The following is a 106,853-nucleotide window of genomic DNA, read 5'->3' as shown; positions in this document are numbered from 1 at the left end:
TAAGAACAGTATCTCAAAGGAACCTCATACGAGGTTCTAATACATAAGCTCTACTGGCTTAGTTCACTAGCACACTGTTGAGTTCTCAAGCAACACGGTATCTTGTACGATACTGAATTGTTCCAGGCAGTTCTTTTTGTTCGTAACTCCGAGGAGAGACTCTACCCGACGTCGGATCGAGACGATCCAGTGGGGGTAGCTAGCCATCCACGTTGTTGAGATCACCCACTCTACCGCATCTCAACGTTCGATGCAGGAGCTTGGTTCGTGCTCTCCGCCCGGTAACCCGCTCCGCCGGGGCTTCTCGCTCTCCCCGTCGGCCCGGTCTCCCTGGCGACGAAGAGAACATTACACGGCCGGAAACAGGCCTGAAACAGGGGGGTCCCTAAAGGTCGAAACCGCAGGTCACCCCCCGTTTCGGGGCCGGTCAGGCGAGCAGGCGCACGCCGGCGGTGTTCCGCTTGCCCTTCCGGACGACGAGCCACGCGCCGTGCAACGCGTCGTCGCGACCGGGGCGCCAGTCCTCGTCGGCGATCTTCTGGTTGTTCACGTACGCGCCGCCCTCCTTCACCGCACGGCGGGCCGCCCCCTTGCTGTCCACCAGCCCGGCGGACAGCAGCAGGTCGACGATCGTGGGCTCGGCCGCCAGCGCCACCTCGCCGGTCGGCACCTCCGCCATCGCCGCGTCGAGGGTCGCCGGATCCAGTTCCGCGAGCTCGCCACGGCCGAACAGCGCCTGGCTCGCCGCGATCACCTGCCTGGTCTGCTCCTCGCCGTGGACGAGGGTGGTGAACTCCTCGGCCAGCCTGCGCTGCGCGGCACGGAGATGGGGGCGCTGCTCGGTGTCCTCGGCGAGCGCGTCGATCTCCTCGGACGGCAGGAAGCTGAACATCCGCAGGTACCGGACCACATCGGCGTCCCCGACGTTCACGAAGTACTGGAACCACGCGTACGGCGAGGTCAGCTCCGGGTCGAGCCACACGTTGCCGCCGCCGGTGGACTTGCCGAACTTCCGGCCGTCGGCGTCGGTGACCAGCGGCGCGGTCAGCGCGTGCGCTGCCCCGCCCTCGACCCTGCGGATCAGGTCCACCCCGCCGACCAGGTTGCCCCACTGGTCCGACCCGCCGATCTGCAGCCGGCAGCCGTGCTCCCGGTAGAGGTGCAGGTAGTCCTGCGACTGCAGCAACAGGTAACTGAACTCGGTGTAGGACATGCCGTCGGTGTCGAGCCTGCGCTTCACCGTCTCCCGGTTCAGCATCGTGTTGACCGGGAAGTACTTGCCGATGTCGCGCAGGAACTCCAGCACCGACTGCGGCCCGGTCCAGTCCAGGTTGTTCACCACGAGCGCACCGGTCGGCGAGTCGTCGAACTCGACGAACCGCTCCAGCTGGCCGCGGATCCGGCCCGCCCACTCGCCGACGACGTCGAGCGTGTTCAGCGTCCGCTCACCGGTGTCGCGCGGGTCGCCGATCATCCCCGTCGCGCCGCCGGCCAGCACGATCGGCCGGTGCCCCGCTCGCTGGAACCGCTTGAGCATCAGCAGCGGCACCAGGTTCCCGGCGTGCAGGCTGGGCGCCGTCGGGTCGAATCCGCAATAGAGCGTCACAGGGCCTTGGTCGAGTTCGCGCCGGAGTGCGCCGACGTCGGTGGAATGCGCGATCAGGCCGCGCCAGGTCAGTTCGTCCAGGATGTGCTCGCTCACGCGGACCATCTTCGCCCAGACCGAAATCGCGACGCCAACGGGTTTGCCGGTCAGGACACCTTCGGCGGACGCGCGCGCACCTTCCCGCCCCGCCGGTAGGCCGACACCGAAGGCGCGCCGTCGGCCCAGAACCGCCACGGCAGGTCCATCGCGGCCGCGACGCCCACCCTCGGCCCGGTCCGGATCACCGCCGCGGGCTCGGCGTGCCGCAGCCGGACCGGCGACGCGGCGCTGGTCAGGTCGACGCCGTTGTGCTGCGGGCCGATGCCGAGCGCGGAGGTCAGCCGCGCGGGCCCCTGCGCGAGCTGCTCGTCACGGCGCGCCGCCTTGCGACGACGGCGCGCCAGCTCGACACCGTCGACGATCTCGGCGGCGCGGACCAGCACCGCGCCCGGCTCACCGTCCTCGCGCCCGACGACGTTGGCGCAGAAGTGCATGCCGTAGACGAAGTACACGTACAGGTGACCCGCGGGCCCCCACATCACCTGGTTCCGCGGCGTCCTGCCCCGGTAGCAGTGCGAGGCGGGGTCGTCCTCGCCCCGGTATGCCTCGACCTCGGTGAGCTTCGCGGCGACCGTGCCGTCCGGGCCGTCGCACTCCAGCACCGAGCCGAGCAGGACCGTCGCCAGGTCGAGCGGGTCGAGTGCCAGTTCGTCACTGGTGAACAACCGGTCCGCCATCACTCCCCCAGCTCCAGACGGCCGCCACCGGGAAGGCCGAGCACGGCCGTCACACCAGGGGCGCCCTGCTCGACCGGAACATCGGCGCCGAGCGCGCGCAGGACCGTGGCGATCCGGCGCGGATCCGGATGTGCCAGCGCGAACGACCCGAGCACGGCACCCGTGGCGGCGGTCTCGGACGGGTGCGCCGAGGCACCCCAGTCGATCAGGAACGGCAGCACGCCGCCCGCGTTGTCCGGCGGGAACGCGAGCCGCCAGCGCAGCAGCACACCGTCGGGTCGTTCGCGGGACATCTCCCCCGCGGCACCAGCGTCGTGACCGGCCTCGGCGGCGTCGGCGATCGCACGATCGAGGTCCGTGGTCCGCGCGGCCCAGGTGACCAGGCGCGGGCCGGTGAGCGCGTCGATTCCGAAGGGTCTCGGCGCACGGGGATCGTCCTGGTCCGGATCCGGTCCGACCACTTCGAGGTAGGCCCCTTCGCCGAGGCCACCGAGGAAGTTCCGGGTGCCCACGCCGACGTGCGGCCCGCCCGGCGACAGCGGCACGCCGCCCGCCCGCAGTTCGGCGACCGTCGCGTCGAGATCGGGGGTCGCGTAGACCAGGTGGTCGAGTTCGATGCCCACCGTCCCTGTCTACCCGACGAACGCGTCAGGCCTCGACCCACTCCCGGTGGGCGGCCACCTTGGCGACCAGCCGCTCCCGCTGCTCGGCGACCCGGACCGGCGCGGTGCCGCCCTTGGCGTCGCGCGACCGGACCGAGCCTTCGACGGTGAGCACCGTCCGCACCTCGGGTGTCAGCGCGGGGTTGATCTTCTCGAACTCCTCGTCGGTCAGCTCGTCCAGCCCGGCGCCGCGCGCCTCGGCGACGCGCACGCTCTCGCCCGCCGCCTCGTGTGCGACGCGGAACGGAACCCCTTGGCGCACCAGCCATTCCGCGATGTCGGTGGCGAGGGTGAACCCGGCGGGGGCCAGTTCGGCGAGGCGCTCGGTGTGGAAGGTCAGCGTGCCGATCATGCCCGCGATCGCGGGGAACAGGAGTTCGAGCTGCTCGACGGAGTCGAACACCGGCTCCTTGTCCTCCTGCAGGTCCCGGTTGTAGGCCAGCGGCTGCGCCTTCAGCGTCGCCAGCAGCCCGGTGAGGTTACCGACCAGCCGCCCCGACTTGCCCCTGGTCAGCTCCGCGACGTCGGGATTCTTCTTCTGCGGCATGATCGAGCTGCCGGTCGCCCACGCGTCGTCGAGCGTGACGTAGCCGAATTCGGCGGTGTTCCAGATGATCACCTCTTCGGCGATCCGGGACAGGTTCACGCCCAGCATCGCGACCGCGAACGCGAACTCGGCGACGAAGTCGCGGGACGCGGTGCCGTCGATCGAGTTCTCCACGCTGGTTTCGAAGCCGAGTTCGGCCGCGACCGCCTCGGGGTCGAGGCCGAGCGAAGACCCGGCGAGCGCGCCGGACCCGTACGGGGACTCCGCGGTGCGCGCGTCCCAGTCCCGCAGCCTGCCGACGTCCCGCAGCAGCGCCTGTCCGTGCGCGAGGAGGTGGTGCGCGAGCAGCACCGGCTGCGCGTGCTGTAGGTGCGTGCGGCCGGGCAGGATGGCCTCGGGATGCCGTTTCGCTTGGGAGACAAGGGAATCGACCACGTCGAGCGTGCCGTCGACGATGCGGCGCGCCGCATCGCGCAGCCACATCCGGAACAGCGTGGCGACCTGGTCGTTGCGCGAACGGCCTGCCCGCAGCTTGCCGCCGAGTTCGGTGCCCGCGCGCTCCAGCAGGCCGCGTTCCAGCGCGGTGTGCACGTCCTCGTCGGCGATCGTCGGGGTGAACGCGCCCGAGGCGACGTCCCCGGCGAGCGTGTCGAGCGCGGCGAGCATCCCGGTCAGCTCGTCGTCGGTGAGCAGCCCGGCCTTGCGCAGCACACGGGCGTGCGCCCGCGATCCGGCGATGTCGTACGGCGCGAGGCGCCAGTCGAAATGGGTCGACGCGCTCAGCGCCGCCATGGCCTGCGCCGGTCCGCTGGCGAACCGGCCGCCCCACAGCTGCACCGGCTGCTCTTTCCCGCTCACGATCTTCCCTTTGCTCGTTGTGGGGGTGCGCGCGGCCGTGTGCCACGCGCACCCGCGTCGTCAGTTCTTTCCGAGGTCCCGCTTGGCGGCGATCTTGCTGGGCAGGCCCCAGAGCTGCACGAAACCCTTGGCCAGCGACTGGTCGAAGGTGTCGCCCTCGTCGTAGGTCGCCAGGTTGAAGTCGTACAGCGACTCCTCGCTGCGCCGCCCGTTGACCACCGCGGTGCCGCCGTGCAGCACCATCCGGATCTCCCCGGTCACGTGCTCCTGCGACTTCTGGATGAACGTGTCCAGCGCGTCCTTCAGCGGCGAGAACCACAGGCCGTCGTACACCAGCTCGCCCCACCGCTGGTCCACCGTCCGCTTGAAGCGCGCGAGATCGCGCTCCACCGTGACGTTCTCCAGCTCCTGGTGCGCGGTGATCAGCGCGATCGCGCCCGGCGCCTCGTAGATCTCGCGGCTCTTGATCCCGACGAGCCGGTCCTCGACCATGTCGAGCCTGCCGACACCCTGCGCGCCCGCCCTGCGGTTGAGCTGCTGGATCGCCTCCAGCACGGTGACGGTCTCGCCGTCGATCGCGACCGGGACGCCCTTGTCGAAGGTGATGACCACCTCGTCCGGCGCCTGGAAGTTGACCGTGGCGTCCTCGGTGTAGGAGTAGACGTCCTTGGTCGGCGCGTTCCACAGGTCCTCGAGGAACCCGGTCTCGACCGCGCGGCCCCACACGTTCTGGTCGATCGAGAACGGCGACTTCTTCGTCACGTCGATCGGCAGGTTGCGCTCCTCGGCGTACTGGATCGCCTTCTCCCGCGTCCACGCGAAGTCCCGCACCGGGGCGATCACCTTGAGATCGGGTGCGAGCGCGCCGATGCCGACCTCGAACCGCACCTGGTCGTTGCCCTTGCCGGTGCAGCCGTGCGCGACGGTGGAGGCGCCGTGGTACTTGGCCGCCTCGGCGAGGTGCTTGACGATCACCGGCCGCGACAGCGCCGAAACCAGCGGGTAGCGGTCCATGTAGAGCGCGTTCGCCTGCATCGCGGGCAGGCAGTACTGGTCCGCGAACTCCGCGCGGGCGTCCGCGACGACGGCCTCCACCGCGCCGCAGTCGAGCGCGCGCTTCCGGATGGTCTCCAGGTCTTCGCCGCCCTGGCCGAGGTCGACGGCCACGGCCACCACCTCGGCGCCGGTCTCCTCCGCGATCCAGCCGATCCCCACGGAGGTGTCCAGCCCGCCCGAATAGGCAAGCACGATCCGCTCAGTCACCGTTGTTCTCCTCACTACCGTTCAGGTCCAAAGTAGACGCTCGCTGCGCCAGTGCGGCGAACCGCTGTGCCAGGTCCATTCCCGACAGCGGCTCCCTGGCGATCACCGCGATCGTGTCGTCGCCGGCGATCGAGCCGACGACCTCGGCCAGCGCCGCCTTGTCGATGGCGCTGGCCAGGAACTGCGCCGCACCGGGCGGCGTGCGCAGCACCGTGAGGTTCCCCGACGCGTCGACCGAGACGAGCAGCTCCGCGAGCAGCTTCGACAGTCGTGTGGTGCCACCCTGGACACCGCGCACCGGGCTCCCGTCCTCCGGGATCACGTACACCGGAGCACCGGAATCCGCGCCCCGCAACTTCACCGCGCCCAGCTCGTCCAGATCCCTCGAAAGAGTCGCCTGGTGCACGTCGATACCGTCTTCGGCCAGGAGGTTCATCAGCTCCGTCTGGCTTCGGATGGCCATCGTCGACACCAGTTCGGCGATCCTGGCCTTGCGGGCGGCCCTGCTGATCATCGTCGCGCGGCCTCCATCAGCCAGACGAGCAGGGCCTTCTGCGCGTGCAGGCGGTTCTCCGCCTCGTCCCACACCGCGCTGGCGGGCCCGTCGAGCACTTCGTCGGTGATCTCCCAGCCGCGGTGCGCCGGCAGGCAGTGCAGCACGATCGCACCCGGCGCGGCGCGCTCCAGCAGTGCCGCGTTCACCTGCAGCGCGCGGAACGGCCCCACCCTGTCCTTGCCGTCGTTCTCCTGGCCCATCGAGGTCCAGGTGTCGGTGACCAGCACGTCGGTCCCGTCCACCGCCTCGTGCGGGTCGACCAGGACGGTGGTGCTGCCGCCGGTGTCCGAGGCGCGCTTCTTGGCGTCCAGCATGACCTCCTGGTCCGGCTGGAAGCCCTCCGGCGACACCACCCTGACGTGCATCCCGGCCGTGGTGCCCGCGAGCAGCAGCGAATGCGCCATGTTGTTCGCGCCGTCGCCGAGGTAGGTCAGGGTCAGCCCGGCGAGCTTCCCCTTGCGCTCGCGGATGGTCTGGAGGTCGGTGAGCGCCTGGCACGGGTGGAACTCGTCGGTCAGCGCGTTGATCACCGGGATCTCGGACACCGACGCCATCGCGTCCATCCGCGCCTGCGCGAAGGTCCGCCACACCACGGCGTGCACGTACCGCGAGAGCACCCGGGAGGTGTCCTCGATGGTCTCTTCGCGGCCGAGCTGCATGGCGCGGCCGTCCACGATCACGGAGTGGCCGCCGAGCTGCGAGATGCCGACGTCGAAGGACAACCGGGTGCGGGTGGAGTTCTTCTCGAAGATCGCCGCGACCGATTTCCCTTTCAGCGCCTGGGATTTGAACGGGTCGGCCTTCAACTCGTCGGCGAGGTCGAGCACGGCGAGCTGCTCGTCGGGCGTCAGGTCGTCGTCCCGGAGGAAGTGGCGGGGCATCAGGCGTCCTTCGCGGTGGAGTCGAGCGCGGCGGGCAGTGCGGCGAGGAACTCCCCCGCCTCCCCGGCGCTGAGGATCAGTGGTGGTGCCAGCCGGACGGTGTCCGGCGCGACCGGGTTCACCAGGAACCCCGCTTCCTGCGCGGCCTTCGCGACCCGCGCCGACACGTTCTCGCGCAACGCGATGCCCAGCAGCAGGCCCGCGCCGCGCACCCCGGCGACGAGCGGGTGGTCCAGTTCCTCGACACCGGCGGTGATGTCCTTGCCGAGCGCGGCGACGTGCTCGATGAGGCCGTCGCGGCGGATCGCCCTCAGCACCGCGAGCCCCGCCGCGCAGCACACCGGGTTGCCGCCGAAGGTGGTGCCGTGCTGGCCGGGCTCGAGCAGGTCCGCCGCCTCGCCGACGCCGATCACGGCACCGAGCGGCAGCCCGCCGCCGAGGCCCTTCGCCAGCGTGATCACGTCCGGCTCGACCCCGGCGCGCTGGTAGGCGAACCAGGCGCCGGTGCGGCCGATCCCGGTCTGCACCTCGTCCAGCACGAGCAGCGCGCCCGTCTGCTTGGTGATCTCGCGTGCCGCGTGCAGGTACCCGTCCGGTGCGGGTACGACGCCGCCTTCCCCGAGCACGGGTTCCAGCACCACGGCCGCCGTCTCGCCGTCGACCGCGGCGTGCAGGGCGTCGACGTCGCCGAACGGCACGTGCGTGACACCCGGCACGAGCGGTTCGAACGGGGTCTTCTTGCCCGGCTGGCCGGTCAGCGACAGCGCGCCCATCGTGCGGCCGTGGAAGGCGCCTTCGCAGGCGACGATCTTCGTGCGGCCGGTGAGCCTGCTGATCTTGAACGCGGCCTCGTTCGCCTCCGCGCCCGAGTTGACGAAGAGGACCTTGCCGTTTCCGGCGAACCCGGTGACGTCGAGCAGCGCCTCGGCCAGTTCGACGGTGACCGGGTTGACGTAGAGGTTGGACGTGTGGCCGAGACCCGCGATCTGCTCCGAAACCGCGCGCACCACGTCGGGATGGGCGTGGCCGAGCGCGTTCACCGCGATCCCGCCGACCAGGTCGAGGTAGCGGGTGCCGTCGGCGTCCCACACGTGCGCGCCCTCGCCGCGGACCAGCGTCAGTCCCGGGGTGCCGTAGTTGTCCATCAGCGCGGACCGCCAGCGCTCCTGACCGTCCACATTGGAACTGAACTCGCTCACGCCATCCCCTTCTCCGGCAGCACCATGGTGCCGATCCCCTGTGAGGTGAACACTTCCAGCAGCACCGAGTGCGCCAGCCTGCCGTCGATCACGTGCGCGCGTCGGACGCCGCCCCTGACCGCGCGCACGCACGCCTCCATCTTCGGGATCATTCCGCTGGCCAGCCCCGGCAGCAGCTGCTCGAGCCGGTCCACCTGGATCTGGTTGATCAGCGAGGAGCGGTCCGGCCAGTTCGCGTAGAGCCCTTCGACATCGGTCAGCACGACCAGTTTCTCGGCGTCCAGCGCCGCGGCGAGCGCGCCTGCCGCCGTGTCCGCGTTCACGTTGTGCACCACGCCGTCCGCGTCGGGGGCGACGGTGGAGACCACCGGGATCCGGCCCGCGTTCACGATGTCGAGCACCGCGTCCGGGTTGACCGCGGCCACCTCGCCGACCAGCCCGATGTCCACCAGCGCACCGTCCACAGTGGCCTGTTTGCGCTCGGCGGTGAACAGCCGCGCGTCCTCACCGGAGATGCCGACCGCGTACGGGCCGTGCGCGTTGACCAGCCCGACCAGCTCTCGGCTGACCTGGCCCACCAGCACCATCCGCACGATGTCCATGGTTTCCGGCGTGGTCACCCGCAGGCCGCCCTTGAACTCGCCGACGAGGCCGAGCCGGTCGAGCATCGCGGTGATCTGCGGGCCCCCGCCGTGCACCACCACCGGGTGCAGTCCGGCCAGCCGCAGGAACACCATGTCCTGCGCGAAGGCCCGCTTCAGGTCGTCGTCGACCATCGCGTTGCCGCCGTACTTGACCACCACGGTGGCACCGGTGAAGCGCTGCAGCCACGGCAGCGCCTCGACGAGCACCTCCGCCTTCTCGGCCGCGGTGGCGAGCCTGCGGTCGGCGCTGATCAGCGACTCGGGCGGCGTCACGACGAGTACGCGCTGTTCTCTTCGACGTAGCCGTGTGACAGGTCCGTCGTGTAGACGGTCGCCCCGGCCTCTCCCAAGCCGAGGTCGATCACGATCTCGACGGCCCGCCCGGACAGGTCCGCCGCGGACCGGTCCGCGGCCGTGGTGCCGTTGGCGAACAGGGTGACCCCGTTGATCGCGATGGACACCAGGTCCGGGTCGATCCGCGCGGCGGCCCTGCCCAGTGCCATCGCGATCCGGCCCCAGTTCGGGTCCGAGCCGAACAGCGCGGTCTTGACCAGGTTGTCCTCGGCGACCGTGCGCCCGACGGCGATCGCGTCGCCGTCGCTCTCGGCACCGGTGACCACGATGTCGACGTCCTTGGTCGCGCCCTCGGAGTCGGCGCGCAGCTGCAGCACCAGGTCCAGCGCGACGGCGGTGAGCCATTCGGTGAGCGCCGCCTCGCCGGGGCGGATCCCGCTCGCCCCGGAAGCGAGCACGAGCACGGTGTCGTTCGTGGAGGTGCCGCCGTCGACGTCGAGGCGGTCGAAGGTGACGGCGGTGGCCGCGCGCAGCGCCCTGTCGAGCACCTCCGGCTCGGCCTCGGCGTCGGTGGTCAGCACCGACAGCATCGTGGCCAGGTTGGGCGCGAGCATGCCAGCGCCCTTCGCGAACCCGCCGACGCGCCAGCCGTCCGGATGCCCGGCGGCGGCCTGCTTCGGCACGGAGTCTGTCGTCATCACCGCGGTGGCCGCGTCGAGGCCGGCTCCCGCCGAGTCCGCCAGCGCACCGGACGCACTGTCCACACCGGACAGGACGGCCGGCATCGGGAGCCGCTCGCCGATCAGCCCGGTGGAGCACACCGCGACCTCGATCGCGCCGGACCCCAGCACTTCCGCGACCTTCTCCGCGGTGGCGTGCGTGTCCTGGAAGCCACCGGGCCCGGTGGCCGCGTTGGCACCGCCGGAGTTCAGCACGACGGCGCGGAGCCTGTGCTGCTTGAGGACCTCACGCGACCACAGCACCGGCGCGGCCTTCACCACGTTGCGGGTGAACACCCCCGCCGCCGCGTCGCGCGGGCCGTCGTTGACCACCAGCGCGAGGTCGAGCGCACCGGATGCCTTGATCCCGGCCGCGACGCCCGCGGCGCGGAACCCGGCGGGCACGGTGACACCGGCGTCGCGCCGCACGGGCACGGTCATGGCGCTACTCCCACGGTCGAGAGCCCGGTCTCCTCGGGGAGGCCGAGCGCGAGGTTCATGGACTGCACCGCGCCACCCGCGGTGCCCTTCGTCAGGTTGTCGATCGCGGCGACGGCGACGAGCCGTCCCGCGTCCGCGTCGACCGCCACCTGGAGCTGGACGTTGTTGGAGCCGAGGGTGGCCGCGGTGGCGGGCCAGCTCCCCTCGGGAAGTAACTGCACGAACGGCTCGGCGTCATAGGCGTTCTCGTAGGCCGTCCTGATCGCGGCACCGTCCACACTGGACTTCAGCGGGGCGCTCGCGGTGGTCAGGATCCCGCGTGGCATCGGCGCGAGGACCGGCGTGAACGACACGGTGACCGGCGTTTCGGCGACCGCGCCGAGGTTCTGCGCGAACTCCGGGGTGTGCCGGTGCGCGCCGGCGACGCCGTACGCGCGCGCCGAGCCCATCACCTCCGAGCCGAGCAGGTTCGTCTTGAGGCCGCGCCCCGCACCGGAGGTGCCGGTGACCGCGACGACGGTGACCTCGGGCGCGACCAGTCCCGCGCCCAGTGCCGGGGCCAGCGCGAGCGATCCGCCGGTCGGGAAGCAGCCCGGCACGGCGACCCGCTTGGACCCGGCCAGCTTCTGGCGCGCACCGGGGAGCTCGGGCAGCCCGTACGGCCACTGCCCCGCGTGGTCGCCGCCGTACCAGCGCTGCCAGTCGGCTGCGTCGGCGAGGCGGTGATCCGCGCCGAGGTCGATCACCAGCACCTCCGGCCCGAGCCGCGCGGCGATCTCCCCCGAGTGCCCGTGCGGCAGCGCGAGGAACACGACCTCGTGCCCGCCGAGCGTTTCCGGCGTCGTCTCCGCCAGCACGCGGTCCGCCAGCGGGGCGAGGTGCGGCTGGTGGGCGCCGAGCGGCGTGCCCGCGCTGCTGGCCGCCGTCAGCGCGCCGATCTCCACCTCGGGATGACCGAGCAGCAGGCGCAGGAGCTCACCGCCCGCGTACCCGCTCGCACCCGCGATCGCGATCTTCACCGTCATGCGAATAATTATGCATGACCATGCAAACCTAAGCAATCGGGGTATCCGCGAGGTCACCGAGGATCACACCGGTGGCCGGCACGCCGTGCGGCGCGGCCGGTCACCGGTGTGCGGCTGCCGTGGCTCAGGCGGCCCGCCCGGCCCCGGAGCCGGTGCTCACCAGGGCTCGGCCTCCTCCTGCCGCTTGCTCGGCGGGCGCGGCAGGTACTCGCCGGCGCGCTCGGGGTCACAGCCGACCCTGGGCAGGCGCGCCCTGATCCCGCCCGGGGTGCGCCCCAGCTCCGCGGCGATTTCGGCGATGCCCTCGCCGGCCAGCCAGCGGCGTTCGAGATCGGCGTCGAGCTCCGCGGTCCACGGGCGCCCCCGCGATTCGGCGGACGGCCGGGCTCTTCGGCGACCGCCCGCCATCCCGCCGTGCGCGAGCAGGGTCTCCGACAGCAGCGCGGCGACCGTGGTCACCTCGGCGGTGTCCGTCTCGAACCCGCCGTCGGCGACCGGCTCACCCCGCTCGCCGACACCGCGCACCTTGATGGAGGTGCGCGCCGGTGTTCCCGGCTCCCCGGCAGGCGTGGTGGTCAGCTGGATGGAATAGGTGATGTTTCCCGTCCGGACCTCGGTCCGGTGCTCTTCGATGATGTTCATGACGGCAAGCTAGTGCGCCGCACCGACAGTTTCGCTCACCCACCGCGTCCGGGGCGCTGCGCTCCGGAATTGTCGGTGCCCGCGCCTACCGTTCTCCGGAGTCCGTGACGTGGTGACGGCGGTACGAGGGGGACGGTATGGCAGAGCGGGATTTCTGGCGGGCGATCGGCATCGCCCGCCGCGGAAGCGCCCGTCGTGGCAGCGTGGCCGATCTGAACCGGCAACTCGGCACGCCGGAGAGCGCGCTGCGGGTGCGCAGGCTCGAACGGCTGCTGGAAGACCGCGAGGTCCGCGAGGTGCTCGCGTTCCACCGCGCGCTCGCCGCGGTGCACCGGCGCGCGTACCGGTGGGACCTCTGGACCGCGTTCGGGATCGCACTCGGCGGGATCGACCGCTGGCAGTTCCGGGACGCGGTGTCCTGGCTGCTCCTGCGCGGCGGGCGCCAGTACCGGCGCGCGCTGGCCGCACCGGACGTACTGGCCCGGTGGGACGTCGACGACGCGGAGATCGCGGGCGCCGGCGCGGTGACCACCGTCGTGCACCGGGTGCTCGATCCGGCGGACACCCGCAACCTGGCCGCGGCGATCGGCGGCATCGACCCGCCGGACCGGCCTTGGGGCCATCTCACCGAAGCGGACTTCCCGTTGCTGCGGCGGCGTTTCCCCCGGCTCACCGCCCGTCATCTGCCCGGCGGGCCCGGCGGCGCGCTGTTCCACGAGCGCCCCTTCGCGTGGCAGGCGCGACGGTGACCCGGCTGCCAGCGGACCGGCGCCGGACAGACCGGTGCCCCGGCCTCGACGAGACCGGGGCACCGGGCGCGGGAAGCGCGGAATCAGGCGTGCGCGGCCTGCGCCGTCAGCACGGCGCGCAGCTCCGCGGGCTGCTTGCCCGCGCCCTGCGCACCGCTGTCGGACTTGGCCGACGGCGAGCCTTCCGGTTCCGGCGCCGGAACCGCGGGGCACTCGACGTCGGGGCCGTTGCCCGCCTTGCGGGCGGGCAGCTTGCCGGTCGTGAGGTAGTCCGCGATCCGGTCGTCGACGCACGAGACACCGCTCAGCGAACCGGCGTGCGTGGTGCCGCCCGGCGCGCCGATCAGGCTCGAGTTCGGGAACCGCTTGCGGACCTCGAGGCTGCCGGCGAACGGCGTTGCCGCGTCCAGCTCCTCGCTGATCAGCAGTGCACCCGCCACCTTGGCGCCGTTGACGTCGACCGGTTTGCCGGACTTGGCGGGCCAGGTCACGCACGGCGCGTTGTACCAGGCGTTGCCCCAGGTCTCGAACGGCGCGCGGAAGTGGGTCAGCCAGTTGTCGATGCGCCACTTGTTCCAGTTCTGCGGCCACTGGACGTCCGAGCACTGCACGGCGTTGTAGACCGCGTAGCCGTTGTCGTCACCCGGCGGGTTCGAGTCGTCGTAGAGCCCCTTCAGGGTCTGCCAGTCGCCCTTGTGCACCCAGCCGGAGAACGCGTTGGCCATGTCCACCCAGCCGTACACGTAGTACCCGGCCTGCAGGAAGACATCGGTCCACTCGTCGGAGCCGATCACCCCGCCGGCGGGCTTCGCGTCCAGCTTCTTCTTCTCCGCGTACCAGAGCCGCTCCACGGCACTGCCGGTCTTGCCGAGGTGGTAGACGTCGTCGTGCTTGGCGAGCCACTCGAAGTAGATCTTGATGTTCTTGTCGAACGCCACGTCCTGGTCGAGGTTCGCCTGGTACCAGACCTTGCGGGGGTCGACGTTCCCGTCGAGCACCATGCGGCGCACGTTCTTCGGGTACAGCGTGCTGTACACCTGGCCGAGGTAGGTGCCGTAGGAGAAGCCGTAGAAGTTGATCTGCTGCTCGCCGAGGGACTTGCGGATGCTGTCCATGTCCTTGGCCACATCGGTGGTCTTGATGTGGTCGAGCAGCGCGCCGTTCTTGGCGCACGCCTTCGCGTAACCGGCTGCCTTGTCCCGCCACACCTTTTCGAGCTGCGGCGAGGTCGGCAGGTAGTCGGGCCGGTCGTAGCCGAAGTAGTTCCCGTCGCAGGTCACCGCGGGCTTGCTGGAGCCGACGCCGCGCGGGTCGAAGCCGATCCAGTCGTAGGCCTCGCCCGCCTTGTCCGGCACCGAGGAGCCCAGCGTCGACAGGCCGAGCCCGGAGGCACCGGGGCCGCCGGGGTTGACCAGCATGATGCCCTGCGACTGCGGCGTCTTGTGCTTGATGCGCGACACCGCGATCGAAGCCTTCGCCCCGTCCGGCCGCTGGTAGTCGAGCGGTACGTCGAGGAAACCGCATTCCGCGCCCGCCTTCTTCAGGCGGTCGGTCTGGCACGGCCCCCAGCTGATCGGGGCCGGCTTGAACTCGGGTGCCGCGGCGGGAGCCGCGGTGGCCGAGGGAACCATCAGGAGACCACCGGCGACCACACCGGCTGCCGCGGCTGCGGCGGCGAATCGTTTCACTTTGTCTCTTTTCGTCGACCCGTGTCGCGTATCGGCAGCAGAAACTACCAACACTGCCGAACAATCTCGCCGAACGACGCGAATTTCACCAGCCATCTTTCGTTGGTATTCGGTTTGCGCCGCCTCGCTCACGCGGCGCGACCGAACGCGGCACCCTGCCGTCGCCAGGTCCACCGCGGCCGGGCGCGCACCATCCCGAAAGGACCTGACCATGACCGGTTCCACCTCGTTGATCGCCGACGTGAAGGCCGGGCTGGCCGAACTGGCCGATCCGGTGAAAGCCCCCGAGATGCGGCGGTACATGAAATCCGAGATGCCGTTCCGGGGTGTGCCCAAACCGGCACGCAGCGCATTCGCGAAGCGCCTCTTCGCGGCGAATCCGCTCACCGATCGGGGGATATTCACGGAAACGGTTCGCGCCCTGTGGCGGCGGGCCGAATTCCGCGAGGAACGCTACCTCGCGATCGATCTCTCCGGCCACCGCACTTACCGGCACTGGCAGGACGCCGAACTGCTCGGGCTCTACCGGGAAATGATCGTGACCGGGGCGTGGTGGGACTACGTCGACGAGATCGCGATCCGGCGGGTCGGCCCGATCCTGCGCGCCGAGCGCGCCACGGTCACCCCGGTGCTGCTCGACTGGGCGGCGGGCGAGGACCTGTGGCTGCGGCGCACCGCGGTCATCTGCCAGGTGGGTGCGAAGGGCGAGACCGACACGGACCTGCTCACCGCGGCCGTCGAGGCCACGCTCGGCGACAAGGACTTCTTCCTGCGCAAGGGAATCGGGTGGGCGCTGCGCGACTACGCGAGGACCGCACCGGACTGGGTGCGCGACTTCGTCTCGGCCCACCGCGGTCCCGCCGGCCTGTCACCGCTCTCGGTGCGCGAAGCGATGAAGCACCTCACCTGAGGGCGAAGCCGCCGACCCGGCGCGGTGGCCAGGTCAGCGGCTTCGCGGCAACGCTTTCAGCCCCGGAGCGCGGCGGCGAAGCGGTCGGCCGCCGCCGACACCGCGGCGTCGCGGGCGGCGGTCGCCTCGTCGGCCTTCAGCGTGCGGTCCGGCGCGCGGAACCGGAGCTTGTAGGCCAGCGAACGCTTCCCTTCGCCGAGCTGCTCGCCCGTGTAGACGTCGAAGAGGGAGACGTCCTCCAGCAGATCGCCACCGCCCTCGGCGAGCGCGTCCGCGAGCTCGGCGGCCGGAACCGACTCGTCCACCACGAGCGCGACGTCCACCAGCACCGGCGGGTAGGCCGACAGCGACGGCGCCGGCCTGCGCTCGGCCTGCGGGATGGCATCGAGGTCGAGCTCCATCGCGACGGCCCGCTTCGGCAGGCCGAGCGCTTCGACCACCTTCGGGTGCAGTTCGCCCGCGTGCCCGATGGGCCAGTCCCCCACCCTGAGCTGGGCGCAGCGGCCGGGGTGCCACGGCAGCAGGTCCGCGGCGTGCGTGGTGAGCTCGACACCGGACGCGGCCGCGACGATACGGGCCGCCTGGACCGCGTCGGCCCAGGTCGCCTGCTCCCCTTCGCCCCACCAGCCGGCACGGCGAAGCTGCCCGCTGACCACCACGGCGACGTGCTTCGGCTGCGCGGGCACGGACGCCTCGAGCGCGGCCAGCACCTCGGCGCCAGGGCGCGCGGACACACCGGGGTCCGGGACCGCGACCGCGGACTCCGGCGGCAGCACCACCTGTCCGATGTGGAACAGGGCGATGTCCTTCGCCCCGCGAGCGAGGTTGCGCTGCAAGGTCTCCAGCAGTCCTGGCAGCAGCGAGGAGGCGAGCTGGTCCTTGTCCGCGTCGAGCGGGTTGAGCACCGCGACGGTCCGGCGCCGGACGTCGTCCTCCGGCAGTGCGAGGTCGTCCCACACCGTCGGCGACAGGAACGGGAACGGCAGCACCTCGGCGTACCCGGCCTCGGCCAGTGCCCTCGCGACCGAGCGCTGGCGGCGCTGCGCGTCGGTGAGACCGCGTCCGGCGGGGGCGGTCGGCAGGGTCGAGGGAATGCTGTCGTACCCCTCGAGCCGCAGCACCTCTTCGACGAGGTCGGCCGGCTGCACCAGGTCGGCGCGCCAGCTCGGCGGGTAGGCGGTGACCATCGCGACGCCGTGGTCGCTCGTGCTCACCGCGACCCGGCAGCCGATCTGGCCCAGCCTGCGCGCCGTGACACCGCGCTCGTAGCGCACGCCCGCGACCTGGTCCGGGAGGTTGATCGGCATGGTGACCGGCGGGTTCGGCTCGACCTGGCCCTCGTCCGTCCGGCCCGGCTGGATGCTGCCGTCGCCGTACTGGCGCAGCAGCTTCGCCGCCAGCTCGACCGCGGCGGGGCACAGCTGCGGGTCGGTGAACCGCTCGAACCGCTTGGCCGCCTCGGAGAACAGCTTGTGCCGTCGCGCGGTCCTGCTGATCGCGGCCGGATCCCAGTGTGCGGCCTCGAGCAGCACGTCGGTGCTCGCGTCGCCGATCTCGGTGCCCGCACCGCCCATGGTGCCCGCGAGCGAGACGGCGCCGGTGTCGTCGGCGATCACCACGTCGTCCGGGTCGAGCGCGCGCTCGACATCGTCCAAAGTGGTCAGTTTCTCCCCCGGCTTCGCCCTGCGCACCACCAGGTCCCCCTTGACCGAAGCGGTGTCCCAGGCGTGCAGCGGGTGCCCGAGTTCGAGCATCACGTAGTTGGTGACGTCGACGGCGAGCGAGATGGACCGGATACCGGCGAGCATCAGCCTGCGCCGCATCCACCACGGAGACGGTGCGCCCGTGTCGAGGCCCTTCACCCGGCGCATCACGAAGCGGCGGCAGCCGACGGTGTCCTCGATGCGCACCGGCCAGGCGTCGCCCTCGGCCTCGGGGATCTCCAGGTGGGCCGGGTCGCCGAACGGGACGTCGAGCGCGTTCGACAGCTCGCGGGCCAGCCCCCTGATCGACAGCGCGTAGCCGCGGTCGGGGCTGGGAGTCAGTTCGAGCACCGTGTCGGTGAGCTGGAGCAGCTTGTTCGCGTCGTCACCGGGGCTCGCGGTGCCCGGCGAGAGCACCAGGATGCCGTTGTGGTCGTCGCCGATGCCGAGTTCGCGCACCGAGCAGATCATGCCGTCGCTGACGCGGCCGTAGGTCTGGCGCGAGCCGATCGAGAACCCGCCCGGCAGTACCGCGCCCGGCAGCGCCACCACCACGAGGTCGCCCTCGGCGAAGTTCGTGGCGCCGCAGATGATCCCGCGCGTGCGGATCCCGGTGAGGCCCGACGCCTCGTCGTCCTCGCCTGCCGCTGCCTCGGCAGACCCGTCCTCGCCGACCTCGACCCGGCAGAACCGGATCGGCTTCTTGAACTCGGTCAGCTCCTCGATCTCGGCGACCCTGCCGACCACGAGCGGGCCGGTGACCGGTTCGAGCGACTGGACGTCGTCGACCTCGATCCCGATCCGGACGAAGGCCGCCACCAGTTCCTCCGTGCCGACCGACTCGTCGAGTTCGAGGTGTTCGGTCAGCCAGCTCACGGGGACGCGCACTCAGGCCTCCGTTCCGAAGGGAAGGGTGAAGCGGATGTCGCCCTCGACCATGTCGCGCATGTCGGGGATGCCGTTGCGGAACTGCAGGGTGCGTTCGAGGCCCATGCCGAACGCGAAGCCGGAGTAGACCTCCGGGTCGACGCCGCAGGCGCGCAGCACATTGGGGTTGACCATGCCGCAGCCGCCCCATTCGACCCAGCCCGGGCCGCCCTTCTTCTCCTCGAACCACACGTCCACCTCGGCGGACGGTTCGGTGAACGGGAAGAAGTGCGGGCGCAGCCGGGTCTTGGACGACTCGCCGAACATGGCCCTGGCGAACGCGTCCAGGGTGCCCTTGAGATGGGCCATCGTGATGCCCTTGTCCACCGCGAGGCCTTCGACCTGGTGGAACACCGGCGTGTGGGTGCTGTCCAGCTCGTCGGTGCGGAAGGTGCGGCCGGGGCAGACCACGTACACCGGCGGGTCGCGGTGCAGCAGCGTCCTCGCCTGCACCGGCGAGGTGTGCGTGCGCAGCACCAGGCCGGAGTCCTCCGGTGCCATGTAGAAGGTGTCCTGCAGCTGCCGGGCGGGATGGTCCTTGCCGAAGTTCAGCGCGTCGAAGTTGAACCACTCGGCCTCGACCTCGGGGCCTTCCGCGACCTCGTAGCCCATCGCGACGAAGACGTCGGCGACCCGCTCGGCCACGGCCGCGACGGGATGCCGCGCCCCGCGCGGGACCCGGTCCCACGGCAGGCTGACATCGACGGACTCTTCGCGAAGCGCGCGCTCGTCGCGCTCCGCCTGCAGCACGGCGCGGCGGTCGTCGAAGGCGCCCTGGATCGCCTGGCGCGCTTCGTTCACCCGCTTGCCCGCGTCCGCCTTCTCGGCCTTCGGCAGCGCGCCGATCTCGCGGCGCGCGAGCATCAGCGGCGCGTTGTCCCCGAGGTGGGCTGGCTTGACCTTCGCCAGCTCGTCGAGGTCCGCGGCACCCGCGAACTCGGCTTCGGCGTTCTTGATCGCGGCACGCAGGGTCTCTGGCGCGAGCACACCGGTCTGGTTCGCGTCCTGGGATTCGTTGGCTCCGGACATAGCTCCTCGGCGTCCGCTGTGACGGGGTTTTCGCGGCTTCACGCGGGCGGGGTAGCCCGTGCAGGATCGCCTGACGATTCTAGGCGACCGGCCCTCGACCACTGTCGGTCACCCTCGCCTGGTCCGCGCCCGGCGGCGCGTGGCGGGCCGCCATCGCGCTGCCGTAGAGGCACACCGCGGCGGCGGTGGCGAGGTTGAGGCTCTCCGCGCGGCCGTAGATGGGGATGCGCACACCGAGATCGGCGGCGGCGAGCACCTCGTGGCCGAGGCCGTGTGCCTCGTTGCCGAACACCCACGCGGTGGGCACGGACAGGTCGGCCTCGGTCAGGTCCGTGTCGGCGTAGCCGTGCGCGGCGAGGATCTGGAACCCGGCCTCGCGGCAGGCTTCCAGCACGGACGCGGTGTCCCTGCTACGCGCGAGGGGGAGGTGGAACAGGCTGCCTGCCGAGGCCCGGACGCATTTGCCGTTGTGCGGGTCGACGCTGGTGCCTGCCAGCACGACGGCGGAGGCGCCCGCGGCGTCGGCGACGCGGATCACGGTGCCCGCGTTGCCGGGGTCGGACACCCCGTCGAGCACCGCGACGAGCCCGGCCGCACCGGCCAGTACCGTCTCGAGTGGACGGTCGACGAGCGCGCAGACCGCCACGACGCCCTGCGGGGTCACGGTTTCGGCGAGTGCCGCGGCCGCGCGGTCGGTGACCGGCGAGACGGGCACCCGGAGTTCACGTGCCCGTGCGATGAGATCGGGGTACTGGGTGACGGCGCGTTCGGTGACGAACAGCTCGTGCACGAAGCCCGGTTCACCCGAGGCGCGGACGAGCGCCCGCTCGACCGCGTTGGTGCCCTCCGCGAGAAAACGGCCCGCCTTCTCGCGGTCGGCCCTGCGGGTAAGGCGCCGCGCAGCGACAACCCGGGGGGTCCGTTCGGTGAACGGATCCGCCCCGGGTTGTCCGAGCGCGTCGTGGACCACGCCGGTGATCAGGCCGACTTCTTCTCTTCGCCGGTCGTCACGTTCTGCTTCGCCAGCTCCGCGAGCGCGGTGAAGGCGGCGGCGTCGTTGACGGCGAGGTCGGCGAGGATCTTGCGGTCGACCTCGACACCGGCGGCCTTGATGCCCTGGATGAACCGGTTGTAGGTGACGCCGTTGGCGCGGGCCGCCGCGTTGATGCGGGTGATCCACAGCTGGCGGAAGTCACCCTTGCGGGCACGACGGTCCCGGTAGGCGTAGTTGAGCGAGTGGAGCGTCTGCTCCTTGGCCTTGCGGTACAGCCGCGAACGCTGGCCGCGGTACCCGCTGGCCAGTTCGAGAGTTGCGCGACGCTTCTTCTGGGCGTTTACCGCCCGCTTGACGCGTGCCACGGGTCCATCCTGTCGATCTCAGGGGGCGAGAACACCCCGGTGGTTACTGCAAGTCGGAAAGGTCAGCGCCCGAGCAGGCGCTTCAGGCGGGGCACGTCGTTGGCAGCGACCTCGGTGGTGCCCTCGAGCCTGCGGGTGACCTTGCTGGCCTTCTTCTCCATCAGGTGGCGGCGGCCCGCCTTCTGACGGCGCAGCTTGCCACTGCCGGTGACGCGGATCCGCTTGGACGTCCCGCTGTGCGTCTTCATCTTGGGCATAGTTGTCCTCATTTCCTGCGGCGGCACCCGGGATCCCGGGTGCCGCTGACTGCTGCGTCGGGTGGCCGGCGTCAGGACTCGACGGGTTCCTGGGTCGCCTTCGGCTTCGCCTTCAGGTTCTTGTGCGGCGCCAGCACCATGATCATGTTCCGGCCGTCCTGCTTCGGCGACGACTCGACGAAGCCGAGCTCGGTCACGTCGTCCGCGAGCTTCTGCAGCAGGCGGAACCCGAGTTCGGGACGGGACTGCTCGCGCCCGCGGAACATGATGGTCACCTTGACCTTGTTGCCCGCTGCGAGGAATCGGGACACGTGGCCCTTTTTCGTCTCGTAGTCGTGCTGGTCGATCTTGGGACGCAGCTTCTGTTCCTTGATGACGGTGAGCTGCTGGTTCCGGCGAGACTCACGCGCCTTCTGCGCGCTTTCGTACTTGAACTTGCCGAAGTCCATGAGCTTGCACACCGGCGGCCGCGCCTGGGGGGCGACCTCGACGAGGTCGAGATCCGCTTCCTGGGCGAGCCGGAGCGCGTCTTCGATGCGGACGATGCCGACCTGCTCACCATTGGGTCCGACAAGGCGGACCTCGGGAACGCGGATGCGCTCGTTGATGCGCGTCTCGGAGCTGATGGGGCCTCCTTGGTCCGAGGAATACTGTCTTTGCGCGCCCTTCCCCGTGGAAAGGTGCGCTCGTTTCTCGACCTGGTGCCCACATACCGCGGGCCCCGTCGCGAGCAACGATGTGCTCGCACGCGGGGCCCAGTTTCCGATCACGTCCGGGTGCGATGACCCGGGCGCTTCGCCCGATGTGCTTCGGCATGACCGACGCCCACCGTGGTGGCGAGACCGGACCCGGCCGCCTGGAAGATCAGCGGCGACTCGGGTGGGAGCGGGGCTCCACTTGCGGCCCCCGATTGCTCGGGGGCTGGTCGCACGTGGAAGGGTACCAGACGTGCCGGAGAACGCTTTTACCCAGCCCGAAAATTCCCCTGGCGACACCGGGGGCGCCGAACCGCCGGTTCGCGAACTCGAGGACATCCCCAGTGTAGAGGTGATCAGCAGGGCCGCGGTGATGCTGATGTCGGCCGCCGCGGAACGCCTCGGCCTCGCCGACCCGGACCCGGACTCGAGCCCCCGGCGCGATCTCGACGAGGCACGCCGCCTGATCACCGCACTGGCCGGGCTGGTCACGTCCTCCGCCGAGTACCTCGGCCTGCACGCGGGCCCGTTGCGCGACGGTCTGCAGTCGCTGCAGAAGGCGTTCCGCGAAGCGTCCGCGGTGCCCGACGAGCCGGGCAAGGGCCCCGGCGAGAAGTACACCGGCCCCGTCTACTGACCCCTCCCCCGGCGGAGCTCCCTTCCGCCGAGGCTTTCCGTCAACTAACATTTCAGATGTGAGTTCACTTCAGCCGGTGCCCCGCACCCTGCTGCGCGACGAGGCGTACGAGCGGATCCGCGCCGCCATCGTCGAAGGCGAGCTGCCTCCCGGTGCCCCGCTGCGCGACGGCGAACTGGCCGCCGAGCTGGGGCTGTCCCGCGCGCCGGTGCGGCAGGCGCTGACCAGGCTCGTCGGCGAAGGGCTCGCCGAGTCGAAGCCGCAGAGCTACACGCGGGTGGCGCCCGCGGTCAGCGATGACGTCCGCGACGCGCTGCACCTGGTGCGCGCGCTGCACGAGTTCGCGGTCCGCGCCGCACTGCCGAGGCTGGGCGCGGCCGAGATCGCCGGGATGCGCGCCGCGAACGCCGAGTTCGCCGAAGCGGTCGCGAACGGCGATGTCGCCGCCGCGATCGCCGCCGACGACGAGCTGCACGGCATCCCGGTCCGCGCCTGCGGCAACCGCGCCGTCGCGGACACGCTCGCGCGCTACACGCCGTTGCTGCGCAGGCTGGAGCGGACGCGGTTCGCCAGCCTGCCCGCACGGCGATCGGTGCGCAGGCACGACGAGCTGATCGACGCGATCGCCGCCGCCGACACGGCCGGGGCGGCACGCGTCGCAGGCGAGATCTGGGCGGAGCTGGAACCGTTGCTGGACACCGAAAAAGGAGCGTCATGACCGCACTGGCCGCGTTCGAGCGGTACCCGTTGCTGTTCGGCCACTCCCCCGTGCACCCGCTGACGAGGCTGACCGAGCACCTCGGCGGCGCCGAGGTGTGGGCGAAGCGCGAGGACGTCAACTCGCCGCTGGCGTTCGGCGGCAACAAGACGCGCAAGCTCGAGTACCTCGTCGCCGACGCGCTGGCGACCGGGGCGGACACGCTGGTCTCGATCGGCGGCGTGCAGTCCAACCACACCCGGCAGGTCGCGGCGGCCGCGACGCGGGCGGGCCTGAAGGCGGTGCTGGTGCAGGAGCGCTGGGTCGACCGCGACGACGGCGAGTACGCCGAGGTCGGGAACCTCCAGCTGTCCCGGATGCTCGGCGCCGGGATCAGGACGAACGACGCCGCGTTCGGCATCGGGTACAAGCGGGGCTGGGAGGAGGCGATCGCCGACGTCGAACGCGCGGGCGGCCGTCCCTACGCGATCCCGGCCGGCGCCTCGGACCACCGGCTGGGCGGGCTCGGCTTCGCCAACTGGATCTTCGAACTCGAAGAGCAGGAACGGGAGCTGGGCGTCTTCTTCGACACCGTGGTGGTGTGCTCGGTGACCGGCAGCACCCAGGCGGGCATGATCGCGGGCGCCGCGCTGTCCGGAAAGGACCGGCGAATCCTCGGTGTCGACGCTTCGGCGAAGCCGGAGCAGACCCGCGCACAGGTCGCGAGGATCGCCAGCGACACCGCGAAACTGATCGGGGTGAAGCGCGCTCTGGGAGTGTCCGATGTGGAACTCGACGAGCGGTACCACGCCGGCACCTACGGCGTGCCCGGCGAGTCCACAATGGAGGCCATGCGGACGTTCGCGCGAACCGAGGGCGTGATCACGGACCCGGTGTACGAAGGGAAGTCCGCGGCAGCGCTGATCGATCTCGTGGCACGGCACGAGATCGAGCCGGGTTCGAAGGTGCTCTACGCCCACCTCGGCGGGCAACCCGCGCTGAGCGCCTACCGCGAACTCCCCTTCTGAAACGTCAGTCGCCGACTACGGCGAGGACGTCGATCTCGACCAGGAGCGGGGCGGGCAGGCCGACGTAGACGGTGGTGCGCGCCGAGTAGGGCTCGGACACCAGCGTGTTGTAGACCTCGTTGAACTCGGCGAAGTGCGCGGTGTCGGTCAGGTACACGCGCACCATGATCGCGTCGTCGATGCTCGCACCCGCCTCGGCGAGGATGGTCTCGATGTTCTTGAACGTCTGCCGCGTCTGGTCCGCGACGTTCTCGCCGACGACGTCGCCCGTCTTCGGGTCGAACGCGACCTGGCCTGCCACCTGCACGAGGTTGCCCTTGCGAACCGCCTGCGAGAACGCGGCGACCGGCTTGGGGGCCGCCTCCGTGCTGATCGCGACCTTAGCCATCGTCATCCCCTTTCACTGCTGTTCTTGTTGACACTGCGCTGTTTCGTCCAGCCGTTCCGGACGGACGCCTCCTCCGCCGCGGCGACGAGATCGGGTACCAGGGCGAGCAGCCCGTCGAAGTCCAGCAGGACCTTCGGTACCGAAACCGACACCGCGGCCTCCACGCCACCGAGTGCGCCGCGGACCGGGGCCGCGACGCAGTGGATGAAGTCTTCGTGTTCGGCGTTGTCCACCGCGTACCCGCGCTCGGCGACGAGTTCGAGTTCCGCGAGGTAGGCCCTCGCCGTGGTGATCGTGTTGCCGGTCTTGGCCTCGTAGTCGAGCGACCCGGCGAGTTCCGCGCGGCGGGCCGGCGCCAGGTCGGCGGCCAGCACCTTGCCGACGGCGGTGCAGTGCAGCGGCGCGCGCTTGCCGACGCGCGAGTACATCCGCACCGAGTGCCGGCCCTCGTACTTGTCGATGTAGACGACCTCGCCGTCCTCGAAGCTGGCCAGGTGCACGGTGTGCCCGGTGCGGTCGTTGAGCGCGGCCAGCGCGGGCCCGGCGGCCTCGCGGACGTCGCGGTCTTCGAGCGCCTGGTTCGCCAGGTCGAACAGCGCACTGCCGAGCCGGTAGTGCCGGGTGCCCTCGCGCAGCACGAAGTGGTGCGACTCGAGCGTGCGCAGCAGGCGCAGCACCGTCGACTTGTGCACGCCAGCGGATTCGGCGAGCTGGTCGAGCGTCTTGGCCCCGGTGGCGAGCTCGGCCATCAGGGTCAGCGCGCGGTCGAGGCTCTGGCTCACCGGCGCACCATCCCGTCGCCGGTCAGCCTCGCCGCGCTCCACGTCGCCGTGTCGGCGTCGATGAGCCCGGCGACGACCTCGGGCGGCAGCGGCGGGGCGACGTCGTCGTGGGTGCGCAGGGTGACGGCGGCCTGGAGGTGCCCGCTGCGCAGGCGGGTGCGCGGATCGTCACCGCGCAGGGTGGCGGCGAGGAACCCGGCGGCGAAGGCGTCACCGGCACCGACGGGTTCGACGACGTCGACGGACAGCGCGGGTGCGAAGACGGCGCCGGCGTCCGTTCCGTCGGCGCCGCGTTCGATGAGGGTGGCGCCGCGTTCTCCGTGCTTGACCACGAGCGTCGGCGGGTCCGGCAGGAGTTCGCGCAGCCCGGCCGGGTCAGCGACGCCCCAGACAGCGGCGGCTTCGTCATCGCCGACGAGCACGACGTCGGCCAGGTTGGCGAATTCGGCGAGCACGGCGGGATCACGGCCCTGCCAGAGCCGGGGCCGCCAGTTGACGTCGAAGGAGATCCGTGCGCCGCCCCTCGGCGCGGTGAGCAGCGCGCGGACGAGTTCGCGGCAGCTTTCCGAGAGCGCGACGGTGATCCCGCTCAGGTGGATGAAGTCGGCGCCGGCGAGATCGAGTTCGCCGAGCAGGTCCGGGCCCATCGCCGAGGCAGCCGACCCGGTGCGGTAGTAGCGCACCGGGCTGCCCTGCGCGCCGCTTTCCTTGACGTAGAGCCCGGTCGGGCGCGCCGGGTCGATCGCGACCGCGCGCACGTCCACCCCGGCGGCACCGATCTCGTCGCGCAGCGCGCGGCCGAACGGGTCGTCGCCGACGGCGCTGACCCATGCGCTGCGCACGCCGAGCGCCGCGAGGTTGCAGGCCACATTGGACTCGGCGCCACCGATGGTCCGCTTCCACGTGCGGACCTCGTGCGGGAGGCCCGGTTCGCCGGGCACGAACAGCGCCATCGACTCCCCGATACACAGCACCTTTGGCACATCCGCCCCTTCAGCTCAGCGTTGACCAGCCGCGAACCGGATGCTACACCTATGGCACTCAAAATGCGCAACATGCGTTGCACCACACGCAACGGAGCTGAGCCTGTGTCCTCACCCCGGGTTTCCCCGCCCTCCCGCACCGCGGGCGCGATCGATCACGCGGCAGTCCACGCGCTCTTGGACGAGCGGCTCGACTGGCGGTTCAAATCGGTGCCCGACGCGCTGTGGGGACTCTCCCTGACCGAGGCCGCCGAGCGAAACCCCCGTTTGTTCGAATCCGCGCCCGGCGAGGGTGACGGTTTCGTCGGCCCGTTCGCGGTGCTCGACGACGACGCGGTCGAGCACAACCTGCGCACGCTCGCGGACTGGTGCGCGCGGCACGGCGTCGTGCTCGCACCGCACGGGAAGACGACGATGGCGCCGCAACTGTTCGCGCGCCAGCTCGACCACGGCGCGTGGGGCATCACCGCGGCGAACACCGGGCAGCTCCGGGTGTACCGCGCGTTCGGCGTGTCACGGGTGGTGCTGGCGAACCAGCTACTCGATCCGGCCGGGCTGCGCTGGGTGGCCGCGGAGCTGGACCGCGACGCCGGATTCGACTTCACCTGCTGGGTCGATTCGGTCCGCGGGGTCGAGCTGATGACGGAGGCCCTGGTGGCCGCGGGTGCGCGGCGGCAGGTCGACGTGCTCGTCGAACTCGGCGGTGCGCACGGGCGCACCGGCGCCCGCGACGACGAGGTCGCGCTGGCGATCGCCGAGGCCGCGCGCCGGAGCCCGGCGGTGCGGCTCGCCGGAGTCGGCGGCTACGAGGGCGCGCTCGCACACGACTCATCGGAAACCGCGCGGTCCACTGTGGACGCCTATCTCGATCGCGTGCGCGCGTTCACGATCTTCCTTGCCCGGCAAGGGTTCTTCGACGGCCGGATCATGGTGACCGCGGGCGGCAGCGCCTACTTCGACCAGGTGGCCGCCGGGATCGCGACCGGCTGGCCGGACGACGTCGAGGTGCTGCCGGTGTTGCGCAGCGGCGCGTACGTCACCCACGACGACGGCTTCTACCGCGGGATCTCGCCACTCGGCGGCACGCCGCGGATCGACGACGCGTCGCCGCTGCGCCCCGCGCTGCGGGTGTGGGCGCAGGTGACCTCGCGGCCCACCGACGAGCTGGCGCTGCTCACGATGGGCAAGCGGGACGCGTCGTTCGACGAGGGTATGCCGGAGCCGCAGGTGCTGCGACGGCCCGGCGAGGCACCGCAGCCCCTCGACGGGCACGAGGTCACCGCGATGAACGACCAGCACGCGTTCCTGAAGCTGCCGGGGTCCTCGTCGGTCGAGGTCGGCGACTGGGTCGGGCTCGGGCTTTCGCACCCGTGCACGGTGTTCGACAAGTGGGCGCTGCTGCCGCTCGTCGCCGCCGACGGCGAGACCGTCACCGGCTTCGTCCGCACTTACTTCTAGGAGGCGGGCCATGGATCTGCTCCTGCGGGGCGCGACGATCGTCGACGGCACCGGCGAACCGGCGCGGCGCGGTGACGTCGCCGTGCACGAGGGCCGGATCGCGGCGATCACCGAGTCCGGCACCGGCACCGCGGCGCGCGTGCTCGACGCGGGCGATCTGGTGCTGGCGCCCGGGTTCATCGACATGCACGCCCATTCGGACCTGCAGATCCTGGCGAACCCGGACCACCTCGCGAAGGTGTCGCAGGGGGTCACCTCCGAGGTGCTCGGGCAGGACGGGCTTTCCTACGCCCCCGTCGACGACGAGGTGCTCGCCGCGCTGCGCACCCAGCTCGCCGGCTGGAACGACGACCCGGCGGGGTTCGACTGGGACTGGCGCTCGGTCGGCGAGTACCTCGACCGGCTCGACCGCGGCATCGCGGTGAACGCCGCGTACCTGGTGCCGCAGGGCACGGTGCGCATGCTCGCGGTCGGCTGGGACGACCGGCCGGCCACGGAGTCCGAATTGGACCGGATGAAGGAACTCGTCGCGACGGGGCTGCGCGAAGGCGCCGCCGGGATGTCGTCGGGGCTCACCTACACGCCGGGCATGTACGCGAGCACCGAAGAACTCGTCGCGCTGTGCGAGGTCGTCGGCGCGCTCGGCGGGTTCTACAGCCCGCACCACCGCAGCTACGGCGCGGGCGCGCTGGAGGCGTTCGCCGAAATGGTGGACGTCTCGCGCCGCTCGGGCTGTCCGCTGCACCTGGCCCACGCGACGATGAACTTCTCCGTCAACAAGGGGAAGGCGCCGGATCTGCTGCGCCTGCTCGACGACGCGGCCGAGGACGGCTGCGACATCACGCTCGACACCTACCCGTACCTTCCCGGCGCCACCTACCTTTCCGCGCTCCTGCCGAGCTGGTCCGCGGAGGGCGGGCTCGACGCCACACTCGCCCGCCTGTCCGATGTGGATGATCGCGAGCGGATCAGGGTGGCGATCGAGGAAACCGGCTCCGACGGCGCGCACGGCGTGCCGATCGACTGGGACAGCATCGAAATCAACGGGGTGCGCGGCGCCGAGCGGGAGCACCTCGTCGGCCACAGTGTCGCCGAATCCGCACGGCGCCAAGGAGTTCCCGCGGCCGACCTGTTCTTCGACACGCTCATCGCCGAGCGCCTCGGCACGTCGTGCCTGATGCACGTCGGCCACGAGGAAAACGTCAGGGCGATCATGCGGCACCCCGCGCACACCGGCGGCAGCGACGGCCTGCTCGTCGGCACCCGCCCGCACCCCCGCGCGTGGGGCACGTTCCCGCGCTACCTCGGCCACTACGTGCGCGAACTCGGCGTGCTCGGCCTCGAAGACTGCGTCGCCCACCTGACCGGGCGCGCCGCGCGCAGGCTCCGGCTGCCCGACCGCGGCCTCGTCCGCGAAGGGTTCGCCGCCGATCTCGTGCTGTTCGACCCGGACACCGTCGCCGACACCTCGACCTTCGAGGAGCCGCGCCAGGCCGCGACCGGGATCCCGTACGTCTTCGTCAACGGTGTCGCCGCGATCGACGACGGCCGTCCCACCGGCACGCTCGCCGGTCATTCCCTGCGCAACCCCGGGAGAGCCCGATGATCCACTGGCTGCAGCATTCGACCGGCGGGCTGCTCACGCTCGCGGCGGTGTCCATCGCGGTGCTGCTCGTGCTGATCATCAAGACGAAGATGGAGCCGTTCATCGCGCTCATCGTGGTCAGCCTGCTCACCGCGCTGGCCGCGGGCGTCCCGGTCGGCACCCTCGTCGGCACCGCGCAGAAGACCTCGGACTCCTTGCTGGAGAAGGGTTTCGGCGGGATCCTCGGACACATCGCGGCGATCATCGGGCTCGGCACCCTGCTCGGTGCGATCCTCGAAAAGTCCGGCGGCGCGCGGGTGCTGACCTCGGCCCTGCTGCGCGCGTTCGGGGAGCGGCGGGCACCGCTCGCGATGGGCGTCGCGGGCCTGATCTTCGGCATCCCGGTGTTCTTCGACATCGGCATCTTCGTGCTCGCGCCGCTCGTGTACGTCGCCGCGAAGCAGGGCGGGCGTTCGCTGCTGCTGTACTGCCTGCCGCTGATCGCCGGGCTCTCGGTGACGCACGCGTTCCTGCCGCCGCACCCCGGTCCGGTCGCCGCGGCGGGCCTGCTGCACGTCGACCTCGGCTGGATCATCCTGATGGGCGCGCTGTGCGGGATCCCGGCGTGGTTCGTCGGCGGCGTGCTGTTCTCGACCTGGATCGGCAAGCGCATGCACGTCGACATCCCGGCCGAGATGATGGTCGAGGACGAAACGCTCGAAGAAGACGGGCAGGCGCCGCCGTCGCTCGGCCTGGTCGCCGCGATCATCGCGGTCCCGCTCGTGCTGATACTGGCGGGCACCTTCGGCAGCATCTGGCTGCCGAAGAACTCCGCGCTCGCCGGCGTCGCGAACTTCGTCGGCACGCCCGCGGTCGCGCTCACCGTCGCGGTGCTGCTGGCGTCGTGGCTGCTCGGGCACCGGCGCGGGATGGGCGGCAAGGAGTTGTCGGAACTGTCCGCGAACGCACTGCGGCCGGTCGCGATGATCCTGCTGGTGGTGGGTGCGGGCGCGTTCTTCGGCGCGGTGCTCTCGGCCACCGGCATCGGCAAGGCGGTCGCCGGTTCGCTCGGTGACGCCGGGCTGCCGGTGATCCTCGCGGCCTACGTGATCAGCTGCGGCATGCGGATCGCGCAGGGCTCGGCCACGGTCGCGATCGTGACCACGAGCGGGATCGTCGCGCCGACCGTCGCCGAACTCGGCTACTCGCAGGCGCAGCTCGCCCTCATCGTGGTGGCGATCTCGGCCGGCTCGATCATCGCCTCGCACGTCAACGACGGCGGGTTCTGGATCGTCTCGCGCTACTTCGGGATGTCCGTCGCGAAAACCCTCAAGACCTGGACGGTGCTGGAAACGATCCTGTCGCTGTCCGGATTCGGCGTCGCCGCACTGGTGATGGCCTTCTTGTAGGACACGATAAGGAGTCTGAACCCATGGCAGAACTTCCTCGTCGCCTCTTCCTCGGCGCGGCCGGTGCCGTCGCGGCCGTCGGCGCCGCGAGCCTGGCGGGCCTCAGCCCCGCGCAGGCCGCGCGGTGCAAGGACGGCCGGGTCTTCTACGTCGGCAGCTACACCAGCCCCGGCGCGCCGGTCGGGCGCGGGCTGGACGTGGCGACGGCGTCGAACGGCCCCGCGCTCACACTCGACCACACCGTCGGCGGCGTGCCGGACGCGTCGTGGTTCGCCTTCTCCCCCGACGGCAGGACCCTGTTCTCCACCAACGAAGGCGATCCGAACGGCAACGTCACCTCGCTGGACGTCAAGGATCCCGCCAAGCCCCGCAAGATCAGCACCCAGCCCAGCCGCGGGTCGGCACCGACCCACCTGTGCGTGCACCCGAGCGGCCGCTACCTGCTGACCGCGAACTACGGCACCGGCAGCGTCGTGGTGCACCCCATCGGGCGCGACGGCAAGCTCGGTGCTTCGACGGATCTCGTGGTGCACCACGGCGCCGAACGCGCCGCGCACGCCCACCAGGTCGTCGTCGACCCGAGTGGCCGGTGGGTGCTGGCCGTCGACCTCGGCGCGGACTCGGTGTACGTGTACTCGCTGGACTTGAAGACCGGGAAGCTGAAGCAGAACCAGCAACTCAAGCTGCCTTCCGGCGCGGGTCCACGGCACCTCGCCTTCCATCCCGGTGGCCGGTTCGCTTACATAGCACAGGAACTGCGGCCGGAGGTCACCGTCGCGACGTGGGACGCAGCCGCGGGCAAGCTCACCGCGTCCTCGGTGGTGCCCGCCGTCGACGCCTCCTCGCCGGGGCCGAACTACCCCGGCGAGATCGAGGTGTCGGCCGACGGGCGGTTCGCGTACGTGTCGGTGCGCGGGGAAAACACCGTCGCGACGTTCACGGTCAAGGGTGGTGGAAGCGCGCTCGAACGGCTCGGCACCAACGCCACCGCGGGCGGCGACTGGCCACGGCACCTCGTGCTGGACCCGGGGCAGCGCGGGGCGTACGTGTCGAACCAGCGCTCGGGCACGGTCACCTGGCTGCCACGGGACGCCGCGTCCGGGAAGCTCGGTGCGCCGCAAGGCGTCTTCTCGGTGCCGTCGGTGGCCACGGTGGCTTTTCGGTGACGGGCTAGGAGATCTGCTGGTCTAGACCCTTGTGCGGAATGGACGGTCCTTCTAAGCTCTGTTGCTAATAGCACAATCTGCATTGCATGGATTGCAACAGAACTACGGACATATCGGAGATTCTTATGAGAATCCGTCGTCCCCTCCTCGCCGTGTCGCTCGGTTTGTCGATCGTCACCGTCCTCGCCGCGTGCGCCCCGACCCAGTCGGGGCCCGCCGGTGCGGGCGGTGACGAGAAGACCGGCACACTCCGGGTCTGGCTGTTCGACGAGGCCACCAGGGCGCCGAAGGAGGCGACGGTGTCCGAGGCCGTCGCCGAGTTCAAGGCGAGCCATCCCGGCGTCGAGGTCGACGTGCAGTGGATCCCGGTCGAAGGAAGGGCGGACCGGTTCTCGGGCGCCTTCAACGACCCGAACAACGCGCCCGACGTGGCCGAGTTCGGCAACACCGATGTCGCGGCCTACGCGAAGACCGGTGCGCTCGCCGACCTTTCCGGTGACCTGAAGTCCTGGAAGGAGGGCGCCGACCTCGTTCCGTCCGTTGTGGACACCGCGAAGGCGGACGGCAAGGTCTACGGGCTGCCGTGGTTCACCGGCATCCGCGCGCTGTACTACCGCACCGACGTGTTCACCGAGCTGAACCTGAAGCCACCGGCGACACTCGCCGAACTGGCCGACACCGCGCGCCGGATCCGTGCCGCGAAGCCGGACCTGTACGGGATTTCCGTCGGCGGCAAGTACACCTACGCGATGCTGCCCTACCTGTGGGCGCAGGGCGGCGAGCTGGCGAAGCAGGACGGCGGGAAGTGGACGTCCTCGATCACCTCGCCGGAGGCGAAGGCGGGTGTGGATGCCTACGCGAAGCTGATCAAGGAAGACATCTGCCCGCCGCAGCAGTGCGGCAACTTCACCGGGACGCAGAGTGTGCAGGCGTTCGCCGGTGGCAAGGCCGCGATGACGATCGGCGGCGACTTCAACCGCAAGGCCGTCGAAGCCGGTGCCGCGAAGGGCAAGTACGCGGTGGTGCCGCTGCCGGGCGCCAAACCGGGTTCGGTCGCACCCGCGTTCGCGGGTGGCAACCTGCTCGGCGTGTTCGGCGCCAGCAAGCGGCGCGGGCTTTCGGTGGAGTTCGCCGAACTGCTCGGCAGCGCGAAGTACCAGACCAAGATGTACTCCGCGATGGGCAACCTGCCCACGCTCGCCAGCGTGCAGCAGCAGCTGTCCGCACAGGACGCTTCGCTGAAGCCGTTCGTCGACACGCTCAAGGCGGGCACCCGGTTCGTCCCGGCGAGCCCGGCGTGGTCCCGCATCGACGCGCAGAACATCCTGCCGACCGCGATCCAGCAGATCGCCACCGGTGAGCAGAACGTGGACGCCGCGCTACAGGGCGCGGCGGACAAGATGAACACCGCGTTCGGCGGCTGAGCATGGCCCTGCTCGCACCGTCCAAACCGTCCACTTCGGACCATGGACGACGCCGCGCCCGCCCGTCCCGTCGCGGGGACGGGCGGGCCGCGGCGCTCTACCTCGCACCGGCGGCGATCCTGCTGCTCGGGGTGCTCGCCTACCCGATCTACCAGCTGGTGCTGATCTCGGTCTACGACTACGGGCAGGCCGAGGCCGCCGGCGCCGCGCCGCTGGTGTTCATCGGCCTGCACAACTACACCGACCTGCTGGCGAACAGTGCCTTCTGGACGGTGCTGGCGAAGACGATCGGCTTCGCCGCGGTGTGCGTCATCGGCAGCCTCGTGCTCGGCACGGTGCTGGCGATGCTCGCGAGCCGGGTGCGGCCGTGGGCGCGGACGGTGCTGTTCCTCGCCGCGCTCGGCGCGTGGGCCACCCCGGCGGTGGCGGGCTCCTACATCTGGCTCTTCCTGTTCGACGCGGACTTCGGGCTCGTGAACAAGGTGCTGTCCGGCATCGGCTTCACCGCGATGGAACAGCACTCGTGGACCTACGACACCTACGGCACGTTCGGGCTCGTCGCGCTCGAAGTGATCTGGTGCTCGTTCCCGTTCGTCCTGGTCACCATGTACGCCGGGATCAAGGCGATCCCGGAAGAGGTGCTCGAAGCCGCTTCGCTCGACGGCGCGTCGACGCCGAGGACGGCCACCGCGATCGTGCTCCCGATGCTGCGGCCGGTGCTGATGATCGCGACCGTGCAGTCGATCATCTGGGACTTCAAGGTGTTCACCCAGATCTACGTGATGACCAACGGCGGCGGGCTCGCCGGGCGGAACCTGGTGCTCAACGTCTACGCCTACCAGCAGGCGTTCGCGGGATCGCAGTACGGGCTCGGCGCGGCGATCGGCGTGGTGATGACGCTGATCCTGATGTCGATCACCGGGCTCTACGTGCGTTCGCAGAAACGGGAAGCGGGGTTGGTGTGAGCACGCTCGTCCGCACCCGGAAACGGCGGCACCACGGCAGGACGGTCGCCGAGATCGTCACCGTGGTGATCGCCGCGGTGATCGCGTTCCCGCTGTACTGGATGGTGCTCACCGCGCTCAAACCCGCGGGCGAGATCCAGTCGGCGAGCCCGGCACCGTGGACGCTCGCGCCCACCTTCGACAGCTTCCGCCGCGTGCTCACCGTGTCCGGGTTCGGCGGGTACTTCCTCAACAGCGTGCTGGTGGCCGTCGTCGTGGTCGCGCTGTCACTGCTGCTGTCGTTCCTGTCCGCGGTCGCGCTGACCCGCTTCCGGTTCCGCGGCCGGACCGTGCTGCTGGTGATGCTGCTCGTCGCGCAGATGGTGCCGGTGGAAGCGCTGACGATCCCGCTGTTCTTCCTGATGCGCTCGATCGGCGGCGCCGTTCCCGCGTTCGGGTTGAACCAGCTTGGCTCGCTGGTGCTGGTGCACCTCGCGTTCAGCCTCCCGTTCGCGATCTGGATGCTGCGCGGGTTCGTCGCCGCGGTACCGGTGGAGCTGGAGGAAGCGGCCACTGTGGACGGTGCGAGCCGGTTCCGGTTCGTGTGGCAGATCCTGTTCCCGCTCGTCGCGCCGGGTCTGGTCGCGACCAGTGTGCTCGCGTTCATCCACGCCTGGAACGACTTCCTGTTCGCGAAGACGTTCATCATCTCCCAGACCGAGAACCAGACGTTGCCGCAGGCGATGCTGGTGTTCTTCAAACCGGAGGAGAACGACTGGGGCGCGATCATGGCGTCATCGACGCTGATGACCATCCCGGTGCTGATCTTCTTCGTTCTGGTGCAACGGAAACTGGTGTCCGGGATGGCCGGCGCCGTGAAAGGTTGAGATACATGCCAGGATTCGAGTCGCTGCTCCCCCGGCCCGTTTCCGCGACCGCGACGGGCGGCTCGCGCCCGTGGCCCGCCGAAGTCGAAGTCGAGAACTCCGACGCGGTCCCGGCCGAGGGCTACCGCCTCGACATCTCCGAATCGAGGATCCGGATCACCGCGTCGGACGACTCCGGGGTGCGCTACGCCCGCGAAACCCTGCGACAGCTCGTGGGGCCGTCCGCGTTCCGCGTCGCGAACGTCCACTCCGGACCGTTGACCGTCCCTTGTGGAACCGTCGTGGACGAGCCGAGGTTCGGCTGGCGCGGCTGCCTGCTGGACGTGGCGCGGAACTTCCGCACCAAGGCCGAGGTGCTCCGGTTCACCGATCTGCTCGCCGCGCACAAGCTCAACGTGCTGCACCTGCACCTGACCGATGACCAGGGCTGGCGGCTGGAGGTGCCGCGTTTCCCGAAGCTCACCGAAATCGGGGCGTGGCGGCGGGGCTCGATGGTCGGCAGGCACGACGGGCCCGAGCGCGACGGCAGGCCGCACGGCGGCTTCTACCGCACCGACGACCTGCGCGAGATCGTCGCCTACGCGGCCGAGCGGGGCATCACGGTGGTGCCGGAGGTCGACGTGCCGGGACACGTGACCGCCGCGCTGACCGCCTATCCCGAACTGGGCGCGGAGAACAGCGCGCGCGAGGTGTGGACGTCGTGGGGCGTCAACGACGACATCCTCGACCCGTCCGAGTCCACATTGGAGTTCTTCCGCGCGGTGTTCGACGAGGTGCTGGCCGTGTTCCCGTCGGAGGTCATCGCGATCGGCGGCGACGAGGTACCCGGTGCGACCGAGCGGCACGGGACCTTCCTCATCAAGCTGGCGGAGTACCTGCACGGGCACGGGCGCCGCGCGCTCGGCTGGGACGAGATGCTCGACGCGGGCACGCTCCCCGCGCCCACGATCATCGGCTCGTGGCGTGGCGAAGAAGCGGGCGCGCGGGCCGCGGCGGCGGGACTGGACGTGGTGATGTGCCCGGAGCAGTACGTCTACCTCAACCACCGCGAGTCCGACCACCCCGACGAACCGATCCCGGTGGGCTTCCTGAACACGGTCGAGGACTTCTACGCCTACGAGCCGCTGCCGCCGGGCCTGCCGGAGGACGCCCGGCACCGGGTGCTCGGCGCGCAGGCCCAGGTGTGGAGCGAGCACCTCGACTCGGTCCGGCGCGTCGACTACGCCACTTTCCCCCGGCTGTGCGCGTTCAGCGAGGTCGTGTGGAGCCCCGCCGGCGGCCGCGACACCGCGGAGTTCACCGAACGCCTGCGCACGCACCACCTGCCGCGGCTGGACGCGCTCGGGGTCGAATACCGCCCGCTCGACGGCCCGCTGCCGTGGCAGACGCGTCCCGGTGTCCCCGGCCGCCCGCTCTGAAGGGAGCCTCCGGGGAATCTGGTGCCGCGAAGGGCACCTTCAGGGCATGCGGGGCACCCACGGCCGCGGATATGGCGGGTTCGTGCGCCGGATCGTATCCGGCAGGTGCCGGTCGAACCGATGTGCTTCCTCACCGTTCCCTTTGCCGGAGTCCCTTTTTCACGCGATCGCGCGATACCAGACTTCGGGCCGCCCGACCTGCCCGTACCGCGGTTCCCTCGCGGCGAGCCCGTTGTCGGCGAGGTATTCGAGATAGCGCCGCGCGGTCACCCTCGACACGCCGGTTCCGGCCGCCGCGGCACCGGCGGAAAGCCCGTCCTCGGCGGATTTCAGCGCGCCGCGAATCGCGTCGAGCGTTTCCTCGCTCATTCCCTTCGGCAGCACGGCCCGTTCGGAGGTCCGCAGTACGGCGAACGCCCGGTCGATATCGCCCTGATCCGCCGCTTCGCCCGTTTTCCCGACGGTGCGGTGGAATCGCGCGTATTGATCGAGCTTTTCCCGGAACGACGCGAACGTGAACGGCTTGAGCAGGTACTGCACCACGCCGGAGGACACCGCGGCCTTCACCACCGCGAGATCGCGTGCCGAGGTCACCGCGATCACGTCGGCCGTGCTGCCCGCGGCCCGCAGCGCGCGGCACACCGCGAGCCCGTGCCCGTCCGGCAGGTAGAAGTCGAGCAGCACCAGGTCCACCGGCGTGCGCTCGCAGAACCGCAGCGCCTCGCCGCCCGAGTGCACCACACCGGCGACCTCGAACCCCGGCAGCCGCGTGACGTACTCGCGGTGCGCCTGCGCGGCGACCGGGTCGTCCTCGACGACCAGAACCGAAATCACCCCGCGCTCCCTTCACCCGGCAACCGGACGGTGAAGACGGCACCGTCGACCTCGATCGTGCCACGGTGCCGCCGGACCACCTGCGCGGCGAGCGCGAGCCCGAGGCCGTGCCCCACCTCGCCGCCGCCCGGTTTCGTGGTCCAGCCTCGCCGGAACACGGCCCCTGCCGCGTCCGGGGGCACTCCGTCACCGGTGTCGCTGACCCGCATCAGCAGGCTCCCGCCATCGGGGCGGACGGTGACCGTGACCCTCGGCCGCCGTTTCGCCGCGGTCTCGATCGCCGCGTCGATCGCGTTGTCCACGAGGTTTCCGAGCACGGTCACCAGGTCGCGCGACGGGATCGCCACGGTGGCCTCCACCGTCGAATCCGGGGTGAGTTCGAGATCGGCACCGCGTTCGGCCGCCTCCGCCGCCTTGCCCAGCAGCAGCGCCGCGAGCACCGGCTCCTCGACCGCGCCCAGCACCCGGTCGGTCAGGTGCTGCGCGACCGCCAGCTCCTCGGTGGCGAACTCGACCGCGTCCACGGGCCGTCCCATCTCGACCAGCGACACGACGGTGTGCAGCCGGTTCGCGGACTCGTGCGCCTGTGAGCGCAGCGACTCGGCGAGTCCCCTGATCGTGGTCAGCTCGCCGGTCAGCGCCTGCAGCTCGGTGTGGTCCCGCAGGGTCACCACGGTGCCGCGCTCGCGGCCGTCCGAGCGCACCGGTTCGGTGTTGACCACCAGCACGCGCGTCTCGGTCACGTGGATCTCGTCGGTGCGGGGGCCGCTGACGAGCGACCGCGCGAGCGGCTCCGCGAGGCCGAGCCCTTCGACCGCACTGCCCGCCGGATCCTCGTCGAGCCCCAGCAGCTCGCGTCCGGCGTGGTTGCACAGCACGACGGTCCCGCCCGCGTCCACGAGCACCAGCCCCTCCCGCACGGTGTGCAGGATCGCTTCGTAGTAGCCGAACATCCCGGACAGTTCCGCCGGGGCGAACCCGCGCGTCTGCCGCCGCAGCCGCCTGCTCACCAGCAGGCTCCCGCCGATCCCGACGAGCAGCACCGCGCTCGCGACGATCACCAGCGGCGGCAGGCGCTCCCCCAGCTCCTGTGCGATCGCCTTGATCGTGATCCCGGCGCTGACCAGTGCGACCACGCGGTGGTCCTGATCGAACACCGGCACCACCGCGCGGACGGACTCGCCGAGCGTGCCGAGGTAGGTCTCGGTGAAGACCTTGCCCCGCAACGCTTCCTCGATGTTCCCGGCGAACCGCCGGCCGATCAGCGAGGGGGTGGGGTGGGTGTACCGGATGCCGCCGGTGTTCATGATCGTCACGAAGTCCACACCGGTGTCCGCGCGGACCTGCTCCGCGAACGGCTGCAGCGCACGGCTCGGATCCTCAGTGGACAGTGCGGAAAGGACGCTCGGCGTGTCCGCGATGGTGGCCGCCACCGTGGTCGCCTCGTCCCTCGACCGGTCCGTCACGGCTGTCCTCGCGTCGAAGTAGGCCAGCGCGAACCCCACGGCGACGAGCACCGCGACCCCGGCCGTCTGCACCACGAGCAGCTGGCCCGCCAGGCTGAAGCGCCGTCCGCGCGACCTTCGCGACTTCACCGTCATCGGTCCATACCAGCACACGAGCCGCCCGGCGGCTCGGCACCATCCGCGTGATCGACCGATGACACCGCGTGCGGCACGACCCGCTTCTGGTGAACTCAATGAACACAAGGGTGACCGGGGTCATAACGGTGCCGATAGTGACTGCCAGCCCGCGCCGTGACGGCGCTCTCGTTTCCCGCTGGAGGCAGTGTTGCCGACATCCGCCGCATCCCCGGCCGCGCCACCGCGCCGAGACCGGATGCACCACCTGTACCTGGCCGTCGTGGCCGCCGTCGTGCTCGGCGTGCTCGTCGGGTTCTTCGCGCCGGGGTTCGCCAAGGAGCTCAAGCCGCTCGGCACCGCGTTCGTGAACCTGATCAAGATGATGATCTCGCCGATCATCTTCTGCACCATCGTGCTCGGCATCGGCTCGGTCGCGAAGGCGGCGAAGGTCGGGAAGGTCGGCCTGCTCGCGATCGGCTACTTCCTGGTGATGTCGACGTTCGCGCTCGCCATCGGGCTCGTCGTCGGCAACCTGCTGCACCCCGGCTCCGGCCTGCACCTCGACCCGGCCGCGGCGTCCAAAGTGCACGACCAGGCGAAGACCGAAGGCACCACGGACTTCCTGCTCGGCATCATCCCGGAGAGCATGGTCTCGGCGTTCACCGAAGGATCGGTGCTGCAGACACTCCTGATCGCGCTGCTGTCCGGGTTCGCGCTGCAGAAGCTCGGTGCGAAGGGGAAGCCGATCCTGCGCGGGGTCGAGCACATCCAGCGCCTGGTGTTCCGGATCCTGTCCATGATCATGTGGGCGGCACCGGTCGGCGCGTTCGGCGCCATCGCCGCCGTCGTCGGTGAGACCGGCTGGGGCGCGCTGAAGAGCCTCGCGGTGATCATGATCGGCTTCTACGCCACGTGCCTGCTGTTCGTGTTCATCGTGCTCGGGTCCGCGCTGTGGATCGGCGCACGGGTCAACATCCTGTCGCTGCTGCGCTACCTCGCCCGCGAATTCCTGCTGATCGTGTCCACCTCGTCGTCGGAGTCGGCCCTGCCGAGGCTCATCGCGAAGATGGAGCACCTCGGCGTTTCCAAGCCCGTCGTCGGCATCACCGTGCCCACCGGGTACTCGTTCAACCTCGACGGCACCGCGATCTACCTGACCATGGCGACGTTGTTCGTGGCGACCGCGCAGGGCAGCCCGCTCGGTCTCGGCGAGCAGATCTCGTTGCTGGTGTTCATGATCATCGCGTCGAAGGGCGCGGCGGGCGTGAGCGGCGCCGGGATCGCGACGCTCGCGGGCGGGCTGCAGTCCCACCGGCCCGACCTCGTCGACGGCGTCGGGTTCATCCTCGGCATCGACCGGTTCATGTCCGAGGCGCGCGCGGTGACGAACTTCGCGGGCAACGCCGTTGCGACCGTCCTCATCGGATCGTGGACGAAGGAGTTCGACGCCGACCGGGCGAACCGGGTGCTCACCGGCAAGGAACCGTTCTCCGAATCGAGCCTCCTCGACGACCTCCCGACAGCGGAGGACCCGAAGATCGGCAACGCCGCCGCGCCGAGCTGAGTCAGGCCCCGGCCAGGTGGCTCCGCAACCCCCTCAGCCCGCGCCGCATCATCAGCGCGTGGTTCGCGCGGAACACCGGCCGGGCCACCCGGTCGAGCTTGCGCAGCAACGGTTTGCGCGCCTCGACCTCCTGGGTGATCTCGAGGTGCGTTCCGTTCTTCGTGCGGGTCACCGAGCCCGCCAGGAACCCTTCGAGATCACCCGAGAGCCCGACGCGGAGGCGGCCGGCGTCGGAGTCTTCGACGTCGCGGTGCATGCGCAGCACGAGCCGGTACGGCAGGCTCGCACGGCAGACCAGTTCCGCGGTGTCGGCGTCCACCTGCCGCACGGACCGGACGTCGGACCACCAGCGCGGGTAGTGCTCGAGATCGACGACGGCGTCGAACACCGCGCGCGCCGGCGCGGCAAGCAGCCAGACCGAGCGGAAGCGATAAGTGCCGACCATGATTCGATAGTAGAAGGCCCGCTTCCCGGCCACCGGCACACGCTTGTCCGTGCCCGGCCGCTCTCGTACAGTGATCCCCGGTCCGCCGCACCTGCCCCACCGGGGGCTCGACCGAACCCGCACCGCCGCCGCCTTGTCCCACCGAGGAGGTTGGATGATGTCGAACCGAGCCGGGATCCTCGCGGCCGTGCTGGCCGCGGCCGGGCTGCTGGCCACCGCCCCTGCCGCGCTCGCCCAGGTCGGCTCCGGGAACTGGACGCCGGACAGCCCGTCGTTCAAGGTCCAGGAAAAGGGCTGCGGGAAGGTCAGCGACCTGACGTTCACCCTGAGCTGCTCGTCGGGCAGCGGCGAGCAGCGAGCCGAACGCCGGTACGAGACCTACGCCGGCGGCACGCACCAGTTCGAGGGCTACTTCAAGATCACCAGCCAGAGCGGCTCGCGGATCAGCCTGAAGCAGACCTTCCACGGCGACCAGGGGCCGTTCTTCCTGCTGGCGGTGGAAAAGGGCGGCCGGATGTACTCGGTCGAGGGCGGGCAGACGATCGGCGGCGGCGCGACCGTCGGCACCACGGTGCGCGTCAACACGATCAACCAGGTCGGCGGCACGCACAAGACCTACGTCAACGGGTCGCTGAAGCACACCACGTCCAGCCCCGGTGGCGATTTCTACGACAAGCTCGGCGCCTACCGGACCGCGAGCGGGGCCGGGCCGATCACGGTGACCTGGAGCAAGATCCGGTTCTGGCACCAGTGATCCGGCAGGCACTGGCCGCGGCGCTGGTGCTCGCCGGAGTGGCGGGCTGCGCCGCGCGGCACGCCGCCACCCCCGCGCCGGAAGGGCTCACCGCGACCCTCGACTCCCCCGTCGACATCACCCTGCACTGGCCGGACGACGCACCGGGCGCGGCGGGGCGGATGGTCGAGTTCGCGACCCAGCCCGGCGGGCCGTACACGACGCTCGGCTTCCTGCCGCCGCACCAGACCAGCTACCGCCATCCCGAGCTGCTGCCGGAAACCCCGTTCTACTACCGGGTCCGGCCGTACTACGGCGGCACGAGCGGCGAAGTGAGCGTCGCCGTGCCCGCGGACGCCCCGGACCTGACCGCGTCCGACCCGCAGTGGCCGAACCCCCGCGCCGTCGCACACCCCGGGGTGACCACCGCCGCGCTGCGCGACGACCCGCCTGCCGCCGCGCCGTCCGGCCTCGCGGCGAAGGTGATGACGGCGGACGGGATCCGCTTCACCTGGACCGACCACGCCACCGACGAGGACGGGTTCCTGCTGGAGGGGAAACCCGAGGGCGCGCCGGAATTCACCCCGGTGGAGGTGCTCGACCGCGACATCGGCTCGTGCGGCCTGGCCACCTTGCCGCGGGAACGCTCCGCCGCGTTCCGGGTCAGGGCGTTCCGCTACGGCGCACTGTCCACTGTGGCCTATCAACGCACGGGAAGGGCACCGGGTTAGCGTCCTGCCGTCCCTGCTCATCGCACCACGCACCGCCGAGACCCACGTCAGCCACATCATGACCAAACTCGGCGTCGACACCCGAACCCGCGTCGCCGCCTGGATCATGACCCGCGGCACTTGATCGGCTGCTGCGCGGAAACCGGGCGGCGAGATGACTGGCCTCGCCTCGCGGTACCGCGCTGCCGCTGCCCGGCGGGGTTTCCACCGGGCAGCGGCGATCTCAGGCGAGTACTTCCTTGAGGAACTGGCCGGTGTAGCTCTCGTCGATCGCGGCCACGTCTTCCGGCGTGCCCTCGGCGACCACGGTGCCCCCGCCGGAACCACCTTCCGGCCCCATGTCGACGATCCAGTCGGACGTCTTGATCACGTCGAGGTTGTGCTCGATCACGATCACCGTGTTCCCCTTGTCCACCAGCCCGTTGATCACGCCGAGGAGCTTGCGGATGTCCTCGAAGTGCAGGCCCGTGGTCGGTTCGTCGAGCACGTAGACGGTCTTGCCGGTGGACCGCTTCTGCAGCTCGCTCGCGAGCTTCACGCGCTGCGCCTCACCACCGGAGAGCGTCGGCGCCGGCTGGCCGAGCCGCACGTACCCGAGCCCGACGTCGACCAGCGTCTGCAGGTGCCGGTGGATCGCCTTGATCGGCTCGAAGAACTCCGCGGCCTCCTCGATCGGCATGTCCAGCACCTCGGACACCGTCTTGCCCTTGTAGTGCACTTCGAGCGTCTCGCGGTTGTAGCGGGCGCCCTTGCACACCTCGCACGGCACGTACACGTCCGGCAGGAAGTTCATCTCGATCTTGATCGTGCCGTCACCGGCGCACGCCTCGCAGCGCCCGCCCTTGACGTTGAACGAGAACCGGCCCTGCTGGTAACCGCGGACCTTCGCCTCGGTGGTGGAGGCGAACAGCTTGCGCACGTGGTCCCAGACACCGGTGTAGGTGGCCGGGTTGGAGCGCGGGGTGCGGCCGATCGGCGACTGGTCGACGCGGACGAGCTTGTCCACGTGATCGAGGCCCTTGACCCTGGTGTGCCTGCCCGGCACCTGGCGGGCGCCGTTGAGCTTGTTGCCCAGCACCGTCGCCAGGATGTCGTTGACCAGGGTGGACTTACCGGAGCCGGACACGCCGGTGACCGAGACGAGGCAGCCGAGCGGGAACGCGACATCGACCCCGCGCAGGTTGTGCTCGCGCGCGCCGACCACGGTGAGCTGGCGCTTGCGGTCCACCGGCCGCCGGAGCGCGGGCACGTCGATGACCTCGCGGCCGGACAGGAACGCGCCGGTGAGCGAGCCCTTAGCGCGGAGCAGCTTCTTGTACGGTCCACTGTGGACGATGTGGCCGCCGTGCTCGCCCGCGCCGGGGCCGATGTCGACGACCCAGTCGCTCGACCGGATGGTGTCCTCGTCGTGCTCGACCACGATGAGCGTGTTGCCGAGGTCGCGCAGCCTGGTCAGGGTCTCGATGAGGCGGTGGTTGTCGCGCTGGTGCAACCCGATCGACGGCTCGTCGAGGACGTACAGGACACCGACCAGCCCGGAGCCGATCTGGGTGGCGAGCCGGATCCGCTGGGCCTCGCCGCCGGACAGCGTGCCGGAGGCGCGGTCGAGCGAGAGGTAGGTCAGGCCGACGTCGAGCAGGAAGCGCAGCCGCGCCTGGATCTCCTTGAGCACCGCGCCCGCGATCATCGACTGGCGCTTGTTCAGCTTCAGCTCGTCCAGGAACTCCGAGGCCTCCGCGATGGACAGCGCGCACACCTCGGCGATCGACCGGTCACCGCGGGTTTCGTGTTCGAGGGTGACGGCGAGGATCTCCGGCTTGAGCCTGCTGCCCTGGCAAGTGGGGCACGGCACCTCGCGCATGTAGCCCTCGTACCGCTCGCGCATGTACTCGGAGTCGGTCTGCTCCTGGCGCCGTTCCAGGAACGGGATCACGCCCTCGAACGCGGCGTAGTACGAGCGCTGGCGGCCGTACCGGTTGCGGTAGCGGACGTGGACCTGGTCGGCGACGCCGTGCAGCACCGCCTTCTGTGCCTTCGCGGGCAGGCGGCGCCACGGCGTGTCCATCCGGAACCCGATGGTCTCGGACAGCGATTCGAGCAGCCGCTGGAAGTACTCGGCGCTCTGCCCGCCGGACCACGGCGCGATGGCCCCCTCTTCGAGGGACAGCTCGTCGTCCGGCACCACCAGCTCGGGGTCGACCTCCTTGCGCACGCCGATGCCCGTGCAGTCGGGACAGGCGCCGTACGGGGAGTTGAACGAGAACGAGCGCGGTTCGAGGTCCTCGATGGCGAGCGGGTGCCCGTTGGGGCACGCCAGGTTCTCGGAGAAGCCCCTGACCCGGTGCGGGTCGTTCTCTGGCAGGTCGACGAAGTCGAGCTCGACCAGCCCGTCGGCGAGGCGCAGCGCGGTCTCCACCGAGTCGGTGAGCCGCTGCTTCGAGCTGGACTTGACCGCGAGCCGGTCGATCACCACGGAGATCTGGTGCTTCTCCTGCTTCTTCAGCTTCGGCGGATCGGTCAGCGAGTGGACGGCGCCGTCCACCATGGCGCGCGCGTAGCCCTGCTGCTGCAGGTTCGAGAAGAGGTCGAGGTACTCGCCCTTGCGGCCGCGGACGACCGGCGCGAGCACCTGGAACCGGGTGCCCTCGTCCATGTCGAGCACCTGGTCGACGATCTGCTGCGGGGTCTGCTTGCTGATCCGCTCACCGCACTTCGGGCAGTGCGCGACGCCTGCCCGCGCGTAGAGCAGGCGGAGGTAGTCGTAGACCTCCGTGATGGTGCCGACCGTGGAGCGCGGGTTGCGCGAGGTCGACTTCTGGTCGATCGACACCGCGGGCGAGAGGCCCTCGATGAAGTCGACGTCGGGTTTGTCCATCTGACCGAGGAACTGGCGCGCGTAGGCCGAAAGCGACTCGACGTAACGGCGCTGCCCCTCGGCGAAGATCGTGTCGAAGGCGAGGCTCGACTTGCCCGAGCCGGACAGACCGGTGAACACGATCAGGCTGTCCCGCGGCAGGTCGATGTCGACCCCGCGGAGGTTGTGTTCACGTGCGCCGCGAACGACGAGGCGATCAGCCACGGATGTGTCCCTTCCCTGGAAAACGATGGCCTGGGTCGTGGGGTGCCAGGTCCTCGCGCCGTGCCCGGCGACCTACGCGACAGGCCCTGTCCATGCTAGGACGACCCACCGACAGAAATCGGCGGTGACGCTGCCGGTGCTTGTTTTCGCAGGTCATCGGGTGGCGACTCCTGGACGGTGGGTGCACGGCCGGGCGACCGGCCGTGTTCGCTGGCACCGTGTGCGACCCCCCGGTCACCGCGGCGCGAGAGCACGGGCGCCGGGGGTTCGTCGGTGCAGCAAGTAAACGCCGTGCGGTATTCCCATCGAACACCGGGTCGATTGATACATCTCGGCGCCACCCTTTCGGGTTACCCCCGGACTTCCCCTCGCGCGCGCCGAGGTGGCCACTGACGGTGGGGCCGCGAATCGCTAGGGTGGCGGACGTGAACGTCGCAGACGAATACACCGGGCATGTCGAACCGGGCGGCGACGCCGCCCGCCGCACCCTGGACGCGGTGACCATCACCAAGCTGTCGGTCGGGTCGATGGACAACAACGCGTACCTGCTGGTGTGCCGAGAGGAGAACGAGGGCCTCCTCATCGACGCCGCCGCGGACCCCGACCGCATCTCGGACCTGATCGGTCACGGCCCGGACCGCCCGGCGCTGCGCACCGTCGTCACCACCCACCAGCACCCCGACCACTGGCAGGCGCTCGGCGCCGTCGCGGGCGCGAACGGCGCCAACACCGCCGCGCACCCCCTCGACGCCGGCCCGCTGCCGGTGCCGCCGGACTTCCTCGTCGAACAGGGCGACACCCTGTCCTTCGGCCGGTGCACCCTGGAGGTCATCCACCTGCGCGGGCACACCCCCGGCTCGATCGCGCTGCTCTACCGCGACCCGAACGGCCACGCACACCTGTTCACCGGCGACTCGCTGTTCCCGGGCGGAATCGGGCGGACCACTTCGCCGGAGGACTTCTCTTCGTTGATCGACGATGTCTCGTCGCGGATCTTCGACACGCTCGCGGACGACACCTGGTTCTACCCCGGTCATGGCGACGACTCCACCCTCGGTGCCGAACGGCCCAAGCTCCCGGAATGGCGCGAACGCGGCTGGTGATCTTGAAACTGGGCTGCCCGGCAATGTGGCAGCCCAGTTCCGTTTATTCAGGAGACGGCTCCGAGGCCGACATACCCATTCCTTTCTCCGATCATGGTCTTCACCGGTGCCTCTTCGTCGGGTGTGCGAGACAACCAGCTTCTCCGACCCGGCTCTGTCTTGATCAGCACTTCTAGCTGGTCAAAGATCAGGTTTGCAGAAAGCGAGCAGATCGACTACGGCCGGCACGAACACCTACCGGCCTCCACAGCCTGAATCTGTCCCGAAGCCCGCGCGCCGCAGCCGCGAGCCATTCTTCATCGCCCCCGGAGCAGTTTCCGCCGCCGCACTCGCGGCCGTTCGAGGGAGGCAAGTCATCGCGATCACTGAACTGCGCCGCACTCCCGACGAGAACACGAACGTCCTGGCGCGCTGTGGAAGAACGCAGACGAGATCGACGGTCTTGCCGTCCTGGCCGTTCAAGGTGCGCCCATCAGGCCAGAGATGGACCGTCCAGACGACCACTGATCGTGCTGGTGAGGCGGCCGCGGCGAGGCACGCCGCCGAACGCCACCACGCCTTCACCCGGCGAGGTCGCGGGCCTGCTCCACGGGGAAGCGAGACTGCCCCGCGTCAAGCGCGGCCCGGCCGGTGCTCCGGCTCGGTCGTCGAGGTGAGTGCACATCGCGGACCTCGACGCAGTCACGAATCGGCCGGAGAAAGGGCTCGATGAGAATCAGTTCCACGCCCGCATCGGCGAGGGGCGTGAGCAGGCGGTCGTATCCTGCCGCGTAGCCCTCGGTCGAGTGTTTGCCAGCCGACATCGTCGATGCCGACGAGGATCGGCACCACGTCGGGGTGCGCGTCGGGCACGTCCCCCTGCCATCGGGCTTCCAGGTCCAGCACCTTGTCGCCTCCCGCCGCCTTCCCCGGCGGAGGGTGATCGTCATGCGCGCTCCGGGAAATCGGCGGCCTTCCGGGCGCGGAGCATCGCCCATCCGGCGAGTACCGCGGAGACGACCGTGAGCACGAGACCGGCATACGTGACCGCCTCCCGGAACTCCGCGGCCTGCCCGGCACTCCAGTCCGGCGTGGTGATGCCGCCGCCGGTGAACAGCGCCGCGATGATGGTTCCGGTGACCGCGATACCGGTGCCGGACGTGATCTCGCTGGCGGTGTCGAGAAGCGCCGTCCCGATCGAGGTCCGGTTCTTCGGCAGGCCGCGGAGCACGTTGACGACGGCGACGACACCCGCGACGCGCAGCCCGGCGGCGACGAGCGCGAGTGCGATCGCGACCCAGACGTACCCGAAACGGCCCAGGAAACCGTAGAAGGCGAGGCCGAACACGATCGCCGAGGCGCCGAGCCACGCGGCCCGGTCGAACCCGACGCGTTCCACGAACGGATTGACGAACGGGCCGGTCGCGAGCATGACGACGACCTGCGGCAGCATTCCGAGCGCCGCGAGCACGGGTGGCCATCCCCACTCCAGCTGGAGCTGCAGCGTCACCAGGTAGCCGAGGCCGGCGGTCGCCAGCCCGGCGGCCGCTTTGTACGCCAGGCCGCTGGACACGAGCGGGCGGGTGACGAGGCCCAGGTCGAGCAGCGGGAAACGGGTCGAACGCTCGCGCAGGACGAACAGGACCGCCCCGATCACGGCCGCCACGGCGGCCGTCCACGGCGCCCACGTACCGGCACCCTCGTTCACGAAGAGCGTCGGGACGACGAGAGCGAGCACGATCGTCGCCGTGCCCAGCACCGCCCCGGGGACGTCCACCGGATCGCGGTGGAGTTCTTCCGCGGTGTCCGCGGCGATCCCGAACCGCACGCCGATGATGGCGAGTACGGCGATCGGCACGTTCACCAGGAGCAGGACCTGCCAGTGCGTGACCGCGAGCACGAAACCGCCCACCGTCGGGCCGATCGCGAGCCCGATCATGCCGACGCTCGAAATGAGCGTCATCGCACGGATGCGCGGGCCCTCCTGGTCGAAGAGCCGGTAGGCCAGCGCCATCGATCCCGGAGCCGTCACGGCCGCCGCGAGGCCCATCACCGCCCGGACGACGATCAGTTCTCCCGCGGTGGTGACAAAGGCGGTCGCCAAGCTCGCGAGACCGAGCAGCACCAGCCCGGCGAGCATGAGCCGCCGACGGCCGACCCGGTCGGCGACCGCGCCGAACACCAGCATCAGACCGCCGAACACCACCGAGTACGCACCCGTGACCCACTGCAGCGCGGTGGTCGACGCCCGCAGCTCGGTTCCGATCGTCGGCAGCGCGACGTTCAGGACCGAGTTGTCGAGCATCTCGACGAGGAAGACCGCGGACAGGCCTGCCAGTGCCACCCAGGCATCCCGCAACCTCCGGGGCGCTCCCACCTCTGACGAACGTTGTTCTATGTTCACGAACTCAGTTCTACGTGTGGAACGTTGTTCGTGTCAAGGTAGAATCGCTCCCATGTCAGCCGACCCGAAACAGCGCCGCGCTGCCCGGCACGCCCAGCCCCCGGCCCGTTCGGCGCCGCAGCCGAGCCGGAAAGCGCCGATCACCGTCGCCAGGATCACCGACGCGGCACTCGAGGTCGTCGCCACCGAGGGCTACGACGCTCTGACGATGCGCAGTGTCGCCGGCGCGCTCGGCACCGGGCCCGCGTCGCTCTACGCCCACGTGGTCAACAAGGCCGACCTCGACGAGCTGCTCATCGGGCGGCTGTGCAGCGAGCTCGTACTGCCCGAGCCCGACCCCGCGGCCTGGCGGGAGCAGATCCGCGGGGTGTGCACGCAGATCCGCGACCAGTACCTGAAATACCCCGGAATCTCCCGCGCCGCGCTCGCCATGGCCCCGACCGACCTGGAAATCATGCGCGTCAGCGAAGGGATGCTGGCGATCCTGCTCGCCGGTGACGTCGCCCCGCAGGCCGCCACCTGGGGTATCGACGCGCTCATGCTGTACGTCGCCGCCTACTGCCTGGAGACGTCGATCGCCCACCAGCGAGCGGCACGGGACGACGTCGCCTGGGTCGTCGATCGCGACGAACTGCTCCACCGGCTCACCGCGCTGCCCGCCGCGTCCTTCCCCTGCACCATCCGCCACGCCACCGAGCTCACCGCCGGGGAGGGTCACGACCGGTTCGACTTCACCCTCGCCCTGATGGTCGACGGCCTCGCACACCGATGAGGCGGACACCGGGCGGATCGGCACTCGCGGCTCCGGTGGACACGCCCTCGTGCGCGGACGAGCATCGTGCGCATCCGCTACAGGCAGGAGGACCGCATGCGCGCGACACGCGTCGTGGCCAACCTTCGGGTGGCCGACATCGAGGCGGCGAAGGGCTTCTACACCGGATTCCTCGGGCTGAGCACCGAGGAGTTCAACATGGGCTGGGTGGCCCGGTACACCTCCCCCGAAACAGGGGCGAACCTCCAGCTCGTCACCCGTGATGCGACCGCGCCAGAGGACTCGGTCATTTCCGTCCACACGGACGACATCGAGGGCGCCTACGAAGAAGCGCGGGAACTCGGCTACGAGATCGTGCACCCGATCACCACGGAAGCCTGGGGCCCGCGCCGGTTCTTCGTCAGGGCCCCGGACGGCACCGTGCTCAACGTCGTGAACCACCAGGACTGAACCACCTACCTGACGGCTCGGCTGGCCAGCTCGTCGAATTCGCGGTCCGGCAGGGACCTGTTGAGCTCCAGCAGTTTTTCGGCGAGATGGCCGACGGCGTACCGGGTTTCCGGCTCGGCCGCTTCGACGGCCCGCAGTACGGCTTCGGCGACGATAGCCGGATCGGAGGCCTCGCTCAGCCCGGTCTCGCCGCCGCGCGCCATCGCCTCGGCCATGTCCCGGTAGGCGCCGTGGCCGGAGAACTCCCGTAGCTGCGCGGCCGTCTGGTCCTCGAACGCGGTCTTGATGATGCCGGGCTGGATGATCACGACGTCGATGCCGAACGGCGCGACCTCCATCCGGAGCGTGTCGGACAGGGCTTCCAGCGCGTGCTTCGACGCGTAATACCAGGCGCCCAGCGGCAGTGCGATCTCCCCGCCGATCGACGAGACGTTGACGATCGTGCCGGACCGCTGTGCCCGCATCGAGGGCAGGACGAGCTGGGCCAGCCTGGCCGGGGCGATGACGTTGACCTCGAACTGGTCGCGTGCCCGCGCCAGCGGCACGTCTTCGACGGCGCCGTGGAGAACCGTTCCGGCGTTGTTGACCAGTACGTCGACCCGCCCCTGCTCGCCGAGCACGGTGGCGACCACCCGGTCGAGATCGTCGCCGTTCCTCGCATCCATCTCCAGCGGGTGGCCGCCCGCGGCGCGGATCGCGTCCATTTTGGACACGCGGCGCGCGGCCCCGTACACGGTGTGGCCCGCATCGAGCAGTTCGAGTGCGGTCGCCAAGCCGATCCCGGCCGAGGCGCCGGTGACGAGACAGACCTTCATCGCTTCATTCCCTTCGACTTCGTTCACAACATGGGAAAGATTAAGGTCGCTTCTTGACGCACAACAAGCTGAGTTTTAGGTTTTCCCAGATACAAGTCATCAAATCGATGCAATGACCTTGTCACTTAATGCATCGCTCGACAGGGCGGGGACAACGGATGCCAGGCGAGCGCCTGACCTTCGAAGAGCGTCGTCGCGTGGCCGCGGGGCTGTCGGCGGGGCTGAGCTACGCCGAGATCGGCCGACGGCTCGGCAGACCCAAGTCGACGGTCATCCGCGAGGTCGCGCGCAACGGCGGGGCGCACGGCTACCGCGCCACCCGTGCCCAGCAGGCGACCGACTGGCGGGCACATCGCCGGAAGCCCGCTCGTCCCGTCGGCGACCCGGCCACGGCTCCGGACGACGCACCGAAGGCACGGCACGAGTTCGAGGACGGGTTCGCGGAGATGATGACCCGAACCGGGGTCCCCGCGATGATGGCCAAGGTGCTCGCCTGCCTTTTCACCACCGAAACCGGCAGCCTCACCGCTGGCGAACTCGTGGCCCGGCTGCGGGTCAGCCCGGCGTCGGTGTCCAAGGCGGTCGGCTGGCTCGAATCGCGCGGCCTGATCAGCCGCGAACGCGAGGGCAGGCGGGAGCGCTACCTCATCGACGACGACGTGTCGTACCGGGCGTGGCTGGTCAGCATCCGGTCGATGGCGAAGTGGGCCGAGTTCGCCCAACGCGGCGTCGACCTGTTCGGGCCCGCCACTCCCGCCGGCGCGCGGTTGAGCACCACCAGCGAGTTCTTCCGGCACCTCGGGCTCGACATGATCCAGGCGGCGGAGCACTGGCGGCAGACCCTGTCCGCACGCCACGACTGATCGGTGACCTCAGACGCCGAGCTGCTGCCGGATCAGGGTGTCGAGCCGATGCCATGCCGGTGACGAGGCGTTGACCGCCCCTTGGATCAGCGCCGGGATCGCGGAAGCGGCGCCGTAGCCGGGAAGGTCGCCGGTTCCGTAGCGGTCGCGGGTGGCGTCGACGATCCGGCGGGCGAGGGCGTCGATGCGGCGGTCGCCGGGATCGAGGTCGTGCGCCCGGTCGTAGTCGAGGGCGATCTCGCGCAGCCTCGGCTCGGCCACGATCTGGGCCTGGTCGCGGAACACCGTGATCGCGGTATCGGGATGGGTGGCGAACACGAGGATCCACAAGTCGTGCTGAAGCGCCACCCAACGGTCGCTGAACCCGAGCCGGGACAGGTGCTCGAGGATGCTCCTATAGAGGTCAAAAGCGAGGTGCCCTGAAGGCGCCCTTGAGGGAATCTGATGCCGCGAAGGGCCCCTTCAGGGCATCAGCATCACCATGCCGCCCGCCGTGAGGGACGAGATCGCGGCGTCAGATTCCCTCAAGGCGCCCTTCACAGCATGCACTGGGACTTCGCCACTCACGTCTCATTCCCATCTCCGCGCTGGCGCCCCAAAAAAGGGCCTTCATAGGCGTGAATGCCACGGATGCGGCCTCCACGGACCCACTCTGCTCCGGGCGCATGCCCCGAAGGGGCCCATGAGGGAATCTGACGCCGCGAAGGGCCCCTTCAGGGCATCAGCATCACCATGCCGCCCGCCGTGAGGGACGAGATCGCGGCGTCAGATTCCCCGAAGGCGACCTTCACGGACCAAGCCCCCGGGCGGCTCCGCGCTTCCGCCACCCACCTCACCAGAATCAACGCGCACACATCATCACTGTGGCTTTCGACCTCCGCCGGCAGCGTCGGCAGATGCCCGTCGGCGAGCTGCCGAAGGCGCTTCCGGGTCGCCCGCAGGCCATGGATGCGCCGGGAGAGATCGGTGTCGAGCTGGTGGAGTGCCTGCCGGAACTCGGCATCGGCGGCGGACCCGAGACCCCGGATGCGGGCCAGCGGCACACCGGCCTCGGCCAGCGTCCGGATCTTGATCAGCTCGATCGCCTGACCGGCCCCGTACCGCCGGTAGCCGGAGGCGTCGCGCTCCGGTTCGGCGAGCAGCCCCTTGTCGTGGTAGACGCGGATCGTCTTGGTCGACACCCCGACGTACCTGGCGAGCTGGCCGATGGTGAGCACCCGGCCATGATCGCACTTGACCTTGCCCTTGGGGCAAGGTCGCAGCATGGGGTCATGACTGCGAACTTCAGCCGGGAGACCCTGCGCGCGCTGGCCGACGAGGGCAACGAGACCGCTCTGGACCGCCTGGCCGACCTCGCCGACGCCCGCGCCGATCTCGACGAGCTGAACGAATTGCTGGACGAGGGATGCCTCCGTGCCGGTCACCTGCTCACCCGGCGCGCGGTCGCGGCGGAAGATCTGCTTGAGCTGCACCGGATTTCGGACGCCGGCTGCGAGGAAGCGGGCGAGGAATTGGCACGGCTGCTGGCGGAACAGGAGTGAACCGGTCACCGGCGCCCCGTCCTGGTGGTGGCCAGCTGTGCCCGTGAGGTGACGGCGAGCTTGCGGTAGATCCTGGTCAGCATGGCCTCGACCGTCTTGACGCTGAGGTGCAGCCGGTCGGCGGCCTGCCGGTTGCTGATCCCGCGCGCGACGAGGTCGGCGAGGCGTTCCTCGGCCGGGGTCAGTGCCGTGGGGCCGGTCGAGCCGCCGTCGCCGCCGATCGCGATGAGCGCGAGCCGCTGCCACGGCTGGGCGCCTGCCGCCGCGAACAGCTCCGTGGCCGTGGCCACCGCGGCGCGAGCGGCGGCCCAGCGGCGCTGGCGACGGCGGGCTCTGGCAATGGCGAGCAGGGTGCGGCCCCGTTCGACCGGCTGGCCGTCGAAGCGCTCGGCGACGTCGGCGAGGAGATCGGCGGCGGCGCCGATCTCGCCGGTGGCGGACAGGCAGGACGCCCGCGCGCGGTCGAGCGCGGCGAGCACGGTCTGGCAGCGGGTGGTCGCCGCGGTGTCGTCGATCAGGGCCAGTGCGTCGTCGACCTGCCCGGTGGCCGCCAGCGCTTCGGCGCAGTCGCCGTGCCACCGCAACAGGGACGGGTTACGGGCTCCGTGCGCGCTCTCGATGTTCCGGACCGCGCGCAACGCGGTGAGGGCGCGTTCGGACCGGCCGGTGACCAGGTCCACCAGCCCCACCACGTGCAGGTTGCGCGACAGGTAGATCGCGTCGTGCTCGTGCCGGGACGCCCGCGCCCCCCGATCGGCGTAGTCGCGGGCGTGGGCGAAGCTGCCGCCGTGCAGTTCCGCGACCGCGGCCGTGTACCAGCTCGGCCCGGGAGAAAGCTCGAGGCCGGTGGTGACGGCCAGTGCCCGGTTCGCGGACACGATCGCGTCGGCGCAGCGGCCGGCACGGGCCTGGACCTCGGCCAGTGACCGGGTGACCTCCACGAGATCGGTGGCACCGGCGCGTTCGGCTTCGGGCAGCAAGGCCACCAGCATCGACTCGGCGTCGGTCAGCCGGTCCTCGAAGAAGGCGTGCCGCGCGGCCAGGAACCGGGCCGAGTCGTGCAGGTCCCGCGTGGCACCGTCGTCCATGGCGAGCGCGGCGGCGAGCGATCGGGGGTAGCACGGGTCGCACAGCGTCCATTCGATCCTGGCCCGCATGGTCAGTGCCGTCATCTCCACCGAGCGGGCGCCGGACTCGGCGGCCAGCACCGCCGCCCTGGCGGCATGGTCCCTGGCCAGTTCGGGATCGCCGTCGGCGAGGTTCGCCTTGACGGCGTCGCGCACCATGACCGCGGCACGCAGCGCGGGATCATCGCCGGCGGCGTCCGCGGCCGCGGCGAGCAGCTCCGCACAGTCCTCAATGGACTGTCCAGCGGCGTCGACCATCGCCAGCCGCACCCGCACCGCCGCCGACGGCTCGTGCTCGGCGGCGAGCACCGCGCTCGCGGCGTTCGCGGCGAGTTCGCGATTCCCCGCCCTGCCGGCGTATTCGGCGGCGGCGACCATCCGATCGACCCGCACTCGCGCCATGCCCGGGGGTGTGCGGTCCGCGGCCAGCATCGCGAGCTCCGCCGCGCAGGCGCGGTCGTGGCGGCGGCGGCTGAGTTCGGCCGCGGCGGCCGCCTCCTCCGCCAGCGCCGCCGACGGTTCTTCGGTGGCCAGCGCCCGGTGCCGTGCCTGCTCGACCGGGTCATCGTCGACGTCGGCGAGCCTGGCGTGGCAGGCGGCGACCGCCTCCCAGCCCGCTCGTTCCCGCAGGGCGAGCGGCACGATGCCCGCGGTGAACACCACCTCGTCCGTGCCGGGCCGAACCAGCCCCGCCGCCGCGGCCACCGCCAGGTCCGCGTCCGCGCGATCGCGTCCCGCACGCCGCACCAGGCGCGCCGTCGGCCTGGTGGCCAGTGCGGCCGTCAGCAACGTCTGCCGCACTTCGTCGTCCACGCGCGCGAGCCACCGCCTGGCACGCGCGGGCACGGCATCGGGCGCGGCCGCGAGATCGCACGCGAGCCGGGGGAAGCCGCCGCTGAGCCGGTGAATGCGGGTGACCTGCCGTGGCGAAAGCTCACCGGCGCCGAGCAGGCACGCCGTTTCCTCCGCGTCGAAGACCGGCACTTCGACGACCTCCGCGTCCTCGCCCAGCTCGCCCGCGTCGTCGGCCCCGGCACCGGCGAGTGCCACCCGCAGCCGTGGCATCCGCCGCGCCAGGAAGGACAGCACCGCCGCGCTGTCGAGGTCGAGCATGGCGGCGTCGTCGACCACGATCGTGACCGGTTCCACGGCACTGAGCAGGGCCAGCAGCGCCAACCGGACCGCGAGCGGGTCGATGCCGCCCGCCGGTGGCTCGGTCGTCCGCAGCAGGGCCGCGACCGCCGCCGCCTGCGCGGGAGGCAGCCGGTCCACGTGCTCGCGCACGGCCAGCACCACCTCGGCGATCCCGGCCAGGGGCAGTTCGCGTTCGGCGGGCGCGGGGGCGAGCCACACGACACGGGCCGCGCCCCGCTCGGTCGCGCGGCGCAGCGCCGTCGTCTTGCCCGCTCCCGGGAATCCGGTCACGACGACCCGGCCGCGCTCGTCCAGCGCGGCGGCCACGGCCGCTTCGACGGCGTGCCGGTCGACGATCCGTGCGGTCAACCGCATCACCTCCTGCACGGGCAGCTTCCACAGTGGACCACCTGGTGACTCGGCACAGCCAGTGACGATCGTCGGGAATGCACGGCCTGGCCGCGAATGCGGCAAGGGGTTTCCCCATTGCTCCAAGCCGTGCCCGCGCTGGATCGAGCCAGGCGACGCAAGGGGTTCCCCCGATGCGGCACCGGCACACCGCGGCTCACTCTCGGAACCCGATCCACCGGGCTTCTCCCACGCACGAACCCGTTCTCCCGAAAGGAAACCCAGGTGAACACCAACCCCCTTGGCCGTCGTCGAGTGCCGCTCGCCGCTCTCGCCGCGGCTTGCGCCTTCACCGTTTTCACGCCGCCAGCGACCGCCGCGCCGGACCGTCCCGCCGATGCGTCCACGGCCGAAGTCACCGGCGTGGCCACCAGCCTCGGCATCAGCCTCGACGCGGCGCGCACGCGGTTGCGGCAGCAGGCCGGCGCCCACCGGGTGGCGCGCGCACTGCCTCGCGCGGTGACCGAGCGGCTCGCCGGGACGTGGTTCGACCCGGCATCGGGCAAGCTCGCCGTCGCCGTCACGGACCAGGCGGCAGCCGACGAAGCGCGGGCCGCGGGCGCGCAACCGAAACTGGTCGCCCGCGGCCGAGCCGAGCTGCACCGGCTCGTCGCCGAGGTGCGCGCGGCGGCCGGTGGCGGGATACCGGGGTTGAACAGCTACGGGGCCGATCCGGTCAGCAACACCGTCAACGTCAGCGTCAACCGCACCAAGGCGAACGGGGACACCGACCGCTTCCTGAGCAGGATCCGGGCGCTGCCGGGGGTCACCGTCACCGAGTCGGCTTCCTCGCCCCGCCAGCAGAGCGGCACGATCCGAACCGGCAACCCGTGGTGGCCCGGCTCGGAAACGAACTGCTCGGTCGGGTTCAGCGTCACCGACCCGGCGGGCGGCAAGGCGTTCCTCACCGCCGGGCACTGCACCAACGACGCGAACCAGGCCGCCTACGGCGCCAGCGGCAGGCAGAACCGGATCGGCACGTCCAACGCCGGCGGGACCCACAGCGTCAACGCCCGCGAAGGCGACATGGGCCTGGTCTCGGTGACGCAGCCGGGCTGGAACCTCAGCGCCGAGGTGAACACCTGGGGCGGGGCCGCGGTGACCGTCACCGGATCGACGGACGCCGTGGTCGGCGACCAGGTGTGCCACTCCGGCAACACCTCCCACTGGCGGTGCGGCACCGTCACCTACGTCAACCAGACCGTCGACTACGGCGGCGGCCTCGTCATCGAAGGCCTGACCTACACCGACGCCTGTTCGCTCGGCGGCGACTCCGGGGGCGGCTGGCTGGTCAACAGCAAGGCGACCGGCCTGCACGACGGCGGCCCGTCGCGGTGCGTCGACAATCCCGGCAAGGACGACCAGTCCATCTTCCAGCCCGTCACCGAGGCGCTCGCGAAGTGGAACCTCACCCTCACCACAGGCACGGCGTAGCAAGGTTTCCCGCTGGGCGCGCGTGGCGGATCCCCCGCCACGCGCGCCCTGATCGTCGCGAATGGAGGAAGCTGGCGAAATGGACGTGAACGAGGTGCTCGACGAGGTGCTTGCCGCCGCCAAGCACCACAGTGGACAGAGCGGCGGCGGGGAACTCGCGCCGTACCTTCGCGAGGCGGTCGGCTACGACCCGGACTCGATCGGTATCGCGCTGGCCACCGTCGACGGCGACGTGCACGGCGCGGGAGCGTGGCGGGACCGGTTCTCCATCCAAAGCGTGTCGAAGGTGTTCACCCTCGCGCTCGCACTGTCCACATCGGACCAGGTGTGGCGGCAGGTCGGCCGGGAACCCTCCGGGGACCCGTTCAACTCGTTCGTGCTGCTGGAATACGAGAACGGGGTGCCGCGCAACCCGTTCATCAACGCGGGCGCGCTCGCCGTGACCGACCACCTGCTCAGCACGCTCGGCGAAAGCAGCGGCCCGGTACTCGACCTGCTCCGCGCGGAAAGCACCAGCGCGGAGGTCGCCGTCGACCCCGCGATCACCTCGGTCGAACAACGCCACCGGCACCGCGCGGCGGCCCTCGCGCACGTGATGGCCGAGTACGGCACCCTCCGCCAGGACGTCGACCTCGTGCTCGACCACTACTTCCGGCAGTGCGCGATCACCATGGACTGCGCCGAGCTCGCGCTGGCCGGACTGGTGTTCGCGAGGCACGGTGCCCGCCGGGACGGCTCGCGGCTGCTCACCGCGAGCCAGAGCAAGCAGGTCAACGCGCTCCTGCTCACCTGCGGCACCTACGACGCCGCTGGCGAGTTCGCCTACCGCGTCGGCCTCCCGGCCAAGAGCGGCGTGAGCGGTGCCATCCTCGCGGTCGTGCCGCAACGCTGCACCGTCTGCGTGTGGAGCCCGCGCCTGGACGCCAAGGGAAACTCCGTCGCGGGCACGGCCGCGCTCGAAGCCTTCACCTCGTTGACCGGCTGGTCCGTCTTCTGACCCGACCTGGCGCCTGAATGGTCTTTTCAGGCGACAAAAGGGCGAACCGATTGCCGAAGCGGAACCCGGCGGGAACGATCGGCCCCGGACTCGGGGAGGGGTCACGATCATGAAAAACCCACCACGCCACAAGGACGGCACTTTTGCGCCCTACAAGACCAAAGCAGGAGCCGCCGTCACCGCGGCCGCCACGGCCGGTGTGGTCGCGTTCGGCGGCGGCGGCGCGGCCTCGGTCGGGTCGAGCGCGGAATCCGGCGCCGAATCGGTCAATTCGGTGGGGAGATCGCTGGGAAAGGATCTCGCGCGCAAGGGACTGCGCCGCGAAGCGCTGAAGAAACTGGGCTTCAAGATCGTCAAAGAAGCGGTGAAGACCGAATTGCGGTGCGCGACCGCCTCGTTCGGGCGAGTTCAGCAGTTCTTCCTGACACATCCGTGCCGGAAACTCGATCGTCAGGTCATCGCCGTCGGCGACGGTGCCGGGAACACCGTCGCGGTGTCGATCGCCTGGGTGCGCATGCACTCCGAGGAAGAAATGACCCGGCTCAAAGACGTCATCGACGAGCACGGCTCCGGCGACATCGCACCACTCGGCGGGGCCGTGCTCGGGGTCGCCGGGCTGAAGTTCACCGGCGAGCACTACGACTCGCGCCCCGAGGACTCGCTGCTCGTGATCGCGGAAACCGAAGCCGTGGGCGGACATCCGAGCGATCGGCAGCTCGACGACGCGGCTCACGTGGCGAGCTTGTTCCCGCCGCTGTGACGCGGTTCAGCGCAGGGTTTCCCGGAGCACGCGCCGGTGGGTCGGCTTCGCCGTGCGGAACCGGGTCCAGCCGGCCTCGGTGAGGGTGACGAAGACCCCGCGCCGGTCCACATCGCACATCGCGCGCTCGACGAGGCCCTCGCGCTCCATCCTGGCGACGAGCCGTGACGTGGCGCTCTGGCTCAGGTGCACGGCGTCGGTGAGGTCGGCGGCGCGGCACTGGTGATCGCACCCGGCCAGTGCTTCGAGCGCTTCGAACTCGCTGACGCCGAGCCCGTGCTCGTCCTGCAAAGCGCACTCGAGGGCGTTGAAAACGGCAGCGTGCCGTGCGAGGAGCAGGTGCCACTCCTCCACCAGGCTCAGCTCGGCGACGTCGCTCACGTCGGCCACCATAACATGCACGCGAATCTGATGCCACTGCATTTTATGCGTTGTCATTAGATGCGTGTGCATGTAGCGTACGGGCCCATGAGCACTTCCGCGCACTTGTCCACCTCTTCAACCCGGTGGGACGCCCGCCTCTGGGGCGTCCTGCTCACCGTGTCCACCGTTGTCGGCCTCGACGCGCTCGACGTGTCGATGGTCGGGGTCGCGCTCCCCGCTATCCGGTCCGACCTCGGCCTTTCCACCAGTGCCCTGCAATGGGTCGTCAGCGGCTACGTGCTCGGCTACGGCGGACTCCTGCTCCTCGGCGGGCGCACCGCCGACCTGCTCGGCCGCCGTCGCGTCTTCCTCGTCGCGGTCGGCGTGTTCGCGGCCGCCTCGCTGCTCGGCGGCGTCGTCGACGACGGCGCGCTGCTGATCGCCAGCCGGTTCATCAAGGGGCTCGCCGCGGCGTTCACCGCACCGGCGGCGCTGTCCATCATCACCACGACCTTCCAGGAAGGTCCCGCCCGCAACCGGGCGATCAGCATCTTCGCGGTCTTCGGGGCCAGCGGGTACTCCGCGGGCCTGGTCTTCTCCGGGCTGCTGACCGAGGTCGGCTGGCGCTGGACGTTCCTGCTGCCGGTGCCGATCGCGCTCGCCGCGCTGGCGTCGGCGATCAAGCTGATCCCCAGCTACGACCGGGACGACTCAGGCGCGGGCTACGACATCCCCGGCGCGATCACCGGCGCGGTGGGCTCGCTGCTGCTGGTCTTCGGCGTCGTCGAAGCGCCGCAGGTCGGCTGGGCAGCGCCGCGCACGCTCATCACCTTCGCCGTCGCGCTCGCGCTGCTCGCCGCGTTCATCGTGATCGAGAAGCGGAGCAGCCACCCGTTGCTGCGCCTCGGCATCCTGCGCTCGGGCCCGCTGGCGAGGGCCAACCTCGGCGGGGCGCTGTTCTTCGGCGCCTACATCGGATTCCAGTTCGTGGTGATGCTGTACCTGCAGTCGGTGCTCGGCTGGAGCGCGCTGCAGACCGCGCTCGGCTTCCTGCCCGCGGCGGCGATCGTCGCGTTCGGCTCACCCAGGATCGAGCCGCTGATCGACCGGATCGGCACGCCCCGCACGATCTTCGCCGGCGTGGTCGCCCACGTGCTCGGCTACGCGCTGTTCCTCCGCGTCGACGAGCACTCGGGCTACGCGGGCTCGGTCCTGCCGAGCATGATCCTGCTGGGCATCGGGTTCACCCTCGCGTTCTCCTCGCTCAACATCCAGGCGACCGCGGGCATCTCCGACGACGAACAGGGTCTCGCCGGCGGCCTGCTCAACACCTCGCTGCAGGTCGGCGGCGCGATCGGGCTCGCCGTGGTGACCGCGGTGCTCACCGCCAACGGCGGCAGCGAAGCGTCGGCCGGCGCGCTGCTCACCGGGCTGACGCCCGCGTTGAGCGTGGTCACCGGGATCGCGGTGCTCGGCCTGCTGGTCGCGCTGTCCGGCGTCGTCCGGCTCCGGGGAGCCGAAGAGCCGTCGGCCGAGCCCGAACTCGCGCTGGCCGCGAAGTAACCGAACGCGCCTGCCTGCCGTTCTCGGGGGGACGGCAGGCGGGCGCGTCCTGGCATCCGGGTGACTACCCTTCGCGCAGGCCCTTGCTTACGGTGGTTACGTATCGCCACGATTCACGAGGGGGCCGGGTGGGGATCAGCGCACACGCCAGGCGGCAGGCCGAACGGCAGGCGGGCGAACTCGTCGCCGCGCGCCTGCCGGATCTCGGGGCGCCGCGGCGCAGGGTGCTCACCGCACTGGTCGCGCGCACGATCGAAAGCTGGCACGTGTTCGTCCGCGACGACCTGCCTGCGCCGGGCACCGCGGACGCCTATCTGATCGGCCCCGGCGGGGTTTTCGCGATCACGGCCGGCGCGCTCGACGACGCGGCCGCGCGGGCGGCGATCCGGCACGCGGAAGACCGGTTCGCCGGTCTTCCCGGGCTGCACGGCCAGGTCGTCTCCGGCAGCGCCGTGCACTTCGTGATCGTCGGCGGTGAAGCAGCCGGCCACTGGCAGGTCCCGGAAGCCGAGCTGGGCAAGCTGTTCCGCCGGGACGCGCTGCACCTGGACCGGCGACGGGTGCGGGCCATCGTGGACGGCGTGGACGGCGTGGCCGGGCGCCTGCGCGGGTACGCACCGTTCGCGGTCGCCCCACCGCGGGACACCACGGTGTCCGAGGGCCTGCTCGACGCGGAAACGCTGACGGAGAACGAGGTCGAGGCCGCCCAGCACCGCCCGTTCGACGCCTGGCTGACCCTCCTGCACCCGCAGCAGCGCGCCGTGGTCACCCGCAGGTACAACGGCCCGGCGCGGATCAGCGGACCGGCCGGGACCGGCAAGACGGTGGTCGCGCTGCACCGATTGCGGCACCTCGCGCGGACGACGACGGGGCCGCTGCTGTTCACCACCTTCGTCCGGACCCTCCCGCTGGTGCACCGGGCCACCTTCGAGCGGCTGGCCCCGGAGATGACCGGGCGGGCCGAATTCACCAACCTGCACGCGTGGGCGCGGGCGTTCCTCGCGAGCAGGGGCCGCGCGGTCGAGGTCGACAACGGACCGGTGAGGACCGCGCTGAGCAAGGCGTGGCGCGCGCACCGCGACGAACTGGGCGCCATCGAACCCTCGAACCAGTACTGGGAAACCGAAATCGACCGCGTGCTGAAGGGCAGGGGGATCACCACCTTCGACGAGTACGCCCGCGTGTACCGGAAGGGCCGCCGCATCAACCTGAACGCGCGGCAGAAGGCGATGGTGTGGCGCTACTTCGAGACCTACCAGGAAAACCTCGCCGACAAGGAGTTGCACGACCACAACGACCTGCTCGCCATCGCGCTCGGCGAACTGGTGCGGGAGCCGCCGGAGAAGCCCTATGCCGCGGTCGTGGTGGACGAGGTGCAGGACATCACGCTCATCGGCCTGCGGCTGTTGCGCCAGCTCGCCGGGGACGGGCCGAACCGGCTGCTGCTGGTCGGCGACGGGCAGCAGCAGGTCTACCCCGGTGGCTGGCGGCTGTCCGACGCGGGCATCCCGATCCAGGGCCGCGGCGAGGTGCTGCGGCTGAACTACCGCAACCGCGTCGAAGTGCTCACCTTCGCGCAGCGGTTCGACGCGATGAACCACGTCGACGATCTCGACGGCGCGGCCGGTGTCGCGCTGCGGGACGCCGAACCCGCCAGCGAAGGCGGCGAGGTGCGCTCGTGGCGAGGTACCGCCGCCGACCTCCCCGCCGCCCTGCTGTCCGAAGTGGACAAGCTACCGGTGCCGAGGGGTGAGGCCGCGGTCATCGCCTTCCACCACCGGGACGTCCAGCGCTGCACCGAAATCCTGCGCAAGGCGAAGATCGAGACGCGCTCGCTCGACCACTTCTCCGGCGAGTCCGACGACCGGCTGAAGATCGGCACCGTGCACCGCGCCAAGGGGCTCGACTTCCGCGCCGTGCTAGTGGTCCAGACCACCGACCCCGAACACGGGGACGGTGACGCGGGCCGGGAGCGGCGCGAACTGCACGACCGCCAGCACCTCGTCGCCGCCACGCGCGCGCGGGACTTCGTGTGGTGGGGACTCGTCGGGAATACCGCGGGCTGAACCGGGGTTGCCGCGTTCATGGGCGGATTTTGGGGCAGGCGCGCGGCCGACGGCCTGATGCCGCTCGACGACGCGCTCGGCGCGCTGGGCGGGGACGGCGTGCTGGGACGCCAGTTCGCCGAGGTCCCGCTCTCGCAGATCGTCGGGACCTCCGCGCGCGCCGGCGACTTCGACGCCGAGTTCAACCTGGTCAACCGCCACCTCCGGGGCCGGTGGCAGGGCGTCGCGAGTGTGCTGGACCGGGGTGCCGAGCCGCCGGTCGACCTCGTACGGCTCGGTGAGCTGTACTTCGTCGTGGACGGCCACCACCGGGTGTCGGTGGCGCGGGCGCGGGGGTGGCCGGTCGTGCCCGCGCAGGTGGTGCACATCTGCACCATCGCTTACGCCATGGGCTGCCTCCGGCTGGCGCACCTGCCGAGCAAGGCGGCCGAGCGCCGGTTCCTCGACCGCGTGCCGCTGCCCAACGACGTGCGCGCGAACCTCTGGCTCGACAGGCCCGCGGACTGGTCCAGGCTCGCCGACGCGGCCGAATCGTGGGCGTTCCGGCGTTCTCTCGACGGAAGGCCCTTCACCGACCGCGAAGAGCTGGCCGGCGTCTGGTGGCAGGAGGAGGTGCTGCCGGTGATCACGCGCCTGCGGGACGCCGGGAAGTGCGTCGATCTCCGTGACGTCGAAACGTACGCCGTCGCGCTCGCCACAAGGGACCACCACGGCTGGCACGCCTGGCCGGAGGACCTCCCGGAGCACCTTGGCGGCAAGGCGAAGCGACCCCGCAGACTCACCTAGATCACCCTCGGCGCATCCGCGCACCATCCGGCCACGGAAACGCTTCGCGGCGGAGCCGTCACGGAGCCAACCGGGAGTACGGCGGCTGGGCCGGTAGGGCGAATCAGGCCCTCTCGATCGGGTACAACCCGGGCGTGGGCCTTGGCTGCCCGTGCGCTCCTTGGTTGCCTGCCTAGGGCGGGAAACAACGCAGGCAACCACGGAAAGGCAAGGGATCGGCTGTGCAGCCTTTCGAGCTACCCGAGTTCTACATGCCCTACCCGGCACGGCTGAACCCGAACCTCGAACGGGCACGCCAGAACAGCAAGACGTGGGCGTACGCCATGGACATGATCGACGTGCCGCAGCACGGCACCGCGATCTGGGACGAGCACGACCTCGACTCCCACGACTACGCCCTGCTGTGCGCCTACACGCATCCCGACTGCCCCGGTCCCGTCCTCGACCTGATCACCGAGTGGTACGTGTGGGTGTTCTACTTCGACGACCACTTCGTGGAGCTGTACAAGCGCACCCCCGATCTGAAGGGCGCGCAGGCCTACCTCGACCGGCTGCCGCTGTTCATGCCGGTGGCAGGCGAAATCACCGCGGAACCGCAGAACCCGGTCGAGAAGGGGCTGGCGGACCTGTGGTCGCGCACGGTGCCCGCCCGCTCGGCCGACTGGCGGCGCCGCTTCGTCGAGAGCACCAAGAACCTGCTCGACGAATCGCTGTGGGAACTGGCGAACATCAGCGAGAACAGGCTGTCGAACCCGATCGAGTACATCGAGATGCGGCGCAAGGTCGGCGGCGCGCCGTGGTCGGCGAACCTGGTCGAGCACGCGGTGGGCGCCGAGGTGCCCGCGGTGATCGCGGCGACGCGGCCGATGCACGTCCTGCGCGACACCTTCTCCGACGCCATCCACCTGCGCAACGACCTGTTCTCCTACGAACGCGAAGTGCTGGACGAGGGCGAGCTGAGCAACGGCGTGCTGGTGTTCGAGCGCTTCCTCGGCATCGGCACCCAGGAGGCCGCCGGCGCGGTCAACGACCTGCTGACCTCGCGCCTGCACCAGTTCGAGCACACCGCGCTCACCGAACTGCCGCCGCTGGTGGACGAGCACGCGCTCGGCCCGGTGCAGCGCATGGGCGTGTTCGCCTACCTCAAGGGCCTGCAGGACTGGCAGGCGGGCGGGCACGAATGGCACCTGCGGTCGAGCCGGTACATGAACGGCTCGACCGAGGAATCCCGTGCCGCCCGGCCGGTACCGGCCGGGCCCAGCGGGATCGGCACCTCCGCGGCGAGGATCCCGCTCTCGATCGCGGCCACCCTCCCGCAGCGGATGCGCTCGTTCAGCCACGTGCCGTTCGAGAAGGTCGGCCCATCGGAGATCCCGGAGGTCTACATGCCCTACCGGCCGCGGCTGAGCCCGCATCTCGACGCGGCACGGGAGAACCTCGTCGAGTGGGCGAAGGGCGTGGACATCCTCGACGAGGTGGTGTGGGACGAGCAGAAGCTGCGCGCCTACGACCTGGCCCTGTGCGGCGCCGCGATCCATCCCGATGCCTCCCCCGATGAGCTGGACCTGACCTCGGGCTGGCTCGCGTGGGGAACCTACGCGGACGACTACTACCCCATCGTCTTCGGGCGGGCGCCGGATCTGGTCGCCGCGAAGGTGTGCACGGCGCGGCTGTCGGAGCTGATGCCGGTCGAGGGGCCACCGACGATCACGCCGGTGAACGGGCTCGAACGCGCGCTGGCCGAGATCTGGGCGCGCACCGCGGCCCCGATGGACGTCCCCGCGCGGCAGGCGTTCCGGCGCACGATCGAAAAGATGACCGCGAGCTGGCTGTGGGAGCTGGCGAACCAGAAGATGAACCGGATCCCGGACCCGGTGGACTACGTCGAAATGCGCCGCAAGACCTTCGGCTCCGATCTCACGATGAGCCTCGCGAGGATCGGGCACGGCAAGACCGTGCCGCCCGAGATCTACCGCACGAGGCCGATCCAGAACCTCGAGAACTCGGCGATGGACTACGCGAGCCTGCTCAACGACGTCTACTCGTACCAGAAGGAGATCGAGTACGAGGGCGAGCTGCACAACGGCGTGCTGGTGGTGCGGAGCTTCCTCGACTGCGACCGCGAGCGCGCGCTCGGCGTGGTCAACGACCTGATGACGGCGCGGATGAAGCAGTTCGAGCACGTCGTCGAGCTGGAGCTGCCCGCGCTGTTCGAGGACCACGGCCTCGACCGCGACGCCCGCGCCACGTTGACCGGGTACGCCGCGGAGTTGAAGAACTGGATGTCCGGCATCCTCGAATGGCACCGGAGCTGCCACCGGTACGCCGAGGAAGACCTGCGGCGGAACTTCGGCCACGAGCGGGCGCCCAGGATCGGCGCGCTCACCGGCCTCGGCACGGCGGCGGCGCGGATCGGCAGGACGCCGGTGGGGACCGGGGCGGACGCGGGGTGACAATGACGGGGTGGACGCCTACCCCGTCGCCGACCTCGCCGGCTACCTGAGCGGGCGGTGGCGCCTGGACCGGGAGATCGTGGCCGCCTCGGGCGAGCCGCTCGGGCGGTTCGGCGGCACCTGCGATTTCGACGCCGCCGGCGACGAAATCGTGCAGCGGGAACGCGGTGTGCTCGACTTCGGCGCCCACCGCGGTGAAGCCACGCGCGAACTGCGGTTCCGGCTCACCGGTCCCGGCACCGCCGACGTCCACTTCGACCACGGCGGGTTCTTCCACGCCGTCGACCTGACCTCGGGCACCTGGCTGGCAACCCACCCGTGCGCCGAGGACCTCTACCGCGTCGAGTACCGGGTGCTCGGCGCGGACCACTGGCGTCACGAGTGGACGGTCCGCGGGCCCGCGAAGGACCACGTGATCTCCTCGGCGTTCCGCCGCGATCAGCGCGTCCCGAGCACCGGGTAGGCGAGCAGGCAGTCCTCCAGCTCGTCGAGCACCGGCGGCAGGTGCGACTGGTCGAGCCCGCCGAGTTCGAACCGGAGCTGGTTGCCGTGCCCCGCCTGGTCGAGCGCGATGCCGTCGACCGCGAGCACGCCGCTCGGCTCGCACCGTACGGTCAGCTTGAGCCAGTCCTCCATGCTGTCGAGCACCGCGGCGCCGCTGAGCGTTTCGTAGACCGCGCCCAGCTCGCCGTGGAACTTCGCCAACTCGTCCATCCGCAGCGTCGCGCCGATGGTGCCCTGGAACCCGCCGGCGTGGATCGCGATCGGCGACAGCACCCAGTTGCCGTCCCAGTAGTCCTCCGAGCCGGGGTGCGCCCTGCCCAGCAGCGCGATCGAAAGGTGGTCCCCGTGCGGGTTCCCGAGCAGGACCCGGTGGTCCGCACCTGCGAGAGAGCTCATCGGAGCCAGCATAGGCGCCGCACGGGAAATCCGGGAGCGGTAGCGCTCCCGGATTTCCTGATTCCACTGTGGACAGTCTCAGTAGTCCTTGAGCACCAGCGCGCCGACCACGGTGCCGAAGTCCTCCGGATCGGTGGTGATCTCGACCGGTTCCGACACCTCGGCGCCGTCCATGGCCGCCCTGGTCTGCGCCTCGACACGGGCCCGGTTCGTCAGCGCGAGCTGCTGGTTCTGGGCCACGTAGCCGCGGATTTCCCGTTCGTAGGAGGCGAAGGCCGTTTCGTGGTCACCCGCGGCCGCCTTCAGCTCCCCCGCCAGCACGTAGGCGCCGACGAGCGCCATGCTGGTGCCCTGCCCCGACATCGGTGAACCGCAGTACCCCGCGTCCCCGATCAGCACCACCCGGCCGCGCGACCACCGGTCGAGATGGATCTGGCTCATCGAGTCGAAGCTGAAGTCCGGCGCGTCCCAGCTGTAGGTGAGCGCCTTCGGGAACTCCCACCCCGCACCTTCGAGGCGCTCCGCCAGTATCCGCTTCTGCTGTTCGACGTCCCGGTAGTCGTACTCGACCGGCTCCTCGGACTCGAACCCGATGTAGACCCGGCACTCGGTGTTGTTCCGCGCGCTCATCATCCCGCCGCCGATCGCGCCCGCCTGGCAGAACATCTGCCAGTTCTCAAGGCCGAGGAAGTTCGGCGCGGTGAACACGCCGAGATAGGTGCCGAGGTGCGAGATGTAGTCCCGCTCCGGCCCGAACGCCAGCGAGCGCACCGTCGAGTGCAGGCCGTCCGCGCCGACGACGAGGTCGAACCTGCGCGGCGCCGCCTTTTCGAACGTGACGTGCACGCCGTCGGCGTCCTCGGTCAGGCTCGCGATCGAGTCACCGGTCAGGTACTCGACCTCGTCACCGGCGGCTTCCTGCAGCAGGAGCGCGAGATCGTCGCGCATGATCTCGACGTCGGCGCTCGCGAGATCGCCACCGGTGAACGTGTGCTCGGTGGAGCTGTACAGCTCGGCACCCGTCCCGTCGACCATCGTCATCCCGCGCATCCCGGTGTTCCCGGCACGGACCGCGTCGGCGATGCCCATCCGCTCGATCACCTCGAGCGCGGGGCCCCGCACGTCGACGGCCTGGCCACCGGGACGCATCCGGCCCTCCGCGCGCTCCACGATCGTGACCGAGAAGCCGTAGCGAACCAGCCAGCAGGCCAGCGCGGGTCCCGCGATGCTGGCGCCGGAGATGAGGACGGTGGTGTTCTTCATGGGTGTCTCCCGAGGTCATGGCCGGTGTTCGGGGTTCCGGCCCGGTGTTGACCAGAACTCTGTCCGGCGGCGCTGGCCGTCGGCTGACCACCGGCTTACCGGCCGCGGTAAGCACCTCGCATGATCGAGACCCGTGCGGTGGCGGCCGTGGTCCTGGCCACCACCGCGGCCGGGCCAGCGGGCCTCACGGCTTCACGGGGACCGGGTCCTGTCCGGCCGGCAGGGCCCTGATGGCGGCGAGCAGCTCGTCGACCTTGCCTTCGACCTTCTGCAGCCGGGTGTACATGTCCGCCGAGGCGCCCCCGGCGGTGACCGCGCCGGTGGTGTCCCAGACCTTGCCGAGGTCGTCGTTGATGGCGTTCACGGTGGCGTAGACGGCACGTGACCCGGAGCCGCCTCCGCCGTAGAACGCACCGAGGTACAGGTTCGCCAGTGCGTCACCGATGGTGATGTCGGTGCCGTCCGGCCGTTTGCCGATGACGTCGTTCGCTGACATGTCGTCGCCCTTCATGATCGGGATGAGCAGGTCGTTGATGTCGCACTTGATACCGCCGACCTGGGCGGTTCCGTTGTTGCGCTGGTAGACGTGCACGCCGGGCCGGACGGCCGAGCGGGAACCGCACTGCCAGAAGAACGCGGCCCGGCCGCCGTCCCTGGCGGGGTTGATGAACTCGGAAAACCCGTAGGCGCCAACGCTTTCCCTGCCGAGCACCGAGGCGGCGCCGTCGAGGTAGGTCAGCGCGGTCCCCACCTCGCCGGGTGCGAGGTGCCGGTCCGCGCAGAAGAAGATCGGCCCGTTCGGGTAGCCGATCGCGTCGGCGTCCGCCCGTGCGGCACGGGCGGCGGCCACCCCGCCCCGGAAGCCGCCCATGGCGTCGTTGATTCCGTTCTCGTAGACGAGCCATACCGTGACGCCGCTGGCCACGAGATCGGCGTACTCCGCTGCCTTGATGTTCTTGGTACGGCCGGGCGTGCCGGCGTACCGGATCGCGAATGAATGACCGGCACTACGAATAGCCCGGCCCGGGATCCGGCCGGCGCTGTAGTCAAGACCGGTTGTCATGACATCACTCCTCAGATTGGGCGCAGACTGAAGAAGCCCTCACCCAGGTTGAGGCAGCGATGGCGGCGACCGCAGGTACGGCGGTACGTCCTATGAGGCGATCGCACTAGCCCGATCGGGCGTCCCACAAGGATTCCGCGGCGGAAGACCCCCCATCTAGCACCTGATCAACCACCGCCACCCCGGTTCCCGAGCACGGGCTGGCCCCCTTTCCCGCCGCGGAAGCCCCGATCCCACGGCCAGTGCCCCCGGTCGTCCGCGTACACCAGCTGCACGGCACGGACCCCGTCGCCGTACAGCTCGATGGCCGTGAACAGGTGCGCCGAGGGTTCGGCGACCTCGACGATTTCGATGAGCGGGCCGCCGCGCAGCGGAATCTGCGCACCGGGGGCCGGCGCGTCGTCGTGCAGGACGTGCTCGGCCACCGAATTGAGCAGCGCCCCCGCCCTGTCCGGCGGCAGCCCGGTCGCCACCAGCTCCGGTCTGCCGCGCGAAGTCAGCCCGACCGTATACGCCCATGGCGGGTACAGCCGGTCCCGCGCGATGCTCTGCACCGCCCAGCCGCACGAGATGATGGTCTCGCGCAGATGGTCGAGATAGTCGAGCCTGCTGCCGCCGGGGTTGTCGCAATGCCAGCACATCGCTCCTCCTCGCAGTTCGTGGACACTCGGCCACTATGCAGAGGGGCACCGACAGAAACCGGGTCGATACGGTCAGTGCTCGCGAACAACCGAGGATCGGCCTGGTGAGCTGCGGAGGATCCAGGATTCGAACCTGAGCCGCACGCTTCAGGAGAGCGCCGCACGATTCGAACGCGTGCCGGGACGAGTGTCCCGGACCTCGGATCGGCGATCCGGTGCCCGGCCCTCCCTGAAAGTGCCCCCGCCAGGACTTGAACCTGGGACCTCCGCGTTCGTAGTGCGGCGCTCTGTTCCGGCTGAGCTACAAGGGCTTGACCTTCGGCGATATCGAACCGCAAGGGAAGAAGCAGCATCAAAAATCGGCGGAATGGTCCGAGAAATCACTCCACACCTGGGTTCGTCGAGAAAACTGCCGCGTCAGTACGGGGCAAAAAACGAAAGCCGCCCGGATCGGAAACCCGATGGGCGGCTCCCTCGCGATAGCGGGTTCTCCGTCAGGACGGAGGACTCGCGCAGCTCGGAATGCCTTGCCCAGGAAAGGAACTGGGTGCACGGCGGCCGCTCGACGAGCACGCGGCGGCGGTCGCGGCCGCGTGCCGCATCTCTCGCTTCCACAAGGCTGTCATGCCCGCTCCTCCGATTGACCGTGCGCATTCATCATTGCCCGCCGGAGCGAATGCGTCAATCCTATTAGAAATCACCCAGCCGTCTCCGCGTGGCAGCGAGCATTCCTACGGCGGCGAAGGTCAGCGTGCCCCGGCGATCCGCGGGCTTCGACGGGTTCGGGCGGGGCCGCCAACCCCAGGGACGGCCCCGCCCAGACGCGACCGGACCCGTCCCGTGACGGTGCGGGACGGGTCCGCGTACCCGTCCGCGCGACGGGGGGCCGCAGCGGGGGATGCCGACGGGCGCACGCGGACGAGCACAGGGCAAACCTAGGGTGCGCGCTCAGGCGCGTCTTCTCCAATCTTGCGCAATCTCGGACGCCATCGCGGGCAGCGCGGCCAGCACCGGTGGCCGCCACCGTTCGACGAGTTCGAGCGGGAGGTCGCAGACGTGCTGTTCGCCGGGGCGCAGGTGCAGCACGATCGGTGACGCCCCGATCACCGACTCCCCCGGCACGAGGAGACCGTCGTAGTCGCGGCGCGTCGACAGGGCGGTGGCGAGCACCCAGAACGCGCCGGGCGGGGCGTCGGTCAGCAGGAAGTCCCCCGCTCCGGTGAGCATCGCGCCGACGGCTGGCTGTCCGCGCGCCGAGCGCGCCGGGTACAGGCCGACGAACACCAGCGGGCCGGTGCCGAGCGCGACGGCGGCGGACGAGCCGATCCGCACCGAGCCCGCGACGACCGCGCCACCGCGGACCGCGCCCGGCGTCGAAGCCGGGATCGGTGGCGCGTCCGCGAGATCGTGCGGGAGCCGCCGGAACTCGGTCGGGCTCGTGCCGACGGCCTCGGCGAAACGGGTGGTGAAGGTGCCGACCGAGGAGAACCCGACGGCGTGGCAGATGTCGGCGATCCGGTCGTCGCCGTCGAGCAGGAGCCGTTTCGCGCGGTGGAACCGGTGCGCGGCGAGCGCTCTCGCCGGAGAGGTGCCGATCTCCCTGGTGAACGCCCGCGTCAGGTGGAACGGGCTGTAGCCGACGTGATCCGCCACGTCGCCGAGCCGGATCGGGTCGCAGGCGTGCGCGTGCAAGAACACAGCCGCGGCCACGACGGCATCGCGCACGGTCGCTCCCTCCCCAGGGTTGGACGGGCCCATCGTGCCGCACGGGGCACACGCCGTCCAATCCGGCGGAGTTGACCGCAAGGCGCTCTGAGGCGGCGCCGTGTTCCCCTCGGCGAAAACCCGAAGAGTACACAGTGGACACTGAGGCACTGGTGGCAGGCGCGGGACCGGCCGGGCTCTCCGCCGCGTTGTTCCTGTCCGGCCACGGCGTGCGGTGCGTCGCGGTGGAGAAGCGGTCCGGCCTCGCCAGGATCGAGCTGCCTGCCCGGTGCGCGCCGCGGGCAGCCCGGTCCCGCTCAAGCTGGTGGCACAGGACGAACTGGAGTCGCGCGTGCTCCGCGAAGACGCCGTGACGACCGCCGTCACCGGAACCGCGGCACGGATCACGGCGCGCTTTTCCGGCCAGCCGGACGATCTCGGCCCCCGTGCGCCCGGACGGGTTCGTCGCCCCGCGCGGCGGATCCGGGGGCCCTGCACGAGGCGCTGCACGCGATCCTGCGGCCCGCGTAGCCTCGGCACGTGAGCGAAGAACCCGAATACCGCCAGCACCGGTTCACCCCGCCGCCAGGAGCGACCGAGATCTTCCTGGTGCGCCACGGCGAATCCGCGCCTGCCCGCGCGTCGGAGCCCTTCCCGATGGTCGAGGGCCAGGCCGATCCCGATCTCGCCCCGGAGGGCCGCGAGCACGCCGAGCGCGTCGGCGAGCGGCTCGCGAACGAGCGGTTGGACGCCCTCTACGTCACGACGCTGCGGCGCACCGCGCAGACGGCCGCGCCGCTCGTCGCGAAGCTGGGCATCGAGCCGGTGGTGGCGCCGCTGCTGCGCGAAGTCCACCTCGGCGAGTGGGAGGGCGGGCTGTTCCGGCGCAACACCGCCGAGGGGCATCCGGTGGCGCAGCGGCTCTGGGCGGAGCAGCGCTGGGACGTGATCCCCGGCGCGGAGAGCGCGGCCGCGTTCGCCGCGCGCGTCAAGGCGGGCCTCACCGAGGTGGCGGCGGCCCATCCCGGCCGGCGGGTCGCGGTGTTCACCCACGGCGGCGTGATCGGGGAGGCGATGGCGCAGGCCAGCGGTTCGCAGCCGTTCGCGTTCCTCGGCGCGGACAACGGCTCGATCACGCATCTCGTGGTCACCGCGGAGAACTGGCTCGTGCGCCGGTTCAACGACACCGCGCACCTGGCCGCGCCGCTCGGCTGAGGCGGCCCGCGACGGTCGCGGGGTGGCTCAGTCGAGCACCTTCGCGCACATCACGACGCCGTAGTCGGTCGCGGTGCTGCGCTCGCTGACCACCTTGCCGTCGACGAGGATGCGGCAGTGCAGGGTGCCGTGGCCGCCGTTCTGCGCGGACACGGTCACGTAGTGCGGCCCGTTTTCGGGGTCCGTGCGCGACACGGTCTGGGTCCACGGGGTGGCGACCCCGTTGAGCTGCTGGACGTCGGCACCCTTGGCGACGAAGGTGACGTGCACGGCGCCGCTGTCGCCGGAGAGCTCGTAGGTGACCTCTCTGGTGGTGACCACGGCGCCGGGGATCTCCGGCGCCGAAGTGAGCACCGGAAGCGTGGGCAGCGCGTGCGCGGCGGGCACGGCGGAGCCACCACCGCCCTGCTGGCTCCGGTTCGCCGCGATCAGCACCGAGATCACGACGACCCCGAGTACCGCGAGCGAGCAGGCCAGCAGCACGCCCGAGCCCGATTTGGGCCGCCGGGTGCGGCTGGTTGTGAAGACCCCCCGTGGATGCTCTGCCATCGGCGGCCGACTCCCCTCGTCACGCTCGGCTATCGAACGCGTCGACTACTTCTCGCCCAAACGTATGACACCGTTACCGCTGTCGAACGCGATTAATCGAGTTTCACCCGATCGGCTCACGTCGTGCGCGGGGAATACCGGCCGGTAGCAGGGAAATTCGCGCTCCGGGCAGTTCGGATCGCCACGATTCTTACAACTGACGCCACGCGGAACCGCGCACACGGCACGTGACCGACGTTCATCCGATCAGGCCAGCCTCGCCGAGCATCGCGAGCACCTTCCGGCCCGCGGGCGGACAGGAACCGGCGTCGGCCGTGGTCAGCCAGCGGTGCTCGGCGATCTCCCGCGCGGGTGCCAGCTCGCCGCGGTGCTCCGCGGTGAAACACGTCATCCGCACCTCGCGGCCGTCGGCGTACCCGTCGGCCCGCTCCCGCAGCGCGGCGAAGAACGAGAAGGACATCGGGTCCAGTTCGACACCGAGCTCTTCGCGGATCTCACGGCACAGTGCGGCGACGTCGCTCTCGCCTGGCTCGCGTTTCCCGCCCGGCAGGTAGAACTTGTCCTTTCCCTTGGTGCGCACGGAAAGCAGGGCGCGATCCTGGACGAGGATCCAGGCGAGGCTGTCGACGTACGGTGTCTCGGACGAACGCGGGGTCACCCGATCACCGTATCGCCGTCATTCGCTGGTGTCGTCGATGTCCCCGATGTCGACCGAGAGCACGCCGCGCTCCTCGGCGAGCGTGCTCACCAGCACGGTGAACGTCTTCGGCGGCCCGTGCAGCCGCATCCGCAGGTCGATCACCTGCGCGGCGCGGATCTTCGTCCGGCCCTCTTCGTCGTCCTCGTCCACCTGGCGCCGTTCGGTGTGCACCTGCTCGACGGCGTATCCGGCGTTCGTCGCGACTTCGAGGATGCCGCGCAGGGCCCCTTCGCCGTCGCGGTAGCTCACCCGCACGACTTCGCTGGCCGGCCTCGACCTGGTGAACGCCCTGATCAGCGGCGGGTACCCGTAGACGACCAGGAAGTGCGCCGCGGTGACGAACGCCGCGAGCAACGGCAGCCCCGCCGCGCAGGCGCACCCGACCGCGACGCTCACCCACACCACGGCCGCCGTGGTCAGCCCGCGCACCACGTCGCGGCGGACGAAGATCAGGCCGCCGCCGATGAACCCGATACCGGACACGATCTGCGCCGCGACCCGCGACGGGTCGAGCACGATCCGGTCGTCCACCAGCACGTCGGTGAAGCCGTACTTGCTGATCAGCAGGAACAGCGCCGCCCCGAGCCCGACGAGGGTGTGCGTCCGCAGCCCGGCGCTCTTCTGCTTGAGCTCGCGCTCCAGCCCGATGAGCGAGCACAGCACGAGCGCGATCAGCAGTTCGACGATCTGCGTCCAGCCCTGTCCCGACGGCTCCCCGAATGAGAACGCGAGTGTCATGGCCTGGCTGCTCCCTTCGCGACGGCGACCCCTTAGTGTCGGTCCCGCCGGGCATACTCGCAGGGTGTACCGCGAAGTCCCACCACCGACGCACCTCGCCTGGGCCGTGCGGTGCGTGTGGCGTTCGACACCGAACGCGCACGAGCGGGCGAAGAGCGTCGTGCCGGACGGCTGCCTCGACCTGATCGTGAGCGAGGACCGGGTGTTCGTCGCCGGGCCGGACACCCGCGCCTCGGTACCGTCGGCCGGTGCGCGGAGTGCGCGGCACGGCATCCGGTTCAGCCCCGGTCACGCGCCGCTGGTGCTCGGCGTCGCCGCGGACGAACTGCTCGACCAGCGCGTCGAGCTGAGCGAGCTGTGGGGGCGGGAAGGAGCGCGCGCGGCGGAGCGCCTGCTCGCCGATCCGCGCGGCCTGCCCGGCCTGGTCTCCTCGCGGCTGGACGGCGCGGAACCCGATCCCGAGGTCGCGCTGCTCGTGCGACGGCTCGAACTCGGCGTGCCGAGGGTCGCCGACGCCACCGGCGGGCTGGGGCTGAGCGAACGCGCGCTGCGGCGCCGGTTCACCGTGGCGGTCGGCTACGGGCCCGCGACCTACCTGCGGGTGTCCCGGCTGCAACGGGCGATCGCGATGGCACCGCACGCCGGTGGCCTCGCCGCGCTCGCCGCCGCGGCGGGCTACGCCGACCAGGCGCACCTGAGCCGCGAGTGCCGCGCGCTCACCGGCCGCACGGCCGCCGCCTACTTCGGCCGTTCTGTTCAAGACCGCGCCGCGCCGCGCGAGCTAGTGTCGGCACCATGACCAGTCAGTCCACTGTAGGCAACAAGGCGCTCGAGTTCCTGCGCGGGCACGCGAGGATCCTCGAACGACGGCTCGGCGAACTGTGGCTCCGCGATCCCGCGCCCGCCACCGCCCACGCGGTGCTCGACGCGCTCAGCGCCTACCGCAACGCCGACGGCGGGCTGGGCAACGGCCTCGAAGCCGACGTGCTCGCCGAGGAAAGCCAGCCCCTCGCGGTGGACTTCGGGCTCGAGGTCGTCGAACAGGTCCTCGACCGCGTCGGCACCGAGGACGTGCGGGCGCACGCACGCGAACTCGGCGAGGGCGTGCTGCCGTTCCTCGCCTCGGTCGCCGCGCCCTCCGGCGCGCTCCCGATCGTGCTGCCGTCGTTCGCGTCCGCGCCGCACGCCGCGCACTGGACCGAGAACGCCTTCCCGCTCGGGCTGAACCCGACGGCGGGCATCGTCGCGCGCCTTCGCCTGCTCGGGCTGACCTCGGACTGGCTCGACGAAGCCGAACGCTTCTGCCGCGCCGAAGTCGATCGCGCGCTCGACGGCGGCCCCGACGGCCACACCGCGTTGAACATCGTCCGGTTCCTCGACCTGACCCCCACGGACCCGTGGGCGGTCGCGCACGCGGAGAAGCTGGCCGCCGGGATCGACGGCATGGCGCACTTCCACCTCTACCCCGCCAAGGGCTACGGCGTGACGCCGCTGCAGTTCGCGCCGAGCCCGCGGAATCCGCGACGGCCGCTGTTCCCGGACGCCGCGATCGAGGCGCACCTGGCCGAGCTGGCTGGCGGGCAGCAACCCGACGGCGGGTGGACGGTGCCGTGGCAGCCGCCCGGCCCGGCGTCGGAACTGGCGTGGCGCGGCGTGGTCACCGTGCACGCCGCGCGAGTGCTCGCGGCCTACCGCGGTTAGCCGACAGGTTCTTCGGCGCGCTGCTTCTTGTTCGTGAGCAGGTAGCCGACGACGATGCCGACGCCGACGATCGGGGTGACGTACAGCGCGATCCTGGTGTCCTCGGAGAAACCGAGCAGCACCACGACGAGCGCGAGGAACGCGAGTCCGAAGTAGGCGGTCCACGGCGCGCCCGGGAGCCGGAACCCGGCCGAGGGCAGCTCGCCCGCGTCGACCTTGCGGCGGTACCGGATCTGGCACACCAGGATCACGCCCCAGGTCCAGATCACGCCGGCGGTGGCGATGCTGGTGACGTAGCTGAACGCCTCTTCGGGCACCACGACGTTGATCAGGATGCCGATGGCCATCACGGCCGCCGACATCGACAGGCTCGCCGCGGGCACCTTGCGGGGCGAAAGCTTCCCGAACGCCTTGGGCGCGGATCGTTGCAGCGAAAGGGTCCTCAGCATGCGGCCGGTCGAGTAGATGCCCGAGTTGCACGAGGACAGCGCGGCGGTGAGCACCACGAACTGGATGATGCCGGCCGCGCCGTGGATGCCGACCGCGTCGAAGGCCTGCACGAACGGGCTCTTGCCCTTGTGGAACTCCGTCCACGGCACCAGCGACAGCAGCACGACGAGCGCGCCGACGTAGAACACCGCGATGCGCACGACGACGTTGTTGATCGCCTTGGGCAGCACCTTTTCCGGTTTCTTCGCCTCGCCCGCGGTGAGGCCGATGAGCTCGACGCCGAGGTAGGCGAACATGACGCTCTGCAGCGCGAGGAGCGCCGCGTTGCCGCCGTTCGGGAAGAACCCGCCGTGCTGCCACAGGTGCGCGAACGAAGCCTGCTCGCCGGCGGGGCCCCAGCCGAAGATGATCACCGCGAGGCCGAGCAGGATCGCGCCGACGATGGTGATGACCTTGATCATGGAGAACCAGAACTCGAACTCGCCGAACACCTTCACCGAGATCAGGTTCGCCAGGTACAGCGCGCCGAGCACGACCGCGGCGGTCACCCACTGCGGGATCGACGGGAACCAGTACTGCACGTAGAGCCCGGCCGCGGTGATCTCGGCCATCGCGGTGGTGATCCACATGAGCCAGTACACCCAGCCCGTCGCGAAGGCGGGCATCCGGCCGAGGAACTCCTCGGCGTAGTCGACGAAGCTCCGCGAAACGGGCCGGTAGACGAGCAGCTCGCCGAGCGCGCGCATGATGATGAAGATGACCGCGCCCGCCACCGCGTAGCAGGCGATCAACCCGGGACCGGAGGTCTGGATCGCGGCACCGGCACCGAGGAACAGACCGGTGCCGATGGCACCGCCGATCGCCATCATGCTGATCTGCCGGTTCTTCAGGCCCCGCTCGTAGCCCTCGTCCAACACTGGCTCGCTCACAGCTTCCCCTCCACCGGTCCAGTGGTCCTACACCATCTGGGTGACACGCACCATAACGGCCGGACCGGTGGAGCGTTCACCTGGTCCGGCCGTATCTGGTCCGAAAGGTCACCGATCGGTAGCGCGCTGCTGTCCGGCGAGGAAGTGGGCGATCTCCGCGGTGGCCGGGTACAGCTCGCGGTAGCGCCGGTAGAACCCGTCGTACACGCCGGTCCGCGCCGGATCGGGGCGGACGACGGTGTGCACGGGGTTCCACGCGGCGATGTCCGGTTCGAGCCCGACGGCCACGCCCGCGAGCAGCGCGTCGCCCAGCGCCGCGCCGATCGTCTCCGCGGGAACCTGCTGCTCGGCCCCGGTCACGTCGCTGACGATCTGCGTCCACAGGCCGCCCTGCGTGCCACCGCCGACCGCGACGAGGCGGCTCGACGCGCCGCCCGCGGACGCCATCACCTCGAGGTTGTGCCGCACGCCGTAGGCGATCCCCTCCAGCGTCGCGCGGTACAGCTCGCCCAGCCCGTGCGAGGTCGTCAGCCCCGCGATGATGCCGCGGGCGTCCGGGTCGAAGACGGGGGTGCGCTCGCCCGCGAAGTACGGCAGCGTAAGCAATCCCCTGCTGCCCGCCGGCACCTCGGCGGCACGGCCGACGAGGTCCGCGAAGTCGCCGCCGACGAGCCTGCGCAGCCAGTCCGTGATCGCCCCCGAGGTCGCCATGCCCGCGGCGAGCGAATAGGTGCCGGGGAAGGCGCCGCGGGTGGTCCACAGCCCCGGATCGGGGCGCGGGTCGGCGAGCACCTGGACGAGGAACATCGTGGTGCCGTACATGACCATCGTGTCGCCGGGATCGGCCACACCGACGCTCGCCGCCTCCGCCCACGCGTCGACTGTGCCCGCGGTGACCGGAAGCCCTTGCGGCAGACCGGTTTCCGCGGCCGCGGCGGCGGAAACCGTGCCCGCGACCTCGGTCGGCCACAGCAGCCGCGGCAGCCGGATGCCGGGCGCGGTCAGCTCGGCCCAGTCGGCGGCCCAGTCCGCCGCGCGCAGGTCGTACATCGGGTCGCACTGGCTCGCCGAGTGGTGGTCGAGCACGTACTCGCCGGTGAGCCGGTGCACGAGGTAGGAGCTGGCCATCAGGAACAGCTCGGTGCGCTCGTACACCTCCGGCTCGTGCCGCGCCAGCCACCGCCACTTCGGGCCGACCGCCTGCGAGGACAGCGGCGTACCGCCGCGCTCCACAATGGACTCGGTCCCGAGTTCGGCGGTCAGCTCCTCGATCTCGCGCGCGGCGCGGGTGTCCACGCCGTACAGGATCGCGGGCCGCAGCGGGCGCCCCGCCGCGTCCGCGGGGAGCAGCACGGGACCGATCCCGCTGACCGCGAGCCCGGCGAGCGCGCGGTCGCCGGCCGCGCTCGCCAGTTCGCGGGCCAGCGCGAGGAAGTCCTGCCACCACACGGTTTCCGCGTCGTGCTCGACCCATCCCGGGTGCGGGTAGGAGGTGTCGTGCGCGCGGCTCGCGCGCGCCAGCACCTCGCCGCGCGGGCTGACCAGCACGCCCTTCGAGCTTGACGTGCCGATGTCGATCCCGAGCAGCAGCCCGTCAGCCACGGGACCACTCGTCGAGGCGGACGCCCATCAGCTTCGCCGCGGCACGCAGCTCGGCACGGCGGTCACCGGGGATCGCGTGGATGTGGTTCGCGCCGAACTTCGACAGGAACAGCTCACCCGGCGCGTCGAGCCGGGTGAAGGCGTGCGGCCATTCCGGAGTGGACTGCCGGATCAGCTCTTCGTTCGTGGCGTCGTCGTAGCTTTCGAACTCGCCGAGCATGAGCTGCAGCCGGTACTCCCCCGCCTCGCGGGTGAGCCTGCCGAGCGTCATCTCGCCCGGTGCGGCGATGTGCTGCACCGACGCACCGCCCGCGGGGAAGAAGAACACCTCGGGGTAGAAGTTGACCTTCGCGAGGTTCTCCGCCGGGTCGTCGCTGCGCGCGGCGTACCAGGTGGCGTGCTGGCCGGAGTTGCACAGGTCCCAGATGTCGCGGTCGGCGTGGTAGTGCCGGACGTCGGCGAAGAGCACCGGCGTGCCGGAGATCTTGTGCATCAGCTGCATGGTCAGCGCGCCGTCCATGTCCGCCTCGGTGGCGGTGACGTGCACGTCCTTCGGCCCGTTCCAGTCGTACGGGTCGTTGAGGAAGGCCTCGGTGACGTCCATCGTCGCGAAGTGCTCGGTCAGCTCGGGCTGGCCCTTGATCCCGGAGAAGTCCAGGTTCCGCTCGGCGATGATGTCGCGGATCGCCTGGTACGAACGGATCTGGCGTTCGAGCAGCTCCGGTGTGAGCTTCTTGCCGTCGTAGTGCACCCCCGCCGCGTGCGCCTCGATCCACTCGCGCGCCTTGGCCGCCTCGCCCGCGTCCGCCTTCTCGGCGCGCAGCACCAGCTCGTACTGGTCGATCTCCTCGACGTCGATGCCGAACTGGCGCATCCACTGGTCGGTGTTGGCGACCGCGGTGTTCATGCCCATCGGGCGCCCGCCGAACCGGCCGAACGTGGAGCCCCGCAGCGAAGCCACCGCCGAGGCGGCCCGCGCGTGCGCGCCGACCTGTTCGGCCAGCTCCGCGTCGTCGGGGGCGCCCCACAGGCGGGTGTGCTCCCGGCCGATCTGGTCGAGCGCGCCACCGGCGGCGAGCATCCCGACCAGCCCTGGCTCGGTGGGATCGGTGCTGGCCACCAGCACCAGCGGGCTGCGGGTGGCGTCCGCGGCGAGCATGGTGAAGTGCGGGAAGCTCCACACCGCGTAGTAGAAGATCGTGACGTCGACGTCGGCGGCGGCGACGCCCCTCGCCGCCGAACTGGCCGCCGCGTTGGTGGCGACCAGATCGGCGCCGGTCACCACCTCGTGGCCCGCGGCCTCGAGAGTGCGCACGAGTCTGTCCTGTTTGGACTGAATGAACTCGGCGTTGCGTGCGTGCACATGATCACGGCCATCGGAAATACTGAGCACACCGATACGGGCCACGAGTCCTCCAGGCAGCCAGGGTCGCGGACAGGATGAGTAATCGTTTACCCGAGACGCTATTCTGCACGGTGGGCAGTGTCAATAGCCCGGGTCGGCGGCCGGCGGAGGCCGTTTGGTCGCCACCGGTCCGGTGGCGGAGGATGAGGGGAGGTCGCCGTGGCGACCATCAGCGATGTCGCGGAGCGGGCCGGTGTCTCGACCGCCACGGTTTCCCGCGCGCTCAACGGCAAGTCCACTGTGGACCCGGCACTGGCCGCGCGGGTGCAGGCGGCGGCGGCCGAGCTCGGATATCACCCGAACGGCCTCGCCCGCAACCTGCGCCGCCAGGAGACAGCGGTGCTCGCGCTGATCATCTCCGACGTGGAGAACCCGTTCTTCACCGCGATCGCGCGCGGCGTCGAGGACGTGGCGCAGACCGCCGGATACTCGGTGGTGCTGTGCAACTCCGACGAGAGCGCGGAAAAGGAACGCCGCTACATCGACGTGGCGCTCCAGGAACGCGTCGCGGGCGTGGTGCTCTCCCCCACCGGCGCGTCGACGAGCGTCCAGGTGCTGAGCCAGCGGGGGACCCCGGTGGTGGCGGTCGACCGCCCCCTCACCACCGAGGTCGGCGACCAGGTGCTCGTCGACACCCGGCTCGCCGCGCGGCAGGCCACCGAGCACCTGATCGCCGCGGGCTACCGGCGCATCGCCTGCCTCACCGGGCCGGCCGGGGTCCGCACCGCCGACGACCGGCTCGCCGGTTACCAGGACGCGGTGCGCGAGAGCGGCGCTTCGGGTGCTTCGGATGACGAGCTGGTGCGGCGCTCGGAGTACCGGGCGACGGGCGCGGCGGAGGCCACCGCGGACCTGCTGGCGCTCACCCCGCCACCGGACGCGCTGCTCGTCGCGAACAGCACGATGGCCGTCGGGGTACTGGAAGTGCTCGCCGCGCGCGGGCTGCGGCTCGGACGGGACATCGGCGTGGTCGCCTTCGACGACGCGCCGTGGGCGACCCTCGTGGACCCGCCGCTGACGGTCGTCGCGCAGCCCGCCTACGACATCGGCACCAGGGCGGCGCAGCTCTTGCTCGCGCGCATCGGTGACAACACGAGGGAAACCACCTCGGCCACCCTCGCCGCCCGCCTGATCCCCCGAGGCAGTTCCTCCCGCACCGCCTGAGCACGTGTGCTCGATGCTGTTCCTCCGGCGGGGTTTGCTCCCTGCCGGAGCCACCACGAGGGCGCGGCGTTCAGTGCCCTCGTGGTGGCCATCGGGGAGAAAGCAGCGCGCCGGGTGCGCTATCCCTGCTTGTTCATTTCGGCATACACCTGGGCGGCGTTGTCCTTGGTGACGAGCTTGGTCGGCAGGGTCTGGGTCTTCTCGACCTTGCCGCAGTCGACGAGAAGCGTTTTCGCGGCGGCGACGGCTTCCTTGCCACCGGTCGGGTAGACGAAGGTGGCCGAGAGGCGGCCCGCTTCGACGGCCTTGATGCCGCCCGCGTCGATGGGGAGGCCGTCGATGCCGATGATCTTGAGATCGGGTTTGCCCGCGTTGGTGGCGGCGATCCTGGCGCCCTCGGCCATCGGGTCGTTCTGCGAGTAGATGGCCTGGATGTCGGGGTGCGCCTTGATCAGGGCGTCGGCCTGCGCCTGGCCCTTGTCGCGCAGCCAGTCGCCGTCGGCGGTGGCGACGATGTCGACGTTCTTGCCCGTGATGCCCTGCTGGAAGCCGTCGGCGCGTTCCTTGGCCGGGGTGGATCCGGCGAGGCCGCGGATCTCGGCGATCTTGCCGCCGCTCGGCAGGAGCTTCGTGCCGACGAACTCGCCGGCCTGCTTGCCGATGTCGACGTTGTTGGCGCCGATGAAGGAGGTGTAGGCGTCCCCGTCGACCTTGCGGTCGAGCACCAGCACCGGGATGTTCTTGCTGTAGGCCTCCTTGACCACGTTGGTCAGCGGGGTGGCCTCGTTGGGGCTGATGATCAGCAGGTCGATCTGCTGGGTCAGAAAGGTCTGGACCTGCTCGACCTGTTTCGAGTTGTCCTGCGCCGCGTCGGCGAAGTTGACCTTGAACTGCGGCACGCCCGCGGCGGCGGACCTGATGTCGTCGTCCATGCGCTGGCGGTACGGCTCGGCGACGTTGGCCTGGCTCATCCCGATGGTGTAGCTGCCGTCCTTGCCGCACTTCTTCGGCGCCGACTGCTGGCCGCCGCTCTGCGGGGCGCCCGAGTTCTCGCTCGTGGTGCCGCAGGCCGAGGTCGCGACGAGGGCGCAGGCCGCCAGCGCGGTGCCGGCGACCACCCTCCGTGTCCGCACTGTCATGGCAGTTCCCTTCTTCGTTGTCGGCGAGGTCGGCACGATCAGCCCGCGGATGCCGGGCGGAGCCGCTGCAGGCCCGCGGCCAGCACGATCACCAGCCCGATGATCAGCAGCTGGATGTTGGAGTCGATGTTGTTGAGCGCCAGGATGTTCCGGAGCACGCCGACGAGCAGCGCACCGGCGACGGTGCCGACGACCGATCCCCTGCCGCCGGTGAGGCTGGTGCCGCCGATCACCACGGCGGCGATGGCGTCCAGTTCGTACATCGCGCCGTCGTTGGGGCCGCCGAAGTTCAGCTGACCGGCGTGCACGATCCCGGCGAGCGCGGCGAGCAGCCCGCAGATGCCGAACACCAGGATCTTCACGCGGGTCACCGGCACACCGGAAAGCCTCGCGGCCTTCTCGTTGCCGCCGATCGCGTAGATGTGCCGGGAGAACGCGCTGACCCGCAACAGGATCACGGCGAGCGCGGCGACCACGATGAAGATGAGCGCGGGAATCGGCACGAGCCCGTTGAAGGTGCGCTCGCCGAGCAGGGAGAAGGTCAGCGGGGCCTGGTGGGCGCCTTCGCCGTAGGTGATGGTGATGCCCTGCCCGCCGGACCAGATCCTGGCGAGCCCGCGCGCGATCTGCATGCCCGCCAGCGTCACGATGAACGCCTGGATGCCGAACTTCGCGATCGCCACGCCCTGCAGCAGCCCGAACGCGAGCCCGATGGCGAGCACGACCAGCACCGCGGGCACGAGGCCGAGGTCGTCGTTGACGAGCAGCACGGCGGCGCCGACGCTGGCGAGGCCGAGCACCGAGCCGACGGAGAGGTCGATCCCGCCGATCAGGATCACCAGCGTCATGCCGACGGCGAGGATCCCGGTCTCCGAGGTCGCCCGCACCACGTTGAAGAGGTTGCTGGAGTCGAGGAAGAGCAGTTCGCCGTTCTTGGCGGGCGAGAACACGATGGCCGCGATGAACACCACGACGAGCCCGAACACGCTCTGGAAGCGGAACACGGTGGACACGAGGTCGGTGCCGCGGGCCCGCTTCAGCTCGGGGTCGAGCACCGTCGACGGGCCGGGCCCGCCGGTGTCGTTCTTGGTCTGCTCGGTCATGACCTCTCACCCAGTTCTTCGCTCACGGCTCCCTCTCCCATCGACGCGGCGAGGAGATCGGCTTCGCTGACGGAAGCGGTGTCGATCTCCTGCACGCTGCGCCCGTCCTGCAGGACGATCACGCGGTCGCACACGCCGATCAGCTCGGCGGGCTCGGACGAGGCGAGCAGCACGCCGACGCCGCGGCTCGCGGTTTCGCCGAGCAGGCGGTAGATCTCGGCCTTGGCCCCCACGTCCACGCCGCGGGTCGGTTCGTCGAGCAGCAGCAGCGACGGCTCGGTCAGCAGGTTCCGCCCCAGCACCACCTTCTGCTGGTTGCCGCCGGACAGCGAGCCGACCGGGCTGGCCAGCGACGCGAGCTTCACGCCGAGCCGCTCGGTGGTCTCGGTGGCCAGCGCGCGCTCCTTGGCCCTCGGCACCGCGCCGAGGCGCGCGATCCGTTCCACAATGGACAGCACGGTGTTGGCCAGCACGGAATGCTCGAGCGAAAGGCCGGCGATCCGGCGGTCCTCCGGCACGAACGCGATGCCGAGCTTGATCGCCTGCCTCGGCCCCGACGGCGCGACCTCCTCGCCGTCGAGCAGGATCCGGCCGCCGGTCGGCTTCCCCGCGCCGACGCCGAAGAGCGTTTCCAGCAGTTCGGTGCGCCCGGCGCCGAGCAGCCCGGCGAGCCCGACGATCTCGCCGCGCCGCACCCGGAGGCTGATACCGGCGGGGTCGCGGCGGCCCGGCCTCGGCCGCTTGTGCCGCACCACCAGGTCCTCGATCCGCAGCAGGTCGTCGCCGTCCGGTTCGTCCGACAGGTGCGCGCTGTCCGGCTCGGCCTCGGTGCGGAACATGAGGTGCACCGGCCTGCCCACCATCGCCTCCGACGCCTGCGCCGCGGTCATCGCGCGCGCGTCGAACTCGGCCACGACGGAACCGTTGCGCAGCACGGTCGCGCGGTCGGCGACCTGGCCGATCTCGTCCATCCGGTGCGAGATGTAGACGATCCCCGCGCCGCCCCGCCGCAGCTCGGCGATCACCGTGAACAGCTGCTCGACCTCGTGGGAGGACAGCGCCGAGGTCGGCTCGTCCATGATCAGGATCCGCGCGTCGAGCGAGAGCGCCTTCGCGATGGTGACGAGCTGCTGCTCACCGGTCCGCAACTGCTCGATCGGGCGGCGCGGGTCGAGGTCGACCCCGGCGCGATCGAGCAGTTCGCCGGTCTCGGAGAGCATGCGGCCGCGGTCGACCACGCCGTAGCGGGTCTTGAGCTCCTTGCCGAGGAAGACGTTCTCGGCCACCGACAGCGCGGGCACCAGGTCGAGCTCCTGGTGGATCATCGCGATCCCGGCGCGCTGGGCGTCGACGGGGCGGGTGAAGTGGACCGGCTCGCCGGAGACCCTGATCTCACCGTCGTAGCCGCCGACCTCGCCGGAGAGCACCTTCATCAGGGTCGACTTGCCGGCGCCGTTCTCGCCGAGCAGCGCGTGCACTTCGCCTTCCCGCACGGTGAAGTCCACTCCGGAGACCGCCCGCACCCCGCCGTAGGCCTTGCTGATCCCGGCCATCTCGACCAGCGCGGCACCCCCCGCAGCCTCACTGTCCATCCGCATCCTTCGTTGGCGACGGTCGGCGTCCCGGCCTGCGCTGGTGATGCCGGACCTGGCCCGGCACCTTCGGCGGCACCCGAGAAATCGATTACCCGAGAAAGTTAGAGTGACCGGGACTACGTGTCAAGCATCACCCGATCGGGTTCTTTACCCCAGGTGCGCCACGGCCGTGGAGCCCGCGTACGGCCCGCACTGTACCGACCACGCGGTGCGCACACGACCACTTTGGAACCGGGACCGCCGGATCGGAGCAGGCTCGTGACACGCCCGGACCCGGCGCCGGAGTGGGACAATGCAAGAAGCGGTCACCAAGGCCACACGGCCCTGGACAACGCCACCCTGACGAGGCAGACTGACCGGCGATCGCCTACAGCATGTGTTTGATTATGTGCGTTCCGTGTCGATCTTTGGTGAATTCACCCACATTTGCGGTCAGAAATCGCACGAACCCGCACACGCGGGCTAGTCTGGGCGCATGACTATGGCGCTGGAAAACGTGCTCGCGAAGGCAGGGCTCCGAGTGGATGCCACCGAGTTCCTCACCCTCATCGAGGATGCCGCACGCAGGCTGTCCCCGCTGGCGCCCAACCCCGCGGAGTTCTTCCCGTCCGACACGCGCGCCGCGCTGACCGACGTCGGGCTCGATCTCTCCCCGTACCAGGAGGACGAAGCGGACTTCCGGGCCAGGACGGTGGCCGCGCACGCGGTGTTCGCCGAATCCTCGCTCACCGCGAACGAGGTGGCCAAGAACCTCGGCGTCGACCGCAGCCGCATCCGGCACAAGCTGTCCGAGAGCAGGCTCACCGGCTGGAAGGACCAGAGCGGCTGGCGGTTGCCGTCGTGGCAGTTCACCGGCAGCGGGGTACTGCCCGGCCTCGAGGTGGTGCTGGCGGCCGTGCCCGCGGACCAGCCCGCGCTCGTGGTGGCCGCGTTCATGAGCACACCGCAGGAAGACCTCGTGATCAACGAGCGCCCGGCGACGCCACGGCAGTGGCTGCTGGCGGGTGGCGACCCCGAAGCGGTCGTGGCACTGGTGGAGGTTCTGGGCACGCCCTTCTAAGCTGTCCTCCCGGCCCAAGATCACGAGAAACAGGTAACAGCACGAATGGCAAGGCTCCCCCTGCCGCCTTCTCGCGCCGTCCTGGTCAACGAGCTGAACCGCACCGAGGACGTCGTGGCGGTGCACCCGGGGACCAGGCTGGTGCGAATCTTCACCGCGCACGGCAACCATCCGCAGCAGTGGAACTCGTTCCGCTACACCGGCCCGCTCCCGCACGGCCGGTTCGACCAGCAGCACCCCGCGCGAGGGGGCAAGCCGGTCACCGACCCCGGGAACGGGGTGCTCTACTTCGGGCTCACCGTCCGCACGAGCGTCGCCGAGGTGTACCAGACGACCTCCACCGTCGACCGCAGGACGCGCGGCCCCCGGCTCGTCGTGGTGCGGCCGACCAGGACGCTGCGCCTGCTCGACCTGTCCGGCCTGTGGCCGACCAGGGTCGGCGCGTCGCAGGAGATCTCGAGCGGCCCGAAGCGCATCACGCAGGCGTGGGCGCGCGCGATCCGCACGGCCTTCAGCGATCTCGACGGGCTCTGGTACCGGTCGTCGATGGACTCCGGCGGCCCCGCGCTGTGCCTGTGGGACCCGCCCGCGGGTGCGGCGCTGCCCGTCGAGCCGGACGTGCTGCTCTCGCTCGACCACCCCGGGCTCGACGTGCCGCTCGGCAGGGTGTGCGCGGAGCTGAACTACGTCCTGCTGGACTAGCGGCTGTAGAAGTTCTCCTAGACGTGCTCCCGCCCCGGTAACCACTCCCTTCCCGTGCCCGATGCTGCGCGTGACGGACAAAGCTTGTCTGTCACATCGAGGGAGGGAAATCCATGAAGCTCAGAGCTCTGGGATGCGCGGTGGCCGCGGGCGCGGCGGTCGTGACGGCACCGGCGGCGGCTTCCGCGGCGGCCGCGTGCACGTGGACGCCATCCGCGCTGGGGCTGCCTGCCGGAGCCAGCGACGGCGGCATCACCGCGACCGACCACCAAGGGGGCTACGCGGGCACCGCCGCGTTCTCCGACGGCGCGCACGTGGTCACCTGGAAGAACGGCAAGGTGACCGACCTCGGCTCGCGGGTGTCGTACGGCTCCGCGTCGGCGGTGCTGGGCGAGAACCGCGCGGGCACGGTGGTCGGCTACGCCACCGCGGCCGGATTCCCGACCCCGACGCACGCCTACGCGTTCCGCTCCGCGGGCACCAGGCTGGAGGCGCTGCCCGAGCTGCCGAACACCTGGCTGGCGAGCGCGCAGGGGATCGACGACAAGGGCAACATCTTCGGGGTCAACGCCGTGCAGGGGGCGGGGGGCGGCTCCTACACCGTCGAATGGCCTGCCGACCAGCCAGGGCAGGTGGTGAAGCTGGCCGGGATCCCGGCGGCCAAGAACGCGCTGCAGGTCGACCACGACGGCTCGCTGCTGCTCTCCGGTGAGGGCGGGCCGTGGATCTGGCGCGACGGCAAGGCGACCCCGCTCGCCAAGGTCCCCGGCGCGACGAGCGCGACGGGCAGTGCGATCTCGAACGGCCGCGTCGCCGGTACCGCGACCATCGGCGGGGCCAGCGTCGGCGTGCTCTGGAACCCCGACGGCTCGGTGGTCAAGCTGCCGAAGAGCACGGGCGCGTACCACCTCAACTCCGCCGGCCTGACCGCGGGCGTGAACAGCGACGACACCGAAGCCCTGTGGCGGCTCGGCCAGTTCGACCACACCTTCCCCGGCTCCCGGTTCGACACCTTCGTCGAGGTCGTGTCCGACGACGGCACGGTGGCGGGCAAGCACGGCGGGGACAAGCTGCAGCCCACCGTCTGGCGCTGCCGCTAAACGAGAACAGCGCACCGCCACGCAAACCAGCCACTGCCCGACACTGGCTAGAGGTGGCGTGCCCACCAGGCGAGCACGGCCTCGAACCGCCGCACCCGGTGCCTCGGCCTGCCGGACCGGCTCAGCTCGTGCCCTTCGCCGGGGAACAGCAGCAGCTCGGTTTCGGTACCGGCGCGCTTGAGCGCCACGAACATGCGCTGCGCCTGTTCCACCGGGCAGCGCCAGTCGAGTTCGGAGTGCACCACGGCGAACGGGATGCCGATGCGGTGCGCGTGCGTGAGCGGGCTGCGGGCGCGCTGCTCGGCGGGATCGTCGCCGACGTAGCAGTGGGAGAACTTCCAGCCGATGTCCGAGCTGCCGGTGAACGAGTCCCACGCGTTGACCGCGCGCTCACTCCACGCGGCGCGGAAGCGCTCGCCGTGGTGCGCGGCGAGCCAGCCGGTCATGAACCCGCCGTAGGACCCGCCCATCAGGCCGGTCCGGTCGCGGTCGAGATCGGGCCGCTCCAGCGCCGCGTCGAGCAGGGCCAGCAGGTCGTCGGCGTCGACGGTGCCGAGCGCGTGCAGGATCGCGCGGCCGTGCGACTCGCCGTAGCCCGCCGAACCGCGCGGGTTCGCGAGCACCACCGCGTACCCCGCGGAGGCGTACACCTGCGCCTCGTCGAACAGGCCCCAGCCGTAGTCCGCGAACGGCCCGCCGTGCACCACCAGCAGCGCCGGGTGCGGGCCGTCGCCGTCGGGCAGCACCAGCCAGCCGTGCACGGGATACCCGTCGGCCGCTGTCGCGGACAGCTCGACCAGCGGGTGAATTCCCTTGTCGCGCAAGGGTTTCGACCAGTCCGTGAGCGGCCCGGAGCCGAGCAGGACGAGATCCCCGCGCGAGTCCGGGGTCGCGATCGCGGCGACGATCCTGTCCCCGTCCGCGGCGAACGCGGTGACCCGCGCGCGCTCGCCGCCGACCAGCCGGAGCCCGGCCAGCCCGGTGCCGTCCGCGGTGCGCGGGACCGCACGCAGTTCGACGGCACCCCTGGTGCGGACGGCGACCAGCAGTTCGTCGCCGAAGGGCACCGGCGGCCCCGCGGCGGGGTCGCAGTCGACGGTCTCGGCGTCGGTGAGCCGCCGCAGCCCGGCGACGGAACCCGGCTCCGGCAGCGCCGCGGCGAAGAGCCCGACGTTGCGGATCTCCGGTTCGGGACCGGGAAACTCGGTGCCGTAGAAGAAGAGCGTCCCGCCGTCGAGGCAGAGCCGCTCGGCGTACCCGCGCATCCGCACGACCAGCTCCGGCGCTCCGCCCGCGGCCGGAATCGCGTAGACGTCGCACTGGTCGCCGTCCTCGCCGCCCCAGTCGCGCCGCGCGACGACGAGCACCCGCTCGCCGTCGGGGGTCCACACGGGGTGTTCGACGTCGGTTCCCCCGTCGGTGAGCGGCTCAGCGGGGACGGGCCCGCCGAGCGCGTCGACCACGAAGAGCCGCAGCCGCCGGTCGGCGAGGAACCCGACGTCGTCGAGCCGGTAGTCGAGCCGGGTGATGCGCCGCGGCGGCTCCGCGTCCGCCGTGACGGTTCCTCCGGAAGAGTCCGCGGTGCCGTAGCGCCCCGGTTCCGGTACCCGCGCGGTGAAGGCGATCCGCCGCGAGTCCGGCGCCCACACCGGCTCACCGGCGCCGAGCGGGAGATCGGTGAGCCGCTCCCCCTCACCGCCGTCGGACGGCATCACGTGGAGCTGGGCGGGATCACCTTCGACGCGGCGGAGGAACGCGACCCACCGGCCGTCCGGCGAGATCGACGGCGCCGAATCGTGCCGGCCGCGCGCACCACGGGTCCACGCCCGCTCCGTGCCGTCGAAACCGATTCTGCGCACCGCCCCGGTGTAGCGGTCGGTGTCCAGGCAGGGCCGCGAGACCGCCGCCAGCAGGAGTTCACCGCGCAGCGCCAGCCGCCCCGGTACCGCCAGCAGTTCGATATCCGAAGGACGCACCGGCAGACCCTATCGGCAGCGGGTCAGCGCGCGTTCTCAACGCCGGTCAGCGCGCTTCTTCCCGCGCTTCCCGCGCTTCCCGCTCTTCGGGGGCCTCGGCGTGCAGGTCGAGGCCGGTGGCGTGCACCGATTCCGGGTCCCGCTTCGCCTTCATCAGGCTCGCGACCGTGGTGATGGTCAGCACCACGACGATGACGCCGAGGGACACCCAGTTGTTGATGTCGAGCCAGTCCGGCACGGCGTCGTACTCGTGCAGGGCGTGCAGGAACAGCTTGGCTCCGATGAAGCCGAGGATCACCGCGAGGCCGTAGGACAGGTAGACCAGCTTCGAGACGAGCCCGCCGAGCAGGAAGAAGAGCTGCCGCAGGCCCATCAGCGCGAACGCGTTGGCGGTGAACACCAGGAACGCGTCCTGCGTGATGCCGAAGATCGCGGGGATCGAGTCGACGGCGAAGAGCAGGTCCGCCGACCCGATCGCGACGATCACCACGAACATCGGGGTGATCCAGCGCCTGCCCTCGCGCTTCACGAACGACTTGTGGCCGACGTAGTCCTCGGTGACCGGGAAGACCTTGCGCACCAGGCGGGTGACCGCGTTCTCTTCGTACTCCTCGTCCTCGTCCTTGTTGCGGACCATGCTCACGGCCGTCCACACGAGGATCGCGCCGAAGAGGAAGAACACCCAGACGAACTGCGCGATCAGCGCGGCGCCCACCGCGATGAACACGCTCCGCATCGCCAGCGCCAGCAGGATGCCGACCAGCAGCACGCGGTGCTGGTGGATCGCGGGCACCTTGAACGAGGACATGATGATCATGAAGATGAACAGGTTGTCCACGCTGAGCGAGTACTCGGTGATGTACCCGGTGAAGAACTCGACCGCCGGGTGCTGCCCGGCGAAGAACCACAGCCCGATCCCGAACAGCACCGCGCACGAAATGTAGAAGATGACCCAGCGAGCTGCTTCACCCGTGGTTACCTCGTGCGGCTTCCGGTCGACGATGACGAGGTCGAGCGCGATGAGCGCGAGCAGGCCACCGACCGTGGCGACCCACAACCACAGGGGAACAGTCATGAAACGAAACCTCCGGATAGTGCGCAGCAGCAGCTAACCGGAGGTCTCTTCCGCCGGTGAAAAACCGGCCGGCGGTACCGGGCGCCCGGGGGCAGCCGTGCTGACGACACCGCCGCGGAGGAATACTCCCCTCACAGCAATGTCCATTTTGACTGCTCAGCGCCGTGAACGCCAGCCGGGGTCACCCGCGTCACCGGGATGTCGGACGTAATGTCGGTCACGTCCGGCCGGCGAGCCTTGTTCCGGCGCCTTCGTCCACGCTGCGTGCGCGCCCGGTTGCGCCACCCATGGGGAGTTCTCAGGAAAGGTCACATACGGTCAACCCGTGCCCCGAATCCCGCTCCCCCGCACCCGCGGCGGCAAGCTGCTGACGCTGGTGCTCGTGCTCGTCGTGCTGGCCGGTGCCGGTGTCGTCTGGGTCCGCTCCGGTGACACCGCGCCGCCGGTCGCCACCGAGGACGCGATGGTGCCCGTCCCGGCCGCGCCGGGCTCCGCCGACCGGATCCAGCTCGACACGACGCTGTACCGGCCAGGCACCTCCCCGGCGCCGGCGGTCCTGCTCCCGCACGGGTTCGGTGGCGACAAGAACAGCGTACGGACCCAGGCCGAGGAGCTGGCCAGGCGCGGGTTCGTCGTGCTGACCTACTCCGCGCGCGGATTCGGCCGCAGCACGGGGAAGATCTCGCTCAACGACCCCGGTTTCGAAGTCGCCGACGCGCAGCGCCTGCTCGACCTGCTCGCCGCGCGCCCCGACGTGGTCCAGGACGGCAAGGGCGATCCGCGCGTCGGCGTCACCGGCGGCTCCTACGGCGGGGCGCTGGCGCTGCTGCTGGCAGGCACGGACAAGCGCGTCGACACGATCGCGCCGGTGATCACCTACAACGACCTCGCGCAGGGGCTGGTGCCGAACGCGGCGGGCACCGGCGCGCCGACCCCGGCGGCGGGCGCGTTCGCCCCCGACGGCGTGTTCAAGAAGTCGTGGGCGGGCATCTTCTTCTCCGCCGGGTCCGGCGCGGCCGGGCTCGGCGGCTCGGGCGGCGCCGGGAACGAAGCGCCGGAACCGGGCCAGCAGGGCGGTGACAGCGGCTCGCAGGCGGGCGCGACCGGCGGGCAGAGCGGCGGAGCCGCCGCCGCGCAGCCGCCGAGCCAGGCGATCACGCCGAGGCCGGGTTCCGGCGACCCCTGCGGCCGGTTCAGCGCGGAGGCCTGCGCCGCCTACACCGAACTCGCCACCACGGGGCGCATGAGCGAACGCACCGCCGCACTGCTGCACCGGGTGTCCCCGGTTTCGGTGACGAACCGGATCACCGCGCCGACCCTGCTGGTGCAGGGCGAGAACGACACCCTGTTCGGGCTCGACCAGTCCGACGCGACCGCGCGCCAGATCACCGCGGCGGGCGGGCGGGTGAAGACGATCTGGTACACCGGCGGCCACGACGGCGGCCAGCCAGGCCCGAAGCTGCGCGCCTCGATCGGCGACTGGCTTTCGTTCCACCTCGCCGGGAAGGGCACCGACCCCGGCACCGGGTTCGCCTACGACGTGCAGGGCACGCTGCGAGCCAACGGCGCGCCGTCGGTGCGCAGCGTGGAAGCGCCCGCCTATCCCGGCCTCGCCTCCGGCGCCACCGAACGCCGCGAAGTGGCGTTGTCCGGGCCGCCGCAGACCGTGGTGAACCCGCCTGGCGGGAGCCCGGCCGCGGTCAGCGGGATGCCGGGGCTCAACGGCGTCGCGAGCAGTTCGTCCCGGCTGGCCGGGCTGTTCGGGATCGACCAGCCGGGCCAGTCCGCGCGCTTCACCTCGGCTCCGCTCGACGCGCAGTTGCTCGTCGCGGGCGCCTCGACCGTCCGGCTCACGGTGTCCGCGCAGCAGGCGGGCGGCACCGCGCCCGGCGAAGCCGTCCTGTTCGTGAAGCTGTACGACGTCGGCCCCGACGGCACGCGCACGCTGCCGTCGAACAACCTCGCCCCGATCAGGGTCACCGGCCTGCCCGCCGACGGTTCGCCCCGCGAGGTCCCGGTGACGCTGCCCGCCATCGTGCGGCCGGTCGAATCGGGCCACGCGCTGCAGCTGTCCGTCAGCACCACGGACCAGTCCTACGCCGGGTCGGCGACCGCGGCGGCCTACCGGATCGGGCTCGCCGGCGCGCCCGCGGTTTCGGTGCCCGTGGTGCCGGGTCGCGCGGTCAGCACCGGCTGGCCGGCCGGGAAGGTGCTCGGGATCGCGGGCATCCTGCTCGCCGCCGTCGCGATCGCGCTCGTCGCCGCGTTCCGCCGCCGCCGTTCGCACCGCGTCGACGGGGAACTGGCCCCGGTGCCGCTGGTGATCACCGGGCTGACGAAGTCCTACCCCGGCGGTCTGACCGCGGTGAACGACCTGTCCTTCCGGGTGGAGCCTGGCCAGGTGCTCGGCCTGCTCGGGCCGAACGGCGCGGGCAAGACCACCACGCTGCGCATGCTGATGGGCCTGATCACGCCGACTGCGGGCGAGATCAAGGTGTTCGGGCACACGATCTCGCCCGGCGCGCCGGTGCTGTCCCGGATCGGGTCCTTTGTGGAGGGTTCGGGCTTCCTGCCGCACCTGTCCGGCGAGGCCAACCTCCGGCTGTACTGGGACGCCACCGGGCGGCCGGGCGAGAAGGCCCATGTGGCCGAGGCGCTGGAGATCGCCGGGCTCGGCGACGCGGTGCGCCGCAAGGTCCGCACCTACAGCCAGGGCATGCGGCAGCGGCTCGCGATCGCACAGGCGATGCTCGGCCTGCCGGAGCTGCTCGTGCTCGACGAACCGACCAACGGGCTCGACCCGCCGCAGATCCACCAGATGCGCGAGGTGCTCCAGCGCTACGCCGCGACGGGCCGCACGGTCGTCGTCTCCAGCCACCTGCTGGCCGAGGTCGAGCAGACCTGCACGCATGTCGTGGTCATGCACCGCGGGCGGCTGGTGGCCTCCGGCGAGGTCGGCGACATCGTCGCGGCCGGCGGCGAGGCGACGTTCCGGGTGGACCGCCCCGAAGCGGCCGCGACCGCGCTGCGCGGGGTCACCGGGGTGTCCGAAGTGGACGTCGAGGGCGATCTCGTGCACGCCGATCTCGACGGGCTGCCCAGGGCCGACGCGGTGGCCGTGCTGGTGCGCGCCGGGGTTTCGGTCTCGCAGGCCGGTCCGCGGCGCCGCCTGGAAGACGCGTTCCTCCAACTGGTCGGTGAGGACACGACATGAGTAGAACGGAATCCGGGGACAACGCGGCGCTGGACCACGGGGTGCACACCGATCCCGCGGCGCTCGACGAGCTGACCGAGGCGGCCGAGCACGAGCGCACCGAGATCAGGCAGGACGGCGCGGTCGCGGGCTACCGGGCGGGGCGCACGCTCCGGCTCAGCGTCGAACTGCGGCGCCAGCTGAAGCGGCGGCGAACCCAGCTGGTGCTCGGGTTCGTCGCGGTGCTGCCGTTCATCCTGGTGGTCGCGTTCTCGGTCGGGCAGTCCAGCCCGAACCGGCGTTCGGGCGGTTTCGTCGACCTGGCGACCGCGAGCGCGCCGAACTTCGTGGTGCTGGCGCTGTTCGTGTCGGGCACGTTCCTGCTGCCGATGATCGTCGCGCTGTTCTTCGGCGACACCATCGCGAGTGAATCGTCGTGGTCGAGCCTGAAGTACCTGCTGGCGATCCCGGTGCCGCGGCACCGGGTGCTGCGGCAGAAAACGGTCGTGTCCGGGCTGCTCTCGGCGGCCGCGCTCGTGCTGCTGCCGCTGGTCTCGCTGGGCGTCGGCGTGCTCTTCTACGGCGCGGGCGACGCGATCAGCCCCACCGGCGACGCGGTGTCCTTTCCGGACAGTCTGCTGGCGATCGCGATGGCGACGGTGTACGTCATCGTGCAGCTGGCCTGGGTCGCCGGGCTCGCGCTGCTGCTGAGCGTGTCGACCGACGCGCCGCTCGGCGCGGTCGGCGGCGCGGTGCTGGTCGCGATCCTTTCGCAGATCCTCGACCAGATCACCGCGCTGGAGGGCCTGCGCGACTACCTCCCGACGCATTTCTCGTTCGCCTGGATCGATCTCATCTCCACCGACATCGACTGGACGAACATGGCCAGCGGCCTGCTCTCGTCGACGATCTACGCGACGGTGTTCCTGCTGCTGGCCGGTCGCCGGTTCGCCACGAAGGACGTCACGAGCTGATCCCGCCGCCCGGTCCGCCCCTGGGCGGGCCGGGCGGGTCCGACCGGAAGGAGCGCCGACGGCGATGTCCTCGACCACCCTCGAAACCGCGGGCGAGGTCGCCGTGCTGCGCCTGGCGCACGGCAAGGCCAACGCACTCGACACCGAACTGTGCACCGAACTGGTGAGCCGGTTCGGCGAGTTGCAGGCGTCCTCGTGCACCGCGGTCGTCCTCACCGGCCGCGACGGCATCTTCTCCGCCGGGGTCGATCTGCGCCGCCTCGACGACGGCGGTCCCGGCTACGTCCGCGAATTCCTGCCCGCGCTTTCGGATGCGTTCCTCGCCGTCTTCGACTTCCCGCGCCCGGTCGTCGCCGCGCTGAACGGGCACGCCATCGCGGGCGGCGCGGTGCTCGCCGCCGCCTGCGACCGCAGGGTGCTCGCCGGCGAGCGGGCCGGGATCGGGGTCACCGAGCTACTCGTCGGCGTGCCGTTCCCGTTGACAGCGCTGGAAATCCTGCGCTGCGCGTTCGGCACGAGCGCGCTGCGCGGACTCGTCTACCTCGGTGCGGTCCACGACGGGGAGGACGCGCTCCGGCTCGGTCTCGCCGACGAACTGTCCGATCAGGACACCGTGCTGCCGCGCGCGATCGACCTCGCCGAGCGCCTCGGGTCGCTCGGCGCCGACGCGTTCGGCCACACCAAGGCACAGCTCCACCGGCCGTTCATCGAGCGCATCGGCGAACAGCGGCCAGGCGACGACGCGCGCGTCGAAAAGATCTGGACCTCCGATGAGGCGCTCGCGTCGATCTCCGCCTACGTCGAGCGCGTGCTCAAGAAGAACGGCTGAGCACGATCTCGCCGAAGGACCACGGTTCGAACGGCTGCCCGGCCTGCACCGGCCATGCTTCACCGGTGCGGCCTCCGGCGAGCACCGCGTCGGCCGCCTCGCCCACCAGCGCCGGTTCGGCCACCAGCACGCCCGCCTCTTCCAGGCGCGGCGAGAACGGTTCGAGCATCGGCGTCCTGACGAACCCGGGGCACAACGCGTTCACGGTGATCGGCGAATCTTCGAGCATCGCCGCGCAGGAGCGGACCAGCCCGATCGCCGCGTGCTTGGCCGCCGCGTAGAACACGTCCCCCGAGAGCGTCAGCCCGGCGATGCTCGCGGTCACGAGAATCGCGCCCCCGCCGCGCGCCCGCATGCCGGGCAAGGCGGCCTGGATGCCGAACACGACCGCGTCCAGGTTGACCCCGATCCCCCGCCGGTAACGGTCCACGTCGAAGCCGTCCCCGAAGGACGTCCCGCCGGGGATGCCCGCGTTGAGGTGCAGCACGGCGATCCCGCCCAGTTCCTCCGCCGTCCGCACCGCGGCCCCGGTACCGTCCGCTGTGGACACATCGGCGTCGACGAACACGCCGCCGGTCTCGTCCGCGACGGCGGCACCGCTTTCGTCGATGTCCGCGATCACCACGGTCGCGCCCTTGGCCGCGTGATGGCGGGCCAGCGCGGCACCGATCCCCCGCGCCCCACCGGTCACCAGCACCACCCGGTCAGCCATCGGTTTCCCCGGCCTTGAAGTCGATCCCGGCGCGGCGCGCCATCCGCTTGCCCGCGAAGTTCACCGCCACCAGCAAGGCGATCAGGAGCACCGTGCTCAGCACCGGCACCACGTCCAATGGCAGCGTGCAGGCCATCACGACCCGCGCGATCGCGTCGGCCACGAAGGCGACGCCCCATGCCGCGGTCATCCACCGGAGCGCGCGGCGGAACGGTGCGCTCGTCCGCCACTGCCCGCGCCAGTGCTCGGACTGCGACGCGGGAAGGACGCGGTAGAGCGCGGAAAGCAGGAACGGCTCGCCCGCGCCGAGCAGGGTGCTGAGGATCCACAGGCCGAAGACGCCGGTGCCCCAGCTTTCCCGCGCCATCAGCAGCCGCGGGCTGCCGGTGAACACCGAGAGCACCGTGCCGAACACCATCATCACGAGCACGGCCCCGCCGATCCGGTCGATCGTGCGGGTCCGCGCGAAGGTGCGCACCGTGCGCCAGAGCGGGATGATCCCGCCTGCCAGCAGCGCCCACCAGATGCTCACGTCCAGTGCGCGCAGGGCGTAGTAGAGCCCGATCGGCACGATCACGTCGCTCGCCCAGCTCGCGCCGAGCCTCAGCCAGGCTTCGCGTTTTTCCTGTTTCGTCGTCACCGGTGCGGTCACGTCTGTTCCCTCCGCCGTCTTCCCGACTTCGAACCTAGGAACCGGCCGCGGCTCGCGGGATCCACCTGGGAACCCGGCCGGGGTGCACAAAAGTGCACCCCGGCCGTGCGCCCGGATGCCATGCGGCAGCGGGCCCGCATGGGTCACACTCGGGCGGGCGAGGAGGTGGGATGGCGACAATCGGACAGCGCTTGCTCAGCGGTCTGCGGCGGCAGGGGCAACACGGGCGGACCAGCCTCGAACTGGCGGGCCTGTCGCTGGTGACCCTGCTGTCCGCGCTGATCACCCTGCTGGGGCTGCTGGGGCTGTTCTTCGGGCTCGTCTCGATGACGACCTCGGTGATCGAGAACAGCAGGGAGCTGACCAACGGCTACCGGCGCGGGGCGAAGGCGTGGGCCGGGATCACCATCGAAGTGCCCTACCGCGCCCAGCCAGGACGGCAGGCGTCCGAACCGGACTGGGTGCGGAAGCTGCGGTCCTTCGGCGGGCCCGCCCTCGCCGGGCAGCGCAGGCGGGCGCACCACCTGCTCGGCGATCCCGCCACCTGGCGCGACCTGGTGTGGATGCTGCTGAACCCGATCGCGGCCGTGCTGTGCGGCCTGCTGCCGCTCGCACTGGTGATGTACGGGTACGCCTTCCTCGCCGGGCCCGCGGTGTGGGTGCTCGTCAGCGGTCACCAGCCCTACGCCGCGCCCACCGGGTTCTGGGACGCCGTGCGGTGGCCGACGTCCGGGATGGGTGACCTGGTGTGGCTCGCGATCCCCGCGGGACTCGCGCTCACCTTCGGTCTCGGCGCCGCCTCGGGGCCGCTCCTGCGCGCGCAGTTCCTGTTCGCGAAGTCGTTGCTGGGACCGACGGGGAGCACCCAGCTCGCCGAGCGCGTGCAGGAGCTGACCGAGACCCGCGCGCACGCCACGGACGCGCAGGCTGCCGAACTCCGCCGCATCGAACGGGATCTGCACGACGGCGCGCAGGCGCGGCTGGTCGCCGTCGGGATGACGTTGCGCACCGTCGAACGGCTGCTCGACACCGATCCGGCGGCGGTCCGCGACCTGGTCGTCGAAGCGAGGGAAACCTCGGCGGCCGCGTTGCAGGACCTCCGCGATCTCGTCCGCGGCGTGCATCCGCCGGTGCTCGTCGAACGCGGGCTCGTCGACGCGGTGCGCGCGGTCGCGCTCGACACGCCCGCAGACGTCACCGTCGAGGCGGATCTGCCGGGTGCGCCGGAGCCGCCCATCGAGGCCGCCGTGTACTTCGCGCTGTGCGAGCTGCTCGCGAACATCGCCAAGCACGCCGACGCCGACCACGCCACGGTGGGCCTCGGCCACACCGGTGCCGTGCTGCGCGCCTGGGTGACCGACGACGGCCGCGGCGGCGCGACCGATCAGGACGGCGGTGGCCTGCACGGCGTGCGACGGCGGCTCGCTACCTTTGACGGCACCCTGACCGTGGCGAGCCCGCCCGGCGGCCCCACGACCGTGACGCTGGAGGTTCCGTGCGTGTTGTCCTCGCCGAAGACCTCTACCTCCTTCGGACCGGGCTCGCGCGGCTGCTGAGCGCCTACGGCTTCGACGTGGTGGCCTCCGTGGCGACCGGCCCCGAACTGCGCGCCGCGCTGGCCGAGCACGAACCCGACGTCGCCGTGGTCGACGTGCGGCTGCCGCCGACGAACACCGACGAGGGGCTCAAGGCCGCGCTCGCGGCACGGCAGGAGCGCCCCGGCTTCCCCGTGCTCGTGCTCTCCCAGCACGTCGAACAGCTCTACGCGCGCGAACTGCTCGCCGACGGCGTTGGCGCGGTCGGGTACCTGCTCAAGGACCGGGTGTTCAACGACGACCAGTTCATCGACGCGGTGCGCCGGGTCGCCGACGGCGGCACCGCGATGGACCCGCAGGTGATCTCGCGCCTGCTGACCGGCAAACCGCGCCGCGGCCCGCTGGCCGAACTGACACCGCGCGAACGCGAGGTGCTCGAACTGATGGCGGAGGGCCGCTCCAACGCCGCGATCGCCCAGCGCCTCCACCTGTCCGGCAGCGCGGTCACCAAGCACACCGCGAGCATCTTCGGCAAGCTCGGGCTGCCGCCGTCGGACGACGACAACCGCCGCGTGCTGGCCGTGCTCACCTACCTCAACGGCTGACCTCGCGAACCAGCACGATCGCGCGCGCCAGCGTGGAGAGCCGGTCGTCGACGGTGTCGCCGGCCGGGTACAGCCGCACGGTGTCCACCCCGGCCTGCCGCCAGGCGCGCAGCCGCTCCTTGACCATCGGCTCGGTGCCGATCAACGTCGTCGCGAGCACCATCTCGTCGGGCACCGCGGCGGCGGCCTCGGCGCGCCTGCCAGCCACCCACAGCCGCTGCACGCGCTCGGCGACCTCGGAAAACCCTTGCCGCGCATAGGCTTCGTTGTAGAAGTTGCTGGTGGCCGAACCCATCCCGCCGAGGCTGAAGGCGAGTCCCGGCTTCCTCGTCGCCACCATCTCGGCCACATCGTCGCCGAACGCGACCTCGGCGCCCTGGCAGACGTCGAGGTCCGAAACGGCCCGGCCCGCCTTGCGCGCCCCCTCTTCGAGATGGGTGAAGTACGCGGGCGCGCCCTCGGGGACGAAACTCGTGCCGAGCCATCCGTCGGCGATCTCGCCGGTGAGCCGGAGCATTCCCGGGGAAAGACTGGCGAGATAGATCGCAATGTCGGAATTCGTTGGCTGACTAAGCCGGATGGCCTTGCCCTCTCCCCCCGGCAGCGGAAGCTGGAAATGGCGGCCTTCGTATTCCACGCGTCCTTCCGCGAACACCCGCCGAATGATTTCGACGGTTTCGCGGAGCCTGCCGAGCGGATGCGCGAACGGCGTGCCGTGCAGGCCTTCGATCACCTGCGGGCCCGAGGCGCCGAGCCCGAGCGCGAACCGGCCCCCGGAGATCCTGGCCAGCGTCAGCGCGGTCATCGCCACCAGCACCGGCGACCGGCTCCCGATCTGCAGCACGGCCGATCCCAGCGTCATCCGCTCGGTCTTGGCGGCGAGGTAGCCCAGCGGCGACGGAGCGTCGCAACCCCACGCCTCCGCGACCCAGCACAGGTCGACGCCGAGCCGTTCCGCCTCCACCACGTAGTCGACCAGTTCCGGCCATGGCGCGGCCTCGGCGGAAAGCTGGATCGAAACACGCATCAGCGCGCGGCCCGCTCGGCTAGCTCCTTGATGCCCGCGACCGTGGCCAGCATGTTCTCGCGGTGCTCGTCGAGCCGCCGCTGGATGATCTTGTCCTCCTTGTCCGGCCTCCGGTCGATGGCGACGGTGAGCCCCGACCAGCCGGGGCCGAGGCGGACCCACTGGCGCAGCAGCGTGCCGTCACCGTCCGGTTCGAGCTCGAACCGCCACGACGCGGCCGGGTTCGCGGGGTCTTGAACAGCCCATTCGAGCACCACCGGCTCCTCGTACCGGACGACGTGGCTGGTGGTCTCCCACTCGCCGATCTGGGGATGGCGGTTCCGTCCGACGAACCGGGCGCCGACCGCGGGCGCCGCGGTGTCCGGGTGCCAGCTCGCGCCCTGGAACTCCTTGGAGAACCGCGCTGGCAACTCGATGTCGCAGACCCATCGCCACACCTCGGCCGGTGCGGCTTCGATCCTGACCTCGACCTCGGTGGTGGGTCCTTCCGCGAGCTTCATCGCACTCTCTTTCCCCGACCGGTACGCCTGTACACTGACCGTACCGCCACGAACGCGTGAAGTCGCCAAAACTCCCTCGCGCGGACGCCGGAAAATCGATCACGAAGGCAATTCGAAACGTTCGTAGGGTGTCTGCGTCCGTCCAGCCCATTGCCCGCCACCGGCCATTCTGTGAGGATGCTTCGATCCGGGGGAAATCGACCCCCGTTGAGTGAAGGTTCCCGGAGGGGTTCATGCGTAGGTGGTTGACGAGGTGCTTGACGGCCCTGATCGCGGTGCTCGCGGTCGCCGGGCTCGTCCAGCCCGCCGCGGCGGGCGCGGCGGGTGCGGTGAAGGAAGACATCAAGGACGCGCTCGCGCGCATCCCCGGTCTCAAGATCGTTTCTGAGGGGCCCGCGCCGACCGGGTACCGCTTCTTCAAACTGACCTTCACGCAGCAGGCCGACTACACGAACCCCAAGGCGGGCACGTTCGAGCAGCGGCTCACCCTGCTGCACCGCGACACCGACGCGCCGACGGTGATGTTCACCAGCGGCTACAACGTCTCCGAGTCGCCGAACCGCTCGGAGCCGACCCAGATCGTCAACGGCAACCAGGTCTCCATGGAGTACCGCTACTTCGCGCCCTCGCGGCCCACCGCGGAAAACTGGGCGAAGCAGCTCACGATCTGGCAGGCCGCCGTCGACGAACACCGCATCGTGCAGGCGTTCAAATCGGTCTACCACGCCAACTGGCTCGCCACCGGCGGCAGCAAGGGCGGCATGACGGCGACCTACTTTCGTAGGTTCTTCCCGAACGACGTGAACGGCACGATCCCCTACGTCGCCCCGAACGACGTGATCGACCCGCTCGACTCGTACGACAAGTTCCTGTCGAAGGTCGGCAACGACCCCGGCTGCCGCGACGCGCTCAAGGCCGTGCAGCGCGACACCCTCAAGCGCCGCGACGAACTCGGCGCGCTCGCCGAGCAGGCCTCGAAGGAAAACGGCTTCACCTACAAGATCGTCGGCTCGATCGACAAGTCGCTGGAGCTTTCCACCATCGACTCGTACTTCGCGTTCTGGCAGTACCAGACCCAGGCCGACTGCGCGACCGTGCCGAAGCCCGGCGCGCCCGCCAAGGACCTCTACGCCTGGTTCGAAAAGGTGGGCGCCCTGACCGGGTACTCCGACCAGGCCCTCGTCGGCTTCGTGCCCTACTACTACCAGGCAGCCGTCCAGCTCGGCGCGCCGGAGGCGTACGACAGCTACCTGCGCGACCTGCTGCGCTACCCGGGCGAGGACGTGCCGAAGACGTTCGTGCCGAAGGAAATCAAGCGGCCGAAGTTCGACTACCTCGCGATGCCGGACATCGACTTCTGGGTCCGCACCCAGGCGAAGCAGATGCTCTACGTCTACGGCGGCAACGACCCGTGGAGCGCCGAGCGGTTCGCACCGGCGAAGTTCCCGTGGAGCGACAACCACGCCTACACCGTCCCGGCCGGCAACCACGGCTCGAAGATCGCGCAGCTGCCGGCCGAGCAGGCGGCCGAGGCCACCGCGACCGTCCGCAAGTGGGCGGGGCTCCCGGCCCAGGCCCCCGACGCCCGCGCGTTCTCCACGCAGAGCGCGCCCGCCGGGTTCCCGCTGTTCGACGCCGATCTGATGATGATCGACCGCCCGAAGTTCTGATCGCGGCCGGGGAAGGGGGCCCGCCTTCGCGGGCCCCCTTTCCGCTGGCTCACCCGTTTCCGGAGATTCTCGGAGAGGACCCATGCACAGCTGGTTCAAGAAAGGCCTGACGGCCGCGGTCGCGATGCTCGCGATCACCGGCCTCGCCCAGCCCGTCGCGTCGGCGGCGCCGGGCGGCGCACCGGAGGACATCACCGTCGCGCTCAAGAAGATCCCCGGGCTCAAGATCGTCTCGGAGGACCCGGCACCGACCGGGTACCGCTTCTTCAAGCTCACCTACACCCAGCCCGCCGACTACACCAACCCCAAGGCGGGCACCTTCGAGCAGCGGCTCACCCTGCTGCACCGCGACGTCACCGCGCCGACGGTGATGTTCACCAGCGGCTACAACGTCTCCGAGTCGCCGAACCGCTCCGAGCCGACCCAGATCGTCAACGGCAACCAGGTCTCCATGGAGTACCGCTACTTCACGCCGTCCATCCCGGCGAAGACGGACTGGCACAAGCAGCTCACGATCTGGCAGGCCGCCGTCGACGAACACCGCATCGTGCAGGCGTTCAAATCGGTCTACCACGCCAACTGGCTCGCCACCGGCGGCAGCAAGGGCGGTATGACCGCCACCTACTTCCGCCGCTTCTTCCCGAACGACGTGAACGGCACGATCCCCTACGTCGCCCCGAACGACGTGGTCAACGAGCACGACTCGTACAACAAGTTCCTGTCGAAGGTCGGCGACCCCGGCTGCCGCGACGCGGTGAAGGCCGTGCAGCGCGACGCCTTGAAGCGCCGCGACGAACTCGGCGGGCTCGTCAAGCAGGTGTCCGACCAGAAGGGCTACACGTACAACGTCGTCGGCTCGCTAGACAAGGCGATCGAGCTGATCATCACCGACACCTACTTCACCTTCTGGCAGTACCAGCCCCCGACCGAATGCGCGAACGTGCCCAAGCCCGGCGCGCCCGCGAAGGACCTCTACGCCTGGTTCGAGAAGGTCGACAGCCTGACCGGGTACGCGGACCAGGAGGGCGCGAGCACCATCGCGTACAACTACCAGGCCTCCTACCAGCTCGGCTGGTACGAAACCTACGACGCGCACCTGCGTGACCTGCTGCGCTACCCGGGCACGTTCGTGCCGTGGACCTTCCTGCCGAAGGAGGTCAAGCGGCCGAAGTTCGACCACTTCGCGATGCCGGACATCGACTTCTGGGTTCGCACCCAGGCGAAGGACATGCTCTACGTCTACGGCGAATACGACCCGTGGGGCGCGGAGCGGTTCGCACCGGCGAGGTTCCCGTGGAGCGACAACCACGTCTACACGGTGCCGAAGGGCAACCACGGCGCCAAGATCGCACAACTGCCCGCCGATCAGGCGGCCGCGGCCACCGCGACCGTCCGCAAGTGGGCGGGGCTGCCCGAACAGGCCCCGGACGCCCGCACGTTCTCCGCGCCGAGCGCGCCCGCCGGGTTCCCGCAGTTCGACGCCGACCTGATGATGATCGACCGCCCGAAGTTCTGACCGCGCGCAGAAGAAGGGGCCCGCTGCGTAGCGGGCCCCTTCTTCGCGCCAGTCATGGCCACGTTCAATTGGCCGTGGCGACGAGCTTCGTCGAGCCGTCGGGCCGCTCGAGCTTCATGGAATGCGTTCCGACGAGGCCGCTCATGATGCACTCCTTGAACTCGTTGCGGCTGAACGGTCCCGAGAACAGGTCCTTTCCGCCCTGGACACGGCCTTCGCACTTCCACCCGTCCGGGCTGTTGGCCTTCACCTGCTTCACCTCGGACTTGTTATAAGGCCATTTGCCCGAGCAGACGTTGTCGGCGTCGGTCACGATGCAGATATCGGCCACGTACGAGCCGAACTGGGAGAACCGGAAGTTGTACGTCGTCGCCGCCTCGCTGGTACCGGAGCCAGCGAGCGCGCTCGCGCCGATGGCACCCGAGACCGCGACGGTCGCGAACACCTTGGAAAACACACTCATTCCGCACGCGCCCTTCGAATTTCCGCGAAACCGCCGGGCCGCGCGGGGTCGAGCAGAGCTCTTCCGCCACGCGGCATCGATCTCCACCGTAGGGCGCGCTTCCTGGTTCCGGCCCGGGGATGAACCCTTCGAGCGAAAACCGGGCACGTTAGGGCATCGGTCCAGCGCCGAAACCCGTAGCGGAACGGCGGCCACGGTGGGAGCACCACGAGCGGGGAACGCACACGACCGGCGGCGGGCGCGTCCTCGTCCGGCTCCGGTCTACTTGATGCCCGCCGCGTCCATACCGCGAAGCTCCTTCTTCAGGTCCGAGATCTCGTCGCGCAGCCGGGCGGCCAGCTCGAACTGCAGGTCTCGCGCGGCCTGCATCATCTGGTCCGTCATCTGCTGGATGAGATCCGCCAGCTCGGCGCGCGGCATCTTCGAAACGTTCTTGTCCACCAGCACACCCGAGCTGCGGCCGCCGCCCTGCTCCGGCTTCTTGCCGCGCGAGGCGTTGCGGCCGGACCCGCCGACCGCGACCTCCTCGGTGTCCTCTGCCTCGGTGTAGACCCGGTCCAGGATGTCGGCGATCTTCTTGCGCAGCGGCTGCGGGTCGAGCCCGCGCTCGGTGTTGTACGCGGTCTGCTTGGCGCGCCGGCGGTTCGTCTCGTCGATCGCGTGCTGCATCGAATCGGTCATCTTGTCCGCGTACATGTGCACCTGGCCGGACACGTTCCGCGCCGCGCGGCCGATCGTCTGGATCAGCGAGGTCCCGCTGCGCAGGAAACCCTCCTTGTCGGCGTCCAAAATGGACACCAGCGACACCTCGGGGAGGTCGAGCCCCTCGCGCAGCAGGTTGATTCCGACGAGCACGTCGTAGTCGCCGGCGCGCAGCTGGCGCAGCAGCTCCACCCGGCGCAGAGTGTCCACTTCGGAATGCAGGTACCGCACCCTGATGCCCAGTTCGAGCAGGTAGTCGGTGAGGTCCTCGGCCATCTTCTTCGTCAGGGTGGTGACCAGCACGCGTTCGTCCTTCTCCGCGCGCTCCCTGATCTCGTGCACGAGATCGTCGATCTGGCCCTCGGTGGGCTTCACGATCACCTCGGGGTCGATCAGCCCGGTCGGCCGGATCACCTGCTCGACGAACTCGCCGCCGGCCTGCCCCATCTCGTACGGGCCGGGCGTGGCCGACAGGTAC

General features: G+C 70.6%; 98 protein-coding genes and 1 tRNA gene (1 of these 99 cut by a window edge). 44 read left to right on the top strand and 55 right to left on the bottom strand.

All coding sequences use genetic code 11. From position 1 onward, the window contains the following. Positions 1–427: 427 nt before the first annotated feature. The 12 genes from tyrS to ABD256_RS10490 all read right to left on the bottom strand — a co-directional run bounded on the left by tyrS (position 428) and on the right by ABD256_RS10490 (position 12,113). Positions 428–1,702: a tyrosine--tRNA ligase gene (gene tyrS, locus ABD256_RS10545; protein WP_344416176.1), complete on the bottom strand. Its 1,275-nt coding sequence runs from the start codon at positions 1,700–1,702 to the stop codon at positions 428–430. A gap of 50 nt (positions 1,703–1,752) precedes the next feature. Then, a complete protein-coding gene (locus tag ABD256_RS10540) occupies positions 1,753–2,382 on the bottom strand; it encodes a DNA-3-methyladenine glycosylase (RefSeq protein WP_344416174.1) in 630 nt (209 codons plus the stop codon). After that, on the bottom strand, positions 2,382–3,005 hold the full coding sequence (locus tag ABD256_RS10535; protein ID WP_344416172.1) for a VOC family protein: 624 nt from the start codon (positions 3,003–3,005) through the stop codon (positions 2,382–2,384). The genes ABD256_RS10540 and ABD256_RS10535 overlap by 1 nt, the downstream gene beginning before the upstream one ends. 25 nt (positions 3,006–3,030) lie before the next feature. Then, positions 3,031–4,449: an argininosuccinate lyase gene (gene argH, locus ABD256_RS10530; protein WP_344416170.1), complete on the bottom strand. Its 1,419-nt coding sequence runs from the start codon at positions 4,447–4,449 to the stop codon at positions 3,031–3,033. A gap of 60 nt (positions 4,450–4,509) precedes the next feature. Continuing rightward, positions 4,510–5,712 (bottom strand): argininosuccinate synthase, encoded by a 1,203-nt coding sequence (locus ABD256_RS10525; protein ID WP_344416168.1) that lies wholly within the window; start codon positions 5,710–5,712, stop codon positions 4,510–4,512. Next, positions 5,705–6,226 (bottom strand): arginine repressor, encoded by a 522-nt coding sequence (locus ABD256_RS10520; RefSeq protein ID WP_344416166.1) that lies wholly within the window; start codon positions 6,224–6,226, stop codon positions 5,705–5,707. Before ABD256_RS10520 ends, ABD256_RS10525 begins: the two co-directional genes overlap by 8 nt. After that, a complete protein-coding gene (gene argF / locus ABD256_RS10515; protein WP_344416164.1) occupies positions 6,223–7,149 on the bottom strand; it encodes an ornithine carbamoyltransferase in 927 nt (308 codons plus the stop codon). Before argF ends, ABD256_RS10520 begins: the two co-directional genes overlap by 4 nt. Then, a complete protein-coding gene (locus tag ABD256_RS10510; RefSeq protein WP_344416162.1) occupies positions 7,149–8,348 on the bottom strand; it encodes an acetylornithine transaminase in 1,200 nt (399 codons plus the stop codon). The genes argF and ABD256_RS10510 overlap by 1 nt, the downstream gene beginning before the upstream one ends. Continuing rightward, positions 8,345–9,265 carry an acetylglutamate kinase gene (argB, locus tag ABD256_RS10505; protein WP_344416159.1) on the bottom strand — a complete coding sequence of 307 codons (921 nt, stop codon included), beginning with the start codon at positions 9,263–9,265 and terminating at the stop codon, positions 8,345–8,347. Before argB ends, ABD256_RS10510 begins: the two co-directional genes overlap by 4 nt. Next, a complete protein-coding gene (argJ, locus tag ABD256_RS10500; protein WP_344416157.1) occupies positions 9,262–10,446 on the bottom strand; it encodes a bifunctional glutamate N-acetyltransferase/amino-acid acetyltransferase ArgJ in 1,185 nt (394 codons plus the stop codon). The genes argB and argJ overlap by 4 nt, the downstream gene beginning before the upstream one ends. Beyond that, positions 10,443–11,471: an N-acetyl-gamma-glutamyl-phosphate reductase gene (gene argC / locus ABD256_RS10495; protein ID WP_344416155.1), complete on the bottom strand. Its 1,029-nt coding sequence runs from the start codon at positions 11,469–11,471 to the stop codon at positions 10,443–10,445. Before argC ends, argJ begins: the two co-directional genes overlap by 4 nt. 156 nt (positions 11,472–11,627) lie before the next feature. Next, positions 11,628–12,113: a helix-turn-helix domain containing protein gene (locus tag ABD256_RS10490; RefSeq protein ID WP_344416153.1), complete on the bottom strand. Its 486-nt coding sequence runs from the start codon at positions 12,111–12,113 to the stop codon at positions 11,628–11,630. Positions 12,114–12,250: 137 nt separating this feature from the next. Here ABD256_RS10490 and ABD256_RS10485 point away from each other — a divergent pair, with 137 nt between their 5' ends. After that, positions 12,251–12,862, top strand: a complete 612-nt coding sequence (locus ABD256_RS10485) for a DUF4240 domain-containing protein (protein WP_344416151.1) — start codon at positions 12,251–12,253, stop codon at positions 12,860–12,862. An 83-nt stretch (positions 12,863–12,945) separates the two neighbouring features. On the opposite strand, the gene ABD256_RS10480 is transcribed toward ABD256_RS10485, so the two are convergent. Further along, entirely contained in the window at positions 12,946–14,550 is a 1,605-nt protein-coding gene (locus ABD256_RS10480; RefSeq protein ID WP_344416149.1) for an alpha/beta hydrolase, read from the bottom strand. Between the two features lie 211 nt (positions 14,551–14,761). On the opposite strand from ABD256_RS10480, the gene ABD256_RS10475 reads away from it, so the two are divergent. Further along, on the top strand, positions 14,762–15,460 hold the full coding sequence (locus tag ABD256_RS10475; RefSeq protein ID WP_344416147.1) for a DNA alkylation repair protein: 699 nt from the start codon (positions 14,762–14,764) through the stop codon (positions 15,458–15,460). 56 nt (positions 15,461–15,516) lie between these two features. Here ABD256_RS10475 and pheT read toward each other — a convergent pair whose 3' ends face one another. From pheT to infC, 6 genes are all read right to left on the bottom strand, one after another. Further along, positions 15,517–18,051 (bottom strand): phenylalanine--tRNA ligase subunit beta, encoded by a 2,535-nt coding sequence (gene pheT / locus ABD256_RS10470; protein WP_344416145.1) that lies wholly within the window; start codon positions 18,049–18,051, stop codon positions 15,517–15,519. Beyond that, positions 18,052–19,119, bottom strand: coding sequence for a phenylalanine--tRNA ligase subunit alpha (pheS, locus tag ABD256_RS10465; protein ID WP_344416143.1), 1,068 nt, complete (start codon positions 19,117–19,119; stop codon positions 18,052–18,054). Positions 19,120–19,198: 79 nt separating this feature from the next. Then, positions 19,199–20,089, bottom strand: coding sequence for a TrmH family RNA methyltransferase (locus tag ABD256_RS10460; RefSeq protein WP_344416141.1), 891 nt, complete (start codon positions 20,087–20,089; stop codon positions 19,199–19,201). An 8-nt stretch (positions 20,090–20,097) separates the two neighbouring features. Next, the gene (gene rplT / locus ABD256_RS10455) at positions 20,098–20,478 is read right to left on the bottom strand and encodes a 50S ribosomal protein L20 (protein ID WP_215545750.1); all 381 of its coding nucleotides are present in this window, start codon (positions 20,476–20,478) and stop codon (positions 20,098–20,100) included. Positions 20,479–20,540: 62 nt separating this feature from the next. After that, entirely contained in the window at positions 20,541–20,735 is a 195-nt protein-coding gene (rpmI, locus tag ABD256_RS10450) for a 50S ribosomal protein L35 (protein WP_344416138.1), read from the bottom strand. Positions 20,736–20,806: 71 nt separating this feature from the next. Further along, positions 20,807–21,361, bottom strand: coding sequence for a translation initiation factor IF-3 (infC, locus tag ABD256_RS10445; RefSeq protein WP_215549637.1), 555 nt, complete (start codon positions 21,359–21,361; stop codon positions 20,807–20,809). 322 nt (positions 21,362–21,683) lie between these two features. Between infC and ABD256_RS10440 the strand changes: the two genes are divergently transcribed. From ABD256_RS10440 to ABD256_RS10430, 3 genes are read left to right on the top strand one after another with little or no spacing between them, the layout of a single operon-like run. Next, positions 21,684–22,067 (top strand): DUF1844 domain-containing protein, encoded by a 384-nt coding sequence (locus ABD256_RS10440; protein ID WP_425546420.1) that lies wholly within the window; start codon positions 21,684–21,686, stop codon positions 22,065–22,067. 58 nt (positions 22,068–22,125) lie between these two features. Next, positions 22,126–22,785 carry a GntR family transcriptional regulator gene (locus tag ABD256_RS10435; protein WP_344416136.1) on the top strand — a complete coding sequence of 220 codons (660 nt, stop codon included), beginning with the start codon at positions 22,126–22,128 and terminating at the stop codon, positions 22,783–22,785. Continuing rightward, positions 22,782–23,792, top strand: a complete 1,011-nt coding sequence (locus ABD256_RS10430; RefSeq protein ID WP_344416134.1) for a 1-aminocyclopropane-1-carboxylate deaminase — start codon at positions 22,782–22,784, stop codon at positions 23,790–23,792. Before ABD256_RS10435 ends, ABD256_RS10430 begins: the two co-directional genes overlap by 4 nt. Before the next feature lie 4 nt (positions 23,793–23,796). On the opposite strand, the gene ABD256_RS10425 is transcribed toward ABD256_RS10430, so the two are convergent. From ABD256_RS10425 to ABD256_RS10415, 3 genes are read right to left on the bottom strand one after another with little or no spacing between them, the layout of a single operon-like run. Further along, a complete protein-coding gene (locus ABD256_RS10425; protein WP_344416132.1) occupies positions 23,797–24,180 on the bottom strand; it encodes a RidA family protein in 384 nt (127 codons plus the stop codon). 2 nt (positions 24,181–24,182) lie between these two features. Then, positions 24,183–24,962, bottom strand: coding sequence for an IclR family transcriptional regulator (locus tag ABD256_RS10420; protein WP_344416130.1), 780 nt, complete (start codon positions 24,960–24,962; stop codon positions 24,183–24,185). Continuing rightward, positions 24,959–25,936, bottom strand: a complete 978-nt coding sequence (locus tag ABD256_RS10415) for a sugar kinase (protein ID WP_344416207.1) — start codon at positions 25,934–25,936, stop codon at positions 24,959–24,961. Before ABD256_RS10415 ends, ABD256_RS10420 begins: the two co-directional genes overlap by 4 nt. Before the next feature lie 114 nt (positions 25,937–26,050). Here ABD256_RS10415 and ABD256_RS10410 point away from each other — a divergent pair, with 114 nt between their 5' ends. The 8 genes from ABD256_RS10410 (at position 26,051) to ABD256_RS10375 (ending at position 36,236) form a co-directional block, all read left to right on the top strand. Then, positions 26,051–27,403 (top strand): amino acid deaminase, encoded by a 1,353-nt coding sequence (locus ABD256_RS10410; RefSeq protein ID WP_344416128.1) that lies wholly within the window; start codon positions 26,051–26,053, stop codon positions 27,401–27,403. Between the two features lie 10 nt (positions 27,404–27,413). Next, positions 27,414–29,009, top strand: coding sequence for an N-acyl-D-amino-acid deacylase family protein (locus tag ABD256_RS10405; RefSeq protein ID WP_344416125.1), 1,596 nt, complete (start codon positions 27,414–27,416; stop codon positions 29,007–29,009). Then, positions 29,006–30,397, top strand: coding sequence for a GntP family permease (locus ABD256_RS10400; RefSeq protein WP_344416123.1), 1,392 nt, complete (start codon positions 29,006–29,008; stop codon positions 30,395–30,397). Before ABD256_RS10405 ends, ABD256_RS10400 begins: the two co-directional genes overlap by 4 nt. Before the next feature lie 23 nt (positions 30,398–30,420). Continuing rightward, positions 30,421–31,563: a lactonase family protein gene (locus ABD256_RS10395; RefSeq protein ID WP_344416121.1), complete on the top strand. Its 1,143-nt coding sequence runs from the start codon at positions 30,421–30,423 to the stop codon at positions 31,561–31,563. Between the two features lie 125 nt (positions 31,564–31,688). Then, positions 31,689–32,987 carry an extracellular solute-binding protein gene (locus tag ABD256_RS10390; RefSeq protein ID WP_344416118.1) on the top strand — a complete coding sequence of 433 codons (1,299 nt, stop codon included), beginning with the start codon at positions 31,689–31,691 and terminating at the stop codon, positions 32,985–32,987. 2 nt (positions 32,988–32,989) lie between these two features. Next, the gene (locus ABD256_RS10385) at positions 32,990–33,952 is read left to right on the top strand and encodes a carbohydrate ABC transporter permease (RefSeq protein ID WP_344416116.1); all 963 of its coding nucleotides are present in this window, start codon (positions 32,990–32,992) and stop codon (positions 33,950–33,952) included. Beyond that, on the top strand, positions 33,949–34,818 hold the full coding sequence (locus tag ABD256_RS10380; protein WP_344416113.1) for a carbohydrate ABC transporter permease: 870 nt from the start codon (positions 33,949–33,951) through the stop codon (positions 34,816–34,818). Before ABD256_RS10385 ends, ABD256_RS10380 begins: the two co-directional genes overlap by 4 nt. 5 nt (positions 34,819–34,823) lie before the next feature. Next, the gene (locus tag ABD256_RS10375) at positions 34,824–36,236 is read left to right on the top strand and encodes a beta-N-acetylhexosaminidase (RefSeq protein ID WP_344416111.1); all 1,413 of its coding nucleotides are present in this window, start codon (positions 34,824–34,826) and stop codon (positions 36,234–36,236) included. Between the two features lie 159 nt (positions 36,237–36,395). On the opposite strand, the gene ABD256_RS10370 is transcribed toward ABD256_RS10375, so the two are convergent. After that, on the bottom strand, positions 36,396–37,070 hold the full coding sequence (locus ABD256_RS10370; protein WP_344416109.1) for a response regulator: 675 nt from the start codon (positions 37,068–37,070) through the stop codon (positions 36,396–36,398). Then, positions 37,067–38,671 (bottom strand): ATP-binding protein, encoded by a 1,605-nt coding sequence (locus tag ABD256_RS10365; protein WP_344416107.1) that lies wholly within the window; start codon positions 38,669–38,671, stop codon positions 37,067–37,069. Before ABD256_RS10365 ends, ABD256_RS10370 begins: the two co-directional genes overlap by 4 nt. A 238-nt stretch (positions 38,672–38,909) precedes the next feature. On the opposite strand from ABD256_RS10365, the gene ABD256_RS10360 reads away from it, so the two are divergent. Continuing rightward, positions 38,910–40,217 (top strand): cation:dicarboxylate symporter family transporter, encoded by a 1,308-nt coding sequence (locus ABD256_RS10360; protein WP_344416105.1) that lies wholly within the window; start codon positions 38,910–38,912, stop codon positions 40,215–40,217. A gap of 1 nt (position 40,218) precedes the next feature. On the opposite strand, the gene ABD256_RS10355 is transcribed toward ABD256_RS10360, so the two are convergent. Then, complete coding sequence (locus tag ABD256_RS10355) at positions 40,219–40,662, bottom strand: SRPBCC family protein (RefSeq protein ID WP_344416103.1); 444 nt, start codon at positions 40,660–40,662, stop codon at positions 40,219–40,221. Positions 40,663–40,816: 154 nt separating this feature from the next. Here ABD256_RS10355 and ABD256_RS10350 point away from each other — a divergent pair, with 154 nt between their 5' ends. Both ABD256_RS10350 and ABD256_RS10345 read left to right on the top strand, forming a co-directional pair. Further along, a complete protein-coding gene (locus tag ABD256_RS10350; RefSeq protein ID WP_344416101.1) occupies positions 40,817–41,416 on the top strand; it encodes a hypothetical protein in 600 nt (199 codons plus the stop codon). Next, on the top strand, positions 41,413–42,126 hold the full coding sequence (locus ABD256_RS10345) for a fibronectin type III domain-containing protein (protein WP_344416099.1): 714 nt from the start codon (positions 41,413–41,415) through the stop codon (positions 42,124–42,126). The genes ABD256_RS10350 and ABD256_RS10345 overlap by 4 nt, the downstream gene beginning before the upstream one ends. A 223-nt stretch (positions 42,127–42,349) precedes the next feature. Here ABD256_RS10345 and uvrA read toward each other — a convergent pair whose 3' ends face one another. Then, on the bottom strand, positions 42,350–45,205 hold the full coding sequence (uvrA, locus tag ABD256_RS10340) for an excinuclease ABC subunit UvrA (protein WP_344416097.1): 2,856 nt from the start codon (positions 45,203–45,205) through the stop codon (positions 42,350–42,352). A 425-nt stretch (positions 45,206–45,630) separates the two neighbouring features. Between uvrA and ABD256_RS10335 the strand changes: the two genes are divergently transcribed. Then, on the top strand, positions 45,631–46,308 hold the full coding sequence (locus ABD256_RS10335) for an MBL fold metallo-hydrolase (protein WP_344416095.1): 678 nt from the start codon (positions 45,631–45,633) through the stop codon (positions 46,306–46,308). Positions 46,309–47,233: 925 nt separating this feature from the next. Here the strand turns inward: ABD256_RS10335 and ABD256_RS10330 are convergent. Next, complete coding sequence (locus ABD256_RS10330) at positions 47,234–48,631, bottom strand: MFS transporter (RefSeq protein WP_344416093.1); 1,398 nt, start codon at positions 48,629–48,631, stop codon at positions 47,234–47,236. 112 nt (positions 48,632–48,743) lie between these two features. Here ABD256_RS10330 and ABD256_RS10325 point away from each other — a divergent pair, with 112 nt between their 5' ends. Together ABD256_RS10325 and ABD256_RS10320 are read left to right on the top strand one after the other, a co-directional pair. Then, a complete protein-coding gene (locus ABD256_RS10325; protein ID WP_344416091.1) occupies positions 48,744–49,463 on the top strand; it encodes a TetR/AcrR family transcriptional regulator in 720 nt (239 codons plus the stop codon). A 96-nt stretch (positions 49,464–49,559) separates the two neighbouring features. Beyond that, complete coding sequence (locus ABD256_RS10320) at positions 49,560–49,913, top strand: VOC family protein (protein WP_344416089.1); 354 nt, start codon at positions 49,560–49,562, stop codon at positions 49,911–49,913. Between the two features lie 5 nt (positions 49,914–49,918). On the opposite strand, the gene ABD256_RS10315 is transcribed toward ABD256_RS10320, so the two are convergent. Further along, positions 49,919–50,728, bottom strand: a complete 810-nt coding sequence (locus ABD256_RS10315) for an oxidoreductase (RefSeq protein WP_344416086.1) — start codon at positions 50,726–50,728, stop codon at positions 49,919–49,921. Positions 50,729–50,886: 158 nt separating this feature from the next. Between ABD256_RS10315 and ABD256_RS10310 the strand changes: the two genes are divergently transcribed. After that, entirely contained in the window at positions 50,887–51,591 is a 705-nt protein-coding gene (locus ABD256_RS10310) for a helix-turn-helix domain-containing protein (RefSeq protein ID WP_344416084.1), read from the top strand. Positions 51,592–51,600: 9 nt separating this feature from the next. On the opposite strand, the gene ABD256_RS10305 is transcribed toward ABD256_RS10310, so the two are convergent. Then, positions 51,601–51,939, bottom strand: a complete 339-nt coding sequence (locus ABD256_RS10305; protein WP_344416082.1) for a hypothetical protein — start codon at positions 51,937–51,939, stop codon at positions 51,601–51,603. A gap of 365 nt (positions 51,940–52,304) precedes the next feature. Continuing rightward, on the bottom strand, positions 52,305–52,808 hold the full coding sequence (locus tag ABD256_RS10300; RefSeq protein WP_344416080.1) for a MerR family transcriptional regulator: 504 nt from the start codon (positions 52,806–52,808) through the stop codon (positions 52,305–52,307). 54 nt (positions 52,809–52,862) lie between these two features. Between ABD256_RS10300 and ABD256_RS10295 the strand changes: the two genes are divergently transcribed. Then, the gene (locus ABD256_RS10295) at positions 52,863–53,132 is read left to right on the top strand and encodes a hypothetical protein (RefSeq protein ID WP_344416078.1); all 270 of its coding nucleotides are present in this window, start codon (positions 52,863–52,865) and stop codon (positions 53,130–53,132) included. Positions 53,133–53,137: 5 nt separating this feature from the next. Here ABD256_RS10295 and ABD256_RS10290 read toward each other — a convergent pair whose 3' ends face one another. Beyond that, positions 53,138–55,762 carry a helix-turn-helix transcriptional regulator gene (locus ABD256_RS10290; protein ID WP_344416076.1) on the bottom strand — a complete coding sequence of 875 codons (2,625 nt, stop codon included), beginning with the start codon at positions 55,760–55,762 and terminating at the stop codon, positions 53,138–53,140. Between the two features lie 264 nt (positions 55,763–56,026). On the opposite strand from ABD256_RS10290, the gene ABD256_RS10285 reads away from it, so the two are divergent. The 3 genes from ABD256_RS10285 to ABD256_RS10275 all read left to right on the top strand — a co-directional run bounded on the left by ABD256_RS10285 (position 56,027) and on the right by ABD256_RS10275 (position 58,992). Then, a complete protein-coding gene (locus ABD256_RS10285) occupies positions 56,027–57,235 on the top strand; it encodes a S1 family peptidase (protein ID WP_344416074.1) in 1,209 nt (402 codons plus the stop codon). Positions 57,236–57,314: 79 nt separating this feature from the next. Next, a complete protein-coding gene (locus tag ABD256_RS10280; RefSeq protein ID WP_344416072.1) occupies positions 57,315–58,232 on the top strand; it encodes a glutaminase in 918 nt (305 codons plus the stop codon). A 109-nt stretch (positions 58,233–58,341) separates the two neighbouring features. Then, the gene (locus tag ABD256_RS10275) at positions 58,342–58,992 is read left to right on the top strand and encodes a hypothetical protein (RefSeq protein WP_344416070.1); all 651 of its coding nucleotides are present in this window, start codon (positions 58,342–58,344) and stop codon (positions 58,990–58,992) included. Between the two features lie 6 nt (positions 58,993–58,998). Here ABD256_RS10275 and ABD256_RS10270 read toward each other — a convergent pair whose 3' ends face one another. Then, positions 58,999–59,373: a MarR family winged helix-turn-helix transcriptional regulator gene (locus tag ABD256_RS10270; RefSeq protein ID WP_344416068.1), complete on the bottom strand. Its 375-nt coding sequence runs from the start codon at positions 59,371–59,373 to the stop codon at positions 58,999–59,001. 87 nt (positions 59,374–59,460) lie between these two features. On the opposite strand from ABD256_RS10270, the gene ABD256_RS10265 reads away from it, so the two are divergent. From ABD256_RS10265 to ABD256_RS10245, 5 genes are all read left to right on the top strand, one after another. Further along, positions 59,461–60,918 (top strand): MFS transporter, encoded by a 1,458-nt coding sequence (locus tag ABD256_RS10265; RefSeq protein WP_344416066.1) that lies wholly within the window; start codon positions 59,461–59,463, stop codon positions 60,916–60,918. A gap of 128 nt (positions 60,919–61,046) precedes the next feature. Then, the gene (locus ABD256_RS10260) at positions 61,047–62,984 is read left to right on the top strand and encodes a UvrD-helicase domain-containing protein (RefSeq protein WP_344416064.1); all 1,938 of its coding nucleotides are present in this window, start codon (positions 61,047–61,049) and stop codon (positions 62,982–62,984) included. Positions 62,985–63,002: 18 nt separating this feature from the next. Beyond that, entirely contained in the window at positions 63,003–63,770 is a 768-nt protein-coding gene (locus ABD256_RS10255) for a hypothetical protein (protein WP_344416062.1), read from the top strand. Between the two features lie 221 nt (positions 63,771–63,991). Continuing rightward, a complete protein-coding gene (locus ABD256_RS10250) occupies positions 63,992–66,223 on the top strand; it encodes a terpene synthase family protein (protein WP_344416060.1) in 2,232 nt (743 codons plus the stop codon). Positions 66,224–66,233: 10 nt separating this feature from the next. After that, positions 66,234–66,686, top strand: a complete 453-nt coding sequence (locus tag ABD256_RS10245; RefSeq protein ID WP_344416058.1) for a DUF6314 family protein — start codon at positions 66,234–66,236, stop codon at positions 66,684–66,686. On the opposite strand, the gene ABD256_RS10240 is transcribed toward ABD256_RS10245, so the two are convergent. From ABD256_RS10240 to ABD256_RS10215, 6 genes are all read right to left on the bottom strand, one after another. Next, complete coding sequence (locus ABD256_RS10240) at positions 66,662–67,123, bottom strand: WapI family immunity protein (protein ID WP_344416056.1); 462 nt, start codon at positions 67,121–67,123, stop codon at positions 66,662–66,664. The genes ABD256_RS10245 and ABD256_RS10240 overlap by 25 nt on opposite strands. Before the next feature lie 78 nt (positions 67,124–67,201). Next, on the bottom strand, positions 67,202–68,386 hold the full coding sequence (locus tag ABD256_RS10235) for an FAD-dependent monooxygenase (RefSeq protein WP_344416054.1): 1,185 nt from the start codon (positions 68,384–68,386) through the stop codon (positions 67,202–67,204). A gap of 184 nt (positions 68,387–68,570) precedes the next feature. After that, positions 68,571–69,449, bottom strand: coding sequence for a glycoside hydrolase domain-containing protein (locus ABD256_RS10230; RefSeq protein WP_344416051.1), 879 nt, complete (start codon positions 69,447–69,449; stop codon positions 68,571–68,573). Between the two features lie 167 nt (positions 69,450–69,616). Continuing rightward, positions 69,617–70,090, bottom strand: coding sequence for a DUF4262 domain-containing protein (locus ABD256_RS10225; protein ID WP_344416049.1), 474 nt, complete (start codon positions 70,088–70,090; stop codon positions 69,617–69,619). 236 nt (positions 70,091–70,326) lie between these two features. Continuing rightward, positions 70,327–70,401 (bottom strand) — tRNA-Arg (locus ABD256_RS10220). A 637-nt stretch (positions 70,402–71,038) separates the two neighbouring features. Then, positions 71,039–71,815 carry a helix-turn-helix domain-containing protein gene (locus tag ABD256_RS10215; RefSeq protein WP_344416047.1) on the bottom strand — a complete coding sequence of 259 codons (777 nt, stop codon included), beginning with the start codon at positions 71,813–71,815 and terminating at the stop codon, positions 71,039–71,041. A gap of 134 nt (positions 71,816–71,949) precedes the next feature. Between ABD256_RS10215 and ABD256_RS10210 the strand changes: the two genes are divergently transcribed. After that, positions 71,950–72,168 (top strand): FAD-dependent monooxygenase, encoded by a 219-nt coding sequence (locus ABD256_RS10210; protein ID WP_344416045.1) that lies wholly within the window; start codon positions 71,950–71,952, stop codon positions 72,166–72,168. Between the two features lie 166 nt (positions 72,169–72,334). Next, a complete protein-coding gene (locus tag ABD256_RS10205) occupies positions 72,335–73,009 on the top strand; it encodes a histidine phosphatase family protein (protein WP_344416043.1) in 675 nt (224 codons plus the stop codon). 27 nt (positions 73,010–73,036) lie between these two features. On the opposite strand, the gene ABD256_RS10200 is transcribed toward ABD256_RS10205, so the two are convergent. The 3 genes from ABD256_RS10200 to ABD256_RS10190 form a co-directional block, all read right to left on the bottom strand. After that, positions 73,037–73,558 carry an MmpS family transport accessory protein gene (locus ABD256_RS10200; protein WP_344416041.1) on the bottom strand — a complete coding sequence of 174 codons (522 nt, stop codon included), beginning with the start codon at positions 73,556–73,558 and terminating at the stop codon, positions 73,037–73,039. 238 nt (positions 73,559–73,796) lie between these two features. Further along, a complete protein-coding gene (locus ABD256_RS10195) occupies positions 73,797–74,216 on the bottom strand; it encodes an NUDIX hydrolase (RefSeq protein WP_344416039.1) in 420 nt (139 codons plus the stop codon). Positions 74,217–74,234: 18 nt separating this feature from the next. Next, positions 74,235–74,996 (bottom strand): MgtC/SapB family protein, encoded by a 762-nt coding sequence (locus ABD256_RS10190; RefSeq protein ID WP_344416037.1) that lies wholly within the window; start codon positions 74,994–74,996, stop codon positions 74,235–74,237. 64 nt (positions 74,997–75,060) lie between these two features. Between ABD256_RS10190 and ABD256_RS10185 the strand changes: the two genes are divergently transcribed. Further along, the gene (locus ABD256_RS10185; RefSeq protein WP_344416035.1) at positions 75,061–75,795 is read left to right on the top strand and encodes a DUF6597 domain-containing transcriptional factor; all 735 of its coding nucleotides are present in this window, start codon (positions 75,061–75,063) and stop codon (positions 75,793–75,795) included. Next, positions 75,792–76,697, top strand: coding sequence for a hypothetical protein (locus ABD256_RS10180; RefSeq protein WP_344416033.1), 906 nt, complete (start codon positions 75,792–75,794; stop codon positions 76,695–76,697). The genes ABD256_RS10185 and ABD256_RS10180 overlap by 4 nt, the downstream gene beginning before the upstream one ends. Here the strand turns inward: ABD256_RS10180 and ABD256_RS10175 are convergent. The 3 genes from ABD256_RS10175 to ABD256_RS10165 all read right to left on the bottom strand — a co-directional run bounded on the left by ABD256_RS10175 (position 76,694) and on the right by ABD256_RS10165 (position 81,086). After that, on the bottom strand, positions 76,694–78,076 hold the full coding sequence (locus ABD256_RS10175; protein WP_344416031.1) for an amino acid permease: 1,383 nt from the start codon (positions 78,074–78,076) through the stop codon (positions 76,694–76,696). The two genes, ABD256_RS10180 and ABD256_RS10175, sit on opposite strands and share 4 nt — an antisense overlap. Positions 78,077–78,184: 108 nt before the next feature. Further along, entirely contained in the window at positions 78,185–79,678 is a 1,494-nt protein-coding gene (locus ABD256_RS10170; protein ID WP_344416029.1) for an FGGY-family carbohydrate kinase, read from the bottom strand. Then, the gene (locus ABD256_RS10165; RefSeq protein ID WP_344416027.1) at positions 79,671–81,086 is read right to left on the bottom strand and encodes an L-fucose/L-arabinose isomerase family protein; all 1,416 of its coding nucleotides are present in this window, start codon (positions 81,084–81,086) and stop codon (positions 79,671–79,673) included. Before ABD256_RS10165 ends, ABD256_RS10170 begins: the two co-directional genes overlap by 8 nt. A 156-nt stretch (positions 81,087–81,242) precedes the next feature. Here ABD256_RS10165 and ABD256_RS10160 point away from each other — a divergent pair, with 156 nt between their 5' ends. Continuing rightward, positions 81,243–82,247: a LacI family DNA-binding transcriptional regulator gene (locus ABD256_RS10160; protein ID WP_344416025.1), complete on the top strand. Its 1,005-nt coding sequence runs from the start codon at positions 81,243–81,245 to the stop codon at positions 82,245–82,247. A 119-nt stretch (positions 82,248–82,366) separates the two neighbouring features. Here ABD256_RS10160 and ABD256_RS10155 read toward each other — a convergent pair whose 3' ends face one another. Genes ABD256_RS10155 through ABD256_RS10145 form a run of 3 tightly spaced genes read right to left on the bottom strand, consistent with a single transcriptional unit; the run spans position 82,367 to position 86,081 of the window. Beyond that, positions 82,367–83,386: a substrate-binding domain-containing protein gene (locus ABD256_RS10155; protein ID WP_344416023.1), complete on the bottom strand. Its 1,020-nt coding sequence runs from the start codon at positions 83,384–83,386 to the stop codon at positions 82,367–82,369. Between the two features lie 38 nt (positions 83,387–83,424). Next, positions 83,425–84,489, bottom strand: a complete 1,065-nt coding sequence (locus tag ABD256_RS10150; protein WP_344416021.1) for an ABC transporter permease — start codon at positions 84,487–84,489, stop codon at positions 83,425–83,427. Continuing rightward, complete coding sequence (locus ABD256_RS10145; RefSeq protein WP_344416019.1) at positions 84,486–86,081, bottom strand: sugar ABC transporter ATP-binding protein; 1,596 nt, start codon at positions 86,079–86,081, stop codon at positions 84,486–84,488. The genes ABD256_RS10150 and ABD256_RS10145 overlap by 4 nt, the downstream gene beginning before the upstream one ends. Before the next feature lie 478 nt (positions 86,082–86,559). Here ABD256_RS10145 and ABD256_RS10140 point away from each other — a divergent pair, with 478 nt between their 5' ends. The 3 genes from ABD256_RS10140 (at position 86,560) to ABD256_RS10130 (ending at position 88,946) form a co-directional block, all read left to right on the top strand. Beyond that, a complete protein-coding gene (locus ABD256_RS10140) occupies positions 86,560–87,144 on the top strand; it encodes a DNA-binding protein (RefSeq protein WP_344416017.1) in 585 nt (194 codons plus the stop codon). A gap of 45 nt (positions 87,145–87,189) precedes the next feature. Next, a complete protein-coding gene (locus tag ABD256_RS10135; protein WP_344416015.1) occupies positions 87,190–87,846 on the top strand; it encodes an RES family NAD+ phosphorylase in 657 nt (218 codons plus the stop codon). Positions 87,847–87,959: 113 nt separating this feature from the next. Continuing rightward, positions 87,960–88,946: a hypothetical protein gene (locus tag ABD256_RS10130; RefSeq protein ID WP_344416013.1), complete on the top strand. Its 987-nt coding sequence runs from the start codon at positions 87,960–87,962 to the stop codon at positions 88,944–88,946. A gap of 47 nt (positions 88,947–88,993) precedes the next feature. Here the strand turns inward: ABD256_RS10130 and ABD256_RS10125 are convergent, their stop codons facing one another. Continuing rightward, positions 88,994–90,922 carry a S9 family peptidase gene (locus tag ABD256_RS10125; RefSeq protein ID WP_344416011.1) on the bottom strand — a complete coding sequence of 643 codons (1,929 nt, stop codon included), beginning with the start codon at positions 90,920–90,922 and terminating at the stop codon, positions 88,994–88,996. 46 nt (positions 90,923–90,968) lie between these two features. Further along, positions 90,969–91,997 (bottom strand): TerC family protein, encoded by a 1,029-nt coding sequence (locus ABD256_RS10120; protein ID WP_344416009.1) that lies wholly within the window; start codon positions 91,995–91,997, stop codon positions 90,969–90,971. 325 nt (positions 91,998–92,322) lie between these two features. Here ABD256_RS10120 and ABD256_RS10115 point away from each other — a divergent pair, with 325 nt between their 5' ends. The 3 genes from ABD256_RS10115 (at position 92,323) to ABD256_RS10105 (ending at position 96,993) form a co-directional block, all read left to right on the top strand. Continuing rightward, positions 92,323–95,211: an alpha/beta fold hydrolase gene (locus ABD256_RS10115; RefSeq protein WP_344416007.1), complete on the top strand. Its 2,889-nt coding sequence runs from the start codon at positions 92,323–92,325 to the stop codon at positions 95,209–95,211. Continuing rightward, a complete protein-coding gene (locus ABD256_RS10110) occupies positions 95,208–96,164 on the top strand; it encodes an ABC transporter permease (protein WP_344416005.1) in 957 nt (318 codons plus the stop codon). The genes ABD256_RS10115 and ABD256_RS10110 overlap by 4 nt, the downstream gene beginning before the upstream one ends. Positions 96,165–96,228: 64 nt before the next feature. After that, positions 96,229–96,993, top strand: a complete 765-nt coding sequence (locus ABD256_RS10105; RefSeq protein ID WP_344416003.1) for an enoyl-CoA hydratase/isomerase family protein — start codon at positions 96,229–96,231, stop codon at positions 96,991–96,993. Here the strand turns inward: ABD256_RS10105 and ABD256_RS10100 are convergent. Both ABD256_RS10100 and ABD256_RS10095 read right to left on the bottom strand, forming a co-directional pair. Further along, positions 96,977–97,705 (bottom strand): SDR family NAD(P)-dependent oxidoreductase, encoded by a 729-nt coding sequence (locus ABD256_RS10100; protein WP_344416001.1) that lies wholly within the window; start codon positions 97,703–97,705, stop codon positions 96,977–96,979. The two genes, ABD256_RS10105 and ABD256_RS10100, sit on opposite strands and share 17 nt — an antisense overlap. Then, positions 97,698–98,357 carry a VC0807 family protein gene (locus ABD256_RS10095; RefSeq protein WP_344415999.1) on the bottom strand — a complete coding sequence of 220 codons (660 nt, stop codon included), beginning with the start codon at positions 98,355–98,357 and terminating at the stop codon, positions 97,698–97,700. Before ABD256_RS10095 ends, ABD256_RS10100 begins: the two co-directional genes overlap by 8 nt. A 170-nt stretch (positions 98,358–98,527) precedes the next feature. On the opposite strand from ABD256_RS10095, the gene ABD256_RS10090 reads away from it, so the two are divergent. After that, positions 98,528–99,913 carry a sensor histidine kinase gene (locus ABD256_RS10090; RefSeq protein WP_344415997.1) on the top strand — a complete coding sequence of 462 codons (1,386 nt, stop codon included), beginning with the start codon at positions 98,528–98,530 and terminating at the stop codon, positions 99,911–99,913. Further along, positions 99,853–100,497, top strand: coding sequence for a response regulator transcription factor (locus ABD256_RS10085; protein WP_344415995.1), 645 nt, complete (start codon positions 99,853–99,855; stop codon positions 100,495–100,497). The genes ABD256_RS10090 and ABD256_RS10085 overlap by 61 nt, the downstream gene beginning before the upstream one ends. On the opposite strand, the gene ABD256_RS10080 is transcribed toward ABD256_RS10085, so the two are convergent. Next, positions 100,487–101,524 (bottom strand): LLM class F420-dependent oxidoreductase, encoded by a 1,038-nt coding sequence (locus ABD256_RS10080; protein WP_344415993.1) that lies wholly within the window; start codon positions 101,522–101,524, stop codon positions 100,487–100,489. The two genes, ABD256_RS10085 and ABD256_RS10080, sit on opposite strands and share 11 nt — an antisense overlap. After that, positions 101,524–102,024: an SRPBCC family protein gene (locus ABD256_RS10075; protein WP_344415991.1), complete on the bottom strand. Its 501-nt coding sequence runs from the start codon at positions 102,022–102,024 to the stop codon at positions 101,524–101,526. The genes ABD256_RS10080 and ABD256_RS10075 overlap by 1 nt, the downstream gene beginning before the upstream one ends. 245 nt (positions 102,025–102,269) lie before the next feature. Here ABD256_RS10075 and ABD256_RS10070 point away from each other — a divergent pair, with 245 nt between their 5' ends. Further along, positions 102,270–103,694: a S28 family serine protease gene (locus ABD256_RS10070; protein ID WP_425546425.1), complete on the top strand. Its 1,425-nt coding sequence runs from the start codon at positions 102,270–102,272 to the stop codon at positions 103,692–103,694. Between the two features lie 82 nt (positions 103,695–103,776). Continuing rightward, on the top strand, positions 103,777–105,210 hold the full coding sequence (locus tag ABD256_RS10065; protein ID WP_344415986.1) for a S28 family serine protease: 1,434 nt from the start codon (positions 103,777–103,779) through the stop codon (positions 105,208–105,210). A gap of 64 nt (positions 105,211–105,274) precedes the next feature. Here the strand turns inward: ABD256_RS10065 and ABD256_RS10060 are convergent, their stop codons facing one another. Next, positions 105,275–105,760, bottom strand: coding sequence for a hypothetical protein (locus tag ABD256_RS10060; RefSeq protein WP_344415984.1), 486 nt, complete (start codon positions 105,758–105,760; stop codon positions 105,275–105,277). 174 nt (positions 105,761–105,934) lie between these two features. Next, positions 105,935–106,853: the 3' end of an excinuclease ABC subunit UvrB gene (gene uvrB, locus ABD256_RS10055; protein WP_344415982.1), read on the bottom strand. It continues 1,235 nt past the right edge of the window; only the last 919 of its 2,154 coding nucleotides appear in the window; the start codon falls outside the window, past its right edge; it ends in the stop codon at positions 105,935–105,937.

Source organism: Amycolatopsis minnesotensis (assembly GCF_039529815.1).
GTDB lineage: Bacteria > Actinomycetota > Actinomycetes > Mycobacteriales > Pseudonocardiaceae > Amycolatopsis > Amycolatopsis minnesotensis.
Note: the sequence above shows the minus strand (reverse complement) of the source record. Positions and strands in the feature narration are given on the sequence as shown.

Excerpts from the sequence above, each read along its gene's own strand:
- ABD256_RS10235 (WP_344416054.1), bottom strand. The coding sequence starts at position 68,386 with ATGAAGAACACCACCGTCCTCATCTCCGGCGCCAGCATCGCGGGACCC.
- ABD256_RS10360 (WP_344416105.1), top strand. The coding sequence starts at position 38,910 with ATGCACCACCTGTACCTGGCCGTCGTGGCCGCCGTCGTGCTCGGCGTG.
- ABD256_RS10475 (WP_344416147.1), top strand. The coding sequence starts at position 14,762 with ATGACCGGTTCCACCTCGTTGATCGCCGACGTGAAGGCCGGGCTGGCC.
- ABD256_RS10120 (WP_344416009.1), bottom strand. The coding sequence starts at position 91,997 with ATGACTGTTCCCCTGTGGTTGTGGGTCGCCACGGTCGGTGGCCTGCTC.
- ABD256_RS10090 (WP_344415997.1), top strand. The coding sequence starts at position 98,528 with ATGGCGACAATCGGACAGCGCTTGCTCAGCGGTCTGCGGCGGCAGGGG.
- ABD256_RS10490 (WP_344416153.1), bottom strand. The coding sequence starts at position 12,113 with ATGAACATCATCGAAGAGCACCGGACCGAGGTCCGGACGGGAAACATC.
- ABD256_RS10430 (WP_344416134.1), top strand. The coding sequence starts at position 22,782 with ATGACCGCACTGGCCGCGTTCGAGCGGTACCCGTTGCTGTTCGGCCAC.
- ABD256_RS10155 (WP_344416023.1), bottom strand. The coding sequence starts at position 83,386 with ATGACAGTGCGGACACGGAGGGTGGTCGCCGGCACCGCGCTGGCGGCC.
- ABD256_RS10255 (WP_344416062.1), top strand. The coding sequence starts at position 63,003 with ATGGGCGGATTTTGGGGCAGGCGCGCGGCCGACGGCCTGATGCCGCTC.
- ABD256_RS10135 (WP_344416015.1), top strand. The coding sequence starts at position 87,190 with ATGGCAAGGCTCCCCCTGCCGCCTTCTCGCGCCGTCCTGGTCAACGAG.
- ABD256_RS10080 (WP_344415993.1), bottom strand. The coding sequence starts at position 101,524 with ATGCGTGTTTCGATCCAGCTTTCCGCCGAGGCCGCGCCATGGCCGGAA.
- ABD256_RS10145 (WP_344416019.1), bottom strand. The coding sequence starts at position 86,081 with ATGGACAGTGAGGCTGCGGGGGGTGCCGCGCTGGTCGAGATGGCCGGG.
- pheS (WP_344416143.1), bottom strand. The coding sequence starts at position 19,119 with ATGTCCGGAGCCAACGAATCCCAGGACGCGAACCAGACCGGTGTGCTC.
- rpmI (WP_344416138.1), bottom strand. The coding sequence starts at position 20,735 with ATGCCCAAGATGAAGACGCACAGCGGGACGTCCAAGCGGATCCGCGTC.
- ABD256_RS10350 (WP_344416101.1), top strand. The coding sequence starts at position 40,817 with ATGATGTCGAACCGAGCCGGGATCCTCGCGGCCGTGCTGGCCGCGGCC.
- ABD256_RS10275 (WP_344416070.1), top strand. The coding sequence starts at position 58,342 with ATGAAAAACCCACCACGCCACAAGGACGGCACTTTTGCGCCCTACAAG.
- ABD256_RS10375 (WP_344416111.1), top strand. The coding sequence starts at position 34,824 with ATGCCAGGATTCGAGTCGCTGCTCCCCCGGCCCGTTTCCGCGACCGCG.
- ABD256_RS10395 (WP_344416121.1), top strand. The coding sequence starts at position 30,421 with ATGGCAGAACTTCCTCGTCGCCTCTTCCTCGGCGCGGCCGGTGCCGTC.
- ABD256_RS10075 (WP_344415991.1), bottom strand. The coding sequence starts at position 102,024 with ATGAAGCTCGCGGAAGGACCCACCACCGAGGTCGAGGTCAGGATCGAA.
- ABD256_RS10110 (WP_344416005.1), top strand. The coding sequence starts at position 95,208 with ATGAGTAGAACGGAATCCGGGGACAACGCGGCGCTGGACCACGGGGTG.
- ABD256_RS10425 (WP_344416132.1), bottom strand. The coding sequence starts at position 24,180 with ATGGCTAAGGTCGCGATCAGCACGGAGGCGGCCCCCAAGCCGGTCGCC.
- ABD256_RS10355 (WP_344416103.1), bottom strand. The coding sequence starts at position 40,662 with ATGGTCGGCACTTATCGCTTCCGCTCGGTCTGGCTGCTTGCCGCGCCG.
- ABD256_RS10400 (WP_344416123.1), top strand. The coding sequence starts at position 29,006 with ATGATCCACTGGCTGCAGCATTCGACCGGCGGGCTGCTCACGCTCGCG.
- ABD256_RS10190 (WP_344416037.1), bottom strand. The coding sequence starts at position 74,996 with ATGACACTCGCGTTCTCATTCGGGGAGCCGTCGGGACAGGGCTGGACG.
- ABD256_RS10180 (WP_344416033.1), top strand. The coding sequence starts at position 75,792 with ATGACCAGTCAGTCCACTGTAGGCAACAAGGCGCTCGAGTTCCTGCGC.
- ABD256_RS10325 (WP_344416091.1), top strand. The coding sequence starts at position 48,744 with ATGTCAGCCGACCCGAAACAGCGCCGCGCTGCCCGGCACGCCCAGCCC.
- argF (WP_344416164.1), bottom strand. The coding sequence starts at position 7,149 with ATGCCCCGCCACTTCCTCCGGGACGACGACCTGACGCCCGACGAGCAG.
- ABD256_RS10540 (WP_344416174.1), bottom strand. The coding sequence starts at position 2,382 with ATGGCGGACCGGTTGTTCACCAGTGACGAACTGGCACTCGACCCGCTC.
- ABD256_RS10295 (WP_344416078.1), top strand. The coding sequence starts at position 52,863 with ATGACTGCGAACTTCAGCCGGGAGACCCTGCGCGCGCTGGCCGACGAG.
- argC (WP_344416155.1), bottom strand. The coding sequence starts at position 11,471 with ATGACGGTGAAGATCGCGATCGCGGGTGCGAGCGGGTACGCGGGCGGT.
- ABD256_RS10320 (WP_344416089.1), top strand. The coding sequence starts at position 49,560 with ATGCGCGCGACACGCGTCGTGGCCAACCTTCGGGTGGCCGACATCGAG.
- ABD256_RS10240 (WP_344416056.1), bottom strand. The coding sequence starts at position 67,123 with ATGAGCTCTCTCGCAGGTGCGGACCACCGGGTCCTGCTCGGGAACCCG.
- ABD256_RS10150 (WP_344416021.1), bottom strand. The coding sequence starts at position 84,489 with ATGACCGAGCAGACCAAGAACGACACCGGCGGGCCCGGCCCGTCGACG.
- ABD256_RS10230 (WP_344416051.1), bottom strand. The coding sequence starts at position 69,449 with ATGACAACCGGTCTTGACTACAGCGCCGGCCGGATCCCGGGCCGGGCT.
- ABD256_RS10315 (WP_344416086.1), bottom strand. The coding sequence starts at position 50,728 with ATGAAGGTCTGTCTCGTCACCGGCGCCTCGGCCGGGATCGGCTTGGCG.
- ABD256_RS10520 (WP_344416166.1), bottom strand. The coding sequence starts at position 6,226 with ATGATCAGCAGGGCCGCCCGCAAGGCCAGGATCGCCGAACTGGTGTCG.
- ABD256_RS10365 (WP_344416107.1), bottom strand. The coding sequence starts at position 38,671 with ATGACGGTGAAGTCGCGAAGGTCGCGCGGACGGCGCTTCAGCCTGGCG.
- ABD256_RS10390 (WP_344416118.1), top strand. The coding sequence starts at position 31,689 with ATGAGAATCCGTCGTCCCCTCCTCGCCGTGTCGCTCGGTTTGTCGATC.
- ABD256_RS10385 (WP_344416116.1), top strand. The coding sequence starts at position 32,990 with ATGGCCCTGCTCGCACCGTCCAAACCGTCCACTTCGGACCATGGACGA.
- ABD256_RS10140 (WP_344416017.1), top strand. The coding sequence starts at position 86,560 with ATGACTATGGCGCTGGAAAACGTGCTCGCGAAGGCAGGGCTCCGAGTG.
- ABD256_RS10265 (WP_344416066.1), top strand. The coding sequence starts at position 59,461 with ATGAGCACTTCCGCGCACTTGTCCACCTCTTCAACCCGGTGGGACGCC.
- ABD256_RS10405 (WP_344416125.1), top strand. The coding sequence starts at position 27,414 with ATGGATCTGCTCCTGCGGGGCGCGACGATCGTCGACGGCACCGGCGAA.
- ABD256_RS10310 (WP_344416084.1), top strand. The coding sequence starts at position 50,887 with ATGCCAGGCGAGCGCCTGACCTTCGAAGAGCGTCGTCGCGTGGCCGCG.
- ABD256_RS10200 (WP_344416041.1), bottom strand. The coding sequence starts at position 73,558 with ATGGCAGAGCATCCACGGGGGGTCTTCACAACCAGCCGCACCCGGCGG.
- ABD256_RS10225 (WP_344416049.1), bottom strand. The coding sequence starts at position 70,090 with ATGTGCTGGCATTGCGACAACCCCGGCGGCAGCAGGCTCGACTATCTC.
- argJ (WP_344416157.1), bottom strand. The coding sequence starts at position 10,446 with ATGACCGTGCCCGTGCGGCGCGACGCCGGTGTCACCGTGCCCGCCGGG.
- ABD256_RS10105 (WP_344416003.1), top strand. The coding sequence starts at position 96,229 with ATGTCCTCGACCACCCTCGAAACCGCGGGCGAGGTCGCCGTGCTGCGC.
- ABD256_RS10100 (WP_344416001.1), bottom strand. The coding sequence starts at position 97,705 with ATGGCTGACCGGGTGGTGCTGGTGACCGGTGGGGCGCGGGGGATCGGT.
- ABD256_RS10280 (WP_344416072.1), top strand. The coding sequence starts at position 57,315 with ATGGACGTGAACGAGGTGCTCGACGAGGTGCTTGCCGCCGCCAAGCAC.
- ABD256_RS10065 (WP_344415986.1), top strand. The coding sequence starts at position 103,777 with ATGCACAGCTGGTTCAAGAAAGGCCTGACGGCCGCGGTCGCGATGCTC.
- ABD256_RS10130 (WP_344416013.1), top strand. The coding sequence starts at position 87,960 with ATGAAGCTCAGAGCTCTGGGATGCGCGGTGGCCGCGGGCGCGGCGGTC.
- ABD256_RS10485 (WP_344416151.1), top strand. The coding sequence starts at position 12,251 with ATGGCAGAGCGGGATTTCTGGCGGGCGATCGGCATCGCCCGCCGCGGA.